Raw genomic sequence first — 106,123 nt, forward strand, 5'->3', positions numbered from 1 at the left:
AAGGCTGATAACGGTTTTTTTTTATTCTAATTTTTGGAGAAAAATTAGTTACTAATAATTTTATTACGGATAGATGCCACCAAACTATTGATAGATTGTACGTCGGAATCAGAAATATTTACAACTGTTTCTTTTGTGTCTTGGATGACGATTTCCCCATTTACAACTTCCATTTTGGGTTGTCCATCTTTTTCTACAATTTCAACGTTTTCATATACCTTTTGTAGCTCTTCCAAATCTGCTATAAAACCACTAAAGTTAGGTTTGTTTTTGTAAACATTTAATACTAACAGAATGCGATTCAAAACAAGTTTTTGTTCACCTATTTTTTCTTTGAGTTCGGCATTGTTACTTTCTTTATATACTAAAGAAGTAATATAGTTTGCTTCTAACCAACCTCCAGTAAGAATAAGAATACTCAAATACTCACGCTTTTGCTTGCGAAGCTCTGTATTGATTTTTTCAAAGTTTTGGGTAGTGAGTTGTAGGAGAGAGTCTAAGTCTTTATTTGATTGTGTAAGTTTTTTGATAGTGGTATAGTCGAAGAACTGACCAATATTAAGACCATCTGCCAATTTCTTAACAGAGTTGAGGTAGTTTAGTGCATCTTGATTTTTTTCATAGATATTTGCATATCCCAAATCTGTACTATAAACTCCTAAATTGAGTGCTTTTTTATAGTTATTCGTATAGTTATCTACTAAATCTGGGTTACTCAGATTGTCTTTGTGATAATCTGTACCCAAGTCCTTAATCAAAATAGAAACTTCTAAAGGAGAAGGAATAGACTGAATAATGTCATTCATAACACCAGGAGCTAAAATATCTTCCTCTGCTGCTGCATCGGTAGTTCCTGCATTGGCTTCTGTCGTTCCTGTGTTTTCTTCTTTTGGCTTATCTTCGCCTCCACAAGAAGTGAGTGAAAAGAGACCAAATGTTAGAATAAAGGCTATAAGTTGTAGTTTTTTCATAGAAAGCATTTTTTTCTCATATAAAGATTTGAGAGAGAGAACAGGGATAGAATAAAATGAATATTTCATATAAAAAAGTATTGGCGTATTGAAAATAATTTTAATGAACTCAAGTTTGATAAACTAAATTAGTAAATCTATTAGAAAAGTCAAGTATAAGCCTCGTTATTTTTTACTCTTCTTAAAACTAATACTTCCTAGCATGTCAATTAATTTTTTGAGCCATTCGAAGTAGAGTGTGATGAGCAAAAGTATTGTCATTGCCCACATTACACAGACATTGAACCACATTGTATCGAAGTAATTGCCTAGAAAATGTTTTTCTGGAGCAAAGAAATGTGTACGATAATCCAAAGGATTTGAGATATTATTCGGATTACGAACAGCAAAGATAGGGTCGGTTTGTTGCACCAAAAATCCATCCCCCTCTACATATCTATCCTTTATCATTTCATTTTTTACTTGTGATTCTAAATACTCATTGGTGTATTTATTTTTTAGTTCTACTACAGATAGTTTGTTTGAAGGGTCTTGTTCCATAGCATTGATAATACTATCTTTTCGCTCGCCTGCCATAACAAACTTAGGTGTCATCACTTTTGAGCGTATCATTTCCAAAACTGCCTTTAGCTTATCTGCCATTGCTCTATCAAACTCTATGATTTGAAGTGTTTTTTCCAAATCGGTAGTTAATAGCTTTTGTTCTTCAGAAGAGAGTTCTAAATCTTCAGCTTGTAGTTTTAAGCGTTCCAGTATTTCATTTACTTTTTCGCTTTGCCACTCGTGCTTTAAAAGAGCAATATCACTTTGTAATAACACCATAACCGAATCTGCATTTTCATTTTGTGCACTTTCAGCATAGTTGGCAGCACGGTCTAAAATTTCCTGCATCTTAGGAATCCAAAAGTTCGCTTTGTGTTGATACTGACTGATTTCAAATTCTACATCAAAAATCTCTCTTTCGAACGGATTGTCTTTAAATTGCTCTACTGCTAAGGCTTCATACGCCCAACGAGATGCCATAAAATCAGCAATAAGTGGAATACGTCCCTTTTCTACAATAGCGTTGTTGAGTTGGTCAAATCTAAAAATTGCACCACTCAAAATCATTTGAGGAATCAAGAGAAGTGGAATTAAGATATAAACTGTAACAGCTGAGTTGAAAGAAGCCGAAATATTTAAACCCAAAGCATTGGCAAAACAAGAAATACTAAACAGTACGAGCCAATATTGCCAATACATACCTTGAATTTCAAGAATTGTATTTCCAATGATGGCAAAAGTAAAGGTTTGAATCGCCGAGAGTGTAAATAAAATAAGAATCTTAGAAGTTAGGTAACTTATTCTACTCAAATTAAGGAAGGATTCTCGCCTTTGAATTTTTCTATCCCGAATAATTTCCTCTGCACTGACAGTCAGTCCCATAAAGAGGGCTACAATAATAGCAATAAGCATATAGGCAGGGACATTGTCATTATATCTGAAAATATATTCAGAAGTATCTTTAGCATTTTTGAAACGCACAATAACAGATAATAGAAGTGCAAGCAAAGGAGCTTCCAACAAATTTATCATCATGTATTGCGTATTGCTTATTTTAGAGAGAAAATCTCTCGTCGTAAAAATAGCAGCTTGTTTTATCTTTGATGGAATACTAAGCGAATTCGGTGGTGGCTCATTGACCGTATCTACTGGAGTGATAGAGTGAGTTTGTTTGTAAAGGTCATTCCATTCTGGTGGAGCAATTTTTCGTACTCCTGTATATTCTCCATATTCATTTACTACTCGTGCTTCAATAATATTGAAGAGAAGCTCTGGCGTAACCGTACCACATGTTTGGCACTGTCCGTTATCACTTCCGACTTGATTTGTAGCACGCTTAAAGTATGCAATCGCCTCAACAGGATTGCCGTAATAGATAGGATAACCACCAGTATCTAACAAAATCATCTTATCAAACATCTTATAAATGTCTGATGATGGTTGGTGAATAACCACAAAAATAAGTTTACCTTTTAAAGAGAGTTCTTTCAGAAGGTCAATTACATTTTCTGAATCTCTTGAGGACAGTCCAGAAGTAGGTTCATCTACAAACATGACAGCAGGCTCACGAATAAGCTCTAAAGCAATATTCAAACGCTTACGCTGTCCTCCACTAATCATTTTATTCAGAACACTACCAACAGTAATATCTTTTATTCTATCTAATCCCAAACTTGCCAATACCTCCATCACACGAGTATCTAACTCTTCTTCACTAAGGTCTTTAAAACAAAGTTTAGCATTATAATACAAGTTTTGATAGACACTAAGCTCTTCTATAAGTAAGTCGTCTTGAGAAACATAACCAATTACGCCCTCTACTTTGTCAGATTCTGTGTGAATATTGAATCCATTGATTCTGACTTCTCCTTTATACGGCGTTTCTAAACCAGCCAAAACATTGAGAAGTGTCGTTTTTCCTGCGCCACTTGCTCCCATTATACTAAGAAGTTTGCCTGGACCTTCAGCAATATTTACATTTCGAAGTCCGATAGTTCCATCTGGAAAACGAAAATCTATATTGATGGCGTTAAAAGAGATAGGGTTTTGCTTTGCCGAATCATTGAAGCGAGTAACAAGATCACTATAATAAAGAGGCGCACCTTTTGGTGTTTTGAAAACACTACCATTAGAGAAAAGAACAATCGTATCTTTCTTTACAAGCTGACCATTTAGGAAAATCTCATCCTTACCATTATATTTTGTGAAATATAAATCAACACTTTCAAGGCGAATAAATACAATTTCACCATCTAAAAGACCAGAATCAATGAATTTTTTTCTACTTTCTACAGGAGGAGCTTCCTCATCGAAGACTAAGAAGTTTGGAGAATCAAACATCTGTTGAGAGTCTGTGGAAATAACAAAGTTTTCCATCAGCTCATATTCCTTTTTTGGAATTTTAAAAATTTCAGAAGCTGTCTTGATAATTTCTAATCTGTGGCTACTAAAGTTTCTATCCACAGCCAACATCTCCAAAATCTTGAAGGTAACAATTACTTTTTGTTTTTGAGCAAGCGTTTTGTTAATATCTCTACAAACTCTTAGCGTACGCATACTATCCTTGAGCTTGATATTACCTCCTCCTTCTGCTGCTTTTTTTGCTTTTCTCTTCGCTTTTCGTATAGCTCTAGCTTTGTCTTTCTCTTGTTGTTCTATTTCTTCTGGCGTTTTGCCTTCTGTAATGATTACTATATCTTCTGGATTTATTTCTTCCTTTTCTGCTGTGGCTTCTTCTCCTTTTTTATCTTTATTTTTTTCGCCATCTACTCCAAACTCTGCATATTGGTCATACAGTGCTACATACTCATTTAGCCTTTTTCTATCCAATTCTTGTTCGAAGAATCGGATGACAAAGTTACGTTCGGCTTCTGATACACCACCGTCTTGTTTTGAGACAACTGCAAATAATTGGGTTAGGGCTTTTAGTATTTCCTCACTCATATTCTATTTTTTATCTTTCTTTTGGTAGTACTAAATTATAATTTTTCTAGTCAGAAAACAGATTTACTCAAAAGGCATAAAAGGGCAAACTTCGAATAGAGAAGACTCTTAGCGAAATTACCCTATAAAAGTTAATTGACAAGAGACAACTAAAAATAGTTGATAATCAAAACTATAAGTCAAATGACAGGTAAACAAGCCAAAAACGTATAGTTGATTGAGATATAACATTGATTTTAAACGAGAGCCTATTTGCTTTGAGATTGTCGTTTAAATATTAAAGTCTGTATAACTCTAATTTTGCAATGATTTAGACTATTAATAGGTCTTGAAATCAAATGGAATATCTACAAGGTCAGAAAACTCTTCACCAGCTTCTTCCATATCCTCGTCGTCTTCGTGGAAATACCAAATCACAGATGCGCCTTCAATTTCCTCTAGCTTAGAGAGAATATCTAAGATAAGTTTTGAAGATGCTGTGTTGAAGTATTCCAGCTTAAACATAAAGTTAGTATCTGGATTTACTTGATTTTCGTACTCATCTAGCCAATCTAAGATAGGCTGATAAAACTCGGCTGCATCTTCTGGAAGAGAACGTCCTGATATTTCAAATACTTGACGGTCTTTGTCTAAGATTACTTTTGGAGTGTCTTCTGTTGGTTCTAAGTTGATTACGTCCATATTATTTATAGAGTATATTTAGATTAAAATGCTAAATTGAATTGTAAGTTTAATATATGTGCTTGTATAAGCTTTATTTTTTATTTTTGAGCGATTCGTTCAATAAAGAATTAATCGTCGCTGCTTTTACCTTTTGATTCTAAGTTTCTATCAATAGTCATGCGAAGAGAGAAGAAAGATAATTCGTCATTGATTTTCTCAAAGTCAAAGCGAATTTGATTCCCTGACTTACGAGCCATATCTATGAAACCAAGACCAGCACCACCTTTTTCAGATAGTCCTTCCTTACCAACACCTTTCTTACTTTTAATTATTCGCTTGTATTCTTCTTTAAGACCAGCAGCATCTAACTTGTTTATTTCTGTCAAGCGATGTTCTAAATCTCCTACTTCGTTTGTAAAGAGTGGATTACCTGACAATACAAAATAATAATCATCAGTCTTAGCAAGAGAAAAAATAGCGTTATTTTTTCCGTATATCTCTTCTTGATAACTCTGTGAATGCTTAAAAATATTTTGGAGTAATTCTACCATGACATTAAACACTTTTGTTTTGACTTTACGCTGTTCTCCAAAAGAGTCCATATTACGTTCTGCCATAGCCAAAACTGCCTTAGTTATCTCTTGGCTAAACTCACCTTCATATACTAAAAGCAAGTTTTGTTTGAGCATAACTTTATGTAAGTCATAAATATATTTCATAATGAGTGGCTTAAATATCTTGAGAGTATCTGTAAAATATTTTTAGTATTCGTATTAAAAATTAGATAGCCCAGCTAAAAATAAACTAAAATATTTGCATTGATAAACCTTCTAATAAGTCAGTTTAACAAAAGTACATAGAAAATAATGTTCTAAGCAAAGGTTTTATCCAAATAAAAAGGGGCTTTAGCGAAAACACACTTAAATTAAAAGTAAGTTGTATTATTTCTCGTTTTAACTAAGAACTTTATAGAAATTAGTTTTCTACCTTTTTATTTTTAAACTTGCCTTTAAGTTAGGATAAATTCTTAGAAGAACAAAGGAAGATACAAAATAACTTTCAAAATTATCTCCATTTTTTTGAAAAAACGAAATCTTTAAGACAAACACATTAAAACTTTATACCAATCATTAATATATCATCAATCTGTTTGCTTGTTCCCATCCATTCGTTAAAGGAATTTTCAAAGGTATTACACATTTCTTCCATATTTTGAGTTCTGTTTTCCATCAAAATTTCTCTTATTTGTCTTGCAGAGAATTTTCTGTCCTCTTCTCCACCAAATTGGTCTGGTAAGCCATCAGAGAAGATATAAATAGAATCTCCTTTCGAAATTTTTTGACTATGATTTGTAAAGTCATCACTTTGACTATAAATAGCCCCTCCACCAATCGGTTTTCTATCGCCTTTAACTTGTATTAAGTCTCCTTCTTTTGGTACAATATATAGAGGGCGATGCGCTCCAGCAAACTCTAGTTTATTCTGTTTTTGATTGATACGACAAAGCGCAATGTCCATACCGTCTTTTGTATTTCCTTCTGTATCTTGTCGTAGTGTTTGGGCAACACCTCGGTTGAGTTTGTCCAATATTTGTGCTGGTGAGAGAACTTCTTGGCTAGAGCTTAAAATCTCATTTAAAATAAAATATCCAATAAGAGAAATTAAAGCCCCCGGAACGCCGTGTCCTGTACAGTCCACAGCTGCAACATAAACATCGTCTCCTTTCTGTACATACCAAGGAAAATCTCCACTTACAATATCTCTAGGTTTGTATAGAATGAAAGAATCTGGGAAAATACTTTGCAAATGACGACTTTCTGGCAAAATTGCTCCTTGAATACGCCTTGCATAGTTGATACTTTCAGAAATTTTACGATTGGTTTCTCTGACTTCAAACTCAGTTCTTTTTCTTTCTGTAATATCATGAGAAACTACCAAAATAGATTCTAAATAGCCTTGGTCGTTGTATTCTGGAATAGCTGTGGTTTGCATCACACGTTCACCAGCCACAGAGTCAATTTCTAGTTCTCTTAATACTTTATTTCCTGTACGATTAACTTTAGCAGTAATTTCCTCAATTTTGTTAATGATTGGAGTAGGTAACTCTGAGCCTTTCATCATTTTGTTATTCAAAATTGAAGGTTCTAATCCTGTCAAATTTTTAATAGTTGGATTGACATAAAAAATCTTTCCTTCTGGGTTCAGACGCATAATAAGGTCGGGAGAGTTTTCAGAAAGAGCCTGCATTTGTCCACGCATACGAGCTTCTTGTTCTGCACGCCTGCGTTCTGTAATATCTCTAGAGTTGATTACAATTCCTCTAATAGCAGGGTCTGACAGACGATTTGTACCTGTTGCTTCCAACCAAACAGGGTCGCCATTTTTCTTACGATATTCATATTGAATAGTAATATTTTCGTCTGGATGTTCTAAAAGATTTTCAAAAAGCTGTCGGAAAGTGTCTTTACTTCCTTGTTGAACATTTTCTACATCATTTGTTCCTATAAGTTCAGATTGTTCGTATCCCAAAATAGATTCAATAGACGGACTTATATAACGCACTTTTCCATTTTTTTCATAAATCGTAATTACCTCAGAAGCATTTTCTAAGAGAACCTGCATACGTTTTTGCGTTCGGTTTACCTCCAAAATTTGCTCTTCTAGTCTTGCATTAGATTTACGCAATTCTTCTTGTGTAGATTCCATCTCTTCTGCATTTTGGCGCAAAACTTCTTGTTGTAGTTGAAGTTCTTCACTCATTTGTTGAGATTCTTGTAAGAGAGAAACTGTACGGTTATTTACTTTTATATTGAAGATTGTTCTTGCTATGATAATGCTAATCTCACGAAGGAAATTAATTTCAGTATCTGAAAACCTTGTCAGTCCTGCAAATTCCATTACTCCATATACTTTTTCATCTGTAATGAGAGGTACGATAAGTAGTGCCTTTGGTTTTTGTTCTCCCAAAAGTCCAGAACTAATAGTCATATAATTATCTGGAATTTCTGTACGAAGAATAATGTCTTGTTCGATAGCAGCCTGCCCTACCAATCCTTCAGCAAAACGAAATGATTTTTTTAAGTATTTCCTTTTGTGGTAAGCATACGTCGCACGTATTTCAATGGTTTTTTCTTGGGTAATCTCGTCTTCCTCAACAACATAAAAACTACCTTGAACAGCATTTATTTTTTCGGTAATAAAAGCAATTATTTTTTCAGAGAGAAGTTCAATAGTCTGATATTCACGCAAAATTTGTCCTACTTCTGCTACACCAGAAACAATCCAGTTTCTTTGTTTGTCTTTGCTATCTGCATCTTGAATGCTATCTCGCATCGTAATAAGAGCATTACCAAAAGTATCATTTTTTCCCATAGGGCGAAAAGAAGCCTTATAGTTTCCTTTTCCTATTTGGTGGGCAAAATCAGCCGTTCTTTTGAGAGCTTGCACCAAATTATTGACAGCTTCTGTCATTTGTCCAATCTCGTCCTTAGTTCCTTTTTTAATTTCTCTTGGCAACTCTCCTTTGGCTACAATCCCCAAAACTACTTGTAGGCGTTCAATAGGACGAGTTAGAATAGTAGAAAAGCCAAACGCAAGACCACCAGCAACAATAATAATAATGGCTCCTGTTAGGATAAAGGCAAGAACAAGCCCATTCAAATCACTTTCGACGGCACTCCTATTTATTTGTGTTACCATTCCCCAATCTACAATTTCTATATAATTCCAAGCAGCAAGCGTTTTCTCTCCTTTATAATCTATTGAAGAACCGTAACCAGTTGTTTTTTCTTTTAATACTCTTTCTAAACCCTCTGCTTTTCCATCTCCTATAATTTTGGGGGTATTGGGATTCTGCTCCTTCAATTTATTTAAAAAGGTAAGTGTAGTTCCACTTTTTTGTCTTCCCAAAACAATTTCACCTGTTTCTCCTAATCCTGTTCTATCAGCCACTACATCATATACTACTTGCATATCTAGTTCTACAATGATATAGCCTATAATCAAATAATTTTGCTCTGGGTCATAAATGGGTGCAATAGCTTCCATTCTTGGAGCATCGGAAAGTTCTTTTGCTATTCGTGGTTCATTGAAATAAATACCATCACCTGCATGGGTGAGAAGAACTTGATAACGGTCATAAATTCTACCAAAGACAAGGTAATCTGCTGTTGGATTTGTTTTGTATATAACTCTTCCATCCTTGTTTATCAACACTAAGTTTGGATAATTATATGTTTTTTGAAAGGGAAGTAAAGACTTATCTAGTTGATTTCTAAGTTGATTTTGTAGTGTGTCAGTATAACTTTTTTCATTAATTGTATTGACACGACGAAGAGATTGTAATACAGAAGAATACTCTTGAAGCAGGTTAACATGTGAACTAATTTGAGAAAAAACACCTTGAATTTCTTTACTCTTTAGTGTATTGATTACCTTCAAGTTTTGCCAATAACGTAACTCAATAGCCTCTTTTCCACGGTAGTAGGAAACCCAACTAAGCACTAATGCAGCACCAAGCACTACTGTTAAAAGTAATAGCGTGATTTTATTACGAATGCTGAACCGATTGAGCATAGAGCTAAATTAGAGTTTTAAATTTATTTTTAAAAATAATTAAGTAAATCGACAATTAAAAATTAAAAATCACGAATACGCCAATGTGTTGGATTTTTGATAGGATATAATAGACTAACAATATATTTGAATTTCCTAAGCAAAAATTATAAATGTTTGGCTACCAAATCGGCTACTTTATCTACATATTCCTTTTCTGAATCGCTAAACTCTTTGAAGGAAGCCAATTCGATAACTCCTTTCACTGGATTTTCTTTTATTTCTTTCTCTGTATTGTCTTGCTGGATAGGTACAGCCAAAAGAACAGAAGGTTGGCTCTCTCCCAAACCAGAAAGAATGTTGAGATAACCTTCTGGAATGTTTTTTATATATGTTTTTTGTCCTATTTTGGCTACTTGTCCTGCTATTCCTTCACCAAATTCATAAAATAGTTTCTGACTATCAGGAAGTGCAAAAGCATACGCAGCTACCAATTCTATTCTCCTTATGTCCGTATCCGTTTGAGCAATATAGAAAGCTCCCGAAACTGCTTCTAATTGGCTACATACGTGCCTAAGAATATCATTTGATAACTGATTTTTATTTGAGTTTTTTAATAATTTGGATAATTCTTCTCTTTGTTTGTTCCAGTCCAATACTTTTATTTGTGTATCATCATCATTTGTTTCTTCACTGACATATCTATCTACATAAATAATGTCTCCTTGTGCTTGTTTGCGCTGCCACTGCACATAAAAAGCAACCATCAGAATAAGCCCTAAAAGTAATTCAGAAAGAATAAAGCCCATCCAATAATTTCTATTATCATCTAACAGACTAGCATCTTGGAGTGTCTTATTTAATTGAAGCAAAAGAAAGCCAGATACAAAAATACCAATGGAATATACTCCAATGGTGATTATAAACCAAGTGCTATTTTGAAAGAATTTTTTCATATTTTCTTAACAAATTAAACTCATTTCTTATTTAATTGGGTTTGTACTAGCAAATACTGGCAGTAATACTGAGTTTTGATACTACTGATAAATTTTGTTGAGCTTTAATAGAAACTCTATAATTTCATCTACTTTCAATTCATAATCAATATCTACTATATTTTTCGCTGCCATTGGCATTGCATTTATCATACTCTCTTCAATATCTTGAATTATGGTCAGACCCTTTCTATATTTTATTTTTTGCATTCCTACTGCTCCATCTTTGTTTGCTCCAGAGAGTAAAATACCTATCAACTTATCACGATATACATACGCTGCCGATTCGAAGGTAATATCTATTGCAGGACGAGAATTATTTATTAGTTCTTCTGTATTTAAAGAGATAGAATTTCCAAGTTCTACTGCCATGTGATAATTGGCAGGGGCTAAATATACAATTCCTTTTTTGATGCTTTCTTTATCTGTTGGCTCAATAATTTCTTTCTGACTTTTTATAGAAAGTGCTTCTACAAACCCATGGCGTACGTGTTTGAGCCTATGTAAACACAGAAAAATAGGCAATGGAAACTCACGAGGAATAGAGGAAAGAATCTGAACCATAGGTTGAAAACTTCCAGCCGAACCTCCAATAACAACTGCCTTGTATTTGCTTATAAGATGTGTTTCTTTTACCATTTAGCTCAAAAATTAGCTACTAATAGTTTGAAAAAATAGGATAGTTTAAAATAATTAGTTTTAATCTTTAATTTTTTTGTAAATTTTTTCTTCATTATTTACTACAATAAACTTGTGTGCAATATCACACCAAATTAAAGATTCCTTCGAACCAATAACTAAGTAACCATATTTAAACAAACTCTCGTGGAGACGGTGCAATACTTGATTTTGTAATGTTTGATTGAAATAAATCATTACATTTCTACACAAGACTAAGTCAAATTTTGAAAATACACTTCCCTGTACTAAATCGTGTTTGCGATAGGAAACATTTTCTAAAAGAGCTTTATTGATAACAGCCTCTGAGCCTACTTCTGTATAATATTTTTCTAACGAAAATTTGCCTTGGTAGCGTAAATAATTTTTACGATTTACCTCCATGTGTTTGAGGGGATAGCGTCCTTCTTTTGCTTTTGCAATAATAGAACGGTCAATATCTGTGGCTACAATTTTGGCTTTGTCTAAAATTCCCATTTCATCTAAAACGATAGACATAGAAACAATTTCTTCTCCTGAAGAACAGCCAGCGTGCCAAATACTGATTTTGTTGTGGTTGAGCATAATATTAGGAATGATATGCTCTTTCAAAACACGCCAAAATGTAGGGTCTCTGAACATTTCTGTAACATTTACAGTCAATTCGGATACAAACTCTTCAAAAAAACCTTCTTTTGTATTCAGAATATGGATAAGTTCATCTACAGTTTGTAGCTTATACAAATCTAACATACGCTTAATGCGTCTTCTAAACGAAGACATAGCATAATCTTTAAAGTTATAATCAAACTTATCTTTGATGAAAGTAGTCAGTTTACGTAGTTCAGCTATTTCTATTTCGCCCATATTTAAAAACTAAGGGGTTTGAGAGTTATTTTCTATTTCTTCAAAAAACTCAGATACAACAAAAGTTTATTCTGAATTTTAAAGTTTATGTAGGCAAAGTACATCCTTCTTTTAAACTTTACAAGTCTAAGTTAGCATTTTTTATCAATTATTTAAAGTTATTTTAGACAGAGTAAAACCCAACAAAGATTTTTAATAGTCTTTATTGGGTTGAATTTGTTTAGTGATAAGTAGTTTAGAAAGTTGTTTTTTTTATTTCTTCCCATTCTGTTTAGACTGCTCAAAAGCTACTTCACGAAGTGCAGCGAGTGATTTTGCGCCCGACGCTCCATCTATTGCCTTGATAGCCAATTCTTTTGCCTCTTTGAGTGCGCTAGTCAGTTGTGCGTTGAGCGACTTAATTTGAGCATCTTGGTGTGCAATTTTTCCAGAAAGAGCTGTAATTTGGCGTTCTGCAATGCGTTTTTTGCCTTCGTTTTCTTTTGCTAACAAATCAGATTTAGATTTATTTTCTCTCTGAATGACAGCTTTGGTCTTCTCATAAACACGTTTTGTTTCGTTGTCTAGTTTCTTAGGAAGTTCCTCTGCTTTTTGTGTTGCTTCTTCATAGCTTTGCTCTTTTTCAGATAGAAGTTTTTCACGCAATGCCCACTCTTTTTCTTGCTCTTCTTTAAGCGTAGCAAGTTCTTCTGCACGAACTTTGGCAAGCTGTGCTGCCTCGTCTTTTATTTGCTGACGCTCCAAATTGCGCTGATAATGATAGGCTTCGTTTTCTCTGTCTAGGCTGGTTTGCCACTCTTTTTTACGTTCAGAAAGTGTTGAATTATGCAAGTCTTCGGCTTCTTCATAAGCCTTTTTAGCTTCCTCTTCGGCTTCTAATTGCTCTTTTTCAGTTTGAGTAATTATTTTCTCAAAAGATTCTGATTTCTCAATATATTCTCTAATAATGTCAGAAAGCGTGCTTTCTTCGGCTTCTTCAATCTGATGAAGCTCTAAAAGTTGGCTTTCAATCTCGTTGCTCTCTTCCTGCAAAACAGCCAAGTTTGCAGCTTCTTTTGTCAGATTATCTGAAAGCCCACTAATGGCAATACCAACATTACCTTTGATGTTTTCAAATGCTGTAACTACGCTTTCTACCGACTGATAACCTCCCCCATTGAAAGAAACTGCTGGAGTTGTTTTTATAGGTTGTGCTTTGGTTTGCACCACTTTTTGCACAGTAAGTCCTTTTTCTAAATTGCTTTGCAGTGTTCGGTTCTCGGTTTTAAGTTTTGTAATTTCTGCTTGGAGCGATTTATTTTCTCTTTCAAGAGACCTATATGCATCGATAATCTCTTTTTTTGTGTTTTTCATTGAAATTGCCATAATACTAATATTTTTTGAAGATTTTGAAAGTGTTTTGAAATAAAAAATTTGATAGAGTAGATGACTACGGATTTTGGGCAGATTTTTTATTTATTCAAAAGGTTTTGGAATGAACAGATTTATTTAGAAGAAGTAGGGTTATCAAAAGCTCTCAATGAAAGCGACTGAACCTGTTCTAATGCGTGATTGAGCTGGCTTGTCAAGTTATCGATTTCTAATTTGCCAGTTTCCACGTTGAGTTTTAAATCTTCTATTTGTTCAGCAAAGATTTGTGCGTTGGCAGTTTCTTCTCTTTCCATAAGGTCAGCAACTATTTTTCCTTCTTTAGTAGCTTCATTAGCTGCTTTTTCTCTTGCTTTTTTGACTTCATTTTTGAGTTTTTCATCAAATTCTGCAATCAAAGTAAGATTTTTTTGGTGCTTTTCGTCTTTTTCAGACAATACTTCCTCACGACCATTCCAAGCCTTTTCTTTTTCAGCTTTTTGCTCAGCAAGTTTGCGTACAGTTTGTTTTTTCTGTGCTTCAAAAGCATCAGTGGCAAGTTGTGTGTTACGCTGCTGGTCGTACTCAAAACGTTCTTCTTCTTGCTGACGAGTTTTCTGTGTGCGTTCTTCCGATTCTTTTACTTCTTTCTCAAAAAGATTATTTTCCTTTTTCCAAAAAGCCTCATCTTCTTTGCGAGAGTTTGCCATCAGTTCCATTCTCTTTTGGTGGGCTTCTGTCAGTTCTGCTAGTTTAGATTCGTGTTCTTGTTTGAGCAAATACAGCGCATCAGCAGCAAGTTTTACTTGGTGTAAGTTTTGAAGCCTTTTTTTCTCAATTTCGATAGCATCCTCAATCTGTGAGCGTTTTTCAGATTCGTCTTGTAGTTTTTTAGACCATTGTGTAAGTGTATCAGCAAAAGTAAGTTGGAGCGAGCCAAGACCTTTTACAATGCTGTCTGGAGTGTAGGTACGAGCTGTCTGCAAAAGAGTAATTTCCTTTGCCTTTGCTACAGATTCTTCCTTCGTTATCACTTCGTGACGTTGGTGATAATAGTTTTTTAGGAGAGAAGAAAAGTCGTTTTTAATTTGATTCTTGTCCATAATAAATAAATAGGTAAATTTGGTTTGAAAATTTAATTACGAGTTGTTCAATTACGAATTATGAATTGGTAAATTAGCAGAGCTAATGAAATCACAGAATAAATAGGTCATTTATCACTTACCATTTACCACTTATAATTCTTTCAAAGAGTCGTTTTTCTCTTTGTTTATATTACAAATTTAGAGTAGCAGACCGTAATCTATTTGAGGACTAAAAAAAAGATTGAAATTTATTTATTTTTTTGTAAAATACTATTTGTCATTCGAATACTTCAATAAAATGAAAATACTGATTGTAGGTGCAGGAAATATGGGAACAACGTATGCAGAGAGTTTCCTTTTATCGCATTCCATTACCAAAGACGATTTACTTATTTTGGAAAAAACCACAGAAAAAGCTGATTTGCTTAGAAAAAAAGGGTATCAGTATGTTATTTCGTCTCCAGATGAGAGAGTGTCAAAAGTAAAGCTCATCATCTTGGCAGTCAAACCACAGGATACGTCTCTACTTTTTGAGAACTTGAAAAATTATATTCTGCCTACTCAAACAATTCTTTCTATTATGGCAGGTGTAAAAATAGAAACCTTGAAAAAGGCTTTGGGAACAACAAAAGTTGTTCGTGCAATGCCCAACTTACCCTCACAAATTGGAATGGGAATGACAGGCTTTACAGCAGACGAATCTGTTACAAGAGAAGAGCTATTTTTTGTGCAAAACCTATTGAATACTACTGGAAAATCTCTTTATTTTTCAGAAGAAGAAAAAATTGATGCCGTTACAGCAATTTCTGGAAGCGGTCCTGCCTATGTTTATTATTTTATGGAAGCTATGATAAAAAAGGCGCAAGAAATGGGTTTTTCTCATTCGGAAGCAGAGCTATTGGTTACACAGACATTTATGGGTGCTGTACATTTGGAAAACAGAAGCAACTATTCGTGTGAAGAATGGATAAAGAGAGTTTCCTCTAGGGGAGGAACAACTGAAGCTGCTTTAAAAGTTTTTTCAGAGGAAAGTTTAGGCGAAAAAATAGGAAATGGACTTACAGCAGCACAAAAAAGAGCAAAAGAGTTAGGAGAATAAATTAATTATCAAGAGAATAACAAAATTAGTTTTTGTAGGTTGTAGTTATATCAGAGCAAAGTCATTATTTAATATGCTTTTTGCTTTATATTTTTTAGACTTCATTTTTTAATCTTTACATTATATGGCTCGCAAATTTAGATTCAAAGATTTAGGCAAACTGCTTAAAGAAACTTATACAGAATGGAATGCTTTAGACCCTTTTCGTGAAAGTGCTGTGATTGCTTATTACACTATTTTTTCTTTACCTGGACTTTTGATTATGGTAATAAAGTCAGCAGGAGCATTATTTGGAGAAGAGGCTGTCAGAGGAGAAGTTACTGGACAAATTTCTGGAATGATAGGACAAGACGCAGCCGAAGCCGTACAAGAAATGATAAAAAATGCACTGAGTACAGAAGATTCTACCTTTGCTTTGATTGTAGGTATTGGCTCACTGATTTTTGGTGCTACTGGAGTTTTTGTGCAGCTTCAAAAGTCATTTAATCATATTTGGGAAGTAGAACCTGATGCTTCAAATGGAATTATGAAATTAGTTACTGATAGAGCAACTTCTTTTGGAATGATTGTTATCATAGCTTTCTTATTACTAATCTCCCTCGTTGTTTCTGCTCTCATATCTACACTTTCTGATTGGATGATGAGATTTTTGCCTGATTTTATGGTGTATGGCATGACAGCGATTGAAATTTTAATTTCTTTACTCATCATAGGTGTTTTGTTTGGTTTTATGTTCAAAACACTTCCAGACAGAGAAATTCCTTGGAAAACTGTTGGAATTGGAGGAGTTGTAACAGCTATTTTATTTACGATAGGTAAAGAAGGATTGAGTCTTTATTTTGGAATGGCAGAACCTGCCTCTACGTATGGTGTTGCTGGGTCGATAGTTTTGATTTTGCTTTGGGTTTCTTATGCTTGCTTAATTTTGTTTTTTGGAGCAGAATTTACAAAAGTCTATGCTCGTTTTTATGGACACAGGACAAAAGTTTCTAAGCATGCAAAGAGTACTGAAAAATTAGAAAGCGTACGTCCTACTTCTTTGTAGTTCTCTATTTGTTTGCTTCATTATAATCTCTTATAAAATCCATTACTAGATAACCTTTAAAAACACTAACTTTCTTTAGTAATTCTAACCCCATTTTATCTTTTCTTTTTTTTAAGGCTCTTCTGAGATTGTTTTTACTCAACAATTCCATATCTCCATTTGTACCAAATGAAAATAAGTAAGGAGTGGAAGAGGTAGAAGAAAAACCTGTTTGTGGGTCTCGCTTTGTTACAATGCTATATCCTTTTTCAGTATAGTTGCCATAAACAACAATTTTACCGAAAGATGTAATCTTGCGAGGATAGTTCTTTTCATCTACTCTATATACATCTCCATTATTATTTTTATATCCCCAAATATTTCCTTTTCTTATTTTTATATCTGTTTTTTTTCCTCTCTCATTTTCGAAACTAACAGTAAACCTCCCCAAAAAATGATATACACTTGAATACCGACCGTAGTTTGTCAAGTTATTGTTCAAATAATCTTTATAAGTTTTATATACCCCTGCTTGCGAAAAAGCAACGTTAGAAATTAGAAGTAAAACTGAAGTTAGGATAAAGACTCTTTTAGTAACCCACATAATTTTATAAGATTGAGTTTTTTGTGTAAAAATACAAAATTAAGGAATATTAAATAAAACTGAAATAGTAAAATAGTTTTGTAATTTTGTAATTCAAATATTTGTCCCACTAGTCATTCATTACCTTGGAAAACGAAAACAAAACCTCCTTTTATCCTTTTGAATCAAATAACGGAGAAGACAAATTAGATAATTTATCAGCAAAGAAAAAAGAACGACCAAAGCGTTTTCGTCCGAAAATAGGAATTTCTATGGGCGATTTTAACGGAATTGGAATCGAAGTAATCTTGAAAACACTTACTGATACAAGAGTTTTAGACCTTTGTATTCCTGTAATTTTTGGCGCAGCACGAGTTTTTTCTCACTATAAAAAATTATTAAATATAGACTTTGCCTTCCAACAACATTTCATAGATGATGAAAATTTAGCTACTTCTATTCATAGACACAAAGTAAATATCATCAACTGTTCTTCTGCAAAAGTAGAAGTGGAGGCTGGAAAAATTACAAAAGAGGCAGGTGCTTGTGCATTGGCAGCCTTAGAGGGAGCAACAAAAGCAATGCAAGAGGGATGGATAGATGCACTAGTTACTGCCCCCATAAATAAAGATAATATTCAGTCAGAAGAGTTTAATTTTCCTGGACACACAGAATATTTGACAGAAAAATTTAGTAAAGAAGAATTCAAAGATAGCTTGATGTTTTTGGTCTATGAAGGTTTGCGTGTGGGTGTAGTTACAGGACATATTCCTTTAAAAGATGTTCCAACAGCTATCACAGCCAAAAAGATAGAAAGTAAACTCAACTTGATGTTATATTCTCTAAAACAAGATTTTGGTATTGAAAAACCCAAAGTAGCTCTTTTAGGATTGAATCCACATGCAGGAGAAAATGGTCTTTTAGGTAGTGAAGAAAAAGAGATTATTGAGCCTGTTATTGAAAAATTCAGACAAAAAGGACATTTAGTGTATGGAGCTTTTCCTTCTGATGGTTTTTTTGGGGCAAGGGAATACAAAAAATTTGATGGAATTTTGGCTATGTATCACGACCAAGGGCTTATTCCATTCAAAACACTGGCATTTCATGATGGAATAAATTTTACAGCAGGTTTGCCTATTGTCAGAACTTCTCCAGACCACGGAACGGCCTATGGCATTGCAGGAAAGAATAAGGCTGATGAAAGTTCGTTTCGCAATGCTCTGTTTTTAGCCATTGATACTGTTAAAAATAGGATAGATTTTGAAATTACAAGTCAAGAAAGAATAGAACACAAACAAAGACGAAAAGAAGAGCGAAGAAGAAACAGAGGTTAATTTTTTGTATATTTACACGTTTCTATTAGTATGAGAAACACTATTTTTCTGAATTGCCATCCTATTTTACACGACTAAAGCTAACTAAGAATTTTTATTTTATGTTAGACAAATACATTTTCAAATTTTATTGTAACTATCTAGTTTTATTCTTAACATTCACTTGCTATTTTTTTTGTGTATCTACTGTGTACGCTCAACTAGATAGCACTTACTCTGAAGGAGTAGAAGTAGAAAAGGATAGAAAAATAAAACAAAAAGAGAAAGAAGCAGAGCAGCTCATTTTGCAAGCCAAAAGTGCAAAGTCCATTAAAAAAGTAGAGTTGTTAGTAGAAATATCAAATTTTTATAGAAGACAATTAAGAGATTCAGAAAAAGCATTAGAATATGCAACATTAGCAGTAAAAGAAGCCACCGAAATCAGAGATAGTTTTTGGATAGCCAAAACATCTATACACGCTGGAGTAATACATAGAAATCAAGGAGAATCTGATTTTGCACTTACTTTGTTACTTAGAGGTGTAAGCATAGCTGAAGAATTAGGAAACGATTCGCTCCAAACAGATGCTATTCATAAAGTAGCTGTTACCTATCTTCTTATGAGAGATTACGAACAGTCATATAAATATTCTATAAAAGAAGAAAAATTATGGCGAGAAATGGGTTCTGAATACGGATTTGCAAGTGCATTAAACTTGAAAGGAATCAGTCTTATCTATTTGAAACGTTTTGATGAAGCTATCGAACCTATAGAGCAAGGCTTAGTCATTGCAGAGAAATTAGAAGATGAAGATTTGATGTATAAATTATACTTTAATTTGGCAGATGCTTATCTCAAAAAAGAAGATTTAGGAAAAGCGACTTCATACATTTCTAAAAGTTCAGAGATAACAACAAGAATCAATGATAATTATGGCAATCTTGTCAATATGATAAAATTAGGGGAGATTTATGCAGCAAAAGGCGACCTCTCTAAAGCCATAAATACAGTGGAAGAAGGCGTAGATTTAGCCCAAAAATTTCGTTATGCTGCTTTGGTTCGGAACGGACATGAGGCATTACGTGATATTTACTTTAGAGCAGGAGATTATAAAAAAGCCTTTGAGAATCAAGCTATTGCTACAATTATGAATGATAGCCTTTCAAATATCAGTCGTAAACACCAAGTAGCAAATATGCAAACGTACTATGAGTCAGAACGAAAAGCAAAAGAAAACCAACTACTAAGAGAAGAAAGTAAAAATAAAAGTCTTACAATTTATCTAGTTTCAGCAATTACGATAATAGCTCTTTTGTTAGTAGCTTTGTTTGTGTACAGCGCACAAATAAAAAAGAAAACTATTATAAGATTGCGTTCTCAAAATGATGAAATTCGCTCTGTATATGAGAAAATGTCTAAACAGACTGCTATCATAGAAAGTAATAATGTAACACTCAAACAAAGTATTAATTATGCTAGACTTATACAAAATGCAGTACAGGTAAATACAACGTCTATTTTTGATGAATTAAATGATTATTTTGTCATTGACCGTCCTAGAGATATTGTAAGTGGAGACGGATATTGGTTTGAGGAGCGAGAAGGAGAGTTTTATGTAGCTTTAGCTGATTGTACAGGACACGGAATTCCGGGGGCATTTATGAGTATTCTTTGTAATTCTCTTTTACAAGATATTTTTGCTTCACAGGCTGGAGTACGTTCTCCTGCTCAAATGCTCCTTGAGCTTCATAACCGTTTGCTCAACCACTTACACAAGCAGGCAACAAACATACAAGATGGAATGGATATAGCTATTTGTCGTATCAATACAAAAGAAAAAGCAATTACTTATGCAGGAGCAAAACAGCCTATGTTGTATGTAGATAAAGATGGAGAATTCAATCGCTTCAAAGCAGGGGCATTGCCTATCGGTGGACACGAATTAAAAATCAAACGTAAATACGAAGACATAACTATTTATTATCAAGTGGGAGATACTATTTATCTTGCTTCTGATGGCTATCAAGACCAGTTTGGAGGAAAAAATGATAAAAAATTTATGACAAAACGCCTATATACAATGCTTAGTCAAATTCACAAAATGCCACTACAAAAGCAAAAAATTCATATAGAGAATCAGTTGGAAAAATGGCAGGCAAATAATAGCCAAACTGATGATATTATGATGATTGGAATAAGATTATTATAGAATTACGACCTGTTAAAGCAGTGAAGCTAATATTCCCTTTAAGAGATAGTTTTAACTTAGCAATAAAATACAACAAAAACACAGTTTCGTCTTGATAACTGATAACTGATAACTGATGAATGTAATTTGGCGATTAATGGGCTTTATGCGCCCTTTCAGAAATTTTGTACCTTTATACATACTGGTATCTGTTTTAGCTATTATTTTTGGAGCAATCAACTTTACACTTTTAGTACCACTTCTCAACATATTGTTTCCAGACGAAACGCCTACAAAAATTGTAGGAGAAGCTCCTAATTTTGCTTGGACTTTTGGTTATTTTAAAGCTCTTTTCAATTATCACGTCTCAAAAACTGTTGTAGAAGAGGGAAAGATGGAAGCATTATATTTTGTCTGTAAAGTGCTTGTTATAACCGTTTTCTTATCTAATATTTTTCGTTATTTAGCTCTATTTATCGTTAATAACATTCGTTTTAAAGCGACAGCACGTCTTCAAAAAGCTCTTTTTGAAAACGTTCTTTCATTGAATGTGGGCTATTTTTCACAAGAAAGAAAAGGCGATTTGATGTCTCGTTTTTCAAACGATGCTAGAGAAGTAGAAAGTTCTGTTTACAATGAGTTTAAAAGCCTTTTGCGTGCGCCTCTTACGTTTATTGTCTATTTCATTTTACTTGTGTATTGGTCGTGGAAACTAACACTTTTTTCTTTTGTGTTTTTACCGATTTCAGGAGGAATTATCGCACTTATTTCAAGAAAACTTCGTAAGAGTAGTAATGTATCACAGACAACTCTAGGTGATATTTTGTCGATGTTAGATGAGCTTCTTTCTGGAGCAAAAATAGTAAGTGCTTTCAATGCCCAAAAATTTATTCTTTCAAGGTTTGACAAGCTCAATGAACGTTATCGCCATGCCAAAACTTCTTACGATAATAAAAGAGACATATCAGCACCACTATCAGAGTTTTTGGGTGTTATTACCATTGCTGTTATTTTGCTTTATGGTGGAAATATGGTAATTGATGGCGAAATATCAGCAGAAATTTTTATTGCCTATATTGCTGTATTTTCTCAAATTATTCCTCCAATAAAAGAAGGTTCTACACTCATAACAAATATGCAACGTGGAATTATATCTGGAAGAAGAGTTTTGGAGGTATTAGATACAAAAACAGCAATAAGCGATTTGCCAAATGCCAAGAAATTAGAAAATTTTTCTGATAAAATAGAAATCAAAGACCTTAGTTTTTCATACAGAAATGAAGAAGATACAGAAAGAAAGGTATTGAATAACGTAAATCTAACTATAAACAAAGGCGAAATAGTGGCATTGGTTGGAATGTCGGGAGGAGGGAAATCTACCTTAGCTGATTTAGTGGCTCGTTTCTACGACCCACAAGAAGGAGATATTTTGTTAGATAATGTTTCCCTAAAACAGTGGACATTAGAGTCGTTACGTTCTCAAATGGGAATTGTTACGCAAGAGGCCATTCTTTTCAATGATACTATTTTTAATAATATTGCCTTCGGAATAGAAACTGCTACTGAGGAAGATGTAGAAAAAGCTGCCAAAATTGCCAATGCACACGAATTTATCATTAAAACAGATGAAGGTTATCAGACTAATATAGGCGACCGAGGAAGCAAACTCTCTGGAGGACAACGTCAACGCATCAGTATTGCAAGAGCCGTTTTGAAAAACCCAGCTATTCTAATTTTAGATGAAGCTACTTCGGCACTAGATTCTGAATCGGAACAGCTAGTGCAGGAAGCTCTTTACAAGCTAATGGAAGGAAGAACAACACTCGTTATTGCTCACCGTTTGAGTACAATTCAACACGCAGATAAAATTATAGTTATCAATGAAGGCAAAGTAGTAGAAACAGGGACACACCAAAGCCTAATAGAGCAACAAGGAGCATATTCAAAACTTGTTGAAATGCAGACAATGTAAGTAAATGAATAATCTAAAATTAGCTTTGTTGAACGAACGTTTGATAATGGGTAGTTAAGTAGTACAATTTAGTTTATAAAAACTATTGTCAAGGTCTGTTTTTTTCTTCGCAAAGACCATTGACAAAGTTAAAATTCAACTTTTTATAAAATTGCACTAGCTTTTGAAAATAACAAAATTATACCAGCTAACTACTTAATTATCCATTGTCCATTTACCTATGTGTTTATGTGGTTCAAAAATTAGTCGTATTTTATCTTCATATAAATTATTATGACAAAAATCATTGTCTGAATACCAAGATTTGTATTTCTTTAGGCTATTAAATTTGTATCTTGCAAATCAAAATAAACACCACACAAATACACACAATCAAATAAATAACTTATCAATTTTATATTTGTAAGAAAAAAATACAGATACTATAATAAATTGATGTTAAAAAAATAGTCTATGAATAATGTACTCACCCTTTCGCCTTCTCGTTTGGAAGTGATGCGCCACTTAGAAAGCTATGTGGACAAAATGACAACTAAATTTTTACGCCCAATTGAAAGTAATTGGCAGCCTTCAGACCTTTTACCAGATGCTTCTAAATTTGAATTTTTTGATAAAATAAAAGAGCTTCAAGAGCGAGCAAGAGAACTCTCTTACGATTTTTGGATTGTTTTGATAGGCGATATGATAACAGAAGAAGCGCTTCCAACGTATGAGTCGTGGCTGATGGATGTAGAAGGCGTACACCAAGGCGAAAAAGAAAACCCTTGGACAAAATGGGTAAGAGGCTGGACAGCAGAAGAAAATCGTCATGGCGACGTACTCAACAAGTATCTCTATCTTTCTGGCAAGGTAAATATGAAGCAAGTAGAAATTTCTACACAACACCTAATTGCCGATGGATTTGATATAGGAACAGCCACTGACCCTTATCGTAATTTTGTCTATACTTCTTTTCAAGAATTAGCTACTAACATTTCACATAAAAGAGTAGCGCAGCTTGCAGGCTCACATGATAATACTGAATTGGAAAAGATGTGTAATTTGGTAGCTGCCGACGAAGCTCGCCATGCGTATGCGTACATGGCTTTTGTAGAAAAAATTATGGAAGTAGATACTAATGAAATGCTACTCGCTTTTGAGGATATGATGCGTAAAAAAATAGTAATGCCAGCCCATTTTCTTAAAGAAATAGGTGGAAAAGCTGGTGAAACTTTCAAACATTTTTCTGATTGCGCCCAACGACTAGGAGTTTATACAGCAGAAGATTATGTAGATATTATGGAAATGCTGATTAAAAAATGGAATCTTGCCAACCTTACAGACCTCAACGAAAAAGGAGAAAAAGCTAGAGACTATATTATGAAACTACCAGCAAGACTTATGCGAGTAGCAGAACGAATGAAACCTGAAACAAGTGTAGGATACAAATTTAAGTGGATAGACGAATAAGCTATAAATAATAAATGGTAAATCGTAACTTTTTAGTTTCTGATTTACCATTTTTTGTTTTAGCTCTCTTCAAACTCTAAATCTTTGATGGGAAGTTTGCTGTTCTTTATTTTTTTGCGTTTGCCTTTTTTGTAGTAAAACCAATCGCCCACAACTTTTCCATTTTCATATTTTCCTTCATATTGAGGTTTTCCTTTTTCATCGTAGTGAATCCAATAACCACTTTTTTTACCCTCTGTATAGATTCCTCGGCTCATCACGATACCACTTTCATCATAATATGTCCAAGAACCTTGTTTTTTTCCGTTTTTATATGTTCCAGATTGTATCATACTCCCATCCGAAAAATATTCTTCTACTAAGCCATCCAACTGCCCTTTTACATAAAAAACTCTTCTAGCAAGCGTTCCATCTTCATAAAAAGATAACCAAAGACCTTCATAAGCTCCATCTCTATATACTCCTTTTCGTTTTATTTGTCCGTTGGGATAGTAAAAAAAAGCTGAATCTTGTAACATCCCATTTACCCACATTTCTTTTCTCTCTAATTTTCCTTCTGGAGTGTAATATTTAGAAATACCATTGAGTTTGTTGTATTGATATTTTTCAAAAGCCATAGTCGTTCCATTAGGATAATATAAAAACCAATAGCCTTCTTTGTTGTCTTTTACTTTTTTTCCCTCTGCTTTCAACGCTCCGTTAGTATAAAATTCTTGTTGCTTCGACTGTGCCAACCCATCTGATAATGAATTAAGGTATAGGAAGAGAGTTAGAAAGACGATAGGATAATGCCAATTTTTCATGTATTTTTCTGTTGGACTAAACGTTATTAAGTTAATTTAGGTACTATTTTTCCATAGCATTGGATGTGCAAACCCAACGTTATGAAGAAATAGACACGATTTGATTTTTTATGAATCATTGATAATCAGACCTGTAAAAACCTTGACAACCTTTAATAATTGTAAAAAAGATATGATTAAGAACTACCAATTACCATGCTACAATCCTGTTTTTCAAATTCTAAAATATCAGAATCCTTTGTAAAGTCAGAAAAAATAGTATTTTTGTAGTATCTAAATCTTAGCAACTGTTAAAAAATGTGTTTTCATTCAAAATAGACTATTTTTCCTTTGAAACAATTACAAGATAGACACTTTTTTTTAAACTTCTTTTGCTCATCTACTAAAAATTATTTCCATTTAGTAAGATGCTTTTTAGCACTGCTTTGTTTGTGTGTTGGAATATCTGTATATGCTCAAAAAGTAAATAAACACGCCCCATTTGACCCAAACAAACAGCTTTCTCAGTTTTTGATAGATATTTGGGATAGTGAAAAAGGGCTTCCTTCTAGCTCATTACTCCAACTTATTCAAACAAAAGACGGATACTTGTGGATAAGTAGTTACGATGGACTTTTGCGTTTTGATGGAAATAGTTTTGATAGTTACAATAAAAATACAAATGATGTATTCAAGACAAATAATGTCAATAGACTGAAAGAATCAAAGGATAGCACACTTTGGATTGGAACACAAGGAAGTGGTTTATTGAGCTACAAAAATGGTGCATTTCAATCTCATGGTTTAGAAAGTGAGTATATTGAAGCTGTCCATATTACAGATAATGGCGATTCTATTTATGTAGGTACTAGAGGAGGGGGAATGTTTGTATATGATGTAAACAAGAAAAAATTTACCCCTATTTTTACAAAAGAGTTATCTTCTGAGTCTATCTATGATATTTTAGAATATCCTAGAGGCAAATTTTGGTTAGCTACTCTCAAACAAGGTGTTTTGACTTTAGAAGAAAATAGGTTGCGCCAAGTACCCTCAGAGATAGAAAATGTCCGTATATCTAAACTATATCAAGATGAACAAAAAAGAGTTTGGGTAGGAACATATAGTGGTATATTGAGATATGATAATGATACCTTAGTAAAACAACTGCCAGAACTGTCAGAGGATAGAATTCATGATATGAAATTTGATCCAGCAGGAAACTTTTGGATAGTTACTCGTAATAATATTTATCGTCGTAATGTCTTGACAGAAAAATTGGAACTCCTCACTACAGAAACAGGAGAGGCGTTTGACGATGTACGTGCTATATGTTTAGACCAAGAGGAAGATTTATGGATTCCGACTGCCCGACACGGACTTTGCCGTTTGCGTGATGGAAAATTTATTAACTATACTGTTCGTGAGGGACTCTCATACCCTGCTATAAATTCAGTAGGTGTGTATGATACTACAGAAGTTTTGGTAGGTACAAGTAGTGGAACAATCCATCGTATAAATCCTGAAGAGAATAAAGTCTATGATTATCCAATCAAAACAAACCTCAATGGGCAAGAAGTTTTTAACATACGACAAGACAAAACAGGCACAGTTTGGGTAGTTACCTATGGTGGACTACTAAAAAAAGAGCATAATGGCAATGAAAAATTATATACTAGAAAGGATGGATTGCCAACAGATATATTACGACTTACCTATGAAGATTTGAAAGGACGTTTTTGGATAGGAACAAGAGGAGAAGGCTTAGTACAATACAAAAAAGATGAAAAAACAGGAAAAGAAGTTTTTGAGAAAATAGGCTTAAAAAGAGGTTTTACTCCAGACTTCGTAATGACAATAGCAGAAGATAATGATGGTAATCTATTAGTAGGAACAAACAATGGAGGACTAGCCATAGAAAATGGGAGTACATTTGATTTGTTTACCATAGACAACGGTCTGCCTACCAATCTAATTTTTAATATTCATTGTGATAAACAAAACGTAGTGTGGTTGGCGACAAATGCTGGTTTAGTACGTTGGAAAGATAAAAAAGCCTTTGTATTTGATGCTTCTTCTGGACTTCCTAACGAAACTATTTTTGATATTGTAGAAGATGATAAAGGCTATTTCTGGTTTTCTTCAAACAGAGGAGTATTGCGTGTAAGAAAAAATGAACTCAATGCTTTAGCCAATGGTGAGAAAATTCGATTAAATTGGACACAATATGATAAAGACGATGGAATGCGTTCAGAACAGTGCAAGGGAGCAACACAATCTCTACTATCTCCACAAGGAATTATATGGATTCCAACCAATAATGGAGTTTTACATATAGACCCAGATTTTTTACCTATCAACTCTCGTCGTCCTCCTGTATATGTTCAGAAAGTTTTGCTAGACGATGATTTGTTTTTAGAACCTGTAAAAGTGATTGTTAAGCCCAACCAGCAGCGTCTTATCATTGATTTTACAGCACTTAGCTTTCGTGCGCCTGAAAAAGTCAAATTCAAATATAAGTTAGAAGGTTTTGATAAAGATTGGATAGTGGGAAAGGATAACAAAAGAGAAGCTGTATATACAAATTTACCCAACGGTACATACAATTTCCAAGTTATTGCTGCTAATAATGATGGGGTTTGGAACAATGAAGGAGCAAACGTAACCGTAGTAGTTCAACCTCATATTTACGAAACACCTTGGTTTATTGGCATTGTTATTCTCTTAATAGGAGGTTCTATTTGGGGAGTTGTAACTGCAAGAACAAAACAAATGCAAGCAAGAGCAAAAGAATTAGAGGAAATGGTAAAGTTGCGTACTGTTGAACTTCGCTCTTCCAATGAAGAACTGCTTACACAACAACAAGTAGTGGATGAAAGAAATAAAATTATTGAAGAGCAAAATCGAAATATAATTTCTAGCATAAATTATGCTAAGCGTATTCAAGTGGCAATGCTTCCAACGTCAGAAAAAATTAAGGAAATTCTGCCTCAATCTTTTATTCTTTTCCTTCCAAGAGATATAGTTTCTGGAGACTTTTATTGGATGGAAGAGCAAAGTGATAAAGTGGTGGTAGCAACAGCAGATTGTACTGGACATGGAGTTCCAGGGGCTTTTATGTCGCTGATAGGAAATGACATGCTCAACAAAGTAATCTTAGACTATTCTATTTCGCAATCTAATTTGATTTTAGATGTCCTCAATGAAGAAGTAAGTAATATCTTAAAACAGAGAGAAACTGAAAATCGTGATGGAATGGATATGAATATATGGGTTTGGGATAAGAAAAATAATAGTGTAGAGTTTGCTGGGGCAAAAAATCCATTAATTTATATCAAGAATGGAGAATTGCACGAAATAAAAGCAGATAAAGTGTCTATTGGTGGAAACTACAATGAAAAGAAGGTAGTAAAATACACAAGACACACTATCAAAATTGATTCGCCAACGGTCTTATATACTTTCTCTGATGGCTTTCAAGACCAATTTGGAGGAGAGAATAATAAAAAGTTTATGAAAAAACAACTCAAAAACTTACTCTTAAAAATTCATCAGCTTCCTATGGAAAAGCAGTATGAAATATTGGAAACTACATTCCAAGAGTGGAGAGGAGAGTACACACAGATAGATGATGTTTTGATAATAGGAGCAAGATTAGATAAAGTCTAACACCTATAATAATCTGTTAGAACTCAAAACTAAAGAACTAAAAAAACAGATTTATTCTAAAAAAAACTCACACAAATATTTTTTTTTCATAAATTAAAGTCAAAATAAGATAAGACCATCTGATTTTACTATAAAAGCAGGTATTTAATGCCCCACACAAGTCCTTTTTTTGAATTATCTACAGAAGCATTGTGCATACTAGACACTGAAAATAGTATTTTGCACGCCAATGCTGCTATGGAGAAGTTCACAAAAAAAGAACGAGAAGAGATCATTGACAAAAATTTAATTAAAGAAATTAGTGATAGATTTGATGATAGTGGCTTAGGTTTAGCACAGCAAATAAAAAAAGCTCGTGAGCAAATAGATACAAATATAGCTGAGTCGTATATTTTAGTAAATCAGAAAGTAGAGAGTAGTGATAAAAAAGAATATTTAATTAGCCTAATGGCTAATAAAGAACAAGAAGTGTATGTTGCAATTACTTATATAAATACATTTTCTAATGATATAGCCAATGAAAATATAAGAAACACACAGCTAAATGTTATTCTGTCCACAATTCTTGATGGAATACTTATCATTAATGCAAAAGGTCGTATAACATTAGTCAATCCTGCTGCTGAAGCTATATTTGGTTATCAAGAAAACGAATTACTTGGCAAGTCAATAGAAATATTATTGTCTGACCAACCTATACCTACAAAAATTACAGAGCTGATAACAAAAGCATCAGCGAATATGAAAGTAATTCATAATATTGAACTGATAGCGAAACATAAGAATGGACACAACTTTCCTTTAAGTTTTTCTTTGAATGAGACTTATTTTGAAGAAGCAAGTACTGTATATATTGTATTGGTAAGAGACCTTAAAAAATCAAAAGAGGCACAAAACAAGCTCATTGATAGCCAAAACTTTGGGGAATCTATCTTCCAATCTGCTAAAATTGGTCTAGCTGTTATCAACGAATGGGGATATTTTGTAAATGTAAATAAGCAATATGCTCTCATGACAGGCTACACACCAGAAGAACTTATTGGCAAGGTTTATTCTATTATTGTTCCAGATTTTGAATTAGAAGATGCTATCTACACCATTAAGCAAGCAAGAAGAGGAAATACCAACACAAAAGAACTATGGAAATTACAGCAAAAAGATACTTCTCTTATTGATATAGAACTTCATATCAACGATTTCTATAACCGTCGTGGTGAACAGTTTTTTATTCTTTCTTCAGAAGATGTTACTGAAAAGCAGAGAGTAGAAAAAGATTTACGTAATACAAAAGAGCTATTGGAAGGCATATTCCAGTCTTTAGATAATGTTTTTTGGTCGTATGATGTCAAGAAAGAAAAATTACTTACTATTTCTGCTGCTGTTGAAAAAATATATGATGTATCACAGCAAGAGCTAAAAAAAGATCCCAATATTTGGCTTAAAAGAGTACACAAGGAAGATATAGAAGCTGTTAAAGAAGCTCGCACCAAAGCAAGACAGGGGCAGAGTATTTCTTATGAGTATCGTATCATTGATACAAAGGGTAATGTACGATGGATTCAGACCGATGTTAAGGTAACATTAGGAGAAGACAAAAAACCAATTCGTATAGAAGGAGTAGATACTGAAATTACACAACGGATTTCTGCCAATCAAGAACTGGACAGTACTAAGCGAATGTTGCAGTTTATATTAGATGCTCTTCCAGATGGTGTAATATTTACCAATCCCAATTTGGAAATAGAATGGGTAAATCCTGCCATAAAAGGTTTATTAGGCTATAGTGAAAGAGAGTTTAGGGGAAGAGTTTTTTCTTCACTATTTGAAGAGAAAAGTTTTTTTCTTGTTTCTGACCATTTCGATATTATGGAGAAAACCTCTATTTTCGAAATTGCTCTAAAGGCAAAGAATGGCGCACTGATTTATTCAGAAACGATTTCTACTCCTGTATATAATTCAGAGAAGTCAATTATTGGATATTTGTATGTACTAAGAGACATTAGAGAAAAGAAGATATTTGAAGAAGAGAAGGCTCAAATTATGCGCTCACTCACTCAGTTCAAACGAACCTTAGATGTTACAAAAGATAGCGTGTTTATGTTTGATGCTGATTCTCATTTATTTATTTATGCCAATAAAGGAGCTACCGAAGCAGTGGGTTATACCTTTGAAGAACTGCGTAAGATGAGGTTCATTGATTTGATGGCTGATATACATCCAAAAGATTTTCAACAACTAACCTCCTATGTCATCAACAACACAAACCATCAAATCAACTTAGATACTAATTTTTTACATAAAAGTGGTGCTAAGTTTCCAGTGGCACTCTTGTTACAATATGTAGATTTAGATGATGGGAGAAATCGTTTTGTAGCGATTGTAAGGGATATTAGTGAAAGAAAAATTACAGAACAACTTCTCAAAGAGAGTGAATTAAAATTTCGTTCTACCTTCGAACAAGCAGGAATAGGTATTGCTCACTTAGGAATAGATTTGTCTTGGGCAGCTTTTAACGTACACTTTTGTAAGATGACAGGCTATTCTCAAAATGAACTAAGTGTAAGAAAACTAAGAGAGATTACACATCCGAAAGATTTACCTAGAGATATTATGCAACTACGACGTGTTTTGAATGGAGAAAGTGAGGGCTACTCTATGCGAACCCGTTATATTCATAAAAATGGAGATACAATTTGGCTTAACCTTTCTCTTTCATTGGTAAAAGATGATGAGAAAAAACCAACCTTTATAGTAATGTTTGTAGAGAATATTTCCGACCAAGTAGAGGCAGAAGAAATGCTCCGACAGACACTAGAGGAACTCAAAGTTAGTAATTATGAATTAGACCAATTTGTCTATAAGGCTTCTCACGATTTGCGCTCTCCACTTACTTCTATTCTAGGGTTGCTCAATATCGCTGAGATTGACAAGGAAAATGCCCTTTCTCATATCAAAATGATTAGAGGAAGAATTCATAAGTTAGATGAGTTTGTGCAGTCTATTATCAACTACTCACAGACAAGCAATTTAGAAACAAAATATGAACCTCTAAGGATAGAGTATATTATTCATAAAAATATTGCTGACCTAGATTTTTTACCTTACTCTAACGAAATTAAGTTTAAAATTGATTCTAAACATAAAGGAGCAATTTATACAGATAGTTTGAGGCTCAATGTCATTTTAAGAAATTTACTCTCCAATGCTATCAAGTTTTCAGACCGAACTAAGAAAGTATCAGTAATACTTATAGAAACTGATTTGAGAGAGGATAATACTTTTGTGTTGAGCATTACAGACAACGGCGTAGGGATAGATAAGGAGTATCAAGAGCGAATTTTTGATATGTTTTATCGTGGTAATGAAAGGTCAGATGGAAATGGATTAGGGCTTTATATTGTCCGTCAAGCTGTAGAAAAATTGGGAGGTACATTGAAGTTTGCTAGTCAGCTTGGAAAAGGCTCTTCTTTTATGGTAACTTTGCCCAATTATTCTCCCAAAACGGAAGAAGAACTAGGAAAGCTATTTATTCCTCACAAAACAAAAATAACAAAACCGAATAGAGATAATTAGAGATATAGTTTGAAAAAATTACTTGTTATAGCAGGGGCAACAGCTGTAGGCAAAACAGCCTTATGTATCCATCTAGCAGCCCATTTTGATACCGAAGTCATATCAGCAGACTCCCGACAGTTTTATAAAGAAATGAGCATTGGAACGGCAAAACCAACTGCTCAAGAAATGATTTTTGTAGATGAAAATAATGATAAAAAAGTCATACAACATCATTTCATAGATTCTCATTCTATCCACCACTCAATTTCAGCAGGGCAGTTTGAAAAGCAGGCTCTACCACTGATACAAAATCTCTTTAAAACTAGAAATAAAAAAAATGATGTTCTTATCCTAACAGGAGGGTCAGGACTTTTTATTCAAGCCATTTGTGATGGATTCGATGAAATGCCTACTATTCCTAAAGAAATCAGAAAGCAGTTAAATCAAGAGTTGGAGCAGAAAGGCTTAGAGATTCTAGTTTCTGAATTACAAGAAAAAGATGCAGAATATGCAAAAGAAGCAGATTTACATAATCCTCAACGAGTAATTAGGGCATTAGAAATTATCAGAAGCACAGGAAAAACATTTTCAGAATTTAGAAAACAAAATGCTCAAAATAGTGAGAAAAGAAAGCAAGAGAGAACAAAAGAGTTAGGTTTTGAGATTATAAAAATTGTCTTAGACAGACCAAGAGAAGAACTCTATGCAAGAATAAATCAGCGAGTATTGCAAATGATAGAAATGGGTTTGGTAGAAGAAGTAACAAAACTTAAACCACATGAAAACCTCCTGCCACTCAAAACGGTAGGCTATCAAGAAATTTTTGATTATTTAGATGGAAAATGGGACTTAGAAACGGCTATTTCAATGATTCAACAAAACACTAGGCGATTTGCCAAACGACAACTCACTTGGTTTAGAAAAGATAAAGACTTTATTTGGATTGACGTTTCGAAAACGGATGCTAAAGAAAAGATAATTGCCCTTATTGAAGGTTAGTTTGTGGAAAAAATAATTTTAGAACATCCTTATTTTAAAGATTAGAGTTGTTTAAGAATGTAGTTTATACACTTGTCGGTACTGACCTGTCGGTCTGACCTTGGTTCTATTAGGTCAGTCTCGCTAGAGTAGACCATAAATAATTTGTTTTTTCTCTATTGGCTTCGCCGACTTTCAAGTCTTAAACAACTTCATTAAAATATTTAAGATAATGAAATACCAAAAACTAATTTTTGTCGCCCTATTTTCTGTATCATTCTATCTGATAGTTTCTCCAAACATAGAAGATATACCAACATTTAAAATATATGGAGAGCTTGCTCCAGATGGATATTTAGATTGGGGAAATCCTATTACAGAAAAGTATGGTTTTCGTTTAGAACGTATTGCAGGCTGTAATGTACAAGAGTATGAAGTATGGTGGGCAAATAGAAACAATAAAGATGCTTTGCAAGAAATGAATGATAAGTATGGAAAGGACTGGCAAGCAAAATTTGAAAAGGAAACAGGTTATAAACTTCTCATTCCCTATTGATTACTGATTTTTAAATATTCATAACTTTATTTTTTTGTAGTTTTGCCTTTTAAAAAATCAAGGAAAAACAACAACTAAAACAAAATTTATTAACCCGAACAGATACAAATCCATGTCTATTTCTTCTAATCGTTTGAAAATAGCGATACAAAAATCAGGTCGTTTGAGTGAAAAATCACTGGCTTTACTCAAAGAATGTGGAATCCAAATCACGACAAGCCCTAATGCGCTTCGTGCAGAAGCCTCTAATTTTCCTTTAGAAATTTTATTTTTAAGAGATGATGATATTCCAGAATACGTACAAGATGGTGTAGCAGATGTGGGAATCATTGGCGAAAATGTAATGCTTGAAAAAGGTAAAAAGCTAGAACTTATCGACAAACTAGGCTTTGCAAAATGCCGTCTTTCACTTGCTGTTCCTAGAGCAACAGAATATAAAGATGTTTCATTTTTTGATGGAAAACGCATAGCTACATCTTACCCAAAAATTTTGGCAGATTATTTCAAAGAAAAAAATGTCAATGCTGAAATTCACATGATTAGTGGTTCGGTTGAAATTGCTCCAAGTATCGGACTTTCAGAAGGTGTTTGTGATATTGTAAGTTCTGGAAGCACGCTTTTAAGCAACGGACTAAAAGAAGTAGAGACCGTTTTGAAGTCAGAAGCTGTATTGGTAGCTAATCCAACTTTTAATGGAGAAAAACGCAAAAACTTTGAAAAACTTTTGTTCAGAATGCAGTCTGTAAGGCGTTCTAATAAAAATAAATATATTCTTCTGAATGCTCCGAAATCCAAAGTAGAAGAGGTTATTTCTGTTCTCCCTGGTTTGAAAAGCCCAACAGTTATGCCTTTGGCTGATGAAAACTGGGTTTCTGTTCATACAGTTATCAATGAAGACGATTTTTGGAATAAGATAGATGCGCTAAAAGATGCAGGTGCAGAAGGAATTTTAGTTGTTCCGATTGAAAAAATGATTGTGTAGTTTGCATTTGTAAGGAAAAGGAATGCCTTTTCCTTACACGCTTAAAAAGTAACTTTTACGAGTTTTTATCAAACTCTCAAACCAATCAGACTAATATCATCTACTTGTGCGCTTTCTTGTTGATGTTCTCTTAGTAGTTTCAACAGATTCATGCGCTGTTTTTCCATGTCATTAGAGGCATTGTGTTCTATAAATTTTCTTAGCCCTAAAGACCCTATTTTTTTGCGTTCTGTATTGGGCTGGTCTGCAAAACCATCTGTGGTAAGATAAATTTGTGTTCCTTTTTTTACCAAACACTCATTATTTGTAAATGGAATAGGATTATTTCTCAATCGTCCTCCAATAGAACGACGGTCGCCTTTTATAACTTCTATTTTTGAATCCTCTACATAATATAACGGACGCTTTGCTCCTGAAAATGTAATTTTGATTTTTTCGTCTGTTGGGCTATCCTCTATACAAAAAAGAGCAATGTCCATTCCATCGTCGTTAGAAGTCTGGTCTTGCTTCAAAACAGCACGAGTGTTTTTATCTAAAATCTCTAAAACTTTTGCAGGTTCTTTGATTTGTTGTGTTTGCACAATCTCATCTAAAAGTGTTTTTCCAATAACAGACATAAAACCACCTGGTACGCCATGTCCTGTACAATCAATAATGGCTGCATACGTTCTGTTTTCTACTTTAGTTACCCAATAAAAATCTCCCGAAACCATAGAAAGAGGCTTGAAGATAACAAAGTGTTCTTCAAAGAGAGAACTTAATAATTCTCTCTCTGGCAACATGGCTTGCTGAATGGTAAGCGCATAACGAATAGAGTCAGTAATGTTTCGGTTGTTGGTCTCAATGGTTTTGTATGCTCTTGCATTGTCTAAGGCAATCGAAGTATAGGCTGCCAAAGAACGCAAAATAGTAAGCTGCTGCTCAGAATAGGCATTTTTTTGAAAACTCTGTACAGTAAGAATACCAATGGCGTGCTGCTCTACACTCAAAGGAAAATAGGCTGCTGATTTTGGAGTTTTGCCAAGTTCCATTTCAATTCCGTCTGTGCCATAATTTTTATTCTCCTTTTCAAAATCATTGATACAGATTTCCTTTTGATTTTCATAACAAATTACAGAAAGTCGTTTTTTATCTCTCAACGACTTTGTATGAAACGGAAAATAGGTTTCTTCTTCCACAAAAAACGGAAATTCTATTCGCTGAGACTCTTCATTGAAAACACCAATTCCAAATCTATCGACAGGCATAAGATTGCTTACATTCTGAAAAACCGTTTCTATCATTTGTCGCATATCTAAGGTAGAAGTAATTTTTTGTCCTACTTCACTAAGCGTATTTACATTATCGTAAGCCACTTGTATTTCCTTCGATTGTTTTTCTAAAAGTGCATTTTGGCTTTCAAGTTGTTTGGTCTGATTTTCTAGTTCCCACGTTTTTTCAGCTAGTTCGTTAGTACGCTCTTCTACTTGATATTCCAAGCGACGTTTTTGTTCTTGTATCTGATACGTTCTGATTCTATAACCCCCAATAACAGCAGCTAAGGAAAAGAAAAAACTAAGTGAAATAAACCACCACGTACGCCAAAACGGAGGCGTTACAATAATACTCATCTCAATGCCTGTATCGTTCCAAATTCCATCGCTATTAGAGCCTTTTACTTTCAAAGTATAATTTCCAGAGGCAAGATTGGTATAAGTAACAAAATTACGGCTTGTAGTGTGCCACTCTTTGTCAAATCCTTCCAAATAATAAGAGTAGGTAGTTTTGTGTGGAGCAATAAAATCTAAAACTGAAAATTCAATAGAAAAAACATTGGCATCGTAGGGTAGCTCAATTTGATTTGTATAAGGAATAGTTTTTTCCAAATAAGAATCTTTATTAGAAGGAGATAAAGGTTGATTGAAAAGTGAGAACTGTGTAAAAACAAGTTTGGGAACATCAGTATTGTAGCTCAAACTATCAGGATTAAAACGGTTGTAACCATTTATTCCACCAAAATAGATAAATCCTTGTTTTTCCTCTCCATCTACTATAATTTTTTCTTGAAAAGACGAACCCGAAATAAACTCGTTACTCTGTAAACCATCAGAAATATCATAAGAGCGAATAGTTTTGGAATAAGGGTCAAGCTCTGCTATCCCTTGGCTTGTACTAACCCAAATACGGTTTTGCAAATCACAAACTACGCCATGAATAATGTTGTTAGGCAATCCTTCTTTTTCAGTAAGAGTAGTAAAAATTCCATTTTTGACATCAAACTTATTCAAACCATTGGCTGTACCCACCCAAATATTACCATTGTCATCTTCTGTAATTGATAAAATCTCATCGTTACTAATGCTATTTGGGTTTTCTATTTGGTGCATATAACGCACAAACTTTTCACTATTTGGAGAATTATCATAGAGATTTAGTCCATCTTCTGTACCTATCCAAAGATTTCCGATACGGTCTTCAAAGATTACTCTGACATAATCATTACTCAAACTAAAGTCGTTGTAAGGTTCGGTTTTAAAAAGTTTGGTTTCTCCAGTAGGCGAAATTTTCAATAATCCTTGTTGATACAAGCCTATCCAATAATTATTTTTAGTATCTTGATGGATAGCTTTTACGGATAGTTTATTGCTCTGACTAAGTTTTTCATTATATAATACTACTTCTTCAAAAATATTTTTGTCAGCATTAAATTTTTCTAAGCCTTCTGATGTACCTATCCAAATTTGATTTTGATGGTCTTCATAAATAACAGAAACTTTATCACTAGCAATCGTTGTTTTGTCGTTTTCCCTATGCTGATAGGTTTTGAAAATACGTTCCTTTATATTTTCTTTAAGCAAAACAGCTACACCTCCACTTGCTGTTCCAATCCAAAGATTATTGTTTTTTGATTTAATAATGCTGGTGATTCTACTGTCTGGAAGGCTACCTGTTTTGTCTGCTTCTTCTCTGAAGTGGGCAAATTTATTTTTAATAGGATTGAATTTATTTACTCCTTCAGCAAGAGTTCCTATCCAAATACTATTCTGATTGTCTTTAAAAATACTTGTAATATGATTGTTACTCAACGAATAACGCAAGGAAGGGTTAGATTCTAGTCTTTTTATCTGATTTGTCAGAGCGTTTATAATCAAAACACCATCTTCTTGCGTGCCTACAAAAATCTCATTTTCAAAACTCTTGAAGGTGGTAACTATTTTCCCAGAAAAAAGATTGCTTGTTGTAGGCTTTCCAGCTTTATCAATAGTTCTTTTTTCATTTGCTTCCAACACAGTAAATATTTCAGTATCTAAGTCTAAAATATTTATACCACCATCCCGAGTGGCTACCCATAATTTGTTGGAAAGTGCTGTGTTTTTTGAGTTTGTATTATTTAAAACTTCTAACCCTACAATTTGCTCACTACTTGGTGCGCTAGAACTGCTACCATAAATGCTAGGTCTGAAGTGTACGAACTTATTTTCACTTTCTTCAAAACGGTCTAGCCCTCCGTCTGCTGTGGCTACCCAAAGTCGTTTTTGGTAATCTTCAATGAGGTCAGTAATATGATTTTGTGCAATAGAATTCTGATTTTTTTCATCGTTTCTATAATGGTCAAAGGTTTTTGAAGTTGGATTAAAAAGGTTTAGTCCACCAACAGAAGTTCCTACCCAAAGCCTCCCTTTAGAGTCTTCTAAGATACAAGTAACTATTCCTGCACTCAGACTAAGAGGGTTTTGCGAATTGTGTGAAAATGTTTCAAATTCTTCTGTGATAGTATTTAGCCTTGCTAATCCTCCATTTTGTGTACCAATCCAAATAAAATTATCTTCGGTTTGTAGTAGGTAGGTAATATGATTGTCGGGAAGTGAGGTTTTATTTTTTTGAGGTTTGTAGATTTTGAAACTACTAGCATCGTATCTGTTCAAACCATTTTGTGTACCCATCCAAATAAATCCTAAGTTGTCTTGCAGCATGCAAGTTACAGTGTTTTGAGACAAGCCATCTTGTGAAGTAATTTTATCAAAACGCCACTCTAAGATAGGAGTTTGGGCATATAACCCTGTTGTCTTTTGGTTTTCCAGTACGAATGTATTTTGAAAAACAAAAAAGAGGAGAAAAATAACACGGAGAAAAAACGAAAAATGACTTTTTATAGAAAATGACATAAATTATAATGACTACAAAGTTGGGTTTTATTTTCTTTGTCTTTGAGTTTATCTTTGAAGTGTTGTTTAGTGAAAGATAGAAAAAAACTCTCATACTACAATAAAAATTTAGATCAATCGCTTTATAGAAAGACTAATTTGTATTATTTGAATAAAAAATCAGAGAATACTCTACAAACTTTCATTTATTTTGCTTATCTTGAATTAGGTAACATCATTTTTTACTCTAATGATTATCATAGTTATTTACGTAGGTCAGACTTCTAGTCTGATGGGAAAAATTAAAAAGACTTTGTTTGAATCAAAAACTTAGTGTTTTACTTTACAAACCAGCCTGTAAAACTCTGATAACATTTTCTAGCTATCTTTCAATTTTTTTACATGAATTTTCTCGCCCATTTTTTCTTATCCAATGAAATAGAAAATATAATTGTTGGTAATTTTTTAGGAGATTTTGTACGAGGAAAGCAATATAAAAACTATCCAAATGAAGTAGCTAAAGGTATTTTGCTACATAGGCAGATAGATACCTTTACAGACAAACACCCAGTGGTATTACAAACCAACCAACGTTTGCACAAGAGTTTTAGAAAATATGCGCCTGTTATTACAGATATTTATTATGACCACTTTCTAGGAGTACATTTTAATAAATATAATTTTGAAAATCAAAGTAAAGATAGTGAGTTATCTAGTTTTGCAGTATTTATTTATCAAACACTAGAAAAAAATTATGAACTATTACCCTCATTAGCACAACAAGTATTTTTGAGAATGAAAAAACAAGATTGGCTCTTTCATTATTCTACGCTATACGGTATGGAACAGTCCTTAAATGGACTCTCAAGAAGAGCAAAATATGCAACACATTTGCACGAAGCATTTGACTTTTTGAAACAAAATTATTCGACTATTGAAAATGATTTTTTACTGTTTTTTCCAGATATTATACAATTTGTTCAAGAAAAATTAAATGAATAAATTTGTAAAAATACCATTTTTTAGTAACTGGCATAATAGCTCATTTTACTCCATGTATATGCAATTTTTGATACAATATTTTCCTTGTTATTTGAAACAGAAGAGAAGAAATATCTCTTTATGGAAAAATGGTGTAAATGGTTTTTTTATTATGAAGTTTATAGTATCACTTATTTTAGTTAGTGGTTTGTATTGGACTGTGGGTTATTCACAAAATGTAAAAGAGTTAGATAGCCTAATACATGCCTTAGACCTTCGTCAGAATGAAGATAGTATTAAGTTACATCTTTACAATACTATCGTAATGAAGACTATAAAAAATGATAATGAAACGGCATTTCAATATGCCGAAAAAGGCTATACATTGGCACAAAAGTTTGTACCTACTCGTTTAGTTGCTATTGCCTCTTATCATTATGCCAAAGTATTGCAGACAAAAGGAGAACATTTGAAGGCTGCACAAGTCATCGAACATCAAATTTTAGATTTTGTAACACAAAGAAAAATTACTCCTCCATTTCTATTCCATCAATTAGGTAAAATATATGATGAAACAGGCAATAAGGTAGAGGCTTTGAATAGTTATTTGAGAGCTTTCGAAGTTTGGCGAAGTTATGAACAGCCTTTACTTACCAAAGAAGATTTTTATGAAAGTATAGGAAATCTATATTTAGAGAGTAATCAATACAAGGAAGCCCAATATTACTATTCAGAACTCTTGAAATGGGCGAGTAAAACTGAAGGTGAGAATAAAAAAACACAAGCTACAGCAGCTCACGGTTTAGCCAAAGTATTTATTGCTAAAAAGGATTATAAAAATGCTTTAAATTACCTCCAAAAGTCGGAAGAATTTTGTGTAGGAAAGTCAAAAAAGAAATGTTTGTTGGCTACCTACGACTTATATTCTGAACTTTATTTTACACAATTTGAATACAACCTTGCCAAAGAATATGCTTTTGAAGCATTACAAATTGCTGAAGTATTAGGAGAGAAGCAGCAAGCTATTTTGTTATCTATCCGTTTAGGAGATATTTATAGTGCAGAAGGCTCTTATGATAAAGCAGAGTTGTTTTTAAAACGTGCAGAAACCACTGCTCTGTCGCTAAACAACAATCTACTGTACAAACAAGTCTATTTTTCTTTTGCCAACCTGTATGAAAAGAACCAAAAAGCAAAGATGGCTTTAAATTATTATAGGAAATACTTGGCTTATAAGGATTCGGTAAACAATGAACTCTCTATTCGAAAAATCAATAGCCTTCAAATGCAATTCGAACAAGAAAGGCATCGACAGGAGATTGATATGTTGGAGATGAACCAGCGAGAAAAACAATTACAACAACAAGCAGAGGTAGAAAAGGCACAAATGTTTAATATTGTGGGCTTAATAGCTGTCATTACCTTAGGAATAATTGCATTTCTTATCTACAACCGTTATCGTTATGGAGAACGCACACAGAAAATCCTTAAACAACAGAGTGATTCCATTCAAAAACAAAATCAAAAGTTACAGTCTATAAATCAGCAACTTACAGAGTCAAGAAATGAACTCAATGCCATTAATAAGACAAAAGACCGTTTTTTTTCTATCGTAGCTCACGACCTCAAAGGTCCTCTAAATTCTTTGAAGGGATATTCTCATCTTATTGCTACTTTCGGAGAAAAACTTCCAAAAGAGGAAATAATAAGTATGGCTGCTGACCAAGAACGCACACTAGACAATCTATACAAATTTTTAGAAGACCTACTCTCTTGGTCAAGAATACAGATGAAAGCTGTTGAAATCAAGCCTAAAAATGTAGAGGTAAAGGAAATAGTAGATAAAATGTGTGATATATTGATACCTCAAATAGAAGAAAAACAGATAGATGCAAGATGTATTAATATAGAGGAAAAGGTAGTATTTGCCGATGAAAATGCTGTTTTTACAATATTGAGAAATTTGGTTTCAAATGCAATAAAATTTACACCAAGAGAAGGTAAAATAAGAGTAGAGGCAGAGTGGCAGGATAAAAAGAACTTTGTAAAAATATCGGTTAGCGATACAGGGGTTGGTATGCCTCAAGAAGTAGCTAAAAAGCTATTCAAATTAGATAATAAATACTCTACAAAAGGAACAGAGGGCGAAAAAGGAACAGGATTAGGACTAATTATTTGTAAAGAATTTGTAGAGCAAAACAAAGGCGAAATAGGTGTAGAAACTAAAGAAGGAGAAGGCACAACATTTTGGTTTACGCTCCCTTCAAAAAACACCTCTCTTGATTCAACAGACATACAAGAAGAAGAAATTTCTACTCTACAAACATCTAACTAAAGGAACTTTTATTTCGATTTCAGCCTTATCTATCATTTTAAAGTAGATAAAACTTTTCTATACACAACAATCTTTATGCTATTAGAAATCACAACTACCCACACTCCTGCAACGGACTTGGGTTTTTTGCTCCATAAACATCCAGATAATATTCAAGAAAAGAAATTAGCTGTTGGAAAAGCTCATATTTTTTATTCAGAAGCGAATCAAAATCGTTGTACAGCTTGTCTTCTGCTAGACATTAATCCGATTGAGGTAATAAAGAATAAGAAAGGAATGCGTCATTTTTTGAAGGAAAATTATGTAAATGACCGAACCTATACGAGTAACTCTTTTATGAGTACAGCTATTGTAAAATCCTTTGGCTCTGCTATCAATGGAACGTGTCATACTCGTCCAGAACTGCCTTCTACAAAAATGCCTTTTGAGGTAAGACTTCACGCTGTCAATGTAGAAAATGAAGAACAACTAGAAAAACTTTTTAAGCCTTTAGGTTATGAAATTGAATATGAAAGGTATGATTTGGATAGTCAATTTACAGAGTGGGGAACAAGCAAAACACTTACACTTTCTCTTAAAAAAACAACGACTTTGCAAGAATTGCTCTCACAACTCTATGTCTTTATTTTGGTTTTGGATAATCAACGTCATTATTGGATTGCAGAAGGAGAAATTGACCTATTAAAAAGACGTGGAAAAGGTTGGTTAGATACACACCCAGAAAAAGAGTGGATTGTAAAACGTTTTTTAAAATATATTCCAGAACTGACTTATTCTGCTAAACTTAATCTTTTGCAAGACGAAGAAGATGTAAATACAATTCAAAAAAAAGAAAAAGAGCCTAATCTTCATCAAAAAAGACTGCTCAAAGCCTTTCAACTTCTAAAAAAGAGCGATGCTAAGAGTGTATTGGATGTAGGATGTGGAGAGGGAAAGTTGTTGAAATTACTTTTGAAAGATTCACAGTTTCAAAAAATTGGAGGAACAGATGTAGCCTTTTCAGAACTTCAAAAAGCTAATGAAAAATTGTATTTAGACACGGCTTCACCTTATATTAAGGAAAAAATAACATTGTTTCAAAGCTCAGTTACATATCAAGATGAGCGATTTTTAGATTACGATGCGATTGCGCTTGTTGAGGTTATAGAACATATTGATGAGGAACGTTTGGAAGTATTTGAGAAAAATATTTTTGGCTATGCTCGTCCCAAAACAGTAGTTCTTTCTACTCCAAATTCGGAATATAATGTTCTTTTTGAAAAACTCTATGCCGATGAGTTTAGACACGACGACCATCGCTTTGAATGGTCAAGAGAAGAGTTTAAAAACTGGTGTCAGAAAATTTCAAAAAACTATGGCTATGATTTTGAAATTTTTCCTGTGGGAGAAGAAATAGAAAACGTAGGCGCACCTTCTCAAACCGTACTTTTCAAGTTGTAGTACACACTTTAATGTGTGAGGCTTGCAGTTTGCTCGTGAAACATGAGCAACAATAAAGCTCATTAATTTTCATTGAATAAGAAACTACCATTGCTTGTCTTCTAACGAGCAATTCATAAACATAAAAATGAATAAAGAATCAAAAAATACACTCAAAATTCCAGAAATTGCTTTGGTAATGCTCATTGGAGCAAGTAGTTCTGGAAAATCTACCTTTGCTAAAAAGCATTTTTTACCTACTGAAGTTATTTCTTCCGACAACTGCAGAGCCTTGATTTCAGATGACGAAAATAATCTCTCTGTTACAAAAGAAGCCTTTGAAGTAGTTCATTTTTTAGCAAAAAAACGCTTGGAACTTGGAAAATTGGTCGTTATTGATGCGCTTAACATTCGTAAAGATGACCGTGCAAAACTTGTCCAGTTGGCAAAAGATAATTATGCGCTTGCTGTGGCTGTGGTGTTGGATAATCCTATCAAAGTCTTATTAGAAAGACACGAAAATCGAAATGATAGAAACTTTCCTAAAAGTGTTATTGACAAACAATACAACGACTATAAACAATCTCTAAAATCACTCAAATTTGAAGGTTTTAGTTATATCCATCGTATTAATCCAAGAGAAGAATATACATTTCTAAGACAAAAACTTTGGAACAATAAAAAAGAAGAAATAGGAGCTTTTGACATCATTGGAGATGTTCATGGTTGTTTTGATGAGCTTACAGAGCTTCTTGAAAAACTTGGTTATGACATCAAAAAAATGGAAAACAATACTTTTGAAAAAGGAACGTATAAAGTCAGCCATCCAGAAAATAGAAGAGTTATTTTCTTAGGAGATTTGACAGACAGAGGAAGCAAATCACCAAAAGTTTTGCGCCTTGTGATGGATATGGTAGCTGATGGGAAGGCATTTTGCGTTTGTGGAAATCACGACGATAAACTTAAAAAGTATTTATTAGGAAAAAATGTAAATCTCAATCACGGATTAGAAAAAACAGTCTTGCAACTAGACGAAATTGATGAAGAACAAAGAGATAATTTTAAAAATGAAGTCAAATCTTTTCTTTCTTCTCTGATTGCTCACTATGTTTTGGATGATGGGAAACTGGTAGTGGTTCACGCTGGACTGCCAGAAAACATGCACGGTCGTGCTTCGGCTTCGGTGCGTGCATTTTGTTTGTTTGGAGAAACAACTGGAGAAATTGACGAATTTGGTTTGCCTGTACGTTATAACTGGGCTAAGAATTATCGTGGTGATGCGATGGTGGTGTATGGACATACGCCAGTTCCTAAAGCTGAATGGCTTAATGGTACAATCAACATCGATACAGGCTGCGTTTTTGGGGGGGAAATGACAGCTTTGCGCTACCCAGAACAAGAATTGATAAGTGTAGAGAGCAAAAAAGTTTATGAAAACCCTGCCAAGCCTTTAGAACTAGAACTAAGCGAGCTAAATGGGAATATAAGTGCTAAAAACATTGAGAGTCAACTTTCCATTCAACAACAACAAGATGATACCCTCAATATTGAATCTATTTTAGGAAAATACATTGTTCAGACCAAAGACTTTGGAAAAGTAATTATCAGAGAAGAAAATTCGGCTGCTGCCTTAGAGGTAATGAGCCGTTTTGCAGCTAATCCAAAGTGGCTTATTCATTTACCACCTACAATGTCACCACCAGAAGCAAGCAAGGAGGAAAGTTTTTTAGAACACCCTATCGAAGTTTTCAATTATTATCACAAAAGAGGAATTCGAAAAGTGGTTTGTCAAGAAAAACACATGGGTTCTCGTGCTTTAGCAATTATCTGTAAAGATGAAAATATAGCCATTTCTCGTTTTGGGCTTTCAAAGCCAGCAAAAGGAATTATTTATACACGAACAGGAAGACATTTTTTCAATGAATCAGAACACGAAAATGCTTTTTTGACAGAGATTCATAAAGCACTTACAAAATCTAATTTTTGGGAAAAACATGGTACAGAATGGGTTTGCCTAGATGGCGAACTGCTGCCGTGGAGTGCGAAGGCAAAAGAACTCATTATTCGTCAGTATGCAGCTGTGGGAAGTGCTGCCAGTTTGGGAATCAGTGGAGCATTGGAGGCTTTGGAGAAGGCAAAAAAGCGAGGCTTGGAAGTGGAAAACATTGAAAGTACGTTCCAAAATCGTCAAACTCAAATTCAGAAATATATTCAGTCTTATAGAAATTATTGTAGAAAAACGAATGGCATTGAAGGACTTGTCTTTGCACCCTTTCATATTTTGGCAACGGAAAATGCCACTTATTTCGATAAATCGCACAATTGGCATTTGAATGAAATTGATACATTTTGTAAACAAAACTCTACTTATCTTCAAGTTACAAATCACTTGTTTGTGGATTTGGATAACGAAGAGGAAAAACAAAAAGCGATAGATTGGTGGCTTTCTATGACTAAAAAAGGAGGAGAGGGAATGGTCGTAAAGCCAATAAATTATCTCAACAGGCACAAGGGGAAACTAATTCAGCCAGCCATGAAATGCAGAGGAAGTGAGTATTTGAGAATTATCTACGGTGCAGAATACGACACGCCAGAAAATTTAGAAAAACTCAAAAATCGTTTTGTAAAGAAAAAGCGAGAGCTTGCCATAGATGAGCTTTCATTAGGAATAGAATCTTTAGAACGATTCATTAGAAAAGAACCATTGAGAAATATTCATCAATGCGTTTTTGGAGTTTTGGCATTAGAAAGTGAAGGTGTTGACCCTCGTTTATAACATAAATTTAAAAGAAAAAACCGTCTTTTGTGTTCAACAGAAGACGGTTTTAAGTTATTAAGTAATTGATGAGTGCAATTTGTTTCGTAACAACTATTGTCAAGGTCTGATTTTTCTTCGAAAAAGACCATTGACAAAGTTGAAACTAGCTTTTTAGAAAATTGCACTAACATTTAAAAGTAACAAAATTGTAAGGCATAATTACTTAATTCTCCATTTTCAACTGTCCATTAAATCAAGCGTGCTTCTTCACATCATCAATAGTAATTGATTTTCCACTCATAATAATAAGGCGTTCCACAACGTTTCGAAGTTCACGAATATTACCTGTCCAGTCGTGTTGTTGAAGCTCTTTAATAGCTGCTGCATCAATTTTCTTTTTAGGTTCGCCATACTCGCCAGCAATTTGTTCTAAAAAGTGTTCTACCAAAAGAGGAATGTCTTCTCTGCGTTCATTTAGAGGTGGAACTTTTATCAAAATTACACCCAAACGATGGTATAAATCTTCTCTAAAGTTGCCTTTCTTGATTTCTTCTTTGAGGTCTTTATTTGTTGCAGCTACCACACGCACATTAACTTTAATTTCCTTATCGCCACCCACACGAGTAATTTTGTGTTCTTGTAGCGCACGCAAAACTTTTGCTTGTGCCGAAAGGCTCATATCTCCAATTTCATCAAGAAATAACGTTCCTTTGTCTGCTAGTTCAAACTTTCCGATACGCTGTTTGATAGCTGATGTAAATGAGCCTTTTTCGTGTCCGAAAAGTTCACTTTCTATCAGTTCGGCTGGAATGGCAGCACAGTTTACCTCTACTAAAAGATGAGCAGAGCGTTCACTTTTTTCGTGTAACCACTTAGCTACCAATTCTTTACCAGAGCCATTAGGACCTGTTACCATTACACGAGCATCCGTAGGCGCAACTTTTTCAATCGTTTCTTTTACATCTTGAATGGCTTGTGATTCTCCAATGATGTCGATGGTTTTGGGTACTTTTTTCTTGAGCGTTTTGGTCTCCGTAACGAGTTTGGTTTTTTCCATCGCATTACGAATCGTTACCAAAAGACGGTTCAAATCTGGTGGTTTTTCGATAAAATCAAACGCTCCTTTTTTGGTGCATTCTACGGCAGTTTCGATGTTTCCATGTGCCGAAATCATAATAAAGGCACTTTCCCTGCCTAGTTCTACGGCTTTTTGTAATACTTCTATGCCGTCCATTTTAGGCATTTTAATATCACAAAGCACCACATCGTAGTTATTGATAAGCAACATATCAAGACCTTGCTGACCGTCTTTGGCTTCGTCTATTTCGTACTTTTCGTACTCCAAAATATCTCGCAGCGTATGACGAATGGCAGCTTCATCGTCTATGATAAGAATTTTTTTGGGCATAAGTTGATAATTAGTTGTTGGTGGAGACACCAAAAACGACGATTCCAACAACAACGAGGTTAAAAAATGTTTTATGTTCTACAATCTACAATAAGAAAAGTTTTTTTACAAGAAAAAGGTAAAATATTATGTGTCGTGTTTGGTCGTCGGTGGGGACACTGACAACGGCAGAGGTTTTATTTGTCTTCTAGCTCTTTGAGCCTGTATTCTATCCAGTTTAGATTATTTCTAAATTTAACATATTGAGGAAAATCTTTAACTAAATTTTTATGAAATTTCTGAGCATATGAATAGTAATATCTAGCCTTAGAATAATTTTTAGCTGCCTCTTGCACTTCTCCCAAAGCAAAATAGGAGTCTGCAAGTCCACTTCTGAAGTTTACATTATTTCCATAATTCTCATTAAGATCTACCATCAAATTGTTATACTTTACAAGCAATTCATGACCTTTTTTAATGCTACCTAATGAAATTTGCACTTTTCCCAATACAGCACATGAAATCGCTAAACCATTTTTAAAATCAACGTTATCAGGGTTACTTGCACTAAGTTCGATACCTAACTTATGTCTTTCCTTAAGTAAGAACAAGGCTTTTTCGTAATATTTCAAATTATAGTATAAAGTACCTAACTTTTCGCACGAAACTGCAAATGCATGTTTTATATTTATGTCATCTTGATAAGATGTGTATAATTTATTCATTAGGTAATTGAATTTTTCAAAAAACTCCAATGCTTTGTCTAATTGCGTTAAATGTTGATAGATTTCTCCTACTTTTTGGTATGCAATAGCCAAACTATAAATTAAATGTTCACTATTACTATACTTTTCCAAAGTCTCTTCATACATTGTAACTGTTTCCATAGAAAATTGAAGAGCTGTTGTTGTTTCTCCTAACGACATGTACGTTTGACCCAAGTTTTGCTTAGAAAGAGCTAGACCATTCAAAAACTCTAATTTTTCTTGACTATTTTTTAATGCTACTTGGTATGCTTTATGAGACTTTTTATAGAAAAACAATTCTTTATTTAAATTACCCATTTTTTTATAAAAGCTTCCTATTCGTTCCATTAATAAAGCTATTTCAGTTCCCTTATGAGACGAAAAATTAATGCCAAGTTTGAGAAATACTTCTTCACAATAGCTTACTATATTTTCTGTAATAGCAATATAAATAGAGGTATATTTATAATTTTCATAGTTATAACTAGGATTATCTCTCCAATTTAATTTATCTATTAAATTAATTATGGCTTGATAACAGTCAGCATAAAGCTCTGTCTCATTCTTATACCTAACAATTTCAGCCAAGAGAGCGTGAATTTCAAAAGCTTTTCCGTTTTGGTTTATAAGCCCTTTCTCATTGAGTTCAGTAGATAATTCCTGCCAGTAATCTTCTGTATTGCCTAATAGTGTTTTCCAAGTTTGTTTTGTAACAGATAAGTTGGGCAAAATGCTGTATAGATTGAGCAGTTTTGTTTCTTCTTCGGTAAGATTTTCTAAAGGAAATATTTCAAGCAAATACTCAAAAATATCTTTTATTCGCTGTTCTCCACTATGTTCGGTCGTGAGTTTTGTATGATTATCGATATTTAATCCTTTTTCGGCTAGTTTTTGATTGGTTTCTTCAAATGTCCAGTTTTTTCGTTTGATATTTTTGGCTACTAATTCTATCGCTAAAGGGTGATATGCCAAACGATTTACGATATTTCGTACTTGTTCTTGTATCGTTTCATCAAAACTGTCTATACTTTTTCCATAATAAACACAAAAAATAGCGACAGCATCTTTCGGAGTAGCTTGTAGAAGCTCAAAAGATTCCATAAAATCAATATGCTGGCGAGAAGTAGTCAATATTTCCCACCCTGCCGAGGTCAGATTTTTAAGCAAATGAGCGTTTGGAGAAGCATCATCAATGAGTAGCAGCTTTTTTCCTTCTAAGTTGGAAAGCTCGCTTTTTATCATTTCAAATATCTTTTCTTGTCTGTTAGGAGTTTGAGGAGGAACAGCATTTACCTTTTCAGAAATGCCTAGATTTTCTAAAAGTGTATAGTTATTTAGCGTGTCGTGTATGTTAGATTGTCCCTTTAGAAATAAACAGTAATCGTATTTTTTGTAATGTTCTAAGAAAAAAGCCTTTGAAAGTGCTGATTTTCCAATTCCACCAATTCCGTTTATACTGACAATAGAAACGCTTTTATGTACTGATATTTTTTCTCTAATTTCTGTAAGTTCTTTTTCTCGTCCTTCAAACTTTTCGTTGTTGGGAAGTTCGGTTAGAATGCGATTGATTTTTTTCTCTTCAATCTGATTGATGATAATGTTGATATTTATTCCTGCATTTTCAAATCTTTGCCATTCAAATTCATTAAAGTTGAGAGGAAGAGAAGCTAAAAGTTTTTCTAGCTCTTCACGACTTATTTCATTTTGTTCTTCTACTGGAAGTTCTCTCAAAAAATTGATTTTAGTTTCTAAATCTTCAATTCTCTTTTCTAATTCATACTTGTATGAAATATGAGATGAAATAACGTGTTCTTTTCGATAAACAGCAAGCCTATCAAGAAGCTCATCAATCAGTCGGTGAATGGAATTTGGTTTCATAGTAAAGAAAGTAGTTTTTAGAGTTTGGATATAACCCTAAACGAGGCGTGAAGCCGTTGTTTAGGGTTATTAAATCCTCGTTTACGGCTATAAGCCTAAACGACGGTTTACATATATTCAGAACTCTATTTGTTTTGATTATTCTAATCATCAAAAACAATATACATAGAAAAATAAAAAAAGAGCCTATATTTTCACTCACTCACAACATTTCAAAACATTCTCCTTCATCAAATTATTTCAAATCTGAATCTTTATTTGTATTTTTGTTAATTAATTTCAGAGCGAAAAGCAGGGCAGCAAACCATCACATTTAGAAAAGCATAAAACAAATTACCCATTCTAAAAAATGGGCTACATAGAACGATATATGAAAAATATTAGAAACTTTTGCATCATTGCACACATAGACCACGGAAAAAGTACGCTTGCCGACCGTCTTCTCCAAACCACCAATACCATTACTGAACGTCAAATGCAGGCGCAAGTTTTGGACGATATGGATTTGGAACGTGAGCGTGGAATTACAATAAAAAGCCACGCTATCCAAATGAATTATATTGACCCAAAGACAAAGGAAGAGTATATCCTCAACTTGATTGACACTCCTGGTCACGTAGATTTTTCGTACGAAGTTTCTCGTTCTATTGCTGCCTGTGAGGGTGCATTGCTTATCGTAGATGCAGCGCAAGGTATTGAAGCACAGACGATTTCAAATCTTTACTTAGCATTAGGAAATGACTTGACTATCATTCCAGTAATGAACAAGATTGATTTGCCAAGTGCACAGCCAGAAGTGGTGGCAGATGAGATTATGAATTTGATTGACTGTGAGCGTGAAGATATTATTTCAGCGTCAGCAAAAGAAGGAATAGGAATAGATGAAATTTTAGATGCGATTGTAAAACGTATTTCTCCTCCTGTGGGAAATCCAGATGAAGAACTCCAAGCTCTTATCTTTGATTCTGAATTTAATACATACAGAGGAATTGAGGTTATTTTTAGAGTGATGAATGGTAAGATAAAGAAAGGCGATAAAGTAAAATTTATGGCGACTGGCAGAGAATATGAAGCCGATGAAATTGGTGTTTTGAAGCTAGAACAAGAGCCTAGAAAGGAAATTTCGGCTGGAAATGTAGGGTATCTTATCTCTGGAATCAAGCAAGCTAAGGAGGTAAAAGTCGGAGATACGATTACACATGTGGAGAAGCCTTGTAAGAAAATGATTGAAGGTTTTGAGAATGTTAAGCCAATGGTTTTTGCAGGAATTTATCCTGTGGATACAACAGAGTTTGAAGAGCTTCGCACTTCTATGGAAAAACTTCAACTCAACGACTCTGCCCTAATTTGGGAGCCTGAAACATCGGCAGCCTTGGGCTTTGGTTTCCGTTGTGGATTCTTAGGAATGCTTCACATGGAAATCATACAAGAGCGTTTGGAAAGAGAGTTTGACATGACAGTTATTATGACTGTTCCTTCTGTGAAATTCCAAGTTACTACGAAGCGTAAAGAAACTTATTTTGTAAGTGCGCCATCTGAAATGCCAGAACCAGGAGTATTGGACTTTGTAGAAGAGCCATTTATTAGAGCTTCCATTATTACAAAAGCTGATTACATTGGTGCTGTAATTAAACTCTGTATGGAAAAACGTGGAATTTTGATGAATCAGTCTTACCTCACAACAGACCGTGTAGAGATGATTTTTGAAATGCCACTTGCAGAGATTGTATTTGATTTTTATGATAGGCTAAAAACAGTTTCTCGTGGATATGCTTCATTTGATTACGAACTAATTGAACTTCGTAAATCTGACATGGTAAAGCTAGATGTGATGCTCAATGGAGAACCTGTCGATGCACTTTCTGCCATCGTACACAGAGATAAAGCGTATGAGTGGGGTAAGCGTCTTTGTGAAAACTTAAAATCACTTCTTCCTCGTCAGCAGTTCGAAATTGCTATTCAAGCAGCTATTGGAGCAAAAGTAATTGCAAGAGAAACCATTTCAGCACTTCGTAAGAACGTAATTGCAAAATGTTATGGTGGTGATATTTCTCGTAAGCGTAAACTACTAGAAAAGCAGAAAAAAGGTAAGAAACGTATGCGTCAAATTGGTTCAGTAGAAGTTCCACAGGAGGCATTTATGGCAGTTTTGAAAATCAATAACTAAAATATTTTGCCTATCAGACCTTGTTTAAAATGATTTTTCAAATCAGATATTTTAAACAAGGTCTTATTTTTTTATTACTTCTCAAACTACAATGTTATGAACGATAACCTTTCTGATATGATGTGTTTAGATGTCTATTTATCACTACTAAAATCTAGTAAAAACACTATCAATGCAAGTATTTTTGAGCAAAGTAAATTATCAGTTTTTCCTCTTTTAAGTAGAGATGTTTTTAGTCTGATGCATCAAGAAGCCATTTTGAGTCAAAATGTAGATATAGATAAAGTAAAATCGTTTGCTAAGAAATTCAAATGGAAAAATAATTTCGAAGAAATATTTTCTGCCAACGATTTTGAAGCTATTATAATTACGGATGTGCTAGAAAAAATCATGTGGGTAAATAATGGCTTTACAAAAATGACAGGCTATTCAAGAAAGTTTGCGACAGGCAAACACCCTAATTTTTTGCAGGGCAACAGAACATCTAACAAAACAAAAGCAAACATACAGAACAGGCTTAGAGAAGGACAACCTTTTGAAACTTCAATCATCAATTACAAAAAAGATAAAACTCCTTATAAGTGTAAGATTAAAATATTTCCTCTATACACAGACAGTATAACTCACTTTATGGCATTAGAACAACAAATAAAGTGAAAAGTCAAATAGAACAAACAACCTCATTTTTAAACTAAAAGTGAGGTTGTTTTTTTGTTGGGCACGAATCAGCCAACAAATAATGCGTATATGATAAGTTGTAGTAGTTTATTAAAAAATATTTCTGCTTGTTATTCTATGGTTTATCACTTTTCATTTAGACAATCATTTTTTTTATCTTTGGTATAGATATAACCCCAAATGCTGTTTTGGCAAAATAAAAATATACCCTTTCTGTAATCAGCTACCCTAAAGTTAGGATAAATCAAAAATTATGAAAACATTTACCCTTAGTTATATATTTTTTCTAGCTATCTTTTTCTATCCTTTTACGCTACCAGCACAAACCAATGAAGCAAGTGGAACGCAAGATGAAGTAGAAGAAGAGAAAGCTCCTCCTTATGATAGAAAATGGATTGTAGATATTATAGGAAATTTTTTTGAAAATCAGCGCACAGCTCCTTTAATAATCATTGATTCGGTAGAAAATGTATATTTGGCAGGAACATTCTCAGAAGAAATAAACATAAATCAGCAAACAAACTTACAGAGCAAAGGAGGTACAGATGTTTTCCTTCTAAAGTTTGATACAAATGGAAAGCTACTTTGGAAAAAACAGGCTGGAGGCATTGGAGATGATTATGTAGGAGCAATACGAAGTTCAGCAGAAGGAGGTGTTATTTTGTCTGGACATTTTGAAGACTCTACTTATTTTGATAGAATAAAAGTAGATAAAAAAGCAGGAGGATATGTGGCTAATTATGATAAAAATGGGACAGTTTTATGGGTCAAGACAGAAGACAAAACAGAGTATTCTCTTCCTCAAACAGACAGGCAGCATAATCTGTATTTATCTGAGGCTTACAAGGATAAAGTTAAAATAGATACTACAATCATCAACAACCCTACTCGCTACTATAATAGTTATTTATCCAAATATAATAGTAGCGACCAATTAGAGTGGTTTACAATTATCAATAAGATGAACAAAAATGGAAGGGGGGAAGTAAAAACCTCCGACATGGCAATAGATGATGAGGGAAATATTTTTTTAGGAGGTACATTCAAATATGCTCCTGTGTTTGATAATATAGAGGTTCGCAGTGGTAAGAAAGATGATATTTTTTTAGCAAAATATAATAATCAAGGACAATTAGGATGGGTCTTGCAACTTACCAATAGCGATGATGAGTATGAAGTGGACAGAGTATTTTTGCATGATGGAAATATTTATCTTCGTGCAACAGCTTATATGATAGAAGGAACAGATACTACAGAAACACATCATCAGTTTGAGTATAATGAGCAAGCTACTTCAGTAGAGTATTATTCTTTTTACGGTTGGGAAACAGGTGAAGATATTACAGGAGATTCCTTAAACTACCAATACAGCAATTTTACACAAAATACAGTAAAGAACACTGTTTACAAATTTGGGATTGTAGGAAATAAGTTGATGTTAATGAAGTTTCGTAGAAAACCTTTAACTAATGCTAGAAAAGAAGATGAATAATCGCTGTACCAAGCTAATTTGTGAAAAGATATACACAAAAAAGCCATTCAATTTTTTATATAATTGAATGGCTTTCTTTATAAAATAGAAAACAATAATTATTCTTCTACTTCTTCTTCCATGTCTTCGTCCATAGCACTATCTGGGTCTTCTACAGAAATACTAGCAATTTCATATTTAGAAGCTGGTCCGAAAGCTGGACTCAAAATAGCAGCTTTTTTTAGGTTTTTAACAGCTAGTGCATACTGTTTGCCTCTGTGCTGAAAAATACCAAGTGCAAAAGCGGCCATAGCACGGGCATTTCTATTGATTTGAGGCGTACTACTAATAGCTAAAAGTAATGATTCTGCCTCTACCTCATCTCCTACTTTTTGCAAGGCAAGTGCTTGATAAAACAAAATAAGAGGGTTTCTAGGGTCAATCGCCGTATATTGGCGAGAATACTCTAGGGCATCGTCGTAGTTCGCTAATTCTAAATAAACCTTAGTTAGTTTACCATAAATTTCTAGTTTTTGAGGTGTGTTGAGCATAAACTTTCTAGGGTCTTGGTCGCCCTCTAGTTTTCCTGAACGTGCTTTCTCGTTCATCTCCAAACGAAAGTTTAACTTTTGTAAGAGCGTATCTTTGTCTGCTTTGTTTTCTATATATGACTTCAACTCTTGTGCATCTGGAAAAGGGTCTCTCATAGCAATTACTTTTTCTAACAGTTGTCTGGCATCGTTAAACTCATAAACTTTAGAGTATCCATTAGCAACTTTCATCAAAAACTCTGGACTAAATTCGTTTGCACGAGCTGCAAACTGACTTCCTTTGGTTATTTTACTAAAAGCACGTTCTGCCTCTGCATAATTTCCTAGTTTAAAATGCGTATAACCTAATTCGTAAAAGTCTTTGTCATAACCGATTCCTGTTTCTCCTCCTGTAATTTCCATAAGTTGAGTCATAAGCTCCAATGCCTTCTCATTATTTCCTACTGTATTCTCATAACGAGCTTGCAGATAAAATAAGTCTGGCATTCCAGGGAATAGCTCATTAGCACTCTTGATGTATTTTCCAGCTTTTTCTACGTTTCCTGTTCTGAAAAGAAGGTCGATAGTACGAAACTGATACGCAAATTTTTCACCATCATCTTCTGCAATGCTAATAATTTTGTCATACATACTGACAGCATTGTCATATTCTTTCTTTTGTTTGTATGTATTGGCTAACATCTCATAAGCAGGAATATAGTTAGCCTTTTTTTCTAAAACAGATTGAAAGCAAGGCTCTGCAGCAGCAAAGTTGCGTCCTTCATAATAACACATACACTTATTGTAAAGATATTCTAAGTTGTTAGGCTCTTTAGCTATGGCTTGGTCGTAAAAAGCAATCGCCTTAGGATATTTTTGTGTCATGCGTAGCTGCTCTGCAATTACATATTCATCAAGACCTTCACCTTTATTTGACTTTGGTAAGGTATGCATATCATCTACATTTGTTGTATCACTTTGTGCTTGAACTAAAGTAGAAGTAATAAAAAATGAACTACATATAAAGGCTAGAAAAAAATAGCTTTTATATAGCTTTTGTGATAGTCGTTTACGTGTTATCATAAAATTAAATTTGGTTTCAATATACTTATGTTAAATAATACTTAGGGCTAGATTTCTAATCCTAAAGTATTAATTTTAATATACTTGCTGAAGGGTAATAATTATATCATAGACAAAAACTCTACCTAATTTGATGCTGTTAGTTTCGTATTAAAATTTGTTTATAATCTTTGATATATTACAAATATAATAAAAGGCTTTTCGAAAACATCAAAAAGCCTTTTAAAAGTATCTATTTATTGAAAGAAAGCTAACTCCTTTTACTATTCTTCAGAGTGTATCTTGACAGCAAATGGGTCTGAAAGTCTATTCTTATTATCCTTGAAACGTACATAAAGTGTTTTGGTATCTGCTTTTAGCTTTTTTTCTGTCATAAGAGCAGGTTCGTAAGTATTCCATTTACTACCCTTAAACTCTTCACTATCTGAAACCATATATTCTGTTGCTCCAACAGCATAAATACGCATTTGAGCTGTACCTTCTTCTATTTTTGAAGGGTTTACAGCAACTCCTACTGCTAAAGGCTGACGGTCTAATGTGTCTGTCATGCTTGCCCAAGAGTACATCACTAAGTTATTAACCATAGAATAGGTAGCACTTTTGAGTTGGTCTCCTTTTTCCATAGTACGTAAATATTGTATATAGTTCTCCACAGCGTCTTCATGCTTGCCCAAAACTTGGTACACATCACCTAATGTATATAAAATATTTGCAACCTCTGGGTTATCTACACCAACAGCTTCAATGGTTTGTAGTGAGATTTCTTCTGCTTCTATATAATTTCCAATATTTAAGTTAAGTTGAATCTGACTACTTAGTGCATCCAAATATTCCTTTGATTGTGTGCCTTCTTCTTTTACCACTTGGTCTATGTACATGTTCAAATATTCTTGTGCGCTTTCGTAATCATACTGTTGTTCATAATGCTTTGCCAAAAATTTCTGATATTTAGATTCTCCAGCTTTTGCTTTTTCTGTGGCATCTTCCAAACTTGCCAATAAAACATTATCAAAAAATAAATCAGATTCGCTACCATCTCCCTCTCTAAGTGTAATTACTTCAGCATTTTCTGGTAATGCTTCAAAGACTAAATGAAAGTATTGTACACTCATCATATTACACTGAACTACTCCTGGTTCGATTCCATTGACTCTCAGTAAAGAATATGTTTTGTCTCCCACTAGCATTTTATAAGCGTGAATTGAACCTTTTTCGTGAAGTGTATATTCTAGCCCTTCATAACATGTTAGTTCCATTTGAAAAACAGTGCTGTCAGGAGAAGTCGTAATTTTAGAAATAGTAATATATTCACTATTTGTTCCTGCAATGATAGGATTGTCTATTTCCTTTTGAGCAGAAGCAGAAAATGTAGTTGCCATAGAAGCTATACAGGCAAAACTGAAAGCGAAATAACGTAAAATATTATTCATAGAAAGTACGTATAAAAGACTTAAAAATATATTAGTTTTGAGAGATAAAATAATTTGATATATCGTAATCTTGGGTATTTGAACAAACAATAAGACACCAAGTTTGTAGTCAGAATTTGTTGTTTAGAAGCTCTATTTTGTTGATTTGAAAAAAATAGAGTAAATCCTTTAATTAAAAACAATATAATTGATTACTTGGAATTTGACAAACATTAAGCCATTATTTATGAATAGGCTTGTTTTGAGAGGTAAAAACTCATTCTGATACGGCGAGTATCTCTTCAATAGTTTTGATGATGCTATTCTTTTCTGTCAAATCTACATAGAAAACTCCTTCTTTTTTATCTTTATCTACAAGATTTTTAATGTGAGAGCTATTAGCAATCGCTTTAGCACATGGGTTGTCTGAAAAAACAATATCTAAGGTATCCTTTTTAGTTTGAAATCGCATAGCATACTTAGGCATCATCATACATTTTTTTTCCATATCATAAATATAGTTTGTGGTGTCTAAAAGGGCTAATTTAAGACTATCCGATTGCTGTTTTGATATAGAAATTTTAGATGAGACTTCGTAATCACACAAATATATTTTATCTGCAATTTGCTCTGATGGATTAGTAGGTGTATCTGATACAAAAAATAACTCTGTTTCTTTAGAGCTTTTTACAATTTGTTCCATTGTTCGTAGGTCTTTTTCTTTACAACTACTCAATGCAGATAAGAAAAAACTTACTGAAAAAGTAATTATATAAAAATTAAATAGTGTATTTTTCTTTAGTAATGGGTTCATAGAAATAAGTTAAAACTATAAAATCTGTATCTTTTACAAATACAGATTTTATAGGCTAATTGAATGTTATCGCTTACTAATTTTGGTATAATATACAGGGTTTTGAGTAGTACAATTTCTACAGCCTTCATCTGTTTTGTTTACAGTATTGCTATGAGACTTTCTCAAAATATTTTCCCAAGATGGTTCTTGAGTTTTGAGGTAGCTAATCTCTTCGTGAAATGCTTGTAAAAAACTAAGTGTAAAGAAACCTCCATTGACACTATTTGACCACGAAACCTGTCCTGCACTAGAAGAAGTAACAATCAGATTTCCTTTTGTGGCTAAAAATAGCTTTTGTAATTTTTCTATATGAGGAGTTTGGTAAGAACGACCCGCCAAAAAGCTCGTTTCAGTCATTTTATTTACGCCAATATCAGAGTTACAGCAGTCTGTAATGACAATATTTAATCTTGCTCCTTTTTTATCTAAGAGGTTATAGACCGAAGATACTGACATGGTTGTTTCTGCCGATATTTTTGTGTAAGGAGATGCACGAATATCCATTTGAGGGTAAGCATCTGTTTGGTCAGACCAACGAAAACCATGTCCACTATAATAAAAAACTACAATATCGTTACTTCCTGGATTTAGTCCATTTAGTACTCTCGTTGCATTTTCTTTAGTAAAACTACTTCCTTTGATTTCATATTTTCTAAAATCTACCTTCAAAGCTGCTGCAATATCTTCAAACTCTTTAGACATGTTTCTGCTGTCTGTCTCACAGCTTGCGCCAATATCTCCAATGCTACTATTTACAAGCATTACCAAGTGCATTTTTGCTGCGCCATAATTAGCTTCTTGTTGTTGTTGCTGTACAGTATTGTTTTCATAATGCTCTTGTGCCACATGAGTTTCTAGTTCATTATCACGCATTCCTTGAAAAGCTAAATAATCTTCTTCAGTTTTTCCAAAAAACTCATTGAGATATGCATCTGTAAGTTCAGAAACTTTTAGTTCTTTATAAGAATCTACTCGTTTTAAAGATTCTTCACTAAAATTAGGGTCGTCAGTAACAAATGGTTTTTCTCCTTTGGTTGTTTCGTCCCATACCCACACAAAATGGTCAGGGTTATAGGTTTGGCGATTTGCTCTTGAACCCGTATTATCTGTAATAAAACGAGGATTTTCGCCTTGCATTACAAAATAATTGTAACCGTCTTCTTTTCCAGAAACAGACGTATAATCTACTTCTACCACATTATATTTGCCATTGTAGTTGTAAGCAATACGCATGTAGGCATCGTCTTCATTGAAATAGACTAAAAAGGCTTTATATTTTGTGCTACCAGAAGAAAATTGAATCTCATAAAGAGATTGAGAAAAAACAGGGGCAGACCAACTCAAAAAGAAAACCAACAGGAAGAGTTGATAGAGACGAGAGAACTTTATGTTCCTAATGTAATTTTTCATAGGTAAGATATGGATAAGTAAAGAAATCTAGTTTGAAAAGTAGCTATCTTACCTAAATCAAAAAAAAAGCCAAAAGATTTGGCTTTCAATTTTGATTGAAACTTTATGATTTAATGTAATTATTTCATATTCTGAGAGGCTACTTTTTGCATCGTATTTTTGATAAATTTCAAAATTCCTATACAAAGTAGCAAGCTCAAAATTCCTAGTTGAATCATAGTCAGTAAATCGCTTGTTGCTAGTGTTGGAGTATTGAGCATGTCTTTACCAACAAACAAAGTCATTATCAAGGTCAGACCATTGTTTAAAATATGCGCCCAAATAGGAACTGTGATATTATTGGTATAAATGTACAAGTAACCAAACAAAGCTCCTAAAAGCATACGAGGAATAAAGCCATAGAATTGAAAATGAATAGCACTAAAAATAATAGCCGTTATCCATACAGCTACATGTTTATTTTTTGTAAGGTTTTGGAAAATGGGTTGCATTACCCCTCTAAAAAAGACTTCTTCACACAGACCTGCAAGTACTGCAATGACTACAAAACCTAATAAGGCTTGAAAAGGACTAGCAAAATCAATCATAAAAAGAGTAAGAACTTGGTTTTGGTCTTCTTTTTCTCTCATCCAATTTTCCAAACCTTGTAGAGCCTCTGGAAAATCTACTGCTCCATTTAGTGCGCCTGTTACCCAAACTGCTGGAAAAGCAACAATAGCAAGTACAATAACAACTAAAAAAATAAGTGCAGGAGTTTTATAGCGTTGTAATAGAGGCTCTTCTAAAAAATGCTGTGCTAGTTTTGGATTCATTACGTGAACTGCTCCACTATCACTATTTGCTTGGTTGTATTTGTAAACAAATTTTGCAAAAAAGATGGCGACAGCAAAAAAGCTAAAGAACTGTGTTGCTCCCTGCAATAGTAAAATAGGTGTACGAAGCTCTGGATATTGATTTATGTTTTGTAACCTAGAAGCTACTTCTACAGGAGATATTCCCAAAGAAATAGATAATACTCCTAGTCCAATAAACTGTGTGGCTGCCATAACAAATATGGCAATAATGGAGAGAATAAAGAGTGCAAATATATGTTTCATGAATGTTGTTCCAAAGATTAAGTTTGTTACTACTTTAAAGTAGTATCTTTTTTAGCTTTTAAATTACAATCGATATTAGGTTTTTAGGATTATTTCACAACAAAAAAGCCATCATTTCCTTCGTCTTGATACAAAGGCATCAGAATATATCCATTGTAAGGAGAACGAATTTCTTTTCCATCCTGATGAGCGAGAAGTTGTCCTTTTTCTATGCTATCAAAATTTCCAAAGCCCTCTAGCATTTTAAATACTGAACCTTGTGGTACTTTATGAATATACTCACAACTCAGCGTACTTGGAACTCCATTTTGAATTGTCTCTCCCAAAGTATGTTCTAAGTTGGGAATAGGTTGTGTTGTCATTTGCAGTGCTTGCATGATACGCCAAACTCCAGTAATCAGATTGTTAGCAGAGTTTTCTTTGCCTATTGTTCCTCCTTCGAAAGCAAAAGTTTCATAATCCCATTGTTCCATATAGGTCATGGCTGTTCCTTCCAGTTTTTTATCTAAACCAAAAATAATAGGCACTTCTAGAAGCTTTGCTAGTGTATCGTCTGTGGTGGTAGTACGTACTACAAAAGCTCCATTTGGTGCAGATGTAGTGTGTAAATCTATCAAGATGCGTCTTTTATATGTATCGTGAGGAATTACACGCAAAACTTCAATAAGCTGACGCAATTCTTCATATTCTGCAACCTCCGAATCAGTCGGAATATTGTCTATCAAGTCATTGAGCCAAATTCGGTTAAGGTCGGTTTGTAGATAGCGTTTCTGTGCTTTTAGAGCTTCTAAGTTTCCTCCAATAGCTACAAAATGACCATTGAAGAGTCTTTTGTCTAAGTTTTTGGAAAGATACTCCAACGCATTGTAACCTGCTTGTTCGTTGCCATGCAAACCACCAATACAAACCAAAAGAGTTTGATTGTCTCCTCCAGATATATTTCCAATAATACGTTTAAAAAGTGTTGATGTGTTGGTTTGTGAATTTTGAGCCATTTAATATAAATTGACAATTAGCTTCGCTGAGCTAAAGGTTTAGAATGGATAATGGATAATTCTGTATTACCACATAAATTTATAGTGAAGTATCTAAATCTATCCTATGTTGTTGTTAAGTAATTGAGCAAATTTATTTTACATTATAAATCTTGATAAATGATTGAAAATTAATAAGTTATATAACTTTCGGTTATCAGTTTCAAATTATCCATTTACTTAAGTTTTTTTTTTGATGTTCAGAATAGCGAACAAAGATACGAAAAACTAAATGGACAAAAATTAAGACACAAAGAAACTTCTCAAAACTATCTATCTAGTCTTGAGAAGTTTTTGGGGTGTAATGATATAAAAACTAACCTCTATCTAAAACCTTATCATCATAAAATATTTCTTTACGTCCTTCAAGCTGTGCGTCTCCAAACGCCAATATTGGTAAGAAGACAAAAGGTAAAAGTGTCATTCCGACTCCAAAACCTGCATTTTTTTGAAATTTTTTGGCAAGTTGAATATACACTATAAAATGAAAAACATAATTTACAATAGGAAAAAATAAAAATATAATCCATTGTTTTGGTTTTTCGATGATTTCCAATACAATAATAAAGTTAATAATAGGAATAAGTGCGAGCCAAGGGGTTTTGCCTGCTTTATCAAAAACTTTCCATAAACAAAGAAAAGGCACAACATAATATAAAAACATTACTATTAGATAGGTAGGAAGAAATTGCGAAATTAATTCAACAGGCAAATCTCCACCAAAAGAAGAAGCTATTAGGTTGAGCATAATGTATTTGAGTAGGAAGTAGTTTTTGAAGTTGTTTAAGAATGTATTTTTTCAACCGTAAACGAGGTTTAAAACCGTCGTTTAGGGTAATTTATCCTCGTTGACGGCTGTATTTTGAGCCTCAACGACGGTTATTTGTCTATTCTTAAACAACTTTTTTATAAAACAGAAGATACAAAAAAAACTTCTTAAATCAGAATCAAAACTGACCTAAGAAGTTTCTAGTATGTCTTAAAGAAAAAATTATCCTCTGTCTAAAATTCCGTCGTCATAAGATTTTGCTCCTCCTGCTCCTTGATATTGAGCATCACTAAAACCAAGAATCATATAAAATACAACAGGTAAGAGAATAAGACCAATGGCAAAGCCAGTGTCTTTACCAAAGACTTTTGCTAAATCTAAACCTGATATGACTAAAAAAACTAAAGCAAAAATAATATTAACTACAGGTATTAAGAAAAATACAATCCACCAAATAGGACGATTTATAATTTCTAAAAATACAATTAAATTATATATTGGAATAATTGATGCCCACCCTGGTTTTCCTGCTTTTTCAAAGATTTTCCATTGAGCAACTACTACGGCAATAATAATAACTAGGTAGATAATTCCAAAAACACCACCGAATAGTGTTCCAATGATTTCTGCTGATTGTTGATCCATAAGAATAAATTAAATTAGAGTTAATTGATAAATAAATTTGAGTGATTCAGAGTTGCTTTAAAAGCCTTAATAACCTTTAAAACAACGCACAATAACCTAAATTTTTATCAAAATACAAAATTTTATTCGTGGAAGTTCCTTGTTTTGTGTTAAATGTAACGCAGGGTTAAAATATCTTGCCTGCATTTAATATTCCATTAGGGTCAAATACTTTTTTGATTTCTCTCATCAGACGAAGGTTTACATCGCCTAGTGCAATAGGCATATAAGGGCGTTTGGCGATGCCTATTCCGTGTTCGCCAGAGAGCATCCCTCCCAAACGAACTACTTCTTTAAAAATTTCTCCAATGCCTTCTACTACTTTTGTATTCCAGTCTTCATCTGAAATTTGTTCTTTCAAAACATTGACATGCAAATTGCCATCACCTACATGTCCAAAACACACTGAACGGAATCCATATTCATTTCCAATTTTTTTGATAGAAGTAATAAGCTCTGGCAAATTTCCACGAGGGACTACAACATCTTCTGCTTTCGTGAGTGAATAAGCATTTACGGCAGGAGAAATATTTTTGCGAAGTCTCCAAAGTTCTTCTTTTTGAGCTTCCGAATCGGCAAACAAAATTTCTCCTATTTTAAAGCCATTTTCAAGCGTTTCGACGATTTTTTCAGCGTCTTGCATCATAGATTCTTCATTGTTGCCGTCTAATTCTATGATTAAATGTGCTTGAATATTATCTGGTAAATCTATATTGGTCTTTTGGTTCATTTTGTCTTCCAAATAAAACATAGTTCGCTCAATGGCTTCTCTTTCCATAAATTCCATTCCAGAAGGTGTAATTCCAGCAATATAAATGGCAGAAATGGCTCTACACGCTTCCTCATTACTCTCAAAAGGCACAAGCAAAGCAATATTTTTATGAGGATAAGGACGAAGTTTGAAAACGATTTTGGTAACAATTCCTAAAGTTCCCTCGCTTCCTGTAATAAGTTGGGTTAGATTATAGCCAGTAGAGTTTTTCAAGACATTTGCACCTGTCCAAATGATTTCTCCAGTAGGCAAAACAACTTCCAAATTCAGAACATAATCACGAGTAACGCCATATTTTACAGCCTTTGGACCTCCAGAGTTGTGAGAAACATTACCACCAATAAAACAACTACCTTTACTTGCTGGGTCGGGTGGATAAAAAAGATTTTTTTCCTTGACAGCATTTTGAAAAACTTCTGTAATTACGCCTGTTTCGACAGTAGCTTGTAAATTTAAGGTATCAATTTCTATAATTTCATTGAAACGTTCCATTGAAATAACTACACCATGGTTGGTCGGCAAAGCTCCCCCACTTAGGCTAGTTCCTCCCCCACGAGGCGTAACAGGCAAAACATGTTCATTGCAGATTTTCATAATCTGACTAATTTCTTCTGGTGTGCGTGGCTTCAAGACAACGTCTGGTAAGAAAGAATAGTCTTCTGTATGGTCTCTTGAATATGTATCTCGGTTTTTGTCGTCAGTAAAAATATATTCTTTTCCTACTATATTTTCAAGTTCTTGAAGAATTTGAGGCGTAATTTTACCAAAATGAGTAGGAGCAGTTTCTTTATTGGTTTTCAAAATAGCTGAAGACATATATAATATAGATTATTGAAGTTTCTAGTTTAGGTTATTTTTACAAAAATACGATTTTTCTGTATTTTCTCTATTTTGCGATATAATCCATACCTTCGATAGATAAATTGTAGTATAAAACCTATTTTTTTTGAATGTATTGGTATTGTTGTTGCGTTTTTATTTGAAATTTAGAATCAAAATATGCACATTTGCATGTTTGATTTTCCAAAAGAAAGAACCAATTTTTAAATTTATCGTTCTTAACTGAAAAAACCACTCTAAAAAAGCTAACTTTCTATGAATCAATCTGTTTACGATAATATAAATACTTCACAACTCGTCACTCCAAAAGCAATTCCACTCCCAAAGTTTAATATGATAACTTATCTCATTCATCATTTTTCTGTACTATTTTTTGAAAAAAATAACAACGTACTCATAAAAAACAGTATCAAATTATTTTTTATTTTATTTTTGTTTGTACTGGGGGCAGCATCTGCCCAAGCACAAGACGATTTTGTAGAAGACCCAATGGGAAAGTCTGCTATTTGGCAACAACTAACAGAAAACCCAACTGATTCTACACTTTGGGAAAACTATTATGGTAAGCCTTGGGCTTCAATGAACAAAAAAGAAGCTGAAAAAGTAAATGGTTGGAAACAAGAACTGATGCTTCGAAAACTAGCAAGTAATGATGCCGTTATTGGTTTTGTAATTACAGATGAAATAGATGAAGGCTTTTTTATTGATGAGGCTGCCTTTAGAGAATTTGAAGCTGAAATAAATGCTGCAAAAGCAAGTGGACAAGCTGCTACCGTATCTTTTAAAGATATTCAAGGTTTGGAAGCGATTATTATGCCTGAGTGGGAAGGAATGGCAGAACTGAAACAAAATGTAGCTGAAAATTTCGTTATTTTGGAAGATATGTATAAAGATATTTTCGACGAGCAGGGACTGGAGTTTCAAAACTATACAGCAGCACACCCCGACGGAAAGTATAGCCAAGTAAAATGGATTGAGGAGCTAGATGGAAAGTTGCGTAAGGCAAAGGAAAAGCAACTATCTGAATTGAAGCAAAAATTTAATATCAATAAGTAATTATATGAAAAGAAATAGTAAAAAAACTATTTCTTTTTTTTTTCGTTAATAGAAAAAGAGAACCTTCTTTACTGTACTTTTTGATATAAAAAGTTCATTTTTCAAGAAAGAAATTTTTAGTTCTCTTCGTTTATAAATTTTTTAATCTATATTTTTTAATCTTATGCAAACCTTATCAAATCAAGCTGCAAAGCAACTCGCTGATGTAGAAGTTGTCGCTAACACAGACTATTACGCTATTTCATATTCTTATAAGAAAAACCGTTTTTACCTTGCTATCAGAGGTTTTTGGCAAAATCAAGATGTTATTTCAAATTATGTAAATGACTGGCGAAAAGCTATGCTCTTAGCAGTTCCTAATTTTACACTTCTGACAGATGCTACAGAAGCTAAAATATATCCTCCTTCAGTAATGGCAGTACATAATGAAGCTCAACAAGTAGTAGTGGATGCAGGACTTTTACAAGTTGCTGAAGTATTGCCACAAAATTCGTTTCTAAAATTCCAGTTTGAGCTTTTAGTTGAAAATAGCCAAATGCCATGCTCAAAATTTAATAACCAAGAGCTTGCTGAAAAGTGGTTGGATGGAGTGGTAGAGCGTGAAAAAGCTAATAAATAGATAATGAGCAAAGGTTATCATTATATTTTATCTCTTAAATCAAAGAGATATATAAAAGTTCAGTTGTGATAGCCTTTATTTAACTGAAATATTGCTTTGCAGTGCTACATACCTACAAAAAAACTATATTTGTATTTGCTTAAATTAATCTGTTTATAACTAGAAAAATAATGAACCCAGTTTTAAAGCAAATCATAGCCACTCGTGAAGTAGAAGATAAGAATGGCAATTTAATAAATATAGACAAAACATCTATTTCATATCAAGAAGGAGACTTGATTCAAAAGTATATTCGCCATATAAAAGCTGAAAGAAGTTTAGAAGTGGGCTTGGCATACGGAACATCGTCTCTTTACATTTGTGATGCCTTGGAAAAAACTGAACGTACGGCTCACTATGTAATAGACCCATATCAGAATAATGAAGGAGTAGTATGGGAAAGCATAGGCATAATGAACTTAAAAAAAGCTGGTTTCATGGATTTTACTCGCTTCTTTGAAGAGCCTTCGCATTTAGCGATTACTCAACTAGAACGAGAAAAAGTAGAAGTAGATTTTGTATTTATAGATGGTGAGCATACATTTGACCACGTTTTGGTAGATTTCTTTTTATCAGACAAAATTTTAAGAGATGGAGGAATCATAGTCTTTGATGATACAGATTGGCCTTCTATTCGTAGAGCATGTTCATTTATTATACGAAACAGAGATTACAAAGTGTTAGACTTTCTGCCATCTTACCACACGAAAAAAGGATTGAGCATGAAGCATAAACTATATCAAAATATAGTTTATGTACAAGAGACATTAGTGCCTGAAAATACCTATTTTCTTCCTAAAGATGCACAACATGGAGGTAAAATAGACCAAATGACGGCAGGTGGAATGCTTGTCATGCAAAAAATAAAAAGCGATACTAGAGCTGCAAGCTATTATAATGAGTTTTAATTAGTTCCAAATACTGGTTTCTGTTTGTTTTGTCAGTAGAGAAACTCGTGTTTTGTATTTCTGTTTTATCTGCTGGGCAATATGAAGCTCTTTTTTATCTTCTGTATAAAAATTTAGAGTTACAAACTGTGTGGCATAAGCTAAGGCAAATAGAAAATTTTTAATTTCATCTTCTGAATATTTGGGTAGTCTGTGATGAACAATTTGTTCATTTTTTAAGAAAATATATAAGCTGTTGTCTGATGGAACGACGTCTTCTTGAATTAGGCTACCCTTTTGTTTCTGAGTAATTTTAAAGCTATTTACATACTCAATAGCTTTCATTTCATAGAAAGGATAAAATTTTTCTCCTCTTAGCTCAATGCCATTTTCAAGGATTTTTATTTTAGAATATTTATTTTCTAGTATATCTTTAAAATAATTAGTCTTTACTATAAGTCCTACTCCTAAAGAAATCCCTACAGCTAAAAATAGCTGAATTAGAAAATAGCTATCTGAAAAAATTTTTGAAAAACCAACTATCAAAAAAGTTGCTAAAAGAGTAGAAATAATAATTTGAATTTTCTCACTAGAAGCCTGTTCAGACAGAGTAAAACTAAATTTCTCTCGTTTCTTTGCAAAGAATGAAGGTGTAGGCTGTGGAATGAAATCTAGTGTTTCAGACTGTTCACAATGCTGACTATTCATATACTCCCAACTATCTTTCAAAAAAACAGACTGACAAACACTACAAAATACCACTTCATCTTGTCCAGTTATTTTATCTCCAGTAACAGCATCTTTTCTTCCAATAACGTGGGAGTGATTTTGTTTATCAAGTTGATGAATATTCATTTTTAGTATCTCTTAGTTAGTGATTATATTATCAGTGACCCAAATGTTGCCTTCATATTTTTGTTGTATGCTCCTTAAAAGCCCTCTTTCTCTTCTGTTATTCGTATGAAAGTGAACATCTACGGAATTTGCAACTGAAGCAAGACCAATATAAATAGGTCTAATTTGCTCATATTCTCTTATCGAAAGATATTTTGTGTGAGTACTTTTATCTTTTAGCTCAATAAGCAACTTGTATTGTTTTCCTAGTTTTTTGGTGGTGATTTTCTCTATCTGATTGTAGTAATATAAGTGATTATCAACGCTTATTCCTATATTTGACATTTTAAACCTAGATTGATAGTTTAGGAAATTAGAGTCTCTTATTTTTTTGCTATATGTTTCAGGCCATGTAGGTTTAAAAAGATAGGTAACAAAAAGGACAATGACAGATAAGAATGAGGTAAACTCTGTTTTTTGTCCTCGGAAGGCATTACTTGGAAAAAGCATCCACATAAGTACGACTACTATACTAGCAAAAATTAGATATATGTTTGTTATTCCAAACATAATAATTTCTTTTATCATTTTAATGAAAAAATAATCTAGTCCTTCTGTATGTTCATAAATTATAACTTCTTCTTTTCTCATTACCAACTGTTCAGTAGGCTTAGGAACAGTACTTAAGGTTCTATGCTGTCCACAATGTTCTCTATTCATATATTCCCAACTATCTTTCAAAAAAACAGACTGACAGGCAGCACAAAACACGACTTCATCATCAGCTTTGATAGTGTCACCAGTAACTCCGTCTTGTCTTCCAATAATATGGACGTGGTTTTGTATATTAATTTTATGACTTTGCATTTTTCTCTATTCTAAGTACTGAAAATTGTGCTGTATAATTTCTTTCTATGCTTTTAGCCATTCCAAACTCTTGCCCATTAGACAAATGAACTGAAGTGGGAACAAATTGAGCTACCCAAACTAATCCAAATAAGAAATCTTTAGTTTTTTCATATTCATCCTTCGGACATTTATGCTGAATAACTTCCCCATTTTTGAGATACAATGTAAGTTTGTTTTGCATATTATTTTTGGTGTAAACTATTTTTTGAATATCGTAGAATAAATAGGTTTTGTCTTTTCTTAGTTCTATTCCATTTTCTAAAATTTTGATACTTCTTTTATCTGCTCCTGTTATTTTTTTGAATAGCTTGTTTCCAAATAATAAAGTAAGAAGATGAATAGAGCCAAATACACCCAAGAAAAGTAGAACCATGTATAAAGCAAAAGTAACCCAGTGTTCGAATTTAGGTAAGAACTTATTTGTAAATATGAGTAAATAAATCCACCCACAACTAGAAGCTATAATTAAACTAAATGCAAACAAACCTAATATTCTATTTTTAAACGTACTAAATGTTTCAAAAATCAGCTTGGCTTCCTTTTTCTTGGCTATCAGATTTGGAACAGGTGCAGGCACAAACCCCAGTGTTTCAGTTTGCCTACAGTGCTGTCGATTCATATATTCCCAACTATCTTTCAAAAAAACAGACTGACAGGCAGCACAAAACACGACTTCATCACCAGCTTTGATAGTGTCACCAGTAACTCCGTCTTGTCTTCCAACAATGTGAACATGTTTTTTTATATTTAATCTATGAACCGAATACGACATTATTTTTTTCTTTCTTGGTTTGCTCTACTAATTTTTTCTTGCACCAATAAAAAGGAAATTTATAGTGTTTCTATGCCTTCTTATATGCCACCCTTACCCAAAAATCCATCTCACAATCCAATGACAACAGAAGGAATTGAACTGGGTAAAATGCTTTTCTTTGATACAAAATTATCTAAAAACGGTAATATTTCTTGTGCAACGTGTCATAATCCCAAACTCTACTTTACAGATAACTTACAAACAAGCCACTTAGGAACAACAGGTAAAAAACTACCTCGCAACACGCCCACACTTATCAATGTAGTTTATTCAGAAAACGGACTTTTCTTGGATGGAGGAATAAAAAACCTTGAATCGCTCCCTGCTGCCCCACTCCAACACCCAGACGAAATGGCAATGGATTTGAAAAAACTGCCTAACCTATTACAAAATGATAAAGATTATCCAAACCTTTTCAAAAATGCTTTTGGAACAGATAGCATTACAAATGCACTTATTTTTAGAGCTTTAGCACAGTTTCAACGAACAATTATTTCTCCTTCTATAAATTCAGAATATAGTTTTGTTTCTAAATGGGATAGCGTTAAGCAAGAAAAAGCTACATTTTCAAACCTAGAGCTAAAAGGACAGTCACTTTTCAAAAGCCACTGCAACACTTGTCATACTGCACCTTTATTTTCAGATTATCAGTTTCATTTTGCTCATTTGGATACGATAACAAATCCTACAAAAATAAATGATAGAGTAGAGTTAGGAAGACAAAGAATCACAGAAAACCCAAAGGATTATCTCAAATTCAAAACGCCTACATTGCGTCATATCTCCAAAACTTTTCCGTATCTGCACAACGGAAGTATTGAAAAGTTAGAATATTTTGCTCAGCCAAATGATTCTATGAAATTGAATATAGAAGAACAGAAAGCTTTACTAGCTTTTTTGAAATGTTTGTGATTAGATGCTACACGAATCGCTATCTCTTGGGACTTCAATACCATCAATATCGATAAGTCTATCCAAACGAATTTTTACGTTTTTTGCCTCTGTATTTTCTACTACTTCAAAAATCATAAACTCTTCTCCGTTTTTAGTCTCCAAGTCTCTGACTTTTATGTTCTGCTGAATAGTCTTTTTATACTCTGTATCTAAATAGTTGATGGCGACTGTTTTTCGTGTGGTGGCAAAGGCTTCTAAGTTGTCGTAAAATCCACAATCGACAGGGATGTATTTTTGGTTTTTCATGGCTTTAAAAATTTTGTTTCTTTTAATCAAACGAAACCACTTTATTTTTGGTTGTTGTATTTTATTTGTTTGCTTCTTTAGATTTGACGAACTTTGAATTGATGGAAAATGAAGAATTAAAGAGCTTAGTTTCTCATTCATCATTCAAAACTCACCATTCATAATTCCTTTATGTTAGATATTATCCGTTTACTTCCCGAATCGCTTGCCAATCAGATTGCTGCTGGAGAGGTCGTTCAGCGTCCTGCTTCGGTGGTAAAAGAAATGCTGGAAAACTCTGTTGATGCAGAAGCAACAAGTATCGAATTGGTTTTGCAAGATGCAGGAAAGGCTCTTATCCAAGTCATTGATAATGGAAAAGGAATGTCAGAAACGGATGCTAGAATGTGTTTTGAGAGACATGCGACTTCAAAAATTGTAGAGCAAGAAGATTTGTATAATATTCGAACATTTGGGTTTAGAGGTGAGGCAATGGCTTCTATTGCAGCCGTAGCACAAGTAGAACTCAAAACAAGGCAAGAAGACCAAGAAATAGGAACGCATATTTATATTGAAGGTTCAGAAGTAAAAAAACACGAACCTACTGCTACGCAAAAGGGAAGTTCTATTGCTGTCAAGAATTTATTTTTCAATACACCTGCACGAAGAAAATTTTTAAAATCAAATTCGGTAGAGCTTCGTCATATTACACAAGAATTTGAGCGTGTTGCGCTGGCAAATCCTCATATCAATTTTTCTATGCACCACAATGGGCAAGAGGTGTATAATTTGAAAGAGGGAAAACTAGCAAAGCGAATTGTGGCAATGTTTGGAAAAAGCTATCAGTCAAATCTTCTGACGTGTCAAGAGGATGTAGAAACCATCAAACTTCTAGGATATGTTGGGAAACCACAGGCAGCTAAAAAGACAAAAGGCAGTCAGTATTTTTTTGTGAATAATCGTTTTATAAAAAGTGGTTATTTACACCATGCCGTCATGACGGCTTATGAAGGACTTTTGCCAAAAGATGCTCACCCTTTTTACGTTTTGTTTATCGAAATTGACCCAAAGAAAATTGATATAAATGTTCATCCTACCAAAACAGAAATCAAGTTTGATGATGAAAGAACGGTTTATGTAGTCGTACAGGCAGCCGTAAAACAGGCGTTGGGTGTGCATCAAGTAGTTGCGCCATTGGATTTTGATACAGATACGAATTTTTTGAACCCTTCAAAGTATATTAATAAAGTTGATGATAAGGAGAGTAACAACTCTGAAGGAAATGATAAGAACGAAGATTCAACTCAACAGCCGAGAACTTTTATTTCAGATTTTTCAAAATACGATACTCAGTCTGATGATTTTATTGGTAGATACGATAAAGAAGAGAATAAAGGAAAATATGGAAGCTACATTAGTGAGCCTTTTAATAGAAAAAAAGAATTAAAAGACTACCAGCGACCAGAACCTACTGAAAGAGAACAAAATAATCAAAAAAACTGGGAAAGAATTTACCTTAATGAAGAAGAGAGAGAAAACGCAGGAACTAAAAGCAAACAGTTTGAAAAAGATAGTTCGGAAAAAGATTTTATCGATGAAATAGATGAGCTTGCTCAAAACCCTGTTACGTTCCGAAGTGCAGCCAATAACCTTTCTAAATCTGAACTGGAAAATGAGCTAAAATCTACACAATCTAAGTTAGAAAAAAGTGATAAACGCCATGTTTTTTGGGTAGCAAATCGTTTTGTAGCTAGTCCGACTAAGTCGGGAATGATTCTGATTGATGCCTCGGCTGCCCACGAACGCATTTTGTACGAGCGTTACGAAAAAAGTATTTCAAAAAGTGCAAACGCCACTTCTCAACAACTTCTGTTTCCTTCTACACTTTCGTTTTCTATTGTAGATTATGAGCTTTTGAAGGAAGTTTTGCCAGAACTGAAAAGTTTAGGCTTTTCCATAGAAATAGATGAAAAACTAGAACAAAAGCAACAAGCTCGTTTAATTGGACTTCCTGCCGATTTGCTCAAAGAAAAGGGAGAATCTATTTTAGAAGCTCTTTTAGAACAGTTTAAATACAACCAAACGACAGTTAAGATTCCGAAGCGAGAGAATATTTTGCGCTCTTTTGCCAAACGTGCCTCTATGCAAGCCAAAACGTTTTTCTCTAATGAAGAGATGCAAAGTCTTATTGATGAGCTTTTTGCTTGTAGGCAGCCGAACTATACTCCAGATGGAAAAAAAATCTTTATGCTCTTAGATACAGAAATGATTGAACAGCTTTTTTTGTAATGTTTTATTTCTCAATCAACCCCTCAATCGGACTTTTAACTACTCTCACAAGCTCTCCTCCCATTTCTTCAATTTGCCTTTTTAAAATATCTTCAAAATAGTAACCTACCGAACCCACAGCATAAAAACTTAGTTCTTCGCCTTCAAATTCAACTCGTATTCTATCTAAAAACTCATCAAAACAAGATTCCAAAAATTCTCTTATAAACTTTTGTTTTTTGTGTTTATGAAGAAATGGAACAAAAGAAGCAAAAAACTCATTCGGTTTTGGTTCTTGATAGGCTCTTTTCAAAACCTTTTCTCTTGTCAGTCCATATTCCTTATAAAATAAATCGTGAATGTCATTAGGCAATGCCCCATGAAGAAAGTCTATTACAAACTGCTTTCCTATAAAGCCTCCACTTCCTTCATCGCCTAACCAAAAACCTAAGTTTGTCAGTTCTTTCAATATATTTTTCCCATCATACAAACACGCATTTGAGCCTGTTCCCAAAATCATGATGATTCCCATTTCATCTTTTGAGTTATCATAGACCGAGCGAGCAGCACCCAAAAGGTCGTGAGCAACTTCTATTTTTTTTGCCTGTGGAAAGAGAGTTTTTAAAGCCTCATAGACTATTTTTCTATTAGCTTCCGTAGAAGAACCTGCGCCATAAAACTGAATTTCCTCAACTTTACAAAGATAGGGTTCTAAAAAATCAGTGGACTCATTTTGGTTTTCAAAGTAATGTTGATTTATAAAGTTTTTGCCTTCTTCTACCATTTGTTCTGTCGTAAGAAAATATGGATTCCAGCCACCTGATTTCCATCTAAAGATTTTTCCTTCATCAGTTTTTAATGCCCAATCCGTTTTTGTTGAGCCACTATCTGCGTAGAGTATCATTTTTATAGGTTTGTTTTGGCTATTTTTTGTAAGTTTATAAAATCAAAATTAGATAAAAATATTATTAAAATCTTGATACAGATATACTCATAAAACTATGCAGCAACAATTTGACTACATTATAAATCTTGCTAAAGAATACCATCACTATAAGGAAAATCCGACTGCTCTATTTTCTGCTATCAATACTTTATCTAAAAGTCAGCTAGAAAGCATTTATGAAGAGTATGCAGATAAAGAACGTAACTTTCAACCTGTGGTTTTACTACGTGCAGAGGTGGCTCGTTTGGCTTTAGAGGGCAAGGCTATAAATAAAGAAGTTGTTGAGGAAATAAAGGAAAAGATACGCAAAAAAGATAAAAACTATTTTAGTCATCTTACAGAGAAACTCATCACAGAGATGGAAAATTATGGTTTTTCCAAACGTGATATTTTTTCCAATTGGCAACAGGCATGGACTATCTTTCATTGCTTTTTCTATCGTGGAAAAGTAAAAGAAACAACACAAAGTTATTTAGAACAAATTGCAAAAGATTTACTACTTACACTAGATGTAAAAGACTATAAATTTCATATTGTAGATTTTCAAGGTTCGGCTAATTTTGGAAGTGATTTTTGTTGGCTTGGTCTGTATCCTATAAAAAATGAATCTCATAGAGATGCTTATCAGTTTTTTGTAGAGTTTAAAACTAAACCCAAAGCAGGGAAGATGATGGGTAGCGACCTCAAAAAGCCTCATAAAAATGATTTAAAGAATATATCTTCATACCAAGAAATTGTAAGTTGTTTGCAGAGCTTAAAGCAAGAGATTATTACACTCAATGAAAAAAATAGAAGTTATTATAAAATTGCTATACAGGACGAAAGCCAATGGAAGTTTTATCTACAAGGCTACATAAGTATGAACCATGAATTTTTAGGAGATGTACTTCCAGACTATGATTCTCTTGCCGAAATAATGAAAGATAAAAGTAGGTTTGGTGAAAAAACACATAATAAAAGATGGAACTTATGGCTGTTCCAAACAGCTAAAATAGGAGACATTGTTTTTGCAGCGAAAGGAGTAAATACGTGTTTAGGAATAGGAATTATTGAAAGTGAAATACTTGATAAAACTGATGATATGATGTTCAATACACCTAATACAGTATATAGAAGAGTAAAGTGGATAACTACTAAAAAATATAATCATCACGATAATGGACTTGGAGATAGTATTCGTTTATTTCGTAATGATAGTTTTAGCCCTACAAAGAAATATAAAATAATTTTGGAAGAATATATTAGGCAATATCCAGAAATCTCTCAGACTTTTGAGAAATATAATTTACCTATTGAGATAGATATAGTAGAAGAACTAAACCAAACTAAATATTCAGAAATAGAAGTAAGAACTAACCAACCAAAAAAGCAGAAAAATATTAAAGGTCCGAAATTTCTTAGGTTTATAAATCCATTATTGCAAGCCTTGAATGAAATTGGAGGCGAAGGCAAGTCATCAGAAGTTGTACAGAAGGTAATTCATAATATGAAAATTCCTACTCAAGAATTAGAAAAAAAATTAAAGAGTGGACAAATTAAGGTGAAAAATAACATAGCATGGGCAAGAAACTATCTGAGAGAAGGTGGTTATATTTCTAACGAAAAACATGGCATTTGGAAACTAACAGATATAGGTAAGAATAAACAGCTCACAGATAAAGAAATAATGTTATTGTTCAAGCAAACACAAGCAAAGTATGCAAGTGGTAAGAATCAAGAAGTAGAAGAAAGGCAGGAGGAGAACAATGTAGAATTAAACCAAAATCCAATTTATAATTTCAAAAACGACAAAGAAAAACCTTTTATTAGCGAAGAACAGTTTTTAGAAACTGTCGAAATTTTGAAGCGAAAGAAAAATATCATCTTGCAAGGTGCAGCAGGCGTAGGAAAGACGTTTATTGCTCGCAAAATAGCCTATCAGATTATGGGAGAGACCAATAATCTGAATATTGAAATGGTACAGTTTCATCAATCATATTCTTATGAAGATTTTATACAAGGATTTCGTCCTATTAAAGAGGGTTTTGAGTTACGAGATGGTGTTTTTTATGAGTTTTGTAAAAAAGCACAAGTCCATCCAAAACGTCATTTTTTCTTTATCATTGATGAGATAAACAGAGGAAATCTAAGTAAAATTTTTGGCGAACTGATGATGCTCATAGAAGCCGACAAGCGAGAGGAAAAGTTTGCGCTCAAGCTGACCTATTCCGAAGATGAAAATGATAATTTTTTTGTTCCTAAAAATCTTTACCTTATCGGAACAATGAATACGGCTGACCGTTCTTTGGCGATGGTGGATTATGCACTTCGTAGGCGTTTTGCTTTTATAAATTTGAAGCCAGATTTTGGGGAAAGTTTTAAGGATTTTTTGATGGAAAAAGGTATTTCTCAAGGTTTAACAAATCATATTTCAAGTTCTATTCAAAAAATCAATCAAGAAATTGCTTCTGATATGAATTTGGGAGAAGGCTTTCAAATCGGACACAGTTATTTTTGTGATTATGAAAAAGAAAAGCAAGATGAAAAAGATTGGTTCGAACAAGTAATAAAGTTTGAAATTCGTCCTTTGTTGGAGGAAATTTGGTTTGATAATTTGGAAAAAGTGGAGGAGATGATGGAAATAATACGTAAAACAGACTTCTAGTCTGTTAGTATAAAACCTAAAAGTGATTTTATTCAGACAGCATGTCTGAAGTACATTTATGAAAATACCAATAAAAAATATTTATTATCTACTCTGCTATGCTTGGAATAAGCTAGAGGAAAGCGAGCGCATCAAAATTGATGTAGAAGACAAAACAGAGCTTTTAGATTTGTTTACAAAGGTCTTGATAAATGCTACAAAAGTGCTGTTGAAGCGAGGTTTGGATAGAAACTACATTGAAAATGTGCAGGAAATAAGTGGTATAAAAGGAAAGCTGCAAACTAGCCAAACACTCAAAAAAAATCTACTTTTAAAGCAAAAAACGCTGTGTAGCTTTGATGAGTTTTCCTTTGATATTCTTCAAAATCAAATCTTACTTTCTACTATTCAAAGGCTTATCAAAACCCAAAAATTAGATAGAAAACTAAAGACAGAACTTGTTTTTCTACAAAGAAAACTTCCCAAGACGATTCAAAAAATAGAACTTAAAAGTCTGCTATTTCCTCAAGTCAAAATTCATAGAAATAATCGTTTTTATGGTTTTGTGATGAATGTTTGTCAGATTATTTATGAAAATACGTTGCCTTCTGAAAATAAAAATGAACAGGGAAATTACACTTTTTCAGATTTTACAAGAGATAAACGCAAGATGAATGTTTTGTTTGAAGCCTTTATCCGTAATTTTTATAAGCTAGAACAGACAAAATATACAACTGTAAAGAGTGAAATTATAAAATGGGGTTTTGAAAATAATTTTGAACTGCAAAGTGAAATTGGTTTTTCAGAAAGTCATAAATATTTACCTAGAATGGAAACTGACATTTCCTTAGAAAATGAAACAGAAAAAATTATTATTGATGCAAAGTTTTATCAAAATACAATGGCAGAAAACTATGGTAAAGAAAAAATATTTTCATCAAATCTGTACCAACTTTTTAGTTATCTTCTAAATCAAGAAGATGGCAGTAACAAAACAAAATCAGCAACTGGAATTTTGCTTTATCCAACCATAGAAAAGGAATACAACCTAGATTATCAATTCAAACAACATAAAATCCAAATACGAACACTTAATTTGAATGCTGATTGGCGAGAAATTGAAAGGCGTTTGAAACAAGTTATAGGAGTTTAGTTTTAAATAAAGCAATGAAAATATACACTACTCTACAAATTGGAGAGTTTCATACCAATTATTGTGAAGATTTTTTAGTGCAAGAACAGATAGGTTCTAATGAAATTCTGATTGCTGTTTTGGATGGTTGTACGATGGGAACAGAATCTGTTTTTGCTTCTATGTTGTATGGGAAAATTCTTAGAAAAATAGCTAAGGAAATGTTTTATGGGGAATTTATTTCACCTAAAAACGAAGAAGAAAATTTAAAAGTCAAACTAAAAACAGTTTTGAAAGAACTTGTTTTACAGACAAGAGAAGTCAAAAATAAATTGGGTTTGGATAAAAATGAACTGCTCTCTACACTTATTTTAGGACTCATTGATACAAAAAATCATAATGCAGAGTTTATCACAATAGGCGACGGACTTATCTGTGTTGATGGAAAACTTACAGAGTATGAGCAAGACAACACACCAGATTATTTAGGATATCATCTTTCAGAAGATTTTGCAAAGTTTTATCAAAATCAGTATCAAAAACTTTCTGTTCCAGACTTTGAAGATGTATCCATTTGTACAGATGGAATATTTACTTTTCAAAATTTGGAAAATAAAAATCAACAAAAAAGTGAGAGTGAAATTATAGACTATCTTCTTCTTGACACTCAATATTCTGAATTTGATAACTTTTTAGATAGAAAAATCAGAAATTTAAAGAAAATAAATCATTTAGTTACGGACAATTTAGCCATTATTCGTATCATAAAATTGAAATAGTGATTTATTTTTGCTGTGTTGTTTTGTCTTTTGTTCGTGCTACTTTTTGCATTAAATAGCTTTTTGTTTCTTCATCTGTAACGTTATTCAATGCCATTTCATAGAGCGTTTGGGCTTGCTTAAAATTATTAGCAAAATAAAAACTATCAGCTTTTTTGATAAGTAAACCTTCTAATTTGTTTTGATTACGTTTTTGTGGGTTTTCTGAAGGCTCATCATAAATTTTTACCCCCAAAACTTCTTGACTTATCTTGGTTTCTGAATGATTTTCTTGAGAAGCACAAGAACCAAAAATAATTAGGTAAGAACACAGTAGTAAAAAACTATAAGGAGCAAAATGGAGGAGCTTATTTTTCATAAATAAAATAATAATAGATAAGATATTGTTTGTGGTAGTATTACTATTAGATACGTGATTTTTACTAAAAACATTTGTTCTAATTTAAACTCAAAATTTATAATTCAAGAAAAGTAAAATTATTATAATTAACAATGAAAAAAACTGTACTTGTTTTCTCCAATTTTTATCCATTTTATGATATGATTTAGAATCTTCGATGGAATTACTCCACGCTGTAAAGGCATCTACCATAACAAGCTGACCAAAAATATATTTTTTTTGTTTGTCGAAAGTATGAGTTGCTCCAAAAGTCTCTATACAATTTCTTAGTTCGTGGTAGAGTGTCCAATCATTATTTTGAGCAGCAGCTCGCTGACCTACAATAGAGGCAGCTCCTCCAATTTCCCACACTATCAGACCAGCATCTATATCGCCTTCACCTTCTATTCCTTTTGGATATTCTCTGACTCCATTAAGTCCAACATGTTCTTCAACAAATAAATTTTTATAAATACTATATTGTGATGCAGCAAAATCAGCATCTATTTTTGGAAGAAAATTGAGCATTAGACTTTGAGAAGAACCACGAGCTGTTTCATCTGTAAAACCTTGACTTTCTTCTGAGGAGTGAGGAATCAGACCTGTGGTCGAATCTAAATGAACTTTGACTTTCTCTATCCAACTTTTAGTAGTTAGGGCGTATTTGGCAATTTTATTATGATATGATTGGTTGCTATTATTTTCAAAAATATCCTTATACAGCTGTAAGGAAGCTATACAGACTACCATATCGGCAGCCCAAGTTTGGCTACGATAACTCTCTAAATAAGGAGAAACAGAGTTTTGTGTAGCCGAATCAATCTGATTACATTTTTCTTCGAACAATGACAGATGTGTAGAATCTAATTGTAGTTTATTTTTAGATTGCAGAAGTAGATATTTTCCCAAAACATAATTACTCCAACCACTATAAAAAGCTCCGTATTCTAAGGGTAAGGAATTGTTAAAAATACGTTTTCCTTCTTTAGAATAAATCTGTTTGATAGTCCAGTTTATTTCTTTTTCTGCTTCTTGATAAATTTCTGTATTGGGTTGTATTTCCTTGACAAAATTAATCCAACTAAGCGCATAGAGTGAATTGATAAACATAAAACCCTCTGGAAAAATATCCTGCATACGTTTACCTGCATTCTTTTTGTGTAGTTCTTCTTTTAAAAATTGAAGTTGATGATACAGGTCTTCATTGTAAAGACCATTTTTATCTTCTATGAAATTTGGAGTGTAATAAAGAGAATAGTTGAAGAATAGGAGGAAAAAAACAAGCGAAAAAGAAAGTATTTTGAAGACAATCCGAAAGAATTTTTTCAAGAAGTCAAACATAGATGTAAGGTTGTTTTTTTTAATAAAAACCTCCGTATAAAACGAAGGCTTTCATTAAAATTAAGTTGTAGAAATAGGTCTGTAAGCCGAGTCCTGTCTAGTCTTATCATTTATCTACACTGTTTTTTGCAAAACAGTTCTAACGACCTACCCGTCTGCTCCAGCGAGCCACTTTTCTGTTTTAAAAAACAATCGCAGACTTATTTGGTCTTTCAGCACATGGGGTTTATTCGCCCAAAAAAGTTACCTTTTCTGTCGGTGCGCTCTTACCACACCTTTTCACCCTTTCCATTTTAAAATAAAAATGGTGGTTATTTTCTGTAACACTTTCCGTCTATACTTACAACTTATAATTTACTTGTATAGCCTTCCCGTTAGGAAGCATGTTGCTCTGTGCTGCTCAGACTTTCCTCTTTCAAGTTTCGTGTAGAACGAAATATGAAAGCGATAAGATAACCTATTAAGTTAAAATTGTTCAAATTTATCTATGAATTAGATAAAAAAACAACAAAAAAACGATAAAAGTCGTTTCACAATGTACTATCGTTTAGCAAATATCAAAATATTTTATCAATTTTGCAGTATTATTTTTTGATAAAAGTTAAATAATAATCTGAAAGTGATATTTGACTATGTTTGAAAGTAAGTTTCAATCAAACTTAAGATATAAATTCTTATCCCTTTCCCCTTAAAATTGTTATATTTTTTGTTGAACCTTCTTTATATCATGATTTTACGTTTAGATTTAATTTTAACTCCTTCTTCCCCTTAATAATTTTTATTCTTATGATGATTCATTCTTTTAAGACAATACACCGAGAAGAGTATGCTTCAAAAAAACAAATGTTTGATGAAGCACACAGTGCTTACAAAAAAAAATTAGAAAAAAGAGAAGTAAAAATGCCTGTCGAAAAGACAGTTCTTTTTGAAGTTCCTCATGCAAGAATCAGTTATATTCCTAAAGCCTCAAGCAATAAAGAAGCTGTCAGAGATGGCGTTTTAGCTTTAGAATGGCGAGGAGACATAACCGATGAGCAATATAAAGAGGCAATGAATAAAGTACTTGAGTTTACTTATCTTTACAATACAACAGGCTTATTACTAGATGCTATGGAATTGGGTTATGTCAGTATGTTTGCTCGTGCTTGGCTAATGCTAGACTGGATTCCTCGTATGCAACAGCATCAAGTAGAGCATGCTAAACTCGCTATCTTACGTACAGATGCTCCTATGCACAAAGTAGGAATAGATTATGTAATAAGCTATGTACAGCAAATGATGCCTTACGAGTGCAGATTTTATATGAATAAAGACAATGCTATAAATTGGCTCTTTAGAAGATAATTTATTCTTTTGAAATTTTTGTTGAAACACGTTTTTTGTATAAAAGAACGTGTTTTGTTTTTACATCAAATGTACAGGAAGGTAATAAATAGCTTTTTGTTCATCAGAATCTGATACATCTTTATTGGGTTGTATGTCTTTGTTCTTTTTGGGGTGTTTGTTTTGGCTAGGTATATCAGATATAGAACTACTTTTTTTGGAGAAAGAGCTAGACCAGAGAAAAGAAAACAGATTAATTTTTAGTGTTTGCATAATAAGTAGTTGATTATTTTCTTATTTGATATTGCAAAATTAAATCCAATAGTGGAGATAAAAACTTGAAAGTCAGGTGTTTTATCACTCGTACAAGTCTTACTTGCATGTTCTTCAAAATCGAATTCAAACCTATTTTTTCTATATTTCTTGTAACTTTGGCGTAATTATCTATTGATAATGTGTGGAAAATTCAGAACGATTTGATGTTACCGTCAATTATGATAGAATTAAAATATCCTCGTCAGCGTATTTTTATAGCTTTCTTGGTTTATACCTTACTCTCCTTTGCTGTGGCTACCCTTAGCTTTTGGCTTTTTAGACGTGTCGAATCCATTAATCTTTTGGCTGACAAAGTTCACCAACTTCATATCCATATTCGTAACCTATCTAAGTTAAGAAGTGATTTTTTACTAAATGAACCTCTAAACGAAGGTTTTTATAAGACAGGAAGCAGTCGTTTTTTGAAAGAATATGTAGTTAGTCAGTCAGAGATAATAAGTTCTATTGATTCTATTAAAAAATCTCCCCAAGCTAAAAAATGGGGATTAACCAAAGATTTGGATTCATTACAATATAGAGTCAGAATAAGTACAGATATGATGAAAGAGTTAGCTCGTAAAATCAGACTTAGAGGCTATAAAGACTATGGCTTAGAAGGTGTGATGAGAGAGTATATAAGGCTGTTAGAAAAGCAACCTAAAATCAATAAAACATTGGTGTTGCAGCTTCGTAGGCATGAGAAAGATTTTATAAATAGATTAGATAGTACGTCATTAAATAAGTGGAAAGAAAATTTTTCAGCACTAAAAAAAGTAATAATAGAAAGTAGTAAATACGAGGCAGAAGAAAAATATAAGTTTATGGCATATTTAGGAGCTTACAAAGAGGCGTTTTACCACTTTGTTGAGGTAGATTACGATGTTGGTTATCGACAAGAAACAGGCTATACAGCACTTACTAACCAAAAAGACCAAGAAATTCTAAACCACATAGAAAAATTAGATGCTTATTCTCAAACTAAAAAAGACTCAACCCTCGTACAGCTACGATTTATTACTGTTGTCGTCGTAACAGCTTCTGTTATTGCTTCTATGCTTTTGAGTTTGTCGTTTCCATATATTATGAAAATTTAGACTAATTTTCTGATTTTTTATTGTTTGATTTGAAGAACTTTTAATCCATACAAAAGTCCCTGTTATGATTGTAATAGACGGCTTTTTTTTGTATATTTGTATGATATATTTTGGAATGAATTATGCCTATAATCAGTTTAGAAATAGCTGTAAAAAAAATATTTATTTTTTTTGGTGTGAATCATAATACAAGAAAAATACAATTAGCATTAACATAAGATAATGGCAGAAAATAATAAGGAAGAAACATTGGCAGGAGTAGATATGGAAAACTCACAGACTCCTCAAAATGGAAATTATTCGGCTGATAATATTCAAGTTCTTGAAGGTTTAGAAGCTGTTCGCAAACGCCCAGCGATGTATATTGGTGATGTAGGGATAAAAGGTTTGCATCATTTGATTTGGGAGGTGGTAGATAACTCTATTGATGAGGCTCTTGCAGGACATTGTGATACCATACACGTAACTATAAATGAAGGAAATACAATCACAGTTAGAGATAATGGACGTGGTATTCCTACAGATATTCACTCTAAAGAAAATCGCTCTGCACTAGAAGTAGTCATGACAGTTCTTCATGCAGGAGGTAAATTTGATAAAGATACATATAAAGTTTCGGGTGGTCTGCACGGTGTAGGTGTTTCTTGTGTAAATGCTTTATCAGACCAAATGAGAGTAGAGGTACATAGAAATGGAAAAATATTCGAACAAGAATATTCTTGTGGTGCTCCTCAATATGCTGTTCGTGAAATTGGAAAAACAGATATTTCTGGTACAGAGGTTACGTTTCATCCAGATGCAAGTATTTTTACACATTCTGTATTTAAGTATGAAACAGTAGCTAATCGCTTGCGTGAGCTTTCTTACCTCAATGCAGGAGTGAAAATTACACTTTCAGACCAAAGAGAAGAATTTGGAGAAAAAGACGAAAATGGAAAATTTGTAACCGAAACATTTCTTTCAGAAGGTGGATTGCGTGAGTTTGTAGAATATTTGGACAAAAGCCGTACGCCAATTATTCCAAATTCTGTATATGTAGAAGGCGATAAGAATGATATTCCTGTACAAGTGGCTCTACTTTACAATACATCCTATTCAGAAAATGTCTTTTCGTATGTCAATAATATCAATACCATAGAAGGTGGAACACACGTAACAGGTTTTTATCGTGCCTTGACAAGAACTCTAAAAAGTTATGCTGATAAAAATGGCTTGACAGACAAAAAAGTAGATTTGTCAGGTGGAGATTTTAGAGAAGGAATGACAGCAGTTATTTCTGTAAAGGTAATGGAGCCTCAATTTGAAGGACAAACCAAAACCAAACTTGGAAACTCTGAAGTTTCTGGAGCAGTAGAATCTTGTGTTGCTGATGCACTTTACAACTATTTGGAGGAAAATCCGAAAGAAGCAAAAACTATAATCCAAAAAGTTACGTTGGCTGCACAGGCTCGTATGGCTGCACGCAAGGCTCGTGAGATGGTACAACGCAAAACGGCTCTTAGTGGAACAGGCTTACCAGGAAAACTTTCTGATTGTTCTGAAAAAGACCCAGAAAAATGTGAAATCTACCTTGTCGAAGGGGACTCTGCAGGTGGGTCGGCAAAGCAAGGAAGAGACAGACAAAGCCAAGCTATTTTGCCTTTGCGTGGTAAAATTCTAAATGTTGAAAAGGCGCAAGAGCATAGAATCTATGATAATGAAGAAATTAAAAATATCATTACAGCACTTGGCATTCGCTTCGGAGAAAATGAAAATGGAGAAAAATATCTAAATCTTGATAAACTCCGTTATCACAAAATTGTAATCATGACCGATGCCGATGTGGATGGTAGCCATATCAGAACGCTTATCCTTACACTTTTCTTCCGTTATATGAAGGAGCTTATTGAAAAAGGATATGTTTATATTGCACAACCTCCTTTATACCTTGTCAAAAAAGGTAAACAACAAATTTATTGTTGGGATGAGCCACAACGTGAGCAAGCCATGAGAGAACTTGGTGGAGGAAACATGAATGGTGTAAATGTACAGCGTTACAAAGGTTTGGGGGAGATGAACCCAGAACAGCTTTGGGAAACAACAATGAATCCAGAAAGTAGAAGTATGAAGCGTGTAGATGTAGAATCTGCTGCTGCTGCCGATCAGCTTTTCTCTATGCTTATGGGAGATGAAGTTGCTCCACGCAGAGATTTTATTGAGAAAAATGCTCGTTATGCTCGTGTAGATACTTAATCAACTAATATTTTCTACAACTCAATATTGAAAAACACCTTTAAAAATCCCATTTTAAAGGTGTTTTGGCTTATATCAACCGTGAAGTAAAATGTATTTTGAAATTATTTTAGATTTTATGTAACCTTTTTACCAGCAAACGAGTATATATAACTAAACAAACGCATTAGATAGTTTTGCTTTCTAAGTTATAAGAAAGCCATTTTTTAGAAAAATCAATCATTTTTTTATATTGTATTTTTCAAACTATATACCACTAAATAAAGCGTTGTCATAATCAAAGATATTTTTCAAGAGTTTAAAGCAAGTCTTTATTTGCTGAATTCTATTTTTTACCGTCCCAAAAAGACATTAATTTTTTCAACTATGAACTTCAAAGCAATCATCAGTATTTTCCTTATTCTTATGGGTATTATCGGATTGGTAGTAGGTGTATTCGGTATTTTCGGACAGAACCTTTCTAATCAAAACCCTTGGATATTTGCCATTTTAGGAGTGATTTTCTTTATTTCGGGAATGGGATTATTCAAAACTACAAGTGGTAAGGTGGAGGGATAAAACATTACTAAACCTTTTTAAATAATCTATAAACAGCAATTTAACTACAAATTAGCCCTTATAAAGCTAGTTGAATTATTATATTTTTTAACCTAAATTTTTTAATCTTTATTATGGACAAATTAGAATATAAAGGAACTTGGAATGAAGTCAAAGGACGTTTGAAAAAATCGTATGGTTCTCTTACCGACGACGATTTGACGTACGCAGAAGGTCAAGAAGACCAAATGCTAGGTAGAATTCAGAAAAAGCTAGGCAAGACTAGAGATGAAGTCGTTCAAATGATTAGATCTCTGTAAAGTCGTAGAAATCGAAAATTAATTTTCTCAATTAGGAAGAAAATACAGGATGTAGAAGCTACGGTGGTCTAATAAATGCGTTTTCTTCTTAATTCTTATCTTTCATAAACAAAATAAATATTCACAGAAGTATATTATTCTTCTATTTTTTAATCTAAACTTTTCAAATTATTATGGGTAACTTATTATATATTATCGCTGTTGTTCTTGTTATTGTATGGGCTGTAAGTTTCTTTTCAGGAGCTTTTACAGGTGGAATCGTTCATGTTTTATTAGTTATTGCTATTGTAGCTGTACTTTTACGTGTAATCCGTGGTGGTAAAGTCATTTAAATCAGACTGAAAACTAAATAAGAAACTAAATAAACCCTTTTATCTTTCATTAGATAACAAGGGTTTTTCTTTGTCTGCAACAGTGGATTTGATGTATATTTGTCAGATGAATACTATAAAACAAGACAAATCAGATAGCATCAAAAATTTGTTAAATCATCCGATTGATATTGCTCCATTAATCTATGCTAGAGTCATATTAGGACTCTTAATGACAATTGAACTTACTGGAGGGGCATTATCACCATATGCTCAAACACTGATTCACGGAGATTTGCATTTTTCATATTCTTTTGCTCCTTTTATAAAGCCTTGGTCAGAACCATTACTACTGTATGTGCATTTTGGAGTAAATTTTATTTTGGGTTTGATGGTTGTTTTTGGATTTAAGTATCGTTTTGCTTGTGTAGCAATGTTTCTATCATCTATATCTATTTTCTTGATGGAAAAAACGCTCTACATCAATCACATTTATTTGTATTGTCTTCTGTTTTTAGTTTTTGCTTTTCTACCAGCAAATAGAGCTTTTTCGGTAGATACTTACCAAAATCCACAACTTAAATCTTCTGAAATTCCTGCTTGGACAGTCTATTGTTTGATAGCGCAGCTAAGTATCGTATATTTTTATGCAGGACTTGCTAAATTAAACATTGATTGGTTACACGCCCAACCGATGCAACTTTGGCTTGCTAATAAAATTAATCACCCTGTTCCATATTTGGGGATTTTGCTTTCACACAAATATCATGCTTTCTTAGTTGCCTATGGTGGAATTGCATTTGACTTGTTAGTTGTACCTCTGATGCTTTGGAAAAAGACACGAAAAGTAACATTTATTGTTGCTATATTTTTTCACTCTACCAATGCTATCACTTTTGGTATCGGAACATTTCCTTGGTTTTCTATTGCTGCTACAGCTTTATTTTTTTCTCCTAAAACGTTTAGAACGTGGAAATTTTTCAAGCATTTAGGTAAAAAGCTCCCTGCACCAAACACACATTTTTTTCAGTATTCTGATGAGTCAAAGTTTTCTCAAAGGTTTGTGTATTCATTTTTTTTCTTATTTTTTATAGTTCAGTTTTTCCTTCCTTGGCGAGCTTATCTCTACCCAGAAGATCCAAGTTGGACAGAACAAGGACATTTTTTTTCGTGGCGTATGATGCTCCGAACCAAACGAGGAAATACGGTTTTTAAAGTCAGCGATACAAACTCTAACAAACAAGAAACTGTGCGTCCAATGGAGCATCTTTCATTTAAGCAGAGTAACAAAATGCAAAAAGACCCTGATATGATTTTACAATACGTTCATTTTTTGGAAGATTTATATAAGAGAGAAAAAGGCTATCAAGACCCTATCATAAAAGTAGAATCTAAAATGTCGCTCAACAACAGAAAACCCCAGCGTTTTATTGATCCAAATATAGATTTGACGAAAGAACAACGAACGTGGAAGCCCTATAATTGGGTAGAACCTCTTACAGAAACAGCATATAAAGAGGAAAAAAGGCAATAAAAAATGACACAAGAATAACCAAATTTTACACTTTTTTCAGATATGAGGTATTTCTTAAACTGATTATTATAATTTAACTTTGTGAAAGCCATTTATAAGGTTCAATCTCATACTTAAAAAAATTATGAATACCAATATATTTAGAGGAACAGGTATTGCACTTGTTACTCCTTTTGATGAAAATAAAAATGTAGATTTTGATGCTCTCAAAAGACTACTTGAGCATACGCAAGACCATGTAGAATTTTGGGTAGTTCACGGCACAACAGGCGAGGCTGCTACTACTACAAGACAAGAAAAACGAGAAATTTTTGATTTCATTGCTGAAAATAATCCTAACAAATTGCCTTTAGTATATGGGTTGGCATGGAATGATACTCGTCAGCTTATAGAATTATTGGGAAAATCTAATTTAGAAGGTGTGTCAGCTATCTTATCTGCTTCTCCTTCCTACAACAAGCCAACACAAGAAGGAATTTATAGACATTATATGGAAGTGGCAGATGCAAGTCCAAAACCGATTATTCTCTATAATGTTCCTAGCCGAACAGCCTCAAATATTGAAGCCAAAACAACACTTCGTTTAGCAGAGCATCCAAACATTATTGGAACAAAAGAGGCATCTGGCGATATGACACAGTGCATTGAAATTTTGAGAAATAAGCCTAAAGATTTTGTTGTTTTGTCTGGTGATGATGCACTCACACTACCTCTCATTTCACTTGGTGCAGATGGTGTAATAGGTGTCATTCCAAATGCTTATCCAAAAGAATTTGGGAATCTTACTCGTGCTGCTTTGAAAGGAGATTACAAAACAGCTAATAAATATTTACATCAACTATTTCCTCTTTTCGAACATTTGTTTGTAGAAAGTAATCCTGTCGGAATCAAAGAAATCTTGACTTTGCTTGGTATTACAAAGTCAGATGTTAGGCTTCCTCTTCTAAATGCCTCAAAAGAACTAAGTGAAAAATTTAAAGTAGAAATGCAAAAGGTAAAATCGCTCCAAATAGCATAAAAATATTTTTTATGTATATTAGAATACATAATAGTATTACTTAAAAGTAAAATTATTTATTTATTGAATTAAATAAATTTTGAATTTTTTTAAACAAAACTTGGTAAAATACCGTTTATATAGTATAAGTTGGCTCAAAAGAGAGTTAGCTTACAACATCATTTTCACAACTCATAATGAGAAGAATTACTGTGAAGTAAAATTAATTTGAAATAGGTTTAATAAAATGCAAACAACATAAGTCTATGGATTTGAATACCATAGAAGTTTACACCGTTTGTAGCTTTTAAAGCTATTTTTATTTTACTTGTTATTCAAAAAGGAAAATGATAATGTTTTGGAAGAAACCGTTTTTAGATATTTTTCAAATGCGTAAAAGCTAATTGCAATTCTATTTTGTATGACATTGCGTCCATTTTCAAAGATTTGGAAGTAAAATCTCTAAATTTTGATAAAATCGTAAAGTTAGTTATAGTACAGAATTTAATACTAGAGTTAAGAAAACTGACTTAGTAGATTGTGATAAGGGATTTCGACGCTTATTCTTTAGTCTTGTTTTTTTATACTAAAAAAGTATGAAATTATAGGCAAAAATAAGTAGCATTTCTATCAACATGCTTTTACATCTAAGACTTTTTGATAAGTTGTGGTAATTATTATTACAATTAAAACTATCCTTCATGGCTTATCAGAAGATATAATTTAGTTTTGACTAAACTTGAGAAAGTTTGGTGGTTGTATCTTCAACTGAAAAAATATCCTTACGTAATGTACAACTTTAGTGTTTATGGAGAAATCTCTCTTTTGAGCCTTTCTAATATACCATAAAGACTTACAAATAATCATTCAATTCATTTAAACCAGAAAAACTGAATGCAAAGAATCGTATTGAGCGGCACTATCGCCGTACTCGTACTTCTTTTTTTCGGATTTTCTAAATTTTTTGCAACTGCTTCTAATCAGAACAGTTTGCTAGAAAGTGCATCAAAAGTCGATGCTTTTCCGTCAAAAGAACATGCTAAAATTGAGAACATCTCTATAGCTTTTGAAAATCATATTAAAGCTATGTATCAAAAGTTAAAATTGAAGAAGGCAGAATTAGATTATGTCCCATTCAAGACTGCTTACATAGGTTATCTTAATCTTAAAGCAAAGGGAGAACTCAAAAAAGAAATCTTGACAGTACTAGATTTTACAAAATCTTCTCGCTTTGAGCGCATGTGGATTATTGATATGAAGAATCAGAAATTAGTTCGTAGAGAGTTAGTAGCCCATGGCAAAAACTCTGGACATGATATGGTTACTTCATATTCAAACAAACGTGGTTCTAATCAAAGTAGTATGGGATTTTATGTAACTGATGCTCCATATATTGGTAAGAACGGAATTTCTCTTCTCATCAATGGAATGGATAAAGGCTATAATTGCCAAGCAAGAAATCGTGCAGTTGTTATGCATGGTGCAAATTATGTAAATCCAAAAACTATGAACCGTAATGGTAGATTAGGTAGAAGTTTTGGGTGTCCAGCTGTAGAAATGCACAAGGCACAAGAAATCATAGATTATGTTAAGAAAGGTTCTTGTTTGTTCATTTACTCTGGCAATGCAAAATATTTGCAGTCAAGTAAATGGTTAGATAATGACGGTGCAAAAACTTTTTTTGCTGAAAATATACAACACAACGCCACAAACGTACCGAGTACGGCAAGCGTTGAGGTTAAAAACAATAGCAAAGGGTAAATCTTGGCAGAAGATACAAAATAGCTGAACGGCTAACTACTTAGTAACCTATTTTTCTGTAAAGATTTAGAAAAAATCACTTGAAAGCTGATTTAACAGTTATTGTTTGAAAACGCTTCATAGTCGCAATGTTGTTGTTGTTTTCAACTTCGAAAATAAGATAGATAAAAATGGTATTATTCCATTTATCTGTTATATATAATAGCTCTTATCTCAAAGTCAATATATGGCTTTCCGATAAGGGCTATTATTTTTTTTGTCTAATTTTATCTATGTTTATTGTACTTTTCTAATATGTTGTGATGAAGTTATAAAGAGTATAAGTACTATAAAGGTTATGATAGAATATTTTGTGAAAATCAGTTTATTTAGAAATAAAATTCAGATAATTGTTGCTTTATAAAATTTTTATCTATATACTTGCGATATATTAAGATTTCGTACATCTGTTAGAAGTAATTGAAATCCTTCTATAAATTAACTCAATTAACTATAATTACCTTTTACCCCCTTTACATCACTCATTAAAATATGAAACTTAGAAAAAAGATAGGTTTAGCAGCCTTATTCGCAGGACTTAGCTTTACAGCTTATGGACAAAACCAACTTGAAAAGCAGAGAATACTCTCACAAACAAATGTTCAGAAACTGCAACAAATTGCTAAGACAAATACAACACTTTACAAAAAGCGCAAAGCTGAAGCCATTGAGTTTGCTAAAAAGAACAATTTAGAAGTCTTCAAAACCTTAGAAGATGGAAGAGTAGCTGAACTTCAATTCATAGACAGATTTGGAAATCCTATCTACTATGTAACAATGAGTAACTTAAATGCTGCCAAAACAACAAAAGCAGACAGACTTTGGACAGGGGGAAGTGCAGGCTTAAACCTTAACGGACAAGGAATGATTGTAGGAGAGTGGGATGGAGGTCCTATTCGTTCTACACACCAAGAGTTTGGAAATAGAGTTATTCAAAAAGACGGTGTACCTTTTACATCTGCTAATGGAAACAACGACCACGCAACGCACGTAGCAGGAACAATGATGGCTTCTGGTGTAACTTCTAGTGCAATAGGTGCAGCCCACCAATCTACACTTTGGGCAAATGAGTGGAACAACGACGAATCAGAAGCAACTAGCCAAGCTGCACAAGGTCTAATTCTCTCTAATCACTCTTACGGATACAATGCACAATATCTTTCTACGTATCAGTTTGGTTACTATGATGACCAAGCAGCTACTTGGGATGAGATTACATATAATGCTCCTTATTACCTTCCTGTAAAAGCAGCAGGTAATGATAGAGGACGATACAATACTGGTAAAGGTGGATATGACCTAGTAACAGGTTTTGCAACTTCAAAAAATGCACTTGTTGTGGCAGCTGTTTCAGCAGTAACTAATTATACAAGCCCAAGTAGTGTAAGCATGTCTAGTTTTAGTTCTTGGGGACCAACTGACGACGGACGTATCAAACCAGATATTTCGGGATGTGGTGTAAGTGTATATTCTACATCTAGTTCTGGAAATACATCCTACAATACAAAGTCAGGTACATCAATGGCAAGTCCTAACGTAACAGGGTCGTTATTACTTGTTCAACAACATTACAAAAACTTAAATAACGGTCAGTTTATGCGCTCGGCTACGCTTAGAGGTTTAGCTATTCATACAGCAGCAGAAGCTGGTAATGCAGACGGACCAGATTATCGTTTTGGATGGGGATTATTAGATGCTGAAAATGCTGTAAATCTTATCTCTAATGTAGGAACAAGTTCATTAATTGATGAACGAGTACTTAACAACAATGGAACATACTCAGTACAAGTAACTGCAACAGGCTCTGAACCATTGGAAGTTACAATCGCTTGGACAGACCTTAAAGGTACTCCTGTTTCGGGAAGTCAAGTAGATAATGGAGCTATTATGCTTGTTAATGATTTAGACGTACGTGTAGCAGGTGGAGGAACAACAAACTTTCCTTGGGTATTGAACCCTGCTTCTCCAAACAGTGCAGCTACTAAAGGAGACAACTTCAGAGATAATGTAGAAAAAGTATATATCCCTAACCCAGTAGCAGGACAAACTTATACTATCACAGTTTCACACAAAGGTTCTTTACAATCTGGTTCACAAGCCTACTCTTTGATTGTATCGGGAGGAACTTCTGGAGGAACTACACCAGTATGTGCTGTACCAGGTGGATTGAACTCTTCAAATGTTACAAATACATCTGCAACAGTTAGTTGGAGTTCTGTAAGTGGAGCAACTAGCTACGACCTTCGTTATCGTGCAACAGGATCTGCTTCTTGGACAAATGTAAATGGTCTTACTTCTACATCAAGAAATCTATCAAGTCTTACACTTGGTACAGAATATGAATTCCAAGTTCTTACAAATTGTGCTGATGGCTCAAGTGTTTATTCTACAAGTGCAACCTTTACAACTACTGGAGGAATTATAATACCAACTTATTGTGAATCTAAAGGAAATAATAGTTCTTATGAGTGGATTGCAGGTGTACAGATTGGTTCTTTGAACAGAACAAGTGGAAACGATGGTGGTTATTCAGACCAAACTTCTACTACTGTAAATTTAGCTCAAGGAAGTACGAATGCTGTAACACTTACACCAGGTTTTTCTGGAAGTTCTTACAATGAATATTGGAAAGTTTGGATTGACTTCAATAAAGATGGAGACTTTGAAGACTCTGGCGAATTAGTTTTTGACGCAGGTTCTATGAGCAGCTCTGCTGTATCTGGTACATTGGATATTAGCCCTAGTGCAGCTACTGGTACAACTCGTATGCGTGTATCTATGAAATACAATGGCGCACAAAATTCTTGTGAAACATTTACTTACGGCGAAGTAGAAGATTATTCAGTAAATATTACAGAAAGCTCAACACCTTCTTGTGGTGTACCTACAGGTTTAGCTACTTCTAATGTTACAACTAGCACATTTACGGCTTCTTGGTCAGCAGTTGCTGGAGCATCTTCTTATGATGTACAGGTTCGCACTAGTGGTGGTGCTTGGTCTCCATTCAATGCTACATCAACGTCTCTTAATTTAACAGGTGCTTCTCCTTCTACAACGTATGAAGTACAAGTTCGTGCAAACTGTTCGGGTGCTTCAAGTGCATATTCTGCAAGTGTATTTGTTACTACTTCTGCACCTCCAGTATTAAACTATTGTGATTCTAAAGGCAATAGTGTAGCTGATGAGTGGATTCAGCGTGTACGTGTAGGTTCTATTGATAATAACTCTGGTTCGAATGGTGGTTATGCAGATTTTACCAATCTTTCTACTACCCTTACAAAAGGAACTTCTTATACTATTACAATTGACCCTGCTTGGTCTGGAAGAACATATAGCGAAGCCTACAATGTTTGGATTGATTATAATCAAGACGGAGATTTCAATGATGCTGGTGAAGAAGTTTACTCACGTGCTCGCACAACAAGTACATCTGTAAGTGGTTCATTCACAATTCCTACTTCTGCTGCTAATGGAACAACTCGTATGCGTGTAACAATGAAGTACAATGCAAATGCAACTTCTTGTGAGACATTCTCTTACGGTGAAGTAGAAGATTATACTATCGTAATCAACACATCTACACAAGCGAATTTACACCCAGTAGCTAGTAGCCCAGTGTATGCTACGTTTGATGATGCAGTTGAAAGTCCAGATTTTGCATTTGTTGCTTATCCAAATCCTGCTAGTTCTTCATTGAACATCAAATTAGGTTACTTTGGAGTTGAGTCTGAATTGGTAGTATATAGCATTACAGGTGCTGAAATGATACGTACATCTCTTAGCGAGCAAAACACAACACTTGATATATCAAAACTTGCAAAAGGAATGTATATCTTGAGTGTAAATAGTGGACGCAAAGTAGAGACAATCAAATTCATTAAAGAATAAGATTTTAAATCTAAATTGATATACTTAAAAGGCGATTCATTTCTGAATCGCCTTTTTTTGTCTTTATAAACAAGTCAAAGGCAAGCCTTTTGACCTACGCTACAATTATTCATTTGTATCAACAATCCACTCTGTATTAGCTTCAAAACAGTGACGTTTGAATGCTGCGTTACCTTCTTCATTTGCTTCAAAAGTAAGATAGGTAAAATGGTTCATCCATTCGCCTGTATTGAAGTAATAGCTTTTTTGGCTATCTATTGTCTTACTCATTTCTATCATTAGAGGTAAATGTCGGTGTCCGAAAACGTAGTAATCTTGTGGGTTTTGCTGATGAAGCTCGTTGCAATAATTCCAAATCCACTCGTTTGCTTTTCCTGTATAACCATCTATTTTTTTCTCCTTCTTAGGATTCTGATTTGGCTTTTTTGACGGTTTACGGCTATTTGACCAAAAATGAGCCAAGCCTATTCCGATATTAGGATGCAGCCATTCGAAGAAAAAGCGACAAACAGGATTAGTAAAAAGAGCCTTTTTCAAAAACTTATACGCATAATCTCCATTTCCTAAACCGTCGCCATGTCCTAAATGAATTTTTTTATCATTCCACGTTACAAACTGGGGTTTATGATAGACTTTTACACCTAATTCTTCCTCAAAATAACCAAACATCCATAAGTCGTGATTGCCTGTAAAGAATACAACATCAATTCCACTATCTGTAATTTCTGCTATTTTGCCCTGTAAGCGAACAAAACCTTTTGGAACAGCTTTTTTATACTCATACCAAAAATCAAAAATATCTCCTAACAGAATAATAAGTTCGGCATCTTGGCGAACCATCTCTAGCCAGCGCAGAATTTTTTTTTCTCTTTCTAGAGAATCTTTTCCTTCAATATCTTTAGAATAGCCTAAATGAAAATCAGAGGCAATGTATATTTTTTTTGACGTTGGTAATTGAATATGGTGCATATTTTTCTATAAACTTTTGAGAAGTTCGTTCCATTTTTCTTTGTGAACTTTCTTTAGTTCAGTATCATTCTGAACAAGCAGACTATATTTTTCTATAAAATCACTTAAAGAATTAATTAATCGAAGGTAATATTTGATGGTGGGCAAAATCCCATCTACAATTACTTCACAGTCTGTTTTGGCTTTTATTTCTGTACAAAACTGTTCAATTTTTTCCATCTCTTGAACATCATGGGAAAGTAGATAAAATCTGTCTATTTTGTGTTTTCCTATAATTTTAGAAATAGATTTTATAGTTTCTAAGCCAATAGGAGAGTGTAGCTGAATTTTATAGTATTCAACTACTTTTCTCCCTTTTTTTGTTTTAAAATTATTCTCTAAACCCTTTGAGGTAATTACACTTTCCAAAGGTTCTACTTTACTATTTTCATACCTACTTATCTCACTTACTAAACATTCAAGTATAGCATATAGAGCCAAACTAGGCAACTTAACATCAACAGAAGTATTGTAATTATGAAAAAAGTGCCTATCTAATACGATATAAATGTCTTGTAAATTATATTCGTTTGAGGTTTTCATATTGTATATCTCAAATAGTTTCTATAAAATCAACACTTTTCATTATATCATCGTGTAAAACTCTGTCTTTTTGTAGTGGCTTGACATTTTTTCTGTATTCTGCTAAAAATTCTTCTAGCTCATCAGAAGTTTTGAGAGGGCGTCTAAACTCTATGGCTTGCGCTGCTGCCATAAGTTCTATCGCTAAAATACGTTTCACATTTTGCAGGACTTTATACAACTTTGTCGCTGCATTTGCCCCCATACTGACATGGTCTTCTTGTCCTTTTGATGAAATAATGCTATCCACACTTGCAGGAGTACAGAGTTGTTTGTTTTGACTTACAATAGAAGCTGCTGTATATTGTGCTATCATCATTCCAGAATGAAGCCCAGAGTCGTGTACTAAAAAAGGAGGTAAGTTTCGCTCTCCTGCCATTAATAAATAGGTTCTTCGTTCTGAAATACTTCCAAGTTCTGCCAAAGCAATGGCTGCAAAATCTAATGAAATAGCTAAAGGCTGTCCGTGAAAATTTCCTCCAGAGAGAATTACATCTTCATCTGGAAAAACATTCGGATTGTCTGTAACCGAATTAATCTCACACTCAAAAACAGAATTGATATAATCAAAAGCACCTTTACTTGCTCCGTGTACTTGTGGCATACAGCGAAAAGAATAAGGGTCTTGTACGTGTGCTTTTGGTTGGAGCATAATTTCGCTTCCTTCTAAAAGTTCTCTAATATTTTTTGCTGTTCGGATTTGTCCTGCATGAGGACGGATTTTGTGAGTAAGTGCATTGAAAGGTTCAGAACGACATAAAAAAGCATCTGCCGAGAGCGCACCAATCGTATCACTTAAAGTATTCATTTTTTCAGCCTCCACCATACATGCCACACCGTAAGCACTCATAAACTGCGTTCCGTTGAGCATTGCTAGTCCTTCTTTAGCTTTGAGTTGAATAGGTTTCCAGTTTTTTTGTTTTAAAACATCTTCCGTTTTTTTCTTTTGATATGTTCCTTTTTTATTTTTCATCCAAACTTCTCCCATTCCAATAATAGGTAATGCAAGATGCGCTAAAGGAGCTAAATCGCCAGAAGCTCCTAATGAACCTAGTTCATAGACAACAGGCAAAATATCTTCATTGTAAAAATCTACAAAACGCTCTACTGTTTGAAGTTGAACTCCAGAGTGTCCGTAAGAAAGCGACTGAATTTTGAGAAGGAGCATCAAACGTATGATAAAAGCAGGTACTTCATCACCCACTCCACAAGCATGAGACATCACTAGGTTTTCTTGTAGTTCATTGATTTGGTCTTTCGGAATCTTATAATTACATAAATATCCAAAACCTGTATTGACACCATAAACGGCTTCCTCACTTTTTGTAACAAGGTTTTCTAAGTAGGATTGTGCTTTTTTTATTTGTGATTTGCTTTCTTCTGATAGTTCTATTTTTGTATGAGATTTGGTAATCTGATACATTTCTTGAATGGAAATGGTTTTGTTCGATATTTGGTGAGTCATAAGCCGTACTAATTTGTATATGTGTTTTTCTAGTATTTATTTCTAAGGAAAAATAAAGTTACGAAACTAGAAAAACGATACAAACTTTTTAGCTAAAAGTATAGAGAAGTTGTGAAAAGAATATTATAACAACAAGGTTATACTCTAGCTTGTCTGCTTAAAAAGCTTTATGTATAAAAATAAACCAAACTCATTTTTAAGTTAAAAAAAACACTTTTTCTTTTATTTATTGCAGTACATTAAAAAATGCTTACGTACTTCATAAAAAAAGTAATCTTAAAAAAATACTATGTATAATTACTTAATCTTTACGTTAGCAAGTAAAAAAAATAATCTTTTTATATTTATTCATTATAAACTAAAAAAAAATGAAAAAAATATTTTTTTCAGTCTTTGTATGCCTTACATTTCTATGTATGAAATGTAAAGATGAAATAGAACCTATAGACCTACTCCCATCAGCAACACAAACAGGAAAAAATACTTTTGGCTGTTTGATAAACGGAGAACCATTTACACCAGATGAATTAGCTTCGTCATTGAGTGTGCAATATTCCTCCAATGACGAGAAGTATTTTTACCTATCGGCTATCAGAAATACAGATAATATTATTGTGAGTCCAGCATTTGGGGTAGTAAACCTACCTATAGTAGAAGGTAAAAGATATAACTTATCTATAAAAGAAGAAGATGATGCATATGGTTTGCTATACATAAAATCAGAGTTTATATACACCTATAAAAATTATGGAGAGCTATTTATAAGCAAACACGATACTGAGAGGCGAATCATATCAGGAACTTTTTGGTTTAATGCTAGAAGTAGAACAGCAGCACTATATCGTATTACTGAAGGACGCTTTGACATCAAGTATTAATTTTATTTTTGCTAAACCTAACCATTTTTATTCATTTACTAAACCACTTAATACAATGAAAAAACTACTTTTTTCCCTCTTCATATGCCTTACATTTCTATGTATGAAATGCGAAGAACAAACCCCAAAAGACCCTATAGATCTACTCCCACCAGCTACCCAAATAGGAGAAAACACTTTCGGCTGTCTTGTGGATGGAGAATCTTTTACACCTGATGGTAGTCCCAATTCTTTTAGTGGTAGCTACAATTTTCATGATGGAGGATATGATTTGATAGTAGGAGGAGGAAACAGTCAAAAAGATGAAATATCAGGGGTAAGTGTTGGGACTGAAAGTTTATCTATAAATACTGGAGAAAAATATAGTTTATTTACTAGAACGAGTGGTAACGCTTATGGTTCTGTGTATCGTTCTTCTAACACTTCTTATACTTCATCAGAATATTCAGGAGAACTTTTTATAAGCAAACACGACCCAGAGAATCGTATCATATCAGGCACTTTTTGGTACGATATAAAAGATGCTTTTGGAGATGTCCACGAAATACGAGAAGGTCGCTTTGATATTAAATACTGAGTTTTTTACACCGAACGCATCGCCTCCACAGGGTCTAAACGTGCTGCTAATATAGCAGGAATTATTCCTGCTATAATTCCGATAATAGTAGCTACGCTTACTCCTAATATCATATTTTTGAGGGAAAGCGAAATAATAAAGGTATCACTAGAAAAGAAAGATAGAAAAGATACCAAAATAAGTCCTCCAATTCCTCCAATGATACAGAGTAAAATTGCTTCTAGTAAGAATTGCCATAAAATAAAGCCCTGTTTTGCTCCCAGTGCCTTCTGAACGCCTATGAGCGACGTACGTTCCTTTACAGAAACAAACATAATATTAGCAATGCCAAAGCCTCCTACCAAGATAGAGAAAAAGCCTATTGCCCAGCCTGCTAATGTCAGAACTCCAATAACACCGTCTAAAAATGTAGCAAACTGTTCTGGACGGTTGAGAGCAAAGTTTTCTTCTTGTTTGGGGCGTAAACCTCTTTTTATTCTTAAAAGTCCAGTAATTTCTCCCTGTACGTTTTGTAAATCTTTATCTGATTCAAATCCTTTTATGGAAATGGTGGGTTGTATGCCTGTTTTGCCTTCTGGAATCATCTTGGCAAGTGTGTAGTAAGGCATAAGGGTAATATTGTCGTTGCTTGGAGCATCCAAAAGGTTGTCTCCTTGTTTTTTCAGTACGCCAATTACTCTAAATTTTCGTCCCTTCAATCTAATAACTTTATCAATTACGCTTTCTATATTTTCTTCTCCAAATAAATCTTTTGCTACTGTATTTCCTAAAATAACTACTTCTACGGCTCTATCTACTTCAATTTGTGTAAAATAACGTCCGTATTCGATGGGGATATCACTGACAATATTGTGTTGGAAGGTAATTCCTTGAACAGTAAGACCAGAAAGACTATTTTTTTTATGTTTTGCTGTAAAGCCAGAACGAACAGCAAAAACGGAAACAGCCTGCGCTTCTGTTAGATTTTTTTCTAGGAAACGAAACTCTTCCATACTAGGGTCTGGACGATTGATATATTTCCACCACGGATAGTTAGATTGGAAAATCCAAGGCATCTTTTGAATATAAATTACGTCTTCCCCTAAAAATGATAAGCTGCCTTTGATTCCTTTTTCTAATGCATCTACAAAAGTAAGCACGCCAATAATGGCAAAAATACCGATAGTAACACCCAAAAGAGAAAGGAGGGTACGTAAAAGATTACTTTTCAATGCCCCTGTTGCCATAGAAAGGCTTTCCAACCAAAGCGAAAAATTCATAGTTGTCTTATTTCTTGTATTATAATTACTATAAAGTAAGTAGCTTATGAAATGAAAATATTACAACTTGAAGTCTGAAAAGGTTTTGTTTTACCTAAGTTTATCAACCAGACTTTTGAAGTTTTCTTTTGAGCATAATTCTTCTGATGGTGTCTAAATCTCCTCTCGGAATGGCTTTTATAAGGTCTCTTGTATAGGTTCGTTTTGGCTTTTCATAAATGTCTTCTGAAAAACCTGTTTCTACAATTTGTCCATCTTTCATTACCAAAATACGGTCGGCAATAAACTTGACAACTGCCAAATCGTGAGAAATAAAGATATAAGTAAGGTTAAATTTCTCCTTTAAATCATTCAGAAGATTCAAAACTTGTGCTTGTACAGAAACATCAAGTGCAGAAACGGATTCATCACATATAATAAATTTAGGTTGCAAGGCAAGCGCACGAGCAATACAGATACGCTGACGCTGTCCTCCAGAAAATTCGTGTGGATAACGATTGAAGTGGTAGGCGTTTAGGTTTACAGTCTCTAAAAGTTCAATAACATAGGCTCTTCGTTCTTTGTCATTGTTCATGATTCCGTGTATTCGCATCGGTTCCATGATAATTTCTCCGATGGTCATTCTTGGATTGAGAGAGCCATAAGGGTCTTGAAAGATAATTTGAATATCCTTTCTGATAGCACGCATTTCTTTCTGATTGAGGTCTAAGATATTTTTGCCTTCAAAAATAATTTCTCCAGAAGTAGGTTCTACTAATCTTAAAAGACTTCTGCCCAATGTAGATTTTCCACAACCCGATTCGCCTACCAAGCCCAAAATTTCTCCTGGATAAACATCAAAAGATACATCATTGACAGCCTTTACGGTTTCTTTTTTATTGGAAAAGAATCCTTTTGTTTTGATAAATTCTTTTGTAAGGTTTTTTACTTGCACTAAAGGCATTTGTTGTACTAATTTTTCATGGCGTTTTCTTAGTTCGGCTTCGCTTTGAAAGTTGAGCATTAGAGCCTGTCCGACAGACTGAAACTTGGCTTCTGTAATTTCTGAAATATTTCCGTGTTCGTCGGTTGCCATAAAGTCAGATACTACTGGCAAAACACGTAATTTTAAATCTAAACGAGGACGACACGCCAAAAGTCCTTTTGTATAAGGGTGTTGAGGGTTGGAAAAAATATCCCATACAGCACCTTCTTCCACAATTTCGCCTTGATACATCACAATAATTCTGTCAGCAAATTCTGCCACTACTCCTAAGTCATGCGTAATAAAAACCACTGACATATCTTCTGTTTCTCTAAGCTCTCTCAAAATTTCCAAAATAGCAGCCTGTACAGTTACGTCAAGTGCCGTAGTGGGTTCATCTGCAATGAGCAGGAGTGGATTACAGGCAAGAGCCATAGCTATCATAACACGCTGTTTTTGTCCACCCGAAACTTCATGAGGATAAGCACTATAAATTCTTTCTGGGTTAGTGAGATGAACTTTTTCAAAAAGTTGCAATACTCGCTGTTTGGCAGCTTTCTTTGTAATGTTTTCGTGTTTTAGAATCGATTCTAAGACTTGATTTCCACACGTAAAGACAGGATTGAGGGAAGTCATAGGCTCTTGAAAAATCATAGATATTTCTCCACCTCTCAGATAACGCAGCTTTTCAAAAGGAATTTTTAATAAATCTACTTCTCCATATTCCCTAGAATTGAATAAAATTTCGCCTTCTGTATTACAATAAGGAGCGTGTGGCAAAAGACGCATCATAGAAAGGGACGTAACCGTTTTACCCGAGCCCGACTCTCCTACAATACCGACAGTTTCCCCTTTTTTTAGCTTTAAGTTTACGTTTTTTACAGCCTTATGATGTCCATTTTCTCCCTTGAAAAGAACAGATAGGTTATTTATTTCAATTAAATTAGGATTATCAGACATAGATAATTAATTAATATTCTCAATGGAAATATTTGTATAGAAATACTTATTTTCCAATCATCAACGAGTTTGAAAACAGTGTTAAAGACAAAAAAAGTCTAATTCGACGACAAGTTACTTAAAAATAGCTATTCTTTCTATCAAATGAAAATGAGAAATCCATTATGAAAGCAATTTTATTAGCGAATGGTTGGTGTAAATCCTAACAGTAAGAAGGATTTAACAGTACTTGAAGTTAAACTTATTTATATTTTCTTCAATCCATTCATATTCTTTCAAAGTTTCTAATTTTTCTATCAAGTTTTTAGGTATTTCGTTATATCCAATGAGTGTTCCTGCAATTTGTCTAGCCATAGAACAGTTGGTGTCTGTATCACCTCCAATGTCAATAAGCCAGTTGTACATTTTTTCTATGCCAATTTTCTTTACTTTATTAGCTGCTGCAATTGCCAAAGGCACAGAGTTTACAACATATCCATCATTACCAAACTTTCCAATTTCTGAAAGATTGTCTATATTTTTGATTTCAATGAGCCTGTCTCTAACTCTTGTGTCTGGAAGTTGAGGAATTATTAAATCTATTAGGTTTGTTTCTCCTTGCCAGTTTTTTCTTAGTATTTCTCTGATAGCAATGATAATACATTTTGCTCCAATATATGCTTCATCGTTATTATGAGTAATGATAGAAATATCTCTGATTTGAGAGTAGTTTATATCTTCCATAAAAGCAAGGGAAGCAATTCGCATAGCTGCTCCATTTCCTGCTGCATATTCTCCTTTTCTGCCTGCCTTGCTCCAATGCACGCCATACTCTAATTCTCTCAATGCTTTTAAAGTGCTTGCTCCAAGTCCTCTCAATTTTCTTTGATTATAATATTTTAAAAACTGTTGTACTACTGCTTCTGGGTTAATATTTTTATCATCAATCATAGCCTCAGCAGTAGCTAAAGTGAGTTGTGTATCATCCGTAATTTTCCATTTTGGTTCTCTTGCTTTTGGCTTACCATAAAGATAAATTACATCTTCTTTTTCTTTTACTTGATTTTCATAGGCACTACCAAACGCATCTCCCATTGCTCCACCAATAATGCATCCTTTAAATCTTTCTGCTTTTGTCATTTGTTTTTATTAAAAAAATAAATCAAGTTAGTTACCAATATTCCCAAAATTAAAATTAAGTTGAGAGAAAAAAACTGAATAGCTTGGCGAGATACATATGAAAAATACACTAGCAAACCAAAGAATAATACTCCTGCAACAACACCATTAACTAATAAAGAGTAAGTTTCTTTTGATAGAGAAGTCATGACAATGACTAAAATAGCAATCATATATAGCATTATGATTCCGTAATCAAAACTGCTAGATTCTTGAATAGATACATGACCTCCTAAATTTAAGGCAAAACCGAAAAACACAAACTGTATAAAGCTGACAATTATTAGAATAATTGCAAAAAATAGTCTCATTAGATTTCAAATTTATTGATAAAATTAAAAAAGCATTTCCCTACTAAAATATAGTAAGAAAATGCTTTTTGTTGAAAGATAGTTGAATGACTATTATTTCTTGCGTTCCAACACCTCATCAATCAAACCATACTCTTTTGCTTCTGGCGCAATCATCCAATAATCACGGTCAGCATCTCTTTCTACTGTATCGTAATCTTTTCCACTGTGGTCAGCCAAAATTTGAGTCAATTCTTTCTTGACAAGCAAAATTTGTTTTGCCGTAATTTCAATGTCAGAAGCCTGTCCTTGAATACCTCCAAGTGGTTGGTGAATCATCACACGAGCATGAGGAAGAGCAGCACGCTTACCTGCCTGTCCTGCAGTAAGCAAAACAGCTCCCATAGAAGCTGCTAATCCTGTACACACAGTAGATACATCTGGTTTTACATATTGCATCGTGTCATAAATACCCAAGCCTGCATACACAGAACCACCAGGGCTATTTATATACATCAGAACATCTTTATCTGGGTCTGCTGATTCTAAAAATAAGAGTTGAGCAACAATAATATTAGAAATGTGATCATCTACACCTGTACCAAGGAAAATGATTCTATCCATCATGAGGCGAGAGAATACATCAATTTCTTGGAAATGAGTTGTTCTTTCCTCAATGATTGATCTAGTCATATTTTGTACATTATATTTTGCATATCCTTCTAACGTAGTAGTAGGAATATTTTGATGTCCGTGAGCAAATTTATAAAATTCGCTATTATGAAATTTCTTTGGGTCAAACATATAAAAATGGTTTTTGTATTAATATTAGAGCTTTTTTTTAAAATATGTCTTTCAAACCGTAAACGAGATGTAAATTTATCGTTGTAGGGAGGTTATCCTCGCTGACGGCTGTAGCCTCAACGACGGTTATCTTTCTATATTTTGTTAGTCTTTTTGCCTAACTTACGAAAGTTTTTACTAAAATAAAGCCGTTATCCTAGCAACTGACAAATAGACAGTTGAGTTAATGGACAATTCTATAATGAAAAATGGATAATTGTTGAGTTTTGTATAGTCAGAATTTTATGTCTCCTTGATAAAGGAAATATACAATTATGAATTATTTTTGTTTTGAAATTTAAGAACTTTCAAAATTTTAATCGCCTTATATTTCATTTTTTTTGGTAAAAATATCCACAATGAATCCTGCCTTTTCCTCATTTTCTGAAAAATATTTTCCTACACTGCATTTAGTGAAGTTTTCGGCTACACAATTTCAGCTTTGGGATAATTATAGTATAGCTTGGGCAAAAATTGAGATACAAGAAGAAAAAGTCAAAATTATTTCTATTCATCAAAAATCTATTCAGATTGCAGAATTGGATAGTATAAACGAAGAGAAAAATCAGTTTTTAGAAGAATTAAGTAGTTTGGTAACAGACTTTCATACCATTACAATTTCCCTTTTAGAAAAAACACAAAACGATTTTTTAGATAGAAAAAAAGAACTTGAAAAGCAGTTCCGAAAAGGGTTTTCTGCGAAAGAAAATGAGAGTTTACAGCCTGTTGTTCAGCTTTTAGAGGAAGGAGGACATTCGGTGTATCTACTGCCAAAGTGGATT

At 33.5% G+C, this 106,123-nt stretch carries 79 protein-coding genes and 1 other RNA gene; 39 read left to right on the forward strand and 41 right to left on the reverse strand.

Annotation, left to right across the window (positions count from 1 at the left end; translation table 11 throughout):
- Positions 1-44: 44 nt before the first annotated feature.
- From QZ659_RS00780 to QZ659_RS00825, 10 genes are all read right to left on the reverse strand, one after another.
- Positions 45-1,040, reverse strand: coding sequence for a hypothetical protein (locus QZ659_RS00780; protein ID WP_291720410.1), 996 nt, complete (start codon positions 1,038-1,040; stop codon positions 45-47).
- A gap of 96 nt (positions 1,041-1,136) precedes the next feature.
- Positions 1,137-4,457 carry an ATP-binding cassette domain-containing protein gene (locus QZ659_RS00785; protein WP_291720412.1) on the reverse strand — a complete coding sequence of 1,107 codons (3,321 nt, stop codon included), beginning with the start codon at positions 4,455-4,457 and terminating at the stop codon, positions 1,137-1,139.
- Positions 4,458-4,775: 318 nt separating this feature from the next.
- Positions 4,776-5,138, reverse strand: coding sequence for a DUF1987 domain-containing protein (locus QZ659_RS00790; protein WP_291720416.1), 363 nt, complete (start codon positions 5,136-5,138; stop codon positions 4,776-4,778).
- 110 nt (positions 5,139-5,248) lie between these two features.
- On the reverse strand, positions 5,249-5,839 hold the full coding sequence (locus QZ659_RS00795; protein WP_291720419.1) for a SiaB family protein kinase: 591 nt from the start codon (positions 5,837-5,839) through the stop codon (positions 5,249-5,251).
- 391 nt (positions 5,840-6,230) lie between these two features.
- A complete protein-coding gene (locus QZ659_RS00800; RefSeq protein WP_291720422.1) occupies positions 6,231-9,695 on the reverse strand; it encodes a PAS domain S-box protein in 3,465 nt (1,154 codons plus the stop codon).
- 146 nt (positions 9,696-9,841) lie between these two features.
- A complete protein-coding gene (locus QZ659_RS00805; RefSeq protein ID WP_291720425.1) occupies positions 9,842-10,630 on the reverse strand; it encodes a GAF domain-containing protein in 789 nt (262 codons plus the stop codon).
- An 81-nt stretch (positions 10,631-10,711) separates the two neighbouring features.
- Entirely contained in the window at positions 10,712-11,308 is a 597-nt protein-coding gene (locus tag QZ659_RS00810) for a chemotaxis protein CheB (protein WP_291720428.1), read from the reverse strand.
- A 60-nt stretch (positions 11,309-11,368) separates the two neighbouring features.
- On the reverse strand, positions 11,369-12,193 hold the full coding sequence (locus QZ659_RS00815) for a CheR family methyltransferase (RefSeq protein ID WP_291720432.1): 825 nt from the start codon (positions 12,191-12,193) through the stop codon (positions 11,369-11,371).
- Positions 12,194-12,445: 252 nt separating this feature from the next.
- The gene (locus QZ659_RS00820; RefSeq protein WP_291720435.1) at positions 12,446-13,558 is read right to left on the reverse strand and encodes a hypothetical protein; all 1,113 of its coding nucleotides are present in this window, start codon (positions 13,556-13,558) and stop codon (positions 12,446-12,448) included.
- 119 nt (positions 13,559-13,677) lie between these two features.
- A complete protein-coding gene (locus QZ659_RS00825) occupies positions 13,678-14,643 on the reverse strand; it encodes a hypothetical protein (RefSeq protein ID WP_291720438.1) in 966 nt (321 codons plus the stop codon).
- 280 nt (positions 14,644-14,923) lie between these two features.
- Between QZ659_RS00825 and proC the strand changes: the two genes are divergently transcribed.
- Together proC and QZ659_RS00835 are read left to right on the forward strand one after the other, a co-directional pair.
- Complete coding sequence (gene proC, locus QZ659_RS00830; RefSeq protein WP_291720441.1) at positions 14,924-15,724, forward strand: pyrroline-5-carboxylate reductase; 801 nt, start codon at positions 14,924-14,926, stop codon at positions 15,722-15,724.
- Positions 15,725-15,848: 124 nt separating this feature from the next.
- On the forward strand, positions 15,849-16,769 hold the full coding sequence (locus tag QZ659_RS00835; protein ID WP_291720444.1) for a YihY/virulence factor BrkB family protein: 921 nt from the start codon (positions 15,849-15,851) through the stop codon (positions 16,767-16,769).
- Between the two features lie 4 nt (positions 16,770-16,773).
- On the opposite strand, the gene QZ659_RS00840 is transcribed toward QZ659_RS00835, so the two are convergent.
- Entirely contained in the window at positions 16,774-17,352 is a 579-nt protein-coding gene (locus QZ659_RS00840) for a hypothetical protein (protein WP_291720446.1), read from the reverse strand.
- A 125-nt stretch (positions 17,353-17,477) separates the two neighbouring features.
- On the opposite strand from QZ659_RS00840, the gene pdxA reads away from it, so the two are divergent.
- The 4 genes from pdxA (at position 17,478) to QZ659_RS00860 (ending at position 24,254) form a co-directional block, all read left to right on the forward strand.
- Positions 17,478-18,665: a 4-hydroxythreonine-4-phosphate dehydrogenase PdxA gene (gene pdxA, locus QZ659_RS00845; RefSeq protein WP_291720449.1), complete on the forward strand. Its 1,188-nt coding sequence runs from the start codon at positions 17,478-17,480 to the stop codon at positions 18,663-18,665.
- 188 nt (positions 18,666-18,853) lie between these two features.
- Positions 18,854-20,854: a SpoIIE family protein phosphatase gene (locus QZ659_RS00850; protein ID WP_291720452.1), complete on the forward strand. Its 2,001-nt coding sequence runs from the start codon at positions 18,854-18,856 to the stop codon at positions 20,852-20,854.
- A gap of 115 nt (positions 20,855-20,969) precedes the next feature.
- Complete coding sequence (locus tag QZ659_RS00855; RefSeq protein WP_291720455.1) at positions 20,970-22,805, forward strand: ABC transporter ATP-binding protein; 1,836 nt, start codon at positions 20,970-20,972, stop codon at positions 22,803-22,805.
- Positions 22,806-23,258: 453 nt separating this feature from the next.
- Positions 23,259-24,254, forward strand: coding sequence for an acyl-ACP desaturase (locus tag QZ659_RS00860; RefSeq protein ID WP_291720458.1), 996 nt, complete (start codon positions 23,259-23,261; stop codon positions 24,252-24,254).
- A gap of 59 nt (positions 24,255-24,313) precedes the next feature.
- On the opposite strand, the gene QZ659_RS00865 is transcribed toward QZ659_RS00860, so the two are convergent.
- Entirely contained in the window at positions 24,314-25,057 is a 744-nt protein-coding gene (locus tag QZ659_RS00865) for a toxin-antitoxin system YwqK family antitoxin (protein WP_291720460.1), read from the reverse strand.
- A 429-nt stretch (positions 25,058-25,486) separates the two neighbouring features.
- Between QZ659_RS00865 and QZ659_RS00870 the strand changes: the two genes are divergently transcribed.
- The 5 genes from QZ659_RS00870 (at position 25,487) to hisG (ending at position 34,773) form a co-directional block, all read left to right on the forward strand.
- Positions 25,487-28,702: a two-component regulator propeller domain-containing protein gene (locus tag QZ659_RS00870; protein ID WP_291720463.1), complete on the forward strand. Its 3,216-nt coding sequence runs from the start codon at positions 25,487-25,489 to the stop codon at positions 28,700-28,702.
- A 147-nt stretch (positions 28,703-28,849) separates the two neighbouring features.
- Positions 28,850-32,275, forward strand: a complete 3,426-nt coding sequence (locus QZ659_RS00875) for a PAS domain S-box protein (RefSeq protein WP_291720466.1) — start codon at positions 28,850-28,852, stop codon at positions 32,273-32,275.
- Between the two features lie 9 nt (positions 32,276-32,284).
- Positions 32,285-33,256 carry a tRNA (adenosine(37)-N6)-dimethylallyltransferase MiaA gene (gene miaA, locus QZ659_RS00880; protein WP_291720469.1) on the forward strand — a complete coding sequence of 324 codons (972 nt, stop codon included), beginning with the start codon at positions 32,285-32,287 and terminating at the stop codon, positions 33,254-33,256.
- Positions 33,257-33,467: 211 nt separating this feature from the next.
- The gene (locus QZ659_RS00885) at positions 33,468-33,791 is read left to right on the forward strand and encodes a hypothetical protein (RefSeq protein ID WP_291720472.1); all 324 of its coding nucleotides are present in this window, start codon (positions 33,468-33,470) and stop codon (positions 33,789-33,791) included.
- A gap of 112 nt (positions 33,792-33,903) precedes the next feature.
- Entirely contained in the window at positions 33,904-34,773 is an 870-nt protein-coding gene (hisG, locus tag QZ659_RS00890) for an ATP phosphoribosyltransferase (RefSeq protein ID WP_291720474.1), read from the forward strand.
- 68 nt (positions 34,774-34,841) lie between these two features.
- Here hisG and QZ659_RS00895 read toward each other — a convergent pair whose 3' ends face one another.
- Positions 34,842-38,918: a two-component regulator propeller domain-containing protein gene (locus QZ659_RS00895; RefSeq protein ID WP_291720479.1), complete on the reverse strand. Its 4,077-nt coding sequence runs from the start codon at positions 38,916-38,918 to the stop codon at positions 34,842-34,844.
- 381 nt (positions 38,919-39,299) lie between these two features.
- On the opposite strand from QZ659_RS00895, the gene QZ659_RS00900 reads away from it, so the two are divergent.
- The 4 genes from QZ659_RS00900 to QZ659_RS00915 all read left to right on the forward strand — a co-directional run bounded on the left by QZ659_RS00900 (position 39,300) and on the right by QZ659_RS00915 (position 46,408).
- Positions 39,300-39,899, forward strand: coding sequence for an ACP phosphodiesterase (locus QZ659_RS00900; RefSeq protein ID WP_291720482.1), 600 nt, complete (start codon positions 39,300-39,302; stop codon positions 39,897-39,899).
- Between the two features lie 151 nt (positions 39,900-40,050).
- On the forward strand, positions 40,051-42,213 hold the full coding sequence (locus QZ659_RS00905; protein ID WP_291720485.1) for a tetratricopeptide repeat-containing sensor histidine kinase: 2,163 nt from the start codon (positions 40,051-40,053) through the stop codon (positions 42,211-42,213).
- A gap of 75 nt (positions 42,214-42,288) precedes the next feature.
- Entirely contained in the window at positions 42,289-43,653 is a 1,365-nt protein-coding gene (locus QZ659_RS00910) for a 3' terminal RNA ribose 2'-O-methyltransferase Hen1 (RefSeq protein ID WP_291720488.1), read from the forward strand.
- A gap of 127 nt (positions 43,654-43,780) precedes the next feature.
- A complete protein-coding gene (locus QZ659_RS00915; RefSeq protein ID WP_291720491.1) occupies positions 43,781-46,408 on the forward strand; it encodes a polynucleotide kinase-phosphatase in 2,628 nt (875 codons plus the stop codon).
- A gap of 235 nt (positions 46,409-46,643) precedes the next feature.
- Here QZ659_RS00915 and QZ659_RS00920 read toward each other — a convergent pair whose 3' ends face one another.
- Complete coding sequence (locus tag QZ659_RS00920; protein WP_291720494.1) at positions 46,644-47,798, reverse strand: sigma-54-dependent transcriptional regulator; 1,155 nt, start codon at positions 47,796-47,798, stop codon at positions 46,644-46,646.
- A gap of 176 nt (positions 47,799-47,974) precedes the next feature.
- A complete protein-coding gene (locus QZ659_RS00925) occupies positions 47,975-50,401 on the reverse strand; it encodes a tetratricopeptide repeat protein (protein ID WP_291720497.1) in 2,427 nt (808 codons plus the stop codon).
- A gap of 370 nt (positions 50,402-50,771) precedes the next feature.
- On the opposite strand from QZ659_RS00925, the gene lepA reads away from it, so the two are divergent.
- From lepA to QZ659_RS00940, 3 genes are all read left to right on the forward strand, one after another.
- On the forward strand, positions 50,772-52,568 hold the full coding sequence (gene lepA, locus QZ659_RS00930) for a translation elongation factor 4 (protein ID WP_291720725.1): 1,797 nt from the start codon (positions 50,772-50,774) through the stop codon (positions 52,566-52,568).
- 96 nt (positions 52,569-52,664) lie between these two features.
- A complete protein-coding gene (locus tag QZ659_RS00935; protein WP_291720500.1) occupies positions 52,665-53,225 on the forward strand; it encodes a PAS domain-containing protein in 561 nt (186 codons plus the stop codon).
- Positions 53,226-53,499: 274 nt separating this feature from the next.
- On the forward strand, positions 53,500-54,738 hold the full coding sequence (locus QZ659_RS00940) for a hypothetical protein (RefSeq protein WP_291720502.1): 1,239 nt from the start codon (positions 53,500-53,502) through the stop codon (positions 54,736-54,738).
- A 98-nt stretch (positions 54,739-54,836) separates the two neighbouring features.
- On the opposite strand, the gene QZ659_RS00945 is transcribed toward QZ659_RS00940, so the two are convergent.
- From QZ659_RS00945 to QZ659_RS00985, 9 genes are all read right to left on the reverse strand, one after another.
- A complete protein-coding gene (locus tag QZ659_RS00945) occupies positions 54,837-56,330 on the reverse strand; it encodes a tetratricopeptide repeat protein (protein ID WP_291720505.1) in 1,494 nt (497 codons plus the stop codon).
- 263 nt (positions 56,331-56,593) lie between these two features.
- Positions 56,594-57,760: a tetratricopeptide repeat protein gene (locus QZ659_RS00950; protein ID WP_291720508.1), complete on the reverse strand. Its 1,167-nt coding sequence runs from the start codon at positions 57,758-57,760 to the stop codon at positions 56,594-56,596.
- Between the two features lie 256 nt (positions 57,761-58,016).
- Positions 58,017-58,553, reverse strand: coding sequence for a hypothetical protein (locus tag QZ659_RS00955; protein ID WP_291720511.1), 537 nt, complete (start codon positions 58,551-58,553; stop codon positions 58,017-58,019).
- 66 nt (positions 58,554-58,619) lie between these two features.
- Positions 58,620-60,005 (reverse strand): caspase family protein, encoded by a 1,386-nt coding sequence (locus QZ659_RS00960; protein WP_291720512.1) that lies wholly within the window; start codon positions 60,003-60,005, stop codon positions 58,620-58,622.
- Between the two features lie 119 nt (positions 60,006-60,124).
- Positions 60,125-61,102, reverse strand: coding sequence for a CPBP family intramembrane glutamic endopeptidase (locus QZ659_RS00965; RefSeq protein ID WP_291720515.1), 978 nt, complete (start codon positions 61,100-61,102; stop codon positions 60,125-60,127).
- Positions 61,103-61,191: 89 nt separating this feature from the next.
- Positions 61,192-62,097, reverse strand: coding sequence for a succinylglutamate desuccinylase/aspartoacylase family protein (locus tag QZ659_RS00970; protein ID WP_291720518.1), 906 nt, complete (start codon positions 62,095-62,097; stop codon positions 61,192-61,194).
- Between the two features lie 355 nt (positions 62,098-62,452).
- Positions 62,453-62,884, reverse strand: coding sequence for a DUF5684 domain-containing protein (locus tag QZ659_RS00975; RefSeq protein ID WP_291720521.1), 432 nt, complete (start codon positions 62,882-62,884; stop codon positions 62,453-62,455).
- A 243-nt stretch (positions 62,885-63,127) separates the two neighbouring features.
- Positions 63,128-63,550 (reverse strand): DUF5684 domain-containing protein, encoded by a 423-nt coding sequence (locus QZ659_RS00980; protein ID WP_291720524.1) that lies wholly within the window; start codon positions 63,548-63,550, stop codon positions 63,128-63,130.
- A 166-nt stretch (positions 63,551-63,716) separates the two neighbouring features.
- Positions 63,717-65,177, reverse strand: coding sequence for an FAD-binding oxidoreductase (locus tag QZ659_RS00985; RefSeq protein ID WP_291720527.1), 1,461 nt, complete (start codon positions 65,175-65,177; stop codon positions 63,717-63,719).
- A gap of 279 nt (positions 65,178-65,456) precedes the next feature.
- On the opposite strand from QZ659_RS00985, the gene QZ659_RS00990 reads away from it, so the two are divergent.
- The 3 genes from QZ659_RS00990 (at position 65,457) to QZ659_RS01000 (ending at position 67,823) form a co-directional block, all read left to right on the forward strand.
- The gene (locus QZ659_RS00990; protein WP_291720530.1) at positions 65,457-66,257 is read left to right on the forward strand and encodes a hypothetical protein; all 801 of its coding nucleotides are present in this window, start codon (positions 65,457-65,459) and stop codon (positions 66,255-66,257) included.
- 163 nt (positions 66,258-66,420) lie between these two features.
- Positions 66,421-66,876 carry a hypothetical protein gene (locus QZ659_RS00995; protein ID WP_291720533.1) on the forward strand — a complete coding sequence of 152 codons (456 nt, stop codon included), beginning with the start codon at positions 66,421-66,423 and terminating at the stop codon, positions 66,874-66,876.
- A 170-nt stretch (positions 66,877-67,046) separates the two neighbouring features.
- Positions 67,047-67,823: a class I SAM-dependent methyltransferase gene (locus QZ659_RS01000; RefSeq protein WP_291720535.1), complete on the forward strand. Its 777-nt coding sequence runs from the start codon at positions 67,047-67,049 to the stop codon at positions 67,821-67,823.
- On the opposite strand, the gene QZ659_RS01005 is transcribed toward QZ659_RS01000, so the two are convergent.
- Genes QZ659_RS01005 through QZ659_RS01015 form a run of 3 tightly spaced genes read right to left on the reverse strand, consistent with a single transcriptional unit; the run spans position 67,824 to position 70,317 of the window.
- Positions 67,824-68,657 carry a hypothetical protein gene (locus QZ659_RS01005; RefSeq protein WP_291720538.1) on the reverse strand — a complete coding sequence of 278 codons (834 nt, stop codon included), beginning with the start codon at positions 68,655-68,657 and terminating at the stop codon, positions 67,824-67,826.
- Positions 68,658-68,669: 12 nt separating this feature from the next.
- Entirely contained in the window at positions 68,670-69,503 is an 834-nt protein-coding gene (locus QZ659_RS01010) for a hypothetical protein (protein WP_291720541.1), read from the reverse strand.
- Positions 69,490-70,317 carry a hypothetical protein gene (locus QZ659_RS01015; protein WP_291720545.1) on the reverse strand — a complete coding sequence of 276 codons (828 nt, stop codon included), beginning with the start codon at positions 70,315-70,317 and terminating at the stop codon, positions 69,490-69,492. The genes QZ659_RS01010 and QZ659_RS01015 overlap by 14 nt, the downstream gene beginning before the upstream one ends.
- On the opposite strand from QZ659_RS01015, the gene QZ659_RS01020 reads away from it, so the two are divergent.
- Complete coding sequence (locus QZ659_RS01020; RefSeq protein WP_291720548.1) at positions 70,300-71,271, forward strand: cytochrome-c peroxidase; 972 nt, start codon at positions 70,300-70,302, stop codon at positions 71,269-71,271. The genes QZ659_RS01015 and QZ659_RS01020 overlap by 18 nt on opposite strands.
- Here the strand turns inward: QZ659_RS01020 and QZ659_RS01025 are convergent, their stop codons facing one another.
- Entirely contained in the window at positions 71,272-71,559 is a 288-nt protein-coding gene (locus QZ659_RS01025; protein ID WP_291720551.1) for a hypothetical protein, read from the reverse strand. It lies immediately after the preceding gene.
- Positions 71,560-71,730: 171 nt separating this feature from the next.
- On the opposite strand from QZ659_RS01025, the gene mutL reads away from it, so the two are divergent.
- Positions 71,731-73,827: a DNA mismatch repair endonuclease MutL gene (mutL, locus tag QZ659_RS01030; RefSeq protein WP_291720554.1), complete on the forward strand. Its 2,097-nt coding sequence runs from the start codon at positions 71,731-71,733 to the stop codon at positions 73,825-73,827.
- 4 nt (positions 73,828-73,831) lie between these two features.
- Here mutL and QZ659_RS01035 read toward each other — a convergent pair whose 3' ends face one another.
- Positions 73,832-74,710 (reverse strand): N-acetylglucosamine kinase, encoded by an 879-nt coding sequence (locus tag QZ659_RS01035; RefSeq protein ID WP_291720556.1) that lies wholly within the window; start codon positions 74,708-74,710, stop codon positions 73,832-73,834.
- Between the two features lie 97 nt (positions 74,711-74,807).
- Here QZ659_RS01035 and QZ659_RS01040 point away from each other — a divergent pair, with 97 nt between their 5' ends.
- Genes QZ659_RS01040 through QZ659_RS01050 form a run of 3 tightly spaced genes read left to right on the forward strand, consistent with a single transcriptional unit; the run spans position 74,808 to position 79,286 of the window.
- Positions 74,808-77,396, forward strand: coding sequence for an AAA family ATPase (locus QZ659_RS01040; RefSeq protein ID WP_291720559.1), 2,589 nt, complete (start codon positions 74,808-74,810; stop codon positions 77,394-77,396).
- Positions 77,397-77,454: 58 nt separating this feature from the next.
- Entirely contained in the window at positions 77,455-78,528 is a 1,074-nt protein-coding gene (locus QZ659_RS01045) for a 5-methylcytosine restriction system specificity protein McrC (RefSeq protein ID WP_291720561.1), read from the forward strand.
- Positions 78,529-78,542: 14 nt separating this feature from the next.
- Positions 78,543-79,286: a protein phosphatase 2C domain-containing protein gene (locus tag QZ659_RS01050; protein WP_291720564.1), complete on the forward strand. Its 744-nt coding sequence runs from the start codon at positions 78,543-78,545 to the stop codon at positions 79,284-79,286.
- A 4-nt stretch (positions 79,287-79,290) separates the two neighbouring features.
- Here the strand turns inward: QZ659_RS01050 and QZ659_RS01055 are convergent, their stop codons facing one another.
- The 3 genes from QZ659_RS01055 to rnpB form a co-directional block, all read right to left on the reverse strand.
- Entirely contained in the window at positions 79,291-79,644 is a 354-nt protein-coding gene (locus QZ659_RS01055; RefSeq protein WP_291720567.1) for a hypothetical protein, read from the reverse strand.
- A gap of 90 nt (positions 79,645-79,734) precedes the next feature.
- Positions 79,735-81,006 (reverse strand): hypothetical protein, encoded by a 1,272-nt coding sequence (locus QZ659_RS01060; RefSeq protein WP_291720569.1) that lies wholly within the window; start codon positions 81,004-81,006, stop codon positions 79,735-79,737.
- Between the two features lie 66 nt (positions 81,007-81,072).
- Positions 81,073-81,470, reverse strand: an RNA gene (gene rnpB, locus QZ659_RS01065) — RNase P RNA component class A.
- 322 nt (positions 81,471-81,792) lie between these two features.
- Here rnpB and QZ659_RS01070 point away from each other — a divergent pair.
- A complete protein-coding gene (locus QZ659_RS01070) occupies positions 81,793-82,350 on the forward strand; it encodes an STAS/SEC14 domain-containing protein (protein ID WP_291720571.1) in 558 nt (185 codons plus the stop codon).
- A 60-nt stretch (positions 82,351-82,410) separates the two neighbouring features.
- Here the strand turns inward: QZ659_RS01070 and QZ659_RS01075 are convergent, their stop codons facing one another.
- A complete protein-coding gene (locus QZ659_RS01075; RefSeq protein ID WP_291720573.1) occupies positions 82,411-82,602 on the reverse strand; it encodes a hypothetical protein in 192 nt (63 codons plus the stop codon).
- 221 nt (positions 82,603-82,823) lie between these two features.
- Between QZ659_RS01075 and QZ659_RS01080 the strand changes: the two genes are divergently transcribed.
- The 9 genes from QZ659_RS01080 (at position 82,824) to QZ659_RS01120 (ending at position 95,357) form a co-directional block, all read left to right on the forward strand.
- A complete protein-coding gene (locus QZ659_RS01080) occupies positions 82,824-83,738 on the forward strand; it encodes a hypothetical protein (protein ID WP_291720576.1) in 915 nt (304 codons plus the stop codon).
- A 264-nt stretch (positions 83,739-84,002) separates the two neighbouring features.
- Positions 84,003-85,970 (forward strand): DNA topoisomerase (ATP-hydrolyzing) subunit B, encoded by a 1,968-nt coding sequence (gene gyrB / locus QZ659_RS01085; protein WP_291720728.1) that lies wholly within the window; start codon positions 84,003-84,005, stop codon positions 85,968-85,970.
- A 366-nt stretch (positions 85,971-86,336) separates the two neighbouring features.
- On the forward strand, positions 86,337-86,528 hold the full coding sequence (locus tag QZ659_RS01090) for a hypothetical protein (RefSeq protein ID WP_291720579.1): 192 nt from the start codon (positions 86,337-86,339) through the stop codon (positions 86,526-86,528).
- 113 nt (positions 86,529-86,641) lie between these two features.
- Positions 86,642-86,827, forward strand: coding sequence for a CsbD family protein (locus tag QZ659_RS01095; RefSeq protein ID WP_291720582.1), 186 nt, complete (start codon positions 86,642-86,644; stop codon positions 86,825-86,827).
- A gap of 173 nt (positions 86,828-87,000) precedes the next feature.
- Entirely contained in the window at positions 87,001-87,159 is a 159-nt protein-coding gene (locus QZ659_RS01100) for a lmo0937 family membrane protein (RefSeq protein WP_291720585.1), read from the forward strand.
- Positions 87,160-87,265: 106 nt separating this feature from the next.
- The gene (locus QZ659_RS01105) at positions 87,266-88,672 is read left to right on the forward strand and encodes an HTTM domain-containing protein (RefSeq protein WP_291720588.1); all 1,407 of its coding nucleotides are present in this window, start codon (positions 87,266-87,268) and stop codon (positions 88,670-88,672) included.
- A gap of 124 nt (positions 88,673-88,796) precedes the next feature.
- Complete coding sequence (gene dapA, locus QZ659_RS01110; protein ID WP_291720591.1) at positions 88,797-89,690, forward strand: 4-hydroxy-tetrahydrodipicolinate synthase; 894 nt, start codon at positions 88,797-88,799, stop codon at positions 89,688-89,690.
- Positions 89,691-90,563: 873 nt separating this feature from the next.
- Complete coding sequence (locus QZ659_RS01115; protein ID WP_291720593.1) at positions 90,564-91,430, forward strand: murein L,D-transpeptidase catalytic domain family protein; 867 nt, start codon at positions 90,564-90,566, stop codon at positions 91,428-91,430.
- 531 nt (positions 91,431-91,961) lie between these two features.
- Positions 91,962-95,357: a GEVED domain-containing protein gene (locus QZ659_RS01120; RefSeq protein ID WP_291720596.1), complete on the forward strand. Its 3,396-nt coding sequence runs from the start codon at positions 91,962-91,964 to the stop codon at positions 95,355-95,357.
- A gap of 105 nt (positions 95,358-95,462) precedes the next feature.
- On the opposite strand, the gene QZ659_RS01125 is transcribed toward QZ659_RS01120, so the two are convergent.
- From QZ659_RS01125 to hutH, 3 genes are read right to left on the reverse strand one after another with little or no spacing between them, the layout of a single operon-like run.
- On the reverse strand, positions 95,463-96,326 hold the full coding sequence (locus QZ659_RS01125; RefSeq protein WP_291720599.1) for a UDP-2,3-diacylglucosamine diphosphatase: 864 nt from the start codon (positions 96,324-96,326) through the stop codon (positions 95,463-95,465).
- Between the two features lie 6 nt (positions 96,327-96,332).
- Positions 96,333-96,908, reverse strand: coding sequence for a hypothetical protein (locus QZ659_RS01130; RefSeq protein WP_291720602.1), 576 nt, complete (start codon positions 96,906-96,908; stop codon positions 96,333-96,335).
- Between the two features lie 10 nt (positions 96,909-96,918).
- Positions 96,919-98,412, reverse strand: coding sequence for a histidine ammonia-lyase (gene hutH, locus QZ659_RS01135; protein ID WP_291720605.1), 1,494 nt, complete (start codon positions 98,410-98,412; stop codon positions 96,919-96,921).
- 416 nt (positions 98,413-98,828) lie between these two features.
- Between hutH and QZ659_RS01140 the strand changes: the two genes are divergently transcribed.
- The gene (locus QZ659_RS01140; RefSeq protein WP_291720608.1) at positions 98,829-99,290 is read left to right on the forward strand and encodes a hypothetical protein; all 462 of its coding nucleotides are present in this window, start codon (positions 98,829-98,831) and stop codon (positions 99,288-99,290) included.
- A 103-nt stretch (positions 99,291-99,393) separates the two neighbouring features.
- The gene (locus QZ659_RS01145; protein ID WP_291720611.1) at positions 99,394-99,867 is read left to right on the forward strand and encodes a hypothetical protein; all 474 of its coding nucleotides are present in this window, start codon (positions 99,394-99,396) and stop codon (positions 99,865-99,867) included.
- 5 nt (positions 99,868-99,872) lie between these two features.
- Here the strand turns inward: QZ659_RS01145 and QZ659_RS01150 are convergent, their stop codons facing one another.
- From QZ659_RS01150 to QZ659_RS01170, 5 genes are all read right to left on the reverse strand, one after another.
- Entirely contained in the window at positions 99,873-101,126 is a 1,254-nt protein-coding gene (locus QZ659_RS01150) for an ABC transporter permease (protein WP_291720613.1), read from the reverse strand.
- A gap of 103 nt (positions 101,127-101,229) precedes the next feature.
- Positions 101,230-103,050: an ABC transporter ATP-binding protein gene (locus QZ659_RS01155; protein ID WP_291720616.1), complete on the reverse strand. Its 1,821-nt coding sequence runs from the start codon at positions 103,048-103,050 to the stop codon at positions 101,230-101,232.
- 219 nt (positions 103,051-103,269) lie between these two features.
- Complete coding sequence (locus QZ659_RS01160; protein ID WP_291720619.1) at positions 103,270-104,169, reverse strand: ADP-ribosylglycohydrolase family protein; 900 nt, start codon at positions 104,167-104,169, stop codon at positions 103,270-103,272.
- Positions 104,166-104,519, reverse strand: a complete 354-nt coding sequence (locus QZ659_RS01165; protein ID WP_291720622.1) for a hypothetical protein — start codon at positions 104,517-104,519, stop codon at positions 104,166-104,168. The genes QZ659_RS01160 and QZ659_RS01165 overlap by 4 nt, the downstream gene beginning before the upstream one ends.
- A 93-nt stretch (positions 104,520-104,612) precedes the next feature.
- Positions 104,613-105,302: an ATP-dependent Clp protease proteolytic subunit gene (locus QZ659_RS01170; protein WP_291720625.1), complete on the reverse strand. Its 690-nt coding sequence runs from the start codon at positions 105,300-105,302 to the stop codon at positions 104,613-104,615.
- A gap of 398 nt (positions 105,303-105,700) precedes the next feature.
- On the opposite strand from QZ659_RS01170, the gene QZ659_RS01175 reads away from it, so the two are divergent.
- On the forward strand, positions 105,701-106,123 hold a 423-nt coding region (locus QZ659_RS01175), incomplete at its 3' end, for a hypothetical protein (protein WP_291720627.1).

This window comes from Bernardetia sp. (assembly GCF_020630935.1).
Classification (GTDB): domain Bacteria; phylum Bacteroidota; class Bacteroidia; order Cytophagales; family Bernardetiaceae; genus Bernardetia.

Bases quoted from the DNA above. Each gene is read 5' to 3' on its own strand.
- QZ659_RS00780 (WP_291720410.1), bottom strand. From the start codon at position 1,040: ATGAAATATTCATTTTATTCTATCCCTGTTCTCTCTCTCAAATCTTTA.
- QZ659_RS00785 (WP_291720412.1), bottom strand. From the start codon at position 4,457: ATGAGTGAGGAAATACTAAAAGCCCTAACCCAATTATTTGCAGTTGTC.
- QZ659_RS00790 (WP_291720416.1), bottom strand. From the start codon at position 5,138: ATGGACGTAATCAACTTAGAACCAACAGAAGACACTCCAAAAGTAATC.
- QZ659_RS00795 (WP_291720419.1), bottom strand. From the start codon at position 5,839: ATGAAATATATTTATGACTTACATAAAGTTATGCTCAAACAAAACTTG.
- QZ659_RS00800 (WP_291720422.1), bottom strand. From the start codon at position 9,695: ATGCTCAATCGGTTCAGCATTCGTAATAAAATCACGCTATTACTTTTA.
- QZ659_RS00805 (WP_291720425.1), bottom strand. From the start codon at position 10,630: ATGAAAAAATTCTTTCAAAATAGCACTTGGTTTATAATCACCATTGGA.
- QZ659_RS00810 (WP_291720428.1), bottom strand. From the start codon at position 11,308: ATGGTAAAAGAAACACATCTTATAAGCAAATACAAGGCAGTTGTTATT.
- QZ659_RS00815 (WP_291720432.1), bottom strand. From the start codon at position 12,193: ATGGGCGAAATAGAAATAGCTGAACTACGTAAACTGACTACTTTCATC.
- QZ659_RS00820 (WP_291720435.1), bottom strand. From the start codon at position 13,558: ATGGCAATTTCAATGAAAAACACAAAAAAAGAGATTATCGATGCATAT.
- QZ659_RS00825 (WP_291720438.1), bottom strand. From the start codon at position 14,643: ATGGACAAGAATCAAATTAAAAACGACTTTTCTTCTCTCCTAAAAAAC.
- proC (WP_291720441.1), top strand. From the start codon at position 14,924: ATGAAAATACTGATTGTAGGTGCAGGAAATATGGGAACAACGTATGCA.
- QZ659_RS00835 (WP_291720444.1), top strand. From the start codon at position 15,849: ATGGCTCGCAAATTTAGATTCAAAGATTTAGGCAAACTGCTTAAAGAA.
- QZ659_RS00840 (WP_291720446.1), bottom strand. From the start codon at position 17,352: ATGTGGGTTACTAAAAGAGTCTTTATCCTAACTTCAGTTTTACTTCTA.
- QZ659_RS00855 (WP_291720455.1), top strand. From the start codon at position 20,970: ATGAATGTAATTTGGCGATTAATGGGCTTTATGCGCCCTTTCAGAAAT.
- QZ659_RS00860 (WP_291720458.1), top strand. From the start codon at position 23,259: ATGAATAATGTACTCACCCTTTCGCCTTCTCGTTTGGAAGTGATGCGC.
- QZ659_RS00865 (WP_291720460.1), bottom strand. From the start codon at position 25,057: ATGAAAAATTGGCATTATCCTATCGTCTTTCTAACTCTCTTCCTATAC.
- QZ659_RS00875 (WP_291720466.1), top strand. From the start codon at position 28,850: ATGCCCCACACAAGTCCTTTTTTTGAATTATCTACAGAAGCATTGTGC.
- QZ659_RS00885 (WP_291720472.1), top strand. From the start codon at position 33,468: ATGAAATACCAAAAACTAATTTTTGTCGCCCTATTTTCTGTATCATTC.
- hisG (WP_291720474.1), top strand. From the start codon at position 33,904: ATGTCTATTTCTTCTAATCGTTTGAAAATAGCGATACAAAAATCAGGT.
- QZ659_RS00895 (WP_291720479.1), bottom strand. From the start codon at position 38,918: ATGTCATTTTCTATAAAAAGTCATTTTTCGTTTTTTCTCCGTGTTATT.
- QZ659_RS00900 (WP_291720482.1), top strand. From the start codon at position 39,300: ATGAATTTTCTCGCCCATTTTTTCTTATCCAATGAAATAGAAAATATA.
- QZ659_RS00905 (WP_291720485.1), top strand. From the start codon at position 40,051: ATGAAGTTTATAGTATCACTTATTTTAGTTAGTGGTTTGTATTGGACT.
- QZ659_RS00910 (WP_291720488.1), top strand. From the start codon at position 42,289: ATGCTATTAGAAATCACAACTACCCACACTCCTGCAACGGACTTGGGT.
- QZ659_RS00915 (WP_291720491.1), top strand. From the start codon at position 43,781: ATGAATAAAGAATCAAAAAATACACTCAAAATTCCAGAAATTGCTTTG.
- QZ659_RS00920 (WP_291720494.1), bottom strand. From the start codon at position 47,798: ATGCCCAAAAAAATTCTTATCATAGACGATGAAGCTGCCATTCGTCAT.
- QZ659_RS00925 (WP_291720497.1), bottom strand. From the start codon at position 50,401: ATGAAACCAAATTCCATTCACCGACTGATTGATGAGCTTCTTGATAGG.
- lepA (WP_291720725.1), top strand. From the start codon at position 50,772: ATGAAAAATATTAGAAACTTTTGCATCATTGCACACATAGACCACGGA.
- QZ659_RS00935 (WP_291720500.1), top strand. From the start codon at position 52,665: ATGAACGATAACCTTTCTGATATGATGTGTTTAGATGTCTATTTATCA.
- QZ659_RS00940 (WP_291720502.1), top strand. From the start codon at position 53,500: ATGAAAACATTTACCCTTAGTTATATATTTTTTCTAGCTATCTTTTTC.
- QZ659_RS00945 (WP_291720505.1), bottom strand. From the start codon at position 56,330: ATGATAACACGTAAACGACTATCACAAAAGCTATATAAAAGCTATTTT.
- QZ659_RS00950 (WP_291720508.1), bottom strand. From the start codon at position 57,760: ATGAATAATATTTTACGTTATTTCGCTTTCAGTTTTGCCTGTATAGCT.
- QZ659_RS00955 (WP_291720511.1), bottom strand. From the start codon at position 58,553: ATGAACCCATTACTAAAGAAAAATACACTATTTAATTTTTATATAATT.
- QZ659_RS00960 (WP_291720512.1), bottom strand. From the start codon at position 60,005: ATGAAAAATTACATTAGGAACATAAAGTTCTCTCGTCTCTATCAACTC.
- QZ659_RS00965 (WP_291720515.1), bottom strand. From the start codon at position 61,102: ATGAAACATATATTTGCACTCTTTATTCTCTCCATTATTGCCATATTT.
- QZ659_RS00970 (WP_291720518.1), bottom strand. From the start codon at position 62,097: ATGGCTCAAAATTCACAAACCAACACATCAACACTTTTTAAACGTATT.
- QZ659_RS00975 (WP_291720521.1), bottom strand. From the start codon at position 62,884: ATGCTCAACCTAATAGCTTCTTCTTTTGGTGGAGATTTGCCTGTTGAA.
- QZ659_RS00980 (WP_291720524.1), bottom strand. From the start codon at position 63,550: ATGGATCAACAATCAGCAGAAATCATTGGAACACTATTCGGTGGTGTT.
- QZ659_RS00985 (WP_291720527.1), bottom strand. From the start codon at position 65,177: ATGTCTTCAGCTATTTTGAAAACCAATAAAGAAACTGCTCCTACTCAT.
- QZ659_RS00990 (WP_291720530.1), top strand. From the start codon at position 65,457: ATGAATCAATCTGTTTACGATAATATAAATACTTCACAACTCGTCACT.
- QZ659_RS00995 (WP_291720533.1), top strand. From the start codon at position 66,421: ATGCAAACCTTATCAAATCAAGCTGCAAAGCAACTCGCTGATGTAGAA.
- QZ659_RS01000 (WP_291720535.1), top strand. From the start codon at position 67,047: ATGAACCCAGTTTTAAAGCAAATCATAGCCACTCGTGAAGTAGAAGAT.
- QZ659_RS01005 (WP_291720538.1), bottom strand. From the start codon at position 68,657: ATGAATATTCATCAACTTGATAAACAAAATCACTCCCACGTTATTGGA.
- QZ659_RS01010 (WP_291720541.1), bottom strand. From the start codon at position 69,503: ATGCAAAGTCATAAAATTAATATACAAAACCACGTCCATATTATTGGA.
- QZ659_RS01020 (WP_291720548.1), top strand. From the start codon at position 70,300: ATGAACCGAATACGACATTATTTTTTTCTTTCTTGGTTTGCTCTACTA.
- QZ659_RS01015 (WP_291720545.1), bottom strand. From the start codon at position 70,317: ATGTCGTATTCGGTTCATAGATTAAATATAAAAAAACATGTTCACATT.
- QZ659_RS01025 (WP_291720551.1), bottom strand. From the start codon at position 71,559: ATGAAAAACCAAAAATACATCCCTGTCGATTGTGGATTTTACGACAAC.
- mutL (WP_291720554.1), top strand. From the start codon at position 71,731: ATGTTAGATATTATCCGTTTACTTCCCGAATCGCTTGCCAATCAGATT.
- QZ659_RS01035 (WP_291720556.1), bottom strand. From the start codon at position 74,710: ATGATACTCTACGCAGATAGTGGCTCAACAAAAACGGATTGGGCATTA.
- QZ659_RS01040 (WP_291720559.1), top strand. From the start codon at position 74,808: ATGCAGCAACAATTTGACTACATTATAAATCTTGCTAAAGAATACCAT.
- QZ659_RS01045 (WP_291720561.1), top strand. From the start codon at position 77,455: ATGAAAATACCAATAAAAAATATTTATTATCTACTCTGCTATGCTTGG.
- QZ659_RS01050 (WP_291720564.1), top strand. From the start codon at position 78,543: ATGAAAATATACACTACTCTACAAATTGGAGAGTTTCATACCAATTAT.
- QZ659_RS01055 (WP_291720567.1), bottom strand. From the start codon at position 79,644: ATGAAAAATAAGCTCCTCCATTTTGCTCCTTATAGTTTTTTACTACTG.
- QZ659_RS01060 (WP_291720569.1), bottom strand. From the start codon at position 81,006: ATGTTTGACTTCTTGAAAAAATTCTTTCGGATTGTCTTCAAAATACTT.
- QZ659_RS01070 (WP_291720571.1), top strand. From the start codon at position 81,793: ATGATGATTCATTCTTTTAAGACAATACACCGAGAAGAGTATGCTTCA.
- QZ659_RS01075 (WP_291720573.1), bottom strand. From the start codon at position 82,602: ATGCAAACACTAAAAATTAATCTGTTTTCTTTTCTCTGGTCTAGCTCT.
- QZ659_RS01080 (WP_291720576.1), top strand. From the start codon at position 82,824: ATGATAGAATTAAAATATCCTCGTCAGCGTATTTTTATAGCTTTCTTG.
- gyrB (WP_291720728.1), top strand. From the start codon at position 84,003: ATGGAAAACTCACAGACTCCTCAAAATGGAAATTATTCGGCTGATAAT.
- QZ659_RS01090 (WP_291720579.1), top strand. From the start codon at position 86,337: ATGAACTTCAAAGCAATCATCAGTATTTTCCTTATTCTTATGGGTATT.
- QZ659_RS01095 (WP_291720582.1), top strand. From the start codon at position 86,642: ATGGACAAATTAGAATATAAAGGAACTTGGAATGAAGTCAAAGGACGT.
- QZ659_RS01100 (WP_291720585.1), top strand. From the start codon at position 87,001: ATGGGTAACTTATTATATATTATCGCTGTTGTTCTTGTTATTGTATGG.
- QZ659_RS01105 (WP_291720588.1), top strand. From the start codon at position 87,266: ATGAATACTATAAAACAAGACAAATCAGATAGCATCAAAAATTTGTTA.
- dapA (WP_291720591.1), top strand. From the start codon at position 88,797: ATGAATACCAATATATTTAGAGGAACAGGTATTGCACTTGTTACTCCT.
- QZ659_RS01115 (WP_291720593.1), top strand. From the start codon at position 90,564: ATGCAAAGAATCGTATTGAGCGGCACTATCGCCGTACTCGTACTTCTT.
- QZ659_RS01120 (WP_291720596.1), top strand. From the start codon at position 91,962: ATGAAACTTAGAAAAAAGATAGGTTTAGCAGCCTTATTCGCAGGACTT.
- QZ659_RS01125 (WP_291720599.1), bottom strand. From the start codon at position 96,326: ATGCACCATATTCAATTACCAACGTCAAAAAAAATATACATTGCCTCT.
- QZ659_RS01130 (WP_291720602.1), bottom strand. From the start codon at position 96,908: ATGAAAACCTCAAACGAATATAATTTACAAGACATTTATATCGTATTA.
- hutH (WP_291720605.1), bottom strand. From the start codon at position 98,412: ATGACTCACCAAATATCGAACAAAACCATTTCCATTCAAGAAATGTAT.
- QZ659_RS01140 (WP_291720608.1), top strand. From the start codon at position 98,829: ATGAAATGTAAAGATGAAATAGAACCTATAGACCTACTCCCATCAGCA.
- QZ659_RS01145 (WP_291720611.1), top strand. From the start codon at position 99,394: ATGAAATGCGAAGAACAAACCCCAAAAGACCCTATAGATCTACTCCCA.
- QZ659_RS01150 (WP_291720613.1), bottom strand. From the start codon at position 101,126: ATGAATTTTTCGCTTTGGTTGGAAAGCCTTTCTATGGCAACAGGGGCA.
- QZ659_RS01155 (WP_291720616.1), bottom strand. From the start codon at position 103,050: ATGTCTGATAATCCTAATTTAATTGAAATAAATAACCTATCTGTTCTT.
- QZ659_RS01160 (WP_291720619.1), bottom strand. From the start codon at position 104,169: ATGACAAAAGCAGAAAGATTTAAAGGATGCATTATTGGTGGAGCAATG.
- QZ659_RS01165 (WP_291720622.1), bottom strand. From the start codon at position 104,519: ATGAGACTATTTTTTGCAATTATTCTAATAATTGTCAGCTTTATACAG.
- QZ659_RS01170 (WP_291720625.1), bottom strand. From the start codon at position 105,302: ATGTTTGACCCAAAGAAATTTCATAATAGCGAATTTTATAAATTTGCT.